This is a genomic window from Rhizobium sp. AN68 (genome assembly GCF_030758035.1).
GTDB lineage: Bacteria > Pseudomonadota > Alphaproteobacteria > Rhizobiales > Rhizobiaceae > Agrobacterium > Agrobacterium tumefaciens.
This window is the reverse complement of the sequence record NZ_JARWMI010000001.1, coordinates 57672-173014: the sequence shown is the minus strand read 5'-3', so window position 1 is coordinate 173014 and position 115343 is coordinate 57672. Positions and strand designations below refer to the sequence as shown.

102 protein-coding genes, 5 pseudogenes and 1 riboswitch (2 of these 108 cut by a window edge) are annotated in these 115343 nt (G+C 57.6%); of the genes and pseudogenes, 36 read left to right on the top strand and 71 right to left on the bottom strand.

Features of this window, described 5'->3' with window-relative positions:
- Positions 1-252: the end of a helix-turn-helix domain-containing protein gene (locus tag RBH71_RS00800; protein WP_323686974.1), read on the top strand. It extends 846 nt beyond the left edge of the window; 252 of the gene's 1098 nt are visible here — the last part of the coding sequence; the start codon falls outside the window, past its left edge; its stop codon occupies positions 250-252.
- A 352-nt stretch (positions 253-604) separates the two neighbouring features.
- Here RBH71_RS00800 and RBH71_RS00795 read toward each other — a convergent pair whose 3' ends face one another.
- From RBH71_RS00795 to RBH71_RS00775, 5 genes are all read right to left on the bottom strand, one after another.
- The gene (locus RBH71_RS00795) at positions 605-1633 is read right to left on the bottom strand and encodes a methionine synthase (protein ID WP_003517104.1); all 1029 of its coding nucleotides are present in this window, start codon (positions 1631-1633) and stop codon (positions 605-607) included.
- A 24-nt stretch (positions 1634-1657) separates the two neighbouring features.
- Positions 1658-2635: a DUF1852 domain-containing protein gene (locus tag RBH71_RS00790; RefSeq protein ID WP_003517106.1), complete on the bottom strand. Its 978-nt coding sequence runs from the start codon at positions 2633-2635 to the stop codon at positions 1658-1660.
- A 102-nt stretch (positions 2636-2737) separates the two neighbouring features.
- A riboswitch (cobalamin riboswitch) is annotated at positions 2738-2951 on the bottom strand.
- A gap of 776 nt (positions 2952-3727) precedes the next feature.
- Positions 3728-5008, bottom strand: coding sequence for a hypothetical protein (locus RBH71_RS00785; protein WP_323686973.1), 1281 nt, complete (start codon positions 5006-5008; stop codon positions 3728-3730).
- A 92-nt stretch (positions 5009-5100) separates the two neighbouring features.
- Entirely contained in the window at positions 5101-7068 is a 1968-nt protein-coding gene (locus RBH71_RS00780) for a glycosyltransferase family 2 protein (RefSeq protein ID WP_323686972.1), read from the bottom strand.
- 138 nt (positions 7069-7206) lie between these two features.
- Complete coding sequence (locus tag RBH71_RS00775) at positions 7207-8661, bottom strand: HlyD family secretion protein (RefSeq protein WP_111851191.1); 1455 nt, start codon at positions 8659-8661, stop codon at positions 7207-7209.
- A 614-nt stretch (positions 8662-9275) separates the two neighbouring features.
- Here RBH71_RS00775 and RBH71_RS00770 point away from each other — a divergent pair.
- The 9 genes from RBH71_RS00770 to RBH71_RS00730 all read left to right on the top strand — a co-directional run bounded on the left by RBH71_RS00770 (position 9276) and on the right by RBH71_RS00730 (position 19849).
- A complete protein-coding gene (locus tag RBH71_RS00770; protein ID WP_003517117.1) occupies positions 9276-9788 on the top strand; it encodes an RNA polymerase sigma factor in 513 nt (170 codons plus the stop codon).
- Between the two features lie 32 nt (positions 9789-9820).
- Positions 9821-10762, top strand: coding sequence for a FecR family protein (locus RBH71_RS00765; RefSeq protein WP_076844267.1), 942 nt, complete (start codon positions 9821-9823; stop codon positions 10760-10762).
- A 191-nt stretch (positions 10763-10953) separates the two neighbouring features.
- The gene (locus RBH71_RS00760) at positions 10954-12558 is read left to right on the top strand and encodes a TonB-dependent siderophore receptor (RefSeq protein ID WP_323686971.1); all 1605 of its coding nucleotides are present in this window, start codon (positions 10954-10956) and stop codon (positions 12556-12558) included.
- Complete coding sequence (locus RBH71_RS00755; protein WP_323686970.1) at positions 12503-13339, top strand: TonB-dependent siderophore receptor; 837 nt, start codon at positions 12503-12505, stop codon at positions 13337-13339. The genes RBH71_RS00760 and RBH71_RS00755 overlap by 56 nt, the downstream gene beginning before the upstream one ends.
- Before the next feature lie 4 nt (positions 13340-13343).
- Positions 13344-14231 carry an ABC transporter substrate-binding protein gene (locus RBH71_RS00750; protein WP_323686969.1) on the top strand — a complete coding sequence of 296 codons (888 nt, stop codon included), beginning with the start codon at positions 13344-13346 and terminating at the stop codon, positions 14229-14231.
- Positions 14228-16207 carry a Fe(3+)-hydroxamate ABC transporter permease FhuB gene (fhuB, locus tag RBH71_RS00745; protein ID WP_323686968.1) on the top strand — a complete coding sequence of 660 codons (1980 nt, stop codon included), beginning with the start codon at positions 14228-14230 and terminating at the stop codon, positions 16205-16207. Before RBH71_RS00750 ends, fhuB begins: the two co-directional genes overlap by 4 nt.
- 111 nt (positions 16208-16318) lie before the next feature.
- The gene (locus RBH71_RS00740) at positions 16319-17044 is read left to right on the top strand and encodes an ATP-binding cassette domain-containing protein (RefSeq protein WP_111851221.1); all 726 of its coding nucleotides are present in this window, start codon (positions 16319-16321) and stop codon (positions 17042-17044) included.
- Positions 17045-17566: 522 nt separating this feature from the next.
- Complete coding sequence (ggt, locus tag RBH71_RS00735) at positions 17567-19324, top strand: gamma-glutamyltransferase (RefSeq protein WP_111851186.1); 1758 nt, start codon at positions 17567-17569, stop codon at positions 19322-19324.
- Between the two features lie 294 nt (positions 19325-19618).
- Positions 19619-19849, top strand: a complete 231-nt coding sequence (locus RBH71_RS00730; RefSeq protein WP_013637508.1) for a BrnA antitoxin family protein — start codon at positions 19619-19621, stop codon at positions 19847-19849.
- 283 nt (positions 19850-20132) lie between these two features.
- On the opposite strand, the gene RBH71_RS00725 is transcribed toward RBH71_RS00730, so the two are convergent.
- The 3 genes from RBH71_RS00725 to RBH71_RS00715 all read right to left on the bottom strand — a co-directional run bounded on the left by RBH71_RS00725 (position 20133) and on the right by RBH71_RS00715 (position 23282).
- The gene (locus RBH71_RS00725) at positions 20133-21032 is read right to left on the bottom strand and encodes a sugar phosphate isomerase/epimerase family protein (RefSeq protein ID WP_097170238.1); all 900 of its coding nucleotides are present in this window, start codon (positions 21030-21032) and stop codon (positions 20133-20135) included.
- Between the two features lie 133 nt (positions 21033-21165).
- Positions 21166-22338, bottom strand: a complete 1173-nt coding sequence (locus tag RBH71_RS00720) for a Gfo/Idh/MocA family oxidoreductase (RefSeq protein WP_323686967.1) — start codon at positions 22336-22338, stop codon at positions 21166-21168.
- Positions 22339-22358: 20 nt separating this feature from the next.
- A complete protein-coding gene (locus RBH71_RS00715) occupies positions 22359-23282 on the bottom strand; it encodes a sugar phosphate isomerase/epimerase family protein (RefSeq protein WP_323686966.1) in 924 nt (307 codons plus the stop codon).
- A 133-nt stretch (positions 23283-23415) separates the two neighbouring features.
- Between RBH71_RS00715 and RBH71_RS00710 the strand changes: the two are divergent.
- Positions 23416-24429 (top strand): annotated as a pseudogene (locus tag RBH71_RS00710) (LacI family DNA-binding transcriptional regulator).
- Positions 24430-24508: 79 nt separating this feature from the next.
- Here RBH71_RS00710 and RBH71_RS26570 read toward each other — a convergent pair.
- On the bottom strand, positions 24509-24619 hold the full coding sequence (locus RBH71_RS26570) for a hypothetical protein (RefSeq protein ID WP_404506242.1): 111 nt from the start codon (positions 24617-24619) through the stop codon (positions 24509-24511).
- A 184-nt stretch (positions 24620-24803) separates the two neighbouring features.
- Positions 24804-25820, bottom strand: a complete 1017-nt coding sequence (locus RBH71_RS00705; RefSeq protein WP_323686965.1) for an NADP-dependent oxidoreductase — start codon at positions 25818-25820, stop codon at positions 24804-24806.
- Between the two features lie 91 nt (positions 25821-25911).
- Between RBH71_RS00705 and RBH71_RS00700 the strand changes: the two genes are divergently transcribed.
- Positions 25912-26814, top strand: a complete 903-nt coding sequence (locus RBH71_RS00700; RefSeq protein WP_323686964.1) for a LysR family transcriptional regulator — start codon at positions 25912-25914, stop codon at positions 26812-26814.
- A 116-nt stretch (positions 26815-26930) separates the two neighbouring features.
- On the opposite strand, the gene RBH71_RS00695 is transcribed toward RBH71_RS00700, so the two are convergent.
- Entirely contained in the window at positions 26931-27797 is an 867-nt protein-coding gene (locus RBH71_RS00695; RefSeq protein ID WP_111851184.1) for an aldo/keto reductase family oxidoreductase, read from the bottom strand.
- Between the two features lie 116 nt (positions 27798-27913).
- Between RBH71_RS00695 and RBH71_RS00690 the strand changes: the two genes are divergently transcribed.
- A complete protein-coding gene (locus tag RBH71_RS00690) occupies positions 27914-28843 on the top strand; it encodes a LysR family transcriptional regulator (RefSeq protein ID WP_111851183.1) in 930 nt (309 codons plus the stop codon).
- A gap of 11 nt (positions 28844-28854) precedes the next feature.
- On the opposite strand, the gene fhuF is transcribed toward RBH71_RS00690, so the two are convergent.
- Genes fhuF through RBH71_RS00675 form a run of 3 tightly spaced genes read right to left on the bottom strand, consistent with a single transcriptional unit; the run spans position 28855 to position 32728 of the window.
- A complete protein-coding gene (fhuF, locus tag RBH71_RS00685) occupies positions 28855-29652 on the bottom strand; it encodes a siderophore-iron reductase FhuF (RefSeq protein ID WP_111851182.1) in 798 nt (265 codons plus the stop codon).
- A gap of 14 nt (positions 29653-29666) precedes the next feature.
- On the bottom strand, positions 29667-30488 hold the full coding sequence (locus RBH71_RS00680; protein WP_111851181.1) for an iron-siderophore ABC transporter substrate-binding protein: 822 nt from the start codon (positions 30486-30488) through the stop codon (positions 29667-29669).
- A gap of 44 nt (positions 30489-30532) precedes the next feature.
- Entirely contained in the window at positions 30533-32728 is a 2196-nt protein-coding gene (locus RBH71_RS00675; protein WP_111851180.1) for a TonB-dependent siderophore receptor, read from the bottom strand.
- A gap of 285 nt (positions 32729-33013) precedes the next feature.
- Between RBH71_RS00675 and RBH71_RS00670 the strand changes: the two genes are divergently transcribed.
- From RBH71_RS00670 to RBH71_RS00655, 4 genes are all read left to right on the top strand, one after another.
- Entirely contained in the window at positions 33014-33760 is a 747-nt protein-coding gene (locus RBH71_RS00670; protein WP_097170280.1) for an AraC family transcriptional regulator, read from the top strand.
- Positions 33757-34614, top strand: coding sequence for an ABC transporter ATP-binding protein (locus RBH71_RS00665; protein WP_112176575.1), 858 nt, complete (start codon positions 33757-33759; stop codon positions 34612-34614). The genes RBH71_RS00670 and RBH71_RS00665 overlap by 4 nt, the downstream gene beginning before the upstream one ends.
- Positions 34611-35621, top strand: a complete 1011-nt coding sequence (locus RBH71_RS00660) for a FecCD family ABC transporter permease (RefSeq protein ID WP_323686963.1) — start codon at positions 34611-34613, stop codon at positions 35619-35621. The genes RBH71_RS00665 and RBH71_RS00660 overlap by 4 nt, the downstream gene beginning before the upstream one ends.
- Positions 35622-35731: 110 nt before the next feature.
- Positions 35732-36589, top strand: a complete 858-nt coding sequence (locus RBH71_RS00655; protein WP_323686962.1) for an iron ABC transporter permease — start codon at positions 35732-35734, stop codon at positions 36587-36589.
- Positions 36590-36734: 145 nt separating this feature from the next.
- On the opposite strand, the gene RBH71_RS00650 is transcribed toward RBH71_RS00655, so the two are convergent.
- The 5 genes and pseudogenes from RBH71_RS00650 to RBH71_RS00630 all read right to left on the bottom strand — a co-directional run bounded on the left by RBH71_RS00650 (position 36735) and on the right by RBH71_RS00630 (position 41206).
- On the bottom strand, positions 36735-37595 hold the full coding sequence (locus RBH71_RS00650; RefSeq protein ID WP_111851178.1) for an alpha/beta fold hydrolase: 861 nt from the start codon (positions 37593-37595) through the stop codon (positions 36735-36737).
- 113 nt (positions 37596-37708) lie between these two features.
- A pseudogene (locus RBH71_RS00645) lies at positions 37709-38630 on the bottom strand (efflux RND transporter periplasmic adaptor subunit).
- A gap of 1 nt (position 38631) precedes the next feature.
- Positions 38632-38838, bottom strand: coding sequence for a DUF1656 domain-containing protein (locus RBH71_RS00640; protein ID WP_111851177.1), 207 nt, complete (start codon positions 38836-38838; stop codon positions 38632-38634).
- Positions 38835-40838: an FUSC family protein gene (locus RBH71_RS00635; RefSeq protein WP_323686961.1), complete on the bottom strand. Its 2004-nt coding sequence runs from the start codon at positions 40836-40838 to the stop codon at positions 38835-38837. Before RBH71_RS00635 ends, RBH71_RS00640 begins: the two co-directional genes overlap by 4 nt.
- Positions 40835-41206 (bottom strand): hypothetical protein, encoded by a 372-nt coding sequence (locus RBH71_RS00630; protein ID WP_080863842.1) that lies wholly within the window; start codon positions 41204-41206, stop codon positions 40835-40837. Before RBH71_RS00630 ends, RBH71_RS00635 begins: the two co-directional genes overlap by 4 nt.
- Positions 41207-41277: 71 nt before the next feature.
- Between RBH71_RS00630 and RBH71_RS00625 the strand changes: the two genes are divergently transcribed.
- Positions 41278-42084, top strand: a complete 807-nt coding sequence (locus RBH71_RS00625) for an AraC family transcriptional regulator (RefSeq protein WP_174041474.1) — start codon at positions 41278-41280, stop codon at positions 42082-42084.
- Between the two features lie 457 nt (positions 42085-42541).
- Here RBH71_RS00625 and RBH71_RS00620 read toward each other — a convergent pair whose 3' ends face one another.
- The 9 genes from RBH71_RS00620 to RBH71_RS00580 all read right to left on the bottom strand — a co-directional run bounded on the left by RBH71_RS00620 (position 42542) and on the right by RBH71_RS00580 (position 52253).
- On the bottom strand, positions 42542-43303 hold the full coding sequence (locus RBH71_RS00620) for an SDR family oxidoreductase (RefSeq protein WP_323686960.1): 762 nt from the start codon (positions 43301-43303) through the stop codon (positions 42542-42544).
- Between the two features lie 3 nt (positions 43304-43306).
- Complete coding sequence (locus tag RBH71_RS00615) at positions 43307-44989, bottom strand: SMP-30/gluconolactonase/LRE family protein (protein WP_112361169.1); 1683 nt, start codon at positions 44987-44989, stop codon at positions 43307-43309.
- On the bottom strand, positions 44986-45969 hold the full coding sequence (locus tag RBH71_RS00610; RefSeq protein ID WP_323686959.1) for an NAD(P)-dependent oxidoreductase: 984 nt from the start codon (positions 45967-45969) through the stop codon (positions 44986-44988). The genes RBH71_RS00615 and RBH71_RS00610 overlap by 4 nt, the downstream gene beginning before the upstream one ends.
- Positions 45966-47048 (bottom strand): sn-glycerol-3-phosphate ABC transporter ATP-binding protein UgpC, encoded by a 1083-nt coding sequence (locus tag RBH71_RS00605; protein ID WP_323686958.1) that lies wholly within the window; start codon positions 47046-47048, stop codon positions 45966-45968. The genes RBH71_RS00610 and RBH71_RS00605 overlap by 4 nt, the downstream gene beginning before the upstream one ends.
- A gap of 2 nt (positions 47049-47050) precedes the next feature.
- The gene (locus RBH71_RS00600) at positions 47051-47881 is read right to left on the bottom strand and encodes a carbohydrate ABC transporter permease (RefSeq protein ID WP_323686957.1); all 831 of its coding nucleotides are present in this window, start codon (positions 47879-47881) and stop codon (positions 47051-47053) included.
- Between the two features lie 10 nt (positions 47882-47891).
- Positions 47892-48818: a carbohydrate ABC transporter permease gene (locus tag RBH71_RS00595; RefSeq protein WP_013637453.1), complete on the bottom strand. Its 927-nt coding sequence runs from the start codon at positions 48816-48818 to the stop codon at positions 47892-47894.
- Positions 48819-48885: 67 nt separating this feature from the next.
- Positions 48886-50157, bottom strand: a complete 1272-nt coding sequence (locus tag RBH71_RS00590) for a sugar ABC transporter substrate-binding protein (RefSeq protein WP_323686956.1) — start codon at positions 50155-50157, stop codon at positions 48886-48888.
- A gap of 24 nt (positions 50158-50181) precedes the next feature.
- Complete coding sequence (locus tag RBH71_RS00585) at positions 50182-51348, bottom strand: mandelate racemase/muconate lactonizing enzyme family protein (RefSeq protein ID WP_323686955.1); 1167 nt, start codon at positions 51346-51348, stop codon at positions 50182-50184.
- A complete protein-coding gene (locus RBH71_RS00580) occupies positions 51345-52253 on the bottom strand; it encodes a dihydrodipicolinate synthase family protein (protein ID WP_323686954.1) in 909 nt (302 codons plus the stop codon). Before RBH71_RS00580 ends, RBH71_RS00585 begins: the two co-directional genes overlap by 4 nt.
- 115 nt (positions 52254-52368) lie before the next feature.
- Here RBH71_RS00580 and RBH71_RS00575 point away from each other — a divergent pair, with 115 nt between their 5' ends.
- The 3 genes and pseudogenes from RBH71_RS00575 to RBH71_RS00565 all read left to right on the top strand — a co-directional run.
- Complete coding sequence (locus RBH71_RS00575; RefSeq protein ID WP_097170251.1) at positions 52369-53280, top strand: 2-dehydro-3-deoxygalactonokinase; 912 nt, start codon at positions 52369-52371, stop codon at positions 53278-53280.
- Positions 53281-53346: 66 nt separating this feature from the next.
- Positions 53347-53967: a GDSL-type esterase/lipase family protein gene (locus tag RBH71_RS00570; RefSeq protein ID WP_323686953.1), complete on the top strand. Its 621-nt coding sequence runs from the start codon at positions 53347-53349 to the stop codon at positions 53965-53967.
- A gap of 185 nt (positions 53968-54152) precedes the next feature.
- Positions 54153-54357 (top strand): annotated as a pseudogene (locus RBH71_RS00565) (IS630 family transposase); the annotation flags it as partial.
- A gap of 149 nt (positions 54358-54506) precedes the next feature.
- On the opposite strand, the gene RBH71_RS00560 reads toward RBH71_RS00565, so the two are convergent.
- A complete protein-coding gene (locus tag RBH71_RS00560) occupies positions 54507-54926 on the bottom strand; it encodes a DUF4112 domain-containing protein (protein ID WP_065703203.1) in 420 nt (139 codons plus the stop codon).
- A gap of 434 nt (positions 54927-55360) precedes the next feature.
- Here RBH71_RS00560 and RBH71_RS00555 point away from each other — a divergent pair, with 434 nt between their 5' ends.
- Positions 55361-57265, top strand: a complete 1905-nt coding sequence (locus tag RBH71_RS00555; protein WP_323687079.1) for an AI-2E family transporter — start codon at positions 55361-55363, stop codon at positions 57263-57265.
- A gap of 266 nt (positions 57266-57531) precedes the next feature.
- Here RBH71_RS00555 and RBH71_RS00550 read toward each other — a convergent pair whose 3' ends face one another.
- The 4 genes from RBH71_RS00550 to RBH71_RS00535 are packed head-to-tail and all read right to left on the bottom strand — an operon-like array spanning position 57532 to position 62362.
- Positions 57532-58344: an inositol monophosphatase family protein gene (locus RBH71_RS00550; protein WP_111801315.1), complete on the bottom strand. Its 813-nt coding sequence runs from the start codon at positions 58342-58344 to the stop codon at positions 57532-57534.
- A gap of 1 nt (position 58345) precedes the next feature.
- A complete protein-coding gene (locus RBH71_RS00545; protein WP_323686952.1) occupies positions 58346-59407 on the bottom strand; it encodes an ABC transporter ATP-binding protein in 1062 nt (353 codons plus the stop codon).
- A complete protein-coding gene (locus RBH71_RS00540) occupies positions 59400-61406 on the bottom strand; it encodes an ABC transporter permease (protein WP_111801769.1) in 2007 nt (668 codons plus the stop codon). The genes RBH71_RS00545 and RBH71_RS00540 overlap by 8 nt, the downstream gene beginning before the upstream one ends.
- Positions 61403-62362 (bottom strand): extracellular solute-binding protein, encoded by a 960-nt coding sequence (locus tag RBH71_RS00535; RefSeq protein ID WP_112361160.1) that lies wholly within the window; start codon positions 62360-62362, stop codon positions 61403-61405. The genes RBH71_RS00540 and RBH71_RS00535 overlap by 4 nt, the downstream gene beginning before the upstream one ends.
- A gap of 212 nt (positions 62363-62574) precedes the next feature.
- On the opposite strand from RBH71_RS00535, the gene RBH71_RS00530 reads away from it, so the two are divergent.
- Genes RBH71_RS00530 through RBH71_RS00520 form a run of 3 tightly spaced genes read left to right on the top strand, consistent with a single transcriptional unit; the run spans position 62575 to position 65648 of the window.
- On the top strand, positions 62575-63825 hold the full coding sequence (locus RBH71_RS00530) for an ROK family protein (protein ID WP_323686951.1): 1251 nt from the start codon (positions 62575-62577) through the stop codon (positions 63823-63825).
- 31 nt (positions 63826-63856) lie between these two features.
- On the top strand, positions 63857-65017 hold the full coding sequence (locus RBH71_RS00525) for a Gfo/Idh/MocA family oxidoreductase (RefSeq protein ID WP_323686950.1): 1161 nt from the start codon (positions 63857-63859) through the stop codon (positions 65015-65017).
- Positions 64983-65648, top strand: coding sequence for a GNAT family N-acetyltransferase (locus RBH71_RS00520; protein ID WP_111801319.1), 666 nt, complete (start codon positions 64983-64985; stop codon positions 65646-65648). The genes RBH71_RS00525 and RBH71_RS00520 overlap by 35 nt, the downstream gene beginning before the upstream one ends.
- A 353-nt stretch (positions 65649-66001) precedes the next feature.
- Here the strand turns inward: RBH71_RS00520 and RBH71_RS00515 are convergent, their stop codons facing one another.
- The 6 genes from RBH71_RS00515 to RBH71_RS00490 all read right to left on the bottom strand — a co-directional run bounded on the left by RBH71_RS00515 (position 66002) and on the right by RBH71_RS00490 (position 74010).
- Positions 66002-66868 carry an aldose 1-epimerase gene (locus RBH71_RS00515; RefSeq protein WP_111851164.1) on the bottom strand — a complete coding sequence of 289 codons (867 nt, stop codon included), beginning with the start codon at positions 66866-66868 and terminating at the stop codon, positions 66002-66004.
- Entirely contained in the window at positions 66855-68042 is a 1188-nt protein-coding gene (locus tag RBH71_RS00510; protein ID WP_013637437.1) for a galactarate dehydratase, read from the bottom strand. The genes RBH71_RS00515 and RBH71_RS00510 overlap by 14 nt, the downstream gene beginning before the upstream one ends.
- Positions 68043-68086: 44 nt before the next feature.
- Complete coding sequence (locus RBH71_RS00505; RefSeq protein WP_162632386.1) at positions 68087-69811, bottom strand: ABC transporter ATP-binding protein; 1725 nt, start codon at positions 69809-69811, stop codon at positions 68087-68089.
- 8 nt (positions 69812-69819) lie between these two features.
- The gene (locus RBH71_RS00500) at positions 69820-70944 is read right to left on the bottom strand and encodes an ABC transporter permease (protein ID WP_097169928.1); all 1125 of its coding nucleotides are present in this window, start codon (positions 70942-70944) and stop codon (positions 69820-69822) included.
- Positions 70945-70953: 9 nt separating this feature from the next.
- On the bottom strand, positions 70954-71940 hold the full coding sequence (locus RBH71_RS00495; RefSeq protein WP_003517191.1) for an ABC transporter permease: 987 nt from the start codon (positions 71938-71940) through the stop codon (positions 70954-70956).
- 120 nt (positions 71941-72060) lie between these two features.
- Complete coding sequence (locus RBH71_RS00490; protein WP_323686949.1) at positions 72061-74010, bottom strand: ABC transporter substrate-binding protein; 1950 nt, start codon at positions 74008-74010, stop codon at positions 72061-72063.
- Between the two features lie 299 nt (positions 74011-74309).
- Between RBH71_RS00490 and RBH71_RS00485 the strand changes: the two genes are divergently transcribed.
- From RBH71_RS00485 to RBH71_RS00475, 3 genes are read left to right on the top strand one after another with little or no spacing between them, the layout of a single operon-like run.
- Positions 74310-75029 (top strand): FadR/GntR family transcriptional regulator, encoded by a 720-nt coding sequence (locus RBH71_RS00485; protein WP_112401571.1) that lies wholly within the window; start codon positions 74310-74312, stop codon positions 75027-75029.
- Between the two features lie 54 nt (positions 75030-75083).
- Positions 75084-75965, top strand: a complete 882-nt coding sequence (locus tag RBH71_RS00480) for an SMP-30/gluconolactonase/LRE family protein (RefSeq protein ID WP_065662737.1) — start codon at positions 75084-75086, stop codon at positions 75963-75965.
- Positions 75966-75997: 32 nt separating this feature from the next.
- Complete coding sequence (locus RBH71_RS00475) at positions 75998-76894, top strand: dihydrodipicolinate synthase family protein (RefSeq protein WP_323686948.1); 897 nt, start codon at positions 75998-76000, stop codon at positions 76892-76894.
- A 139-nt stretch (positions 76895-77033) separates the two neighbouring features.
- On the opposite strand, the gene RBH71_RS00470 is transcribed toward RBH71_RS00475, so the two are convergent.
- On the bottom strand, positions 77034-77453 hold the full coding sequence (locus tag RBH71_RS00470; protein WP_097169932.1) for a type II toxin-antitoxin system VapC family toxin: 420 nt from the start codon (positions 77451-77453) through the stop codon (positions 77034-77036).
- Complete coding sequence (locus RBH71_RS00465; RefSeq protein WP_097170254.1) at positions 77450-77704, bottom strand: FitA-like ribbon-helix-helix domain-containing protein; 255 nt, start codon at positions 77702-77704, stop codon at positions 77450-77452. The genes RBH71_RS00470 and RBH71_RS00465 overlap by 4 nt, the downstream gene beginning before the upstream one ends.
- A 138-nt stretch (positions 77705-77842) precedes the next feature.
- On the opposite strand from RBH71_RS00465, the pseudogene RBH71_RS26565 reads away from it, so the two are divergent.
- Together RBH71_RS26565 and RBH71_RS00455 are read left to right on the top strand one after the other, a co-directional pair.
- Positions 77843-78010 (top strand): annotated as a pseudogene (locus tag RBH71_RS26565) (IS3 family transposase); the annotation flags it as partial.
- A gap of 459 nt (positions 78011-78469) precedes the next feature.
- Complete coding sequence (locus tag RBH71_RS00455; protein ID WP_097169934.1) at positions 78470-78676, top strand: hypothetical protein; 207 nt, start codon at positions 78470-78472, stop codon at positions 78674-78676.
- A 703-nt stretch (positions 78677-79379) separates the two neighbouring features.
- Here the strand turns inward: RBH71_RS00455 and RBH71_RS00450 are convergent.
- From RBH71_RS00450 to RBH71_RS00410, 9 genes are read right to left on the bottom strand one after another with little or no spacing between them, the layout of a single operon-like run.
- Entirely contained in the window at positions 79380-80327 is a 948-nt protein-coding gene (locus tag RBH71_RS00450; protein ID WP_080802808.1) for a LysR family transcriptional regulator, read from the bottom strand.
- A 48-nt stretch (positions 80328-80375) separates the two neighbouring features.
- Positions 80376-81884 (bottom strand): carboxylesterase/lipase family protein, encoded by a 1509-nt coding sequence (locus RBH71_RS00445; RefSeq protein ID WP_112162140.1) that lies wholly within the window; start codon positions 81882-81884, stop codon positions 80376-80378.
- Between the two features lies 1 nt (position 81885).
- Entirely contained in the window at positions 81886-82674 is a 789-nt protein-coding gene (locus tag RBH71_RS00440) for an ABC transporter permease (protein ID WP_097169937.1), read from the bottom strand.
- 8 nt (positions 82675-82682) lie between these two features.
- Positions 82683-83558: an ABC transporter permease gene (locus RBH71_RS00435; protein WP_323686947.1), complete on the bottom strand. Its 876-nt coding sequence runs from the start codon at positions 83556-83558 to the stop codon at positions 82683-82685.
- The gene (locus tag RBH71_RS00430) at positions 83558-84613 is read right to left on the bottom strand and encodes an ABC transporter ATP-binding protein (RefSeq protein WP_097169939.1); all 1056 of its coding nucleotides are present in this window, start codon (positions 84611-84613) and stop codon (positions 83558-83560) included. The genes RBH71_RS00435 and RBH71_RS00430 overlap by 1 nt, the downstream gene beginning before the upstream one ends.
- A gap of 20 nt (positions 84614-84633) precedes the next feature.
- Complete coding sequence (locus RBH71_RS00425) at positions 84634-85707, bottom strand: ABC transporter substrate-binding protein (RefSeq protein ID WP_111802750.1); 1074 nt, start codon at positions 85705-85707, stop codon at positions 84634-84636.
- A gap of 29 nt (positions 85708-85736) precedes the next feature.
- Positions 85737-86738, bottom strand: a complete 1002-nt coding sequence (locus RBH71_RS00420) for a dipeptidase (RefSeq protein ID WP_097169941.1) — start codon at positions 86736-86738, stop codon at positions 85737-85739.
- A complete protein-coding gene (locus RBH71_RS00415; RefSeq protein WP_097169942.1) occupies positions 86735-87379 on the bottom strand; it encodes a 2-hydroxychromene-2-carboxylate isomerase in 645 nt (214 codons plus the stop codon). The genes RBH71_RS00420 and RBH71_RS00415 overlap by 4 nt, the downstream gene beginning before the upstream one ends.
- Positions 87372-88871, bottom strand: a complete 1500-nt coding sequence (locus RBH71_RS00410) for an NAD(P)-binding domain-containing protein (protein ID WP_097169943.1) — start codon at positions 88869-88871, stop codon at positions 87372-87374. Before RBH71_RS00410 ends, RBH71_RS00415 begins: the two co-directional genes overlap by 8 nt.
- A gap of 698 nt (positions 88872-89569) precedes the next feature.
- On the opposite strand from RBH71_RS00410, the gene RBH71_RS00405 reads away from it, so the two are divergent.
- Positions 89570-90175 (top strand): J domain-containing protein, encoded by a 606-nt coding sequence (locus RBH71_RS00405; protein ID WP_323687078.1) that lies wholly within the window; start codon positions 89570-89572, stop codon positions 90173-90175.
- Positions 90176-90710: 535 nt separating this feature from the next.
- Here RBH71_RS00405 and RBH71_RS00400 read toward each other — a convergent pair.
- Positions 90711-91718, bottom strand: coding sequence for a sensor histidine kinase (locus RBH71_RS00400; protein ID WP_060643035.1), 1008 nt, complete (start codon positions 91716-91718; stop codon positions 90711-90713).
- 156 nt (positions 91719-91874) lie between these two features.
- Here RBH71_RS00400 and RBH71_RS00395 point away from each other — a divergent pair, with 156 nt between their 5' ends.
- Positions 91875-95009 carry a response regulator gene (locus RBH71_RS00395; protein ID WP_112162141.1) on the top strand — a complete coding sequence of 1045 codons (3135 nt, stop codon included), beginning with the start codon at positions 91875-91877 and terminating at the stop codon, positions 95007-95009.
- Positions 95010-95349: 340 nt separating this feature from the next.
- On the opposite strand, the gene RBH71_RS00390 is transcribed toward RBH71_RS00395, so the two are convergent.
- The 6 genes from RBH71_RS00390 to RBH71_RS00365 form a co-directional block, all read right to left on the bottom strand.
- Positions 95350-95556: a hypothetical protein gene (locus tag RBH71_RS00390; RefSeq protein WP_019565739.1), complete on the bottom strand. Its 207-nt coding sequence runs from the start codon at positions 95554-95556 to the stop codon at positions 95350-95352.
- Positions 95557-95763: 207 nt separating this feature from the next.
- Entirely contained in the window at positions 95764-96300 is a 537-nt protein-coding gene (locus RBH71_RS00385) for an NUDIX hydrolase (RefSeq protein ID WP_112162142.1), read from the bottom strand.
- Positions 96301-96798: 498 nt separating this feature from the next.
- Complete coding sequence (locus RBH71_RS00380) at positions 96799-97320, bottom strand: hypothetical protein (protein ID WP_323686946.1); 522 nt, start codon at positions 97318-97320, stop codon at positions 96799-96801.
- 415 nt (positions 97321-97735) lie between these two features.
- On the bottom strand, positions 97736-99085 hold the full coding sequence (gdhA, locus tag RBH71_RS00375; RefSeq protein ID WP_113556326.1) for an NADP-specific glutamate dehydrogenase: 1350 nt from the start codon (positions 99083-99085) through the stop codon (positions 97736-97738).
- Between the two features lie 89 nt (positions 99086-99174).
- A complete protein-coding gene (locus tag RBH71_RS00370) occupies positions 99175-100077 on the bottom strand; it encodes a DMT family transporter (RefSeq protein ID WP_236735657.1) in 903 nt (300 codons plus the stop codon).
- 181 nt (positions 100078-100258) lie between these two features.
- Positions 100259-100684: a GreA/GreB family elongation factor gene (locus RBH71_RS00365; RefSeq protein ID WP_026330856.1), complete on the bottom strand. Its 426-nt coding sequence runs from the start codon at positions 100682-100684 to the stop codon at positions 100259-100261.
- 519 nt (positions 100685-101203) lie between these two features.
- Between RBH71_RS00365 and rnk the strand changes: the two genes are divergently transcribed.
- Complete coding sequence (rnk, locus tag RBH71_RS00360; RefSeq protein WP_003517236.1) at positions 101204-101617, top strand: nucleoside diphosphate kinase regulator; 414 nt, start codon at positions 101204-101206, stop codon at positions 101615-101617.
- Positions 101618-102030: 413 nt separating this feature from the next.
- On the opposite strand, the gene RBH71_RS00355 is transcribed toward rnk, so the two are convergent.
- Entirely contained in the window at positions 102031-102990 is a 960-nt protein-coding gene (locus RBH71_RS00355; protein ID WP_323686945.1) for an AraC family transcriptional regulator, read from the bottom strand.
- Between the two features lie 485 nt (positions 102991-103475).
- Here RBH71_RS00355 and RBH71_RS00350 point away from each other — a divergent pair.
- A pseudogene (locus RBH71_RS00350) lies at positions 103476-103781 on the top strand (ArsR/SmtB family transcription factor); the annotation flags it as partial.
- Between the two features lie 356 nt (positions 103782-104137).
- On the opposite strand, the gene virB11 reads toward RBH71_RS00350, so the two are convergent.
- The 13 genes from virB11 to RBH71_RS00285 are packed head-to-tail and all read right to left on the bottom strand — an operon-like array spanning position 104138 to position 114284.
- Positions 104138-105148, bottom strand: a complete 1011-nt coding sequence (gene virB11, locus RBH71_RS00345; RefSeq protein WP_013637416.1) for a P-type DNA transfer ATPase VirB11 — start codon at positions 105146-105148, stop codon at positions 104138-104140.
- A gap of 8 nt (positions 105149-105156) precedes the next feature.
- The gene (gene virB10, locus RBH71_RS00340) at positions 105157-106329 is read right to left on the bottom strand and encodes a type IV secretion system protein VirB10 (RefSeq protein ID WP_111827652.1); all 1173 of its coding nucleotides are present in this window, start codon (positions 106327-106329) and stop codon (positions 105157-105159) included.
- Positions 106330-106343: 14 nt separating this feature from the next.
- A complete protein-coding gene (gene virB9, locus RBH71_RS00335; protein WP_162632803.1) occupies positions 106344-107198 on the bottom strand; it encodes a P-type conjugative transfer protein VirB9 in 855 nt (284 codons plus the stop codon).
- Entirely contained in the window at positions 107195-107866 is a 672-nt protein-coding gene (locus tag RBH71_RS00330; protein ID WP_003517248.1) for a virB8 family protein, read from the bottom strand. The genes virB9 and RBH71_RS00330 overlap by 4 nt, the downstream gene beginning before the upstream one ends.
- Positions 107867-107869: 3 nt before the next feature.
- A complete protein-coding gene (locus tag RBH71_RS00325; protein WP_112401582.1) occupies positions 107870-108136 on the bottom strand; it encodes a hypothetical protein in 267 nt (88 codons plus the stop codon).
- 35 nt (positions 108137-108171) lie between these two features.
- Positions 108172-109107: a type IV secretion system protein gene (locus RBH71_RS00320; RefSeq protein ID WP_003517252.1), complete on the bottom strand. Its 936-nt coding sequence runs from the start codon at positions 109105-109107 to the stop codon at positions 108172-108174.
- A 4-nt stretch (positions 109108-109111) separates the two neighbouring features.
- Positions 109112-109345, bottom strand: a complete 234-nt coding sequence (locus tag RBH71_RS00315) for an EexN family lipoprotein (protein WP_113556325.1) — start codon at positions 109343-109345, stop codon at positions 109112-109114.
- The gene (virB5, locus tag RBH71_RS00310) at positions 109342-110040 is read right to left on the bottom strand and encodes a P-type DNA transfer protein VirB5 (RefSeq protein ID WP_035200923.1); all 699 of its coding nucleotides are present in this window, start codon (positions 110038-110040) and stop codon (positions 109342-109344) included. The genes RBH71_RS00315 and virB5 overlap by 4 nt, the downstream gene beginning before the upstream one ends.
- A complete protein-coding gene (locus RBH71_RS00305) occupies positions 110040-112421 on the bottom strand; it encodes a VirB4 family type IV secretion/conjugal transfer ATPase (protein WP_097170257.1) in 2382 nt (793 codons plus the stop codon). Before RBH71_RS00305 ends, virB5 begins: the two co-directional genes overlap by 1 nt.
- Positions 112414-112755 carry a type IV secretion system protein VirB3 gene (locus RBH71_RS00300; RefSeq protein ID WP_013637408.1) on the bottom strand — a complete coding sequence of 114 codons (342 nt, stop codon included), beginning with the start codon at positions 112753-112755 and terminating at the stop codon, positions 112414-112416. The genes RBH71_RS00305 and RBH71_RS00300 overlap by 8 nt, the downstream gene beginning before the upstream one ends.
- A 2-nt stretch (positions 112756-112757) precedes the next feature.
- On the bottom strand, positions 112758-113057 hold the full coding sequence (locus RBH71_RS00295; protein WP_013637407.1) for a TrbC/VirB2 family protein: 300 nt from the start codon (positions 113055-113057) through the stop codon (positions 112758-112760).
- The gene (locus RBH71_RS00290; protein WP_097169950.1) at positions 113054-113743 is read right to left on the bottom strand and encodes a type IV secretion system protein VirB1; all 690 of its coding nucleotides are present in this window, start codon (positions 113741-113743) and stop codon (positions 113054-113056) included. Before RBH71_RS00290 ends, RBH71_RS00295 begins: the two co-directional genes overlap by 4 nt.
- Before the next feature lies 1 nt (position 113744).
- Positions 113745-114284 carry a hypothetical protein gene (locus RBH71_RS00285; protein WP_323686944.1) on the bottom strand — a complete coding sequence of 180 codons (540 nt, stop codon included), beginning with the start codon at positions 114282-114284 and terminating at the stop codon, positions 113745-113747.
- Between the two features lie 93 nt (positions 114285-114377).
- On the opposite strand from RBH71_RS00285, the gene RBH71_RS00280 reads away from it, so the two are divergent.
- Both RBH71_RS00280 and RBH71_RS00275 read left to right on the top strand, forming a co-directional pair.
- A complete protein-coding gene (locus RBH71_RS00280; RefSeq protein WP_113556324.1) occupies positions 114378-114740 on the top strand; it encodes a transcriptional regulator in 363 nt (120 codons plus the stop codon).
- A gap of 357 nt (positions 114741-115097) precedes the next feature.
- A protein-coding gene (locus RBH71_RS00275; RefSeq protein WP_025591460.1) for a host attachment family protein crosses the window boundary here: on the top strand, positions 115098-115343 show its 5' portion. Its footprint extends 159 nt past the window's final position; 246 of the gene's 405 nt are visible here — the first part of the coding sequence; its start codon is at positions 115098-115100; its stop codon lies beyond the right edge, outside the window.

Genomic DNA, 115343 nt, shown 5'->3' with positions numbered 1-115343 from the left:
CCGGCGAAGGCAGCCGAACATTTCCGCATTTCGGTTCGCTATGTTCACCGACTGCTGGAAGACAGCGGCGAGACATTCAGCCAGTTTTTGCTTCGGCAAAGGTTGCAAAAATGCGCGGACGATCTGCGTACCAAACGTGGCAGCTCTATTGGAGAGATCGCTTTCCGATGGGGATTCAATGACCTCTCGCATTTCAGCCGATCGTTTCGGAACCAGTTCGGTGTCGCGCCACGCGAATATCGAGTGCAGTAGCACAAAGCAAGCAGCACCCGTTTGACGTAGACGGGTTCGTGGTCGGTGGATAGCGACGGACTTACATGGCAAGCGAGTTGTCTTGCGCCTTGAAAGGATGGAAACCATCACATCCTCAGTTGAGGTGGTAATAAATGTGTAAATTTTCTAATCTGGGGACGACCTGCTCTTCGGAATTGCCGGCTTGAACAGGCCGTCTTGGCAGCTTTGCGCCAAGAGGCGGACATCCGTCGAAGCCGTCAGAATGATCCGCGTCGTGACCTTATAGCCATTCGTAAGTCTCCCAGCGTTTGTCGCGATGGGCGCGGTGGCGGCGAACGGCTGCCATCCGCAGGTTCAGACTATCAAAAAACTAAACAGTCAGCTCTCTTCGGACGATCTCAGCTCCTGCGCTCAAGGAATTCAGCTTGTCTCTTGCCGCACGACGAGACAGGGGGGCCATGCCGCAATTGGTGCAGGGGCAAAGTTTATCTGCGTCGACAAACTTAAGCGCCTTGCGCAGCGTTGCAGCGACTTCCTCCGGGGTTTCGATGGTATCGCTTGCCACATCGATGGCCCCAACCATCACTTTCTTACCTCGAACAAGTTCCAGAAGATCCATTGGGACATGAGAATTGTGGCATTCGAGGGAGATCATACCGATGCCGGATTTCTGCAGCTTGGGGAGAGTTTCCTCATACTGCCTCCATTCTGACCCGAGTGTCTTTTTCCAATCTGTATTGGCCTTTATGCCGTAACCATAGCAGATATGGACGGCGGTCTCGCACTTCAGCCCTTCAATTGCCCTGTCCAAAGTGGCGACACCCCAGTCATTCACATCGTCAAAGAAAACGTTGAAGGCAGGTTCGTCGAACTGGATGATATCGACGCCGGCAGCCTCCAATTCCTTTGCTTCCTCGTTGAGTATACCGGCAAATTCCCAGGCAAGCTTTTCACGGCTCTTATAATGGCCGTCAAAGAGAGTATCGATCATCGTCATCGGACCCGGCAACGCCCATTTGATGGGTTGTTTGGTCTGCTGGCGCAAAAACTTGGCGTCTTCGACGAACACGGACTTCTGGCGAGACACGGCGCCGACGACTGTCGGGACACTCGCATCGTAGCGATCGCGAATTCTGACTGTCTCGCGTTTTGCAAAATCGACCCCGTCGAGGTGCTCGATGAAAGTCGTGACGAAATGTTGGCGTGTTTGCTCGCCATCACTGACGATGTCGATGCCGGCCTGTTGCTGATCGTCGAGTGAAAGGCGCAGGGCATCTCTCTTGCCTTCCAGTAATTCCTCGCCCTCCAGCTTCCAGGGCGACCACAGTTTTTCGGGCTGCGCAAGCCAGGAGGGTTTCGGCAGACTGCCAGCGGTCGATGTGGGGAGAAGTTTCTTCACGATGGGACCTCTTCTAAGTGATGCTCAGGCGGGGCGGTGAGCAAACAATTGCTCAAGGACGGCGCGGTATGGCTTGATGAAGTGTTTTTCGGTGAACTTACCCTGATCCACCGCCAAGCGATTTCGTTCGTCGCGATCGTAAATGACCCGGGTCAGCGAATAGTCCTGGTGCTTCAGGTTGGGCTGGTAAAATGTCCCGGCTGCTGCGTTCGCATTGTAGATTTCGGGGCGATAAATTCTCTGAAACGTTTCCATCGTGCTGATGACGCCGATTAGCTCAATATTGGAGTAGTCGCCCAGCAAGTCCCCAACAAAGTAGAAGGCCAACGGCGCAACGCTGCCTGCAGGCATGAAGTAGCGAACCTGCAATCCCATTTTCCCGAAATACTGGTCGGTGGACGAGAACCCATTCTGCCGGTATTCGACGCCCATCACGGGGTGATGATTTTCGGTCCGGTAATAGGTCTTGCTGGTCGAGGCGCTGATGCAAATGACCGGCGGCTTGCGAAAGTACGAGCGGTAGGCATCCGACCGCAGAAAAGACTTGAACAGGTTTCCATGCAGGTCGCCGAAGTCGGCCGGAATGCTGAAGGCAGGAACGCTCTTGTTATGCTCCGGCAGCACAATGCTGAAGTCGTAGTCTCGCACATAGGAGGAGAAGTTATTCCCCACAATGCCGTCGATACGTTCACTGGTTTTGTGATCGATGATCGTCGTCTTCAGTATCTCGATGAGGGGAAATTTTTCACCTGCGACATCGAAGCTCATGTCGACCGAAATGATCTCCAACTCGACAGAGTATCGGTCCGATTTGGGATTATCCCAGTGCGCGAGGGCGTTGAAGCGGCTGTCGATCATGCGCATGACATTGCGCAGGTTTTCCTGCCGCTTTTCGCCCCTGGCCAGATTGGCGAAATTGGTGGTGATGCGCGTATTTTCTGAAGGACGATAGTCCTCATCGAAGGGTACGCTCGTGATCGTAAAAATGCAGGTCTGAGACATGTTGTGCCCCTATAAAGTTGGGGGCATGGGTCTGCGGACGCATAGCAAGACGGGCCGCGACAATGCAGCCTTTGCTACGGCACACTGGGACACCCCGCCCGTGGACGTTATTTCACCAAAGGCAGGTCTCCTGGCTCACGGATCATCACTTCCGTCCGTCTTCCCGGGGTAAACCAGTGACATATTGGACTTCAGCTCGCCGCTTACAGTTGCGGGGGCAGCGTCGGCTTTTCCGCATGACACGGAGCACCGACTTCCCTCTTAGCCCCGGCACGTTGCGTGCAACGACTGGGGAACCTTAGGCGTGACGACCATATTGTAAGCCACGTCATCGGTCAACATCATATAACGATATCTTTATGTCCTTAAGTCTACGTTTCCATTGTCGGTTCCGACCGAGTAGGTTGCATTCGGCGTTGTCAGGCGATTCTCACATACGCGGACCTAGCCGTGGCAAACTAAAGATGAATCGTCGACTGTCGGTTCGATCCTGACAAGCGCAGGTAAGCATGCGTGATGACAGCTTCCGGGAAATAGTAGACGTCTCGCGCCACGCAGTTGAAAGGATCAGACCACACCACGAACAGTTCCTGGCGCGGGAGCAGCCTGGTGAAACCGGAGGCGCGCATGATTTCGGCTGCCACAGGCGTTTCAACGAAGCGGCGCCGCTGGAGGTTGGGATGCTATTCGGACATGCCCTACTGTGCCGGCGCAGCGCTATTTAAGGGATCGGCGTTTGAATTAAATAGCGAATGAGCGAAGGCAAGCACCCTTAAATAGCGGGCCGATAACATCACGGACGCGTATCCGCGACAGCATCGCCGATCTGTGCTCGGTCCTTCGGACCACCGCATGTAGTTGAAGGTGCACAGGAAGTTCCGATCCGCACCGGGCATCTGACAGGTCTGGCAGTGGGCGGTATTCGGCTTCGTTGATCGTACCGTTAGGCTTTAACCACTGGAACTGCCAGTCGGCAGTCAACGTTGCGGTTTTACGCTTTTCGCCGCTTTCAGCAGCGTCATGCGTCCCAGTTTTCAATCTCCGGCGCAACGGCCTGGAGCAATATCCTTCTGCTGCCGCCGAGACGGACGATTATCCCTCACAAAGACGAATACAACCGCTTTTTCTAAGAAAAGGGTTCCAGCCTTTCGCTGCAAGGATTGCCCAGGCAGTGGCCCCGACATGCGGCAACCTGAAATATTTGAAGTCGGCAAATGTCGAGGTCGGCCCGATCATCAGCCCGGTCGTCAGTTCGTCCCCGAGTGTCGCGTAGATCAGGTTATCGGGAGATATTTGTGCGGCGATGGTGGCAAGCAGCGCCTCGGCCCGCTCGGCATCGCCGACCTGCTGAAATGCCAGCGCGGCCTGGGCCGTACCTTCCAGCCACACACCATCCCGATCGTCGTTAAAATCAAAACCTCCCGCAACCGCATAATGCCGATCAACCCAATGCAGAACACGCCCACTGCGGCCCCGAAACTCCGGCACGGCGAGAATGGGCCAGAGCTCGGAATCTATTCCGGACTGGCTCGAGTTGGGTGTGTCGCTTCCGGGTTGGCTGCCGACGTAAAACCGTCCCTGCTGCTCATTCCACATCGCATCAAGAAATTTGCGTGTTTTGTCCCGCATCGCCTGCCAGGCGCGCGCTCCCTCAATTTCGGCGAGCCAACCCGCAACGGCATACACATCGAGATTATGTTCCGTCGATTTCCACTCGAGTTTGGCCGGTGCAGGCTCATGACCGAATGTGCCACCTGTGTAGCCGATATCGCGGGCGCCCGCCGTATGCGCATCGATCCAGCGCATGAGTTTGGTCGCTGCCTGCACATAGGACGGATTGCTTAATCGTTCACTGGCAGTGAGAAGCGCAAGTGCCGCCCAGGCCAGGTTGCCCGTTGCGCTGCCGACCTGATAGTCATCCTCGACCCACGTCTTGCTGGCCTCACTCCAGAAACCGGGCAAAAGCATAGCATCATTTTCGTTCGCAACGGGGCCGGAACGGTAGGCGTTGCGCAGGCGGCCATCGCTGTAATAGCGATCGTTGTTGACGGCGAGCAGCAGCGCATCGGCAACCCTTTTTGCTTCGGTATCGTTGCCACAGGAAAAAAGGGCAATCGTCGCCAGGGCATTGTCATAGGTGAAACCCGCATTTGAAAGAGCGGGATCAAGCGCTTTGCCGCCCGGTGCAGGCTCAAAGCTCCGAAATACGAAGGGGGTGGTGGATTTGTCCATCTTCCCAACGAGACCCGCACACAAGCTCACAGCAAGGCGGTCGCGAACTGATCCGGAACCGGTGCGCCCATCGCCAGCAGCGACCACTCCTGTTGTGAAGCAGGTCATGAGAACTGTCGCGACGATCGATTTGACAGACATGAGTTTTCCGTTTGGTAGGCGCTTTTCCAAACAAGCCCGCCTCTAGCTTGCGGTTTACGTCGAGCACGGTCCCGGGTTTGGCGCGAATTGTCTTAGCTGAAGGCCCTTGCGAGTAACATCTGCATGGACTTCAAGAGGTCGCCCTGTTCCGCGACATTTTCGGGCGCATTGCGGAAAAGCAGCCTCAAGATTGCACGATGCTGGTCGGCAGTCGGGGTGAGAGTGAATTTGCCGGGCGTTTGCGACACCTTCGTTGCATCGATCTGCACCCAGCCCACATCGGGCACGTACAGGGACTCTGCCTCGGCGTAAGACCGGTTGAAATCCGCCAGGGTCGCGGTTTCGGTCGAAAGCGCCACGATCCGTACCGCCTTCACCTCGCTTGCGCACTGCAAACGGCCTTCGAGATCCACGCCGATCGGCTCTTCCTTGTCGACACGTGGTAATTCGATGCAGCAGATGAGGCTGGTGAAGGCAATCACCATGGCGACCGCCGACCAGATGAGGTTGAGACAATCTCGCGCCGAAAATTCTACAGGGGCGTCCCATGCGTAAACGGCGAGTAGAACTGAAACCGCGGAGGTGACGGTGACGATTGCGAAAAATAGCGCTGTAGGCCCATGAATGCGCACCTGTGACCGGTCACCACCTTTCTCCGTGACTTTAAAGGGACGTCCGAAGGGTTTGCGCATAGCCTGAAACAAGGTGATGGTGATGGGAACAGCGGTCAGCGCATGCGTCACTTCGGTGAACAGCGGTAGGGTGCGTTTTCCCGATATCCAGGTGGAGTAGGCCCAAAACAAAGCCAGTGACGACAGTCCAAATTTCATGAACATCAGCTCGTCGGCCTGAAGGGCGGAAACGCCTGTCAGCCAGTAGATCGATGGTGCCAGCAACAGGCAGAGAATGAAAGGCTTCGACAGCCAGCAAAACAGCCCGTGCAGATAATGCAGCCTTTGTGTCAGCGTGAACTTGCCACGCCACAATGGTCCCGTCCGCAGAAGGCCGATCTGAATGGTGCCCAGGCACCACCGCGTGCGTTGCGTGATATATTCTGGCAGGCCCTCAGCCGATAGACCGACACTGCGTTTTTCGTTGAGCCAGCGTGTGACGTAACCTCGCTCCATCAGGCGGTAGGTCAGCAGCATATCTTCGGAAAGTGCATCATGCGGAAACCCGCCGAGCTCGTTGACCGCCGCACGCCGCACGACAAAACTCGTCCCGACGCAGAAAGCGCAACCGACCGCGTCCTTGGCCGGCTGGAATACATCAAAGAATACACGTTGATCATCGACGAAGGAATTGCGGATGCCGAGGTTGTGCTGGATTGGGTCGCAATTAAAGTAAAATTGCGGTGTCTGCACAACTGCCACCTTGGGATCGGCGAAAAGACCGGTTACGCGACGAAGGAAGTTGGCCTGTGGCGCGAAGTCCGCATCCAGAACCATGATGAAATCGGAAACCTGTGGCAGCGCATTGGTGTGTTCAAGTGCATTGTTCAGATTTCCCGCCTTGGCATGTCTATTGTCCGGGCGCGTCACATAATTGACGCCGACCGTCTCGCAATAGTCCCGCACTTCCGGCCTGCGCGTGTCGTCGCAGACAAAAACACGCAGCTGCGGATATTGCATGGCCTGGGCCGCGATAACCGACTTCTCAAGGACGTTCAAAGGTTCGTTGTAGGTGCAGATAAAGACGTCAACGAGTGGCGCATCGGGATTAGTTGCAATCGCGGCTTCCCCTCTATCAGCCAGAAAAGACCAGTCCGTCCGCCTCGTCAGGATCAGGATCGAGCCGATGGCGTAAAAAACGGAGATCAGCTCGAAGGTGAAATAAATGTAGTTCCAGGCAGTCTCCAGAGAAAGCTCGAAGGGTGGCAGCGTATCGGTGGCGCGCCAAAATATGTAAAGGCCAAGAGACAGCAGCATAATCGCACTGAAGGCCAACCGGTCCAGGACCCTGCGCGGGTCGGCCAGTATGGTAAACAGGATCGCGCAAAGGGCGATGACAAGATTGACGTAGAGTACCGACTGAACATCGCCATCAGGGCTGAAATACATCGACTTATCCTCATGGTTGGTCAGGCGCGCGGCACGCCGCGCGTGAATGAGGTTGCTTCGAGTGTCTTAAACAGGTGGTGGGTCGCCCTGCGGGTTTGCATCGCACTCCCGCAGGGGCCCGTCCAATCCATGCGGGTGTCAGGATTGGGTGCGCGGCGCCTTTCCGGTGGCATCCGTATTGCCGAGAGGGTGCTGGGTGATGATATCGGGCTGATGTGCCCGGCCAGGCACGTCCGGCCGCTGTTGGGGCCACTCGATACCAGTGTGTGCGGATAGCGTATCACGCGACGTTTCGATCAGTGCCCATGCGGCCTGCCTGACATCCGGCAATTCGCTGACGGAGGTCTTTGCAAACTGGAACAGGCTGGCTGATGCTTCATGCACATAATTCCGGGTTTTGCCGAGCCACTCGCGCGGCAGGCTCACACTCACCCACGTGCCGACCGAACAGGCGCCGTTCTCGGTCAATTTTTCCTGTGCCCTGCTGTCCATGCGAATATAGGCGTAGAGCTCTCGCCGCTCTGTTGGTGGAAAGGGCACGGCGTAATCGAGGTCGACACGTTCGGTAGTACGTGGCACCAGGCGCTCCACCACCCCATCGGATTCTTCCGCCCAGGCATCGGAACTCACCTTCACCCGAGAACCGACGGAAAGCGCCTGTGCCTGACGCTCTGAAAAAATCGCCACGACGAAAGCGTTGCGGCAGTCAAGCGCCTCCGCCAGCGTGTCGCCTGCAACCACTTCACGGCCGGTCGCAGCCACGGGCTTGTAGAGCGTCGTACCCGGTGGAATGGAAAGATCGGCGCGGGTCAGTCTTTCAATACGTGCGCTCTCCGCCGATGCCAGCGTTTCGAGCTCGCTTTTGCGCGTCTGCATGGTGGTCATCTGCATCCGGATCTGCAGCAGATCTGCGGACCGTGTGCGAATTTCCTGCTGAAGATTTTGCAGCGATTGCAAATCGGAGCCGATATAGATGCCTTGGCGCGCGAAGTTCATTTCCTTGGTGAGTTTGTCAACGGCGACTTTGGCAGCTTGCAGCTTTGTATCTTCAAGTTGTATTGTGTCCGCTATATCCTCTCCGATTCCAGAATACATCCCCTTCGCCATCAGCTTCTGTTTTCGCGTGGCTTCCGCTTTTGCAATTCGGGTCGAATAGGTCACCATCTGCAAGGCTGCATTGGCTGCCTGTAGGTCAGATTCGGTTCTTTGCAGTAACGCCGCCTGCTGACTGGCAAGATCCCTGTTTAAATCGTCGACGCGGCTTGCATAGTCGCCAATAATTCCGTTCTTCTGGCGAAGTTCATTATCGAGTGCTGCCAATTGCACCTTCAGGCCGATGAGCGTGGTATTGTCGACCTTGTCGTTTTCAATAGCAGCCTTACCGTTCTTGTCGGATATCTTTACCACACCGCTGATCGGTGTCGTCAGCGGAATGACCGGTGCATTGATGAGGGCGCGGTTCGTCTGGGATGTGAAGACCGGCGGAAACACAGAAGATGAAAACACCGTGGCGACAACGCCAAGGACAGTATAGGAGGCCAGCTTCACCGACGCACTTTGGCGCACTTCTTTGTCTCTATTGCGGAACAGCATGATATCAACTCCTGTTTTGTTGAACAGCCTTTCCTCCCGCAGTATTAAAATAGTTCACTAAGTTTTTTTGCGACGCAACATCGTTAAGATTGCATTAATAAATTTTTCGATATCGCCTAAATCATAGGCATCTGCCAGCGTTGAAATCGCAAAAACTCGTCCACGAAAAACTACAGAGCTAAATTTCAATCGTTTCGTATCAGCTGTGCCTTTTAAATGGCATCTGGTTATTATGCGGGCTCTCACCCGGCCGCCCAGGTTGCAACCTATAGAAGCATCCGCTTGCCCAAGGCAGCGGCACGAGTCTGGTTTCCCATATCCAACTTTCGATAGGCCGGCGTCCACAGATCAGTATTCGCGGTAGCCAAAAAGGGGTCGGAACAAGATCTGGTCCTGGCAACACGCCAAGCTGTGACATTCGGCATGGCGTCGGTTCCGCCTTCGCCGGGTACGGAGAAGGCTCTGCGAAGAGCAGATTGCTGCTGGGCATCACAAGCATCAATGGCGAGCCGATCAAATCGGCTGCAATACGCAAGCGCTTGGCGGCGTAAAAACTTGATTGCAAATTTCATCTTATCTTGATTTGATCCCGAGCCAATGGTAGCAGCGTTTTCATGGAAAGCGCAAAACACCCTGAAATCCTCGAGACCTTTATGGGCGTACGCTCTCGTCTGATGCGCGTCATCTACCGTCGGGTCCATTGCCCGGCGACAACTGCCGATCTCCTTCAGGATACTTTTCTTCGCTTTTGGGAACGGCCGGGCCTGTTACGTGATGTTGTCGACCTGGCAGCCTATTTCATGATTACCGGCCGCAATCTTGCGCTTGATCACGAACGCCGCCGCAAGATTGCCCCCTTTGTGGACGGGATCGAAGGCCTTGAATCCATTCGTGATCCCGCACCATCTGCGGAAGCAGCTACCATCAGCCGTCAGGAACTGCTTCGCGTTCAGGCCGCACTGGAACACATGCCTGCCCGCGCCCAGCAGGTTTTTATACTCGCTCGTATCGACGGCCTGACATATGTCGAGATTGGCGAACGACTGGGAATATCGCCCAAAACGGTCTTTGGTCACATGGTCGTGGCGCTTGAGCGGTTGCGTGCAGAGGTCAACTACGAGCGCTAAAAGTCGCATGGCGGCTAAGAATGAGGCGGCGGATGCAGGATTTTTCCCTTCAGGAGCACTGTCCTGACAATGATCCAGAGATATCACGCCGTGCGGCCGAATGGTTCGCGCTGCTTCTCGATGACAGCGCGACACCACTCGACCGTGCCAATTTCAGGGTTTGGCTCGAACAAAGCCCGGCCCATGCGAGAGCCTATGCCGAACTGGAACGTTTGTGGCTTGGAGCCTCGGCCCTGCCAGAGGTATCAAGCCCTGCATCTGTCAGACGGCGAAAAATCCTGAAATCCGGCGGTGCACTTGCTATCCTGACCGCCGCCGGGCTTGGGACGCACGCATATTTAAGGCAGCAAACAGATTACCGGACAGGCGTCGGAGAGACCGCGCGCTTTTCCTTGCCAGACGGATCGGTTGCCGAACTGTCGACGGCGAGCGCCATATCGTTAAATTTCACGGCGGGCCAGCGACACGTCATTTTACAACAAGGCGAAGCGTTTTTCACCGTCGCGCGGGACGCTGCTCGACCGTTCTCTGTTGATTGTAAGGACCTCAGAGCTTTAGCGCTTGGCACTCAGTTTTCCGTTGGGATGCATGAGGAAGGTATCGTCGTCGCGGTTGCAGAACACACGGTAAAGGTCTCATCGTTGAGCCAAGAGCGGATCGTCCAGGAGGGGCAGTCCGTGCTTTTCGCCAATGACAAACTGTCGGTGCCATCACAGACGGATATTGAGACGAGACTCTCGTGGCGAAGCGGAAGGCTCGTTTTCATCTCGGCTCCGTTCGAGGATGTCGTTGCTGCCCTGTCAAAATGGCGCTACGGCAAGATGATTGTCATGGACAGAGCCCTGGCCCGCCGGCCGATCAGCATCATCGTGGACGTGCGCAGGGCCGGTCGGATACTGGAAAGTCTGGAGCACGGCCTGCCTATCCGTATTGCGAGCTACTCGCCTTTGCTGACGTTGATCTATCCGCAATAAAAAATCAGAAAATCGACCGAGGTTTTTTCCAAGCTGAAACGTCCCCTGTTCAGAAGCCCGAAAATGCTCGGGTATTGGTCCGTTTGCAGGGGGCAAAACGAGTGACACATAAAAACCAAGCCGGCGGCTTTCGCATGAGACTGTACCGTATAATGTTGTTGGCGGCCTGCGCCAGTTTTACGACCGTCGTCTTGTCAACAGGAGCAGTTGCTCAGACCGCCAAGAGCTACGAATTTGCGATCTCCGGTCAGCCCCTGTCGGCTGCGCTGGTGCGCTTCTCATCGGTGACCGGTATCGATGTCGCTTTTGACGGTCCTCTGCCGGCAAACCTGCGCAGCGTCGGTACAGCCGGAAATCTCTCGGCTGAGGGCGCGCTCAGACGTCTTCTCGCGGGCACAGGCCTGACCTTCCGATTTACGACCGCAAATACGGTCCTTTTGATCAACCCGCAAAACTCCTCGTCAAGCGCCAGTGCGGTTGGCGCGACAATCCTTGAGCCCATCGTTGTGCAGGGAGAGAACGCTCGTGGGCCTGTAGAGGGGTTTGTCGCCACACAGAGCGCCACAGCGACGAAGACGGGCACCTCACTCAAAGACACTCCACAGGCCGTCAATGTTGTAACGAAAGACCAGATTGCTGCTCAAGGTTCGACCACGCTGACCCAGGCTCTTCGCTATACGCCAGGCGTCATCAGCCAATATGGCGACGATTCCCGATATGACTGGTTTACGATACGTGGATTTCGACCAAGTCGATATCTGGATGGCCTGCGCCTACCGTTTGGATCGCGCGGCTATGCCCAGCCACGTGTCGAACCGTTCAGCCTCGAGCGCGCCGAAGTCCTGAAGGGTCCAGCATCGGTCCTCTATGGCCAGGGCGATCCCGGCGGTCTGATCAACATGGTATCAAAACGGCCGAGCGCAACTGCTCTTAATGAAGTGGAGATGCAGTTCGGCACCGATAAGCGTATACAGACAGCGTTCGATCTCGGCGGTGGCGCTGGTGACGATGACAGTTTCCTCTACCGCATCGTCGGCGTCGGCCGGTTGACCGATACCCAGTATGACTATGTGCGCGAGAAGAAGGGATATATTGCGCCTTCATTCACTTTCAAGGCGGATGAGGGAACATCACTGACGGTTTACGGTAGCTATCAGCACATCGACTCTCCCGGCGGCGGCGGAGCGCCGGCGCTTCCCGCGAACGGCACACTCTATACCCGCATGTATCCGGAATTGCCCCGCAGTGCATTCCCAGGCGAACCTGGTTACGACCGCTACAAGAGCGACCAGGCATCTGTCGGTTACGAGTTCGAACACGAAGTCGATGACACCTGGACCATCAGACAGAACCTTCGCTACTCCTATATCGGAACGGACACTCAGCGCGTTCAGCCCTATTGCCCGGCAGCCTGCAATCCCACGGCCTTTTACCGATATGCCTGGGCGTTTCCCGAAAGTGCCCGCGCCGTCACCGTCGACAATCAAGCGATCGGAAATTTCCAAACGGGGGACGTCGCTCATACCGCATTGTTCGGCCTCGACTATTCCTACGAAAGCAGCCGCTACGAAGAGTCCGCGCTTTCCCCGATTTTCACTCCCTTCAATGGACTTGACCCCATCTACGGCGCAACGGCGATCACGCGCCCGCCGATCGCAACACGGATCGATCAGGACCGCAGCCAGACCGGGCTCTACGCTCAGGATCAGATGGAGTGGAACAATTTCGTGTTCTCGCTCGGTGGCCGCTACGACTGGGGCAAATACAGATACGAGGACCCGGACGAGCGTCGCTGACAATCAGGTCGATCAGAGAGACGGCAAGTTTACCTGGAGGGCCGGCCTCGTATATAATTTTGACAACGGTTTGTCGCCATACGCCGGCTACTCAACCTCCTTCAATCCGGCCAGCGGCACCGACCGTTTGGGTAACGCCTTCGAGCCTACTACCGGTGAACAGTTCGAGGTTGGGGTCAAGTACCAGCCCAACGGTAGCAACAGCTTCGTCACCCTTTCTGCCTATCACCTCACGCAGGACAATGTCCTGTCGCCAGATACGACCCCCGGATTCACGAACTACAGTGTGCAGACGGGCCAAGTCAGGATGCGCGGTGTCGAACTTGAGGGCAAGGCGGAAATCACAGACGCATTCTCTGTCTTGGCATCTTATGCATATACCGACAGCGAGATCACCAAAGCCAATCCGAATGCTACGGGTATCAGCAACGAGGGCAATCGGTTTGCCTTTGTCCCACGCCAGCAGGCATCGCTTTGGCTGGACTACACACTGCAGACATCGACCATCTGGGATGGTCTGAGCTTTGGCGGTGGCGCCCGTTACACCGGTCAGACTTTTGGAGAAAATGCCAACAAATTCGACATCCCCTCATACACCGTATTTGATGCTGCCGTTCGCTACGATTTCGGCAAGGCGGACCCGAAGCTGGAAGGTTTGAAGGCGTCGCTGAATGTCAGCAACATATTCGACCGCAAGTATGTCTCGACCTGCATTGCTGCAACGGGATGCTATTGGGGCGAGGGTCGCACCGTCTACGCTACTCTCAAGTATAGCTGGTAGGATTGTGTCTGACGCTCGTTACCCACGTCGTGATTACAGGCTGACGCGGCGGCAATTCACCGCCGGGTTGGCTTCCGTTTTCCTGCCAGCAGTGGCAACAGCAAGCACGGAAACGCATCGGCTCGCCGTGTTGGACTGGGGCTGGGCAGAAAGCCTTCTCGCTCTGGACTACAAGCCATTTGCTGTTGCCGAAGCCCCTCTTTACCGTGACCGCGTTGTAACACCTGCACTTTCGACAGACACGATCGACCTTGGCCTGAGATCATGGCCGAACGTTGAACTGCTAAGAGCCCTGAAACCCGAGCTGATCGTGTCTCAAGCCGGGTATGGTATCTCTGCTGAACGTCTCGGCGCGATTGCTCCCACCCTTGCGCTGCCGCTTTACGGCCCCGCCCGGCAACCATTGATTGCCGCAGAACACGCCCTCAAGGAGATTGCACGTCGCATTGGCAGGGAAGAGCGTGCGACAGACTATTTGGAAATGTCCTACGCGAGACTGAACGCGATAGCTCACAACGCAAAAGACTACGACGGGCGCGCCCTTTTGATCATCAAGTTTACGGATGACAGGCTTATCGATATCTACGGCGCAGGTGGCTTGTTCGATGATGTCCTGAAACGGATCGGTATTGCCAACGCATGGGATGGCAAGACCAATAACTGGGGCTTCGCAACGGCGGGATTGGAGGCGATCGCGCGCTATCCTGAAGCAAGACTGGTCATCATCGAGCCGGGTCCACCGGGCCTTTTTTGGCAAAGCGCACTATGGAACGCCTTGCCAGCCGTACGGAATGGTCGTGTATCGATGATTCCACCCACGTGGGTATTTGGCGCGTTTCCATCAGCGATGCGGTTTGCCGAAGTCCTACGGCAGAGTCTCGGCATCGCATGAGAAACCGTTTCATCACCCCACCGCGCCTCGCCTTTACCATCACACTGGCAGCGATCGCACTCCACGCCTTTGCCGTTGGTCACTATGTGGCGATCTCCGACATTCCAGCGGCCTTATGGCAGCCGGATCCAGCTTCGTTCGGCCAGATCTATGTCTATTTCTCGATTGTCCCACGGTTCCTCGTCGCTCTGCTGGCTGGTGGTGCGCTTGCTTTCACGGGTGTAATATTCCAGCAGCTCCTAAAAAACCCTCTGGCAGAACCCTCGACGCTCGGGATACTTTCTGGCGCTCAGTTGGCGATCACCCTTCTTTCCCTTTCTACAGTTGCAGTTACGGCAGGCGAGCGCGAGATAGCCGGGCTTGTAGGCGGCCTCGTCGCCGTAACACTCGTTGCGGGACTGGGAAAAGCTTCAAACTTCGCACCGATGACACTCCTTCTCTGTGGGATGGTGATCAGCTTTTCCGCCGGCTCGGCCTCCGTCATACTAGCCTTGTTTCACCACGAATATCTGCGAGGGGTGTTCATCTGGGGAAGTGGTTCACTCATCCAGAATGACTATTCCAACGCGACCGCATTGGCCTTGCGCATGATCGTGCTGATACCGCTGCTGTTGCTGTTCTTTCGACCGCTTTCAGTTATCGGTCTTGATGAAAGCCATGCCCGCAGCCTCGGACTGTCTCCGGGCGGGTTGCGCGCGGTGGTACTGTTTATCGCAACCGTACTGTCGGCTGTTGTTGTAGCCCGCGTCGGCGTCATCGCGTTCGTCGGCCTTGCAGCCACCAACCTCGCCCGAATAGTTGGCGCTCGAACGCTCCGCCAACGACTGCTGTGGGGAGGACTGCTTGGTGCCGGCCTCCTGCTGCTCGCTGACAGTCTCGTGCTTGCTGGAGCGCCCGTCGTCGGTGAGGTGCCAACGGGTACCGCCACCGCAATCATCGGCGCCATAGTGATGTTGGTGCTCATCAAACATGTGCCCCACTCCGTTGACCAGCTTAACAGCAATGCCCTGAACCAAAGAGAGAACCCTCTGGCAGGCTGCTTTTTGCTGCCAGGTTCTCTTGCCATTGCTGCCGTTATCGCATTGTTCTCGCTGACCGAGAGCTTCATAGCTGGCGGGGTCGAAACATCCGTGTTGTTTGCCGGTCGATGGCCAAGGGTCCTGACCTCGGCAAGTGCCGGCGCAATGCTGGCCATTGCGGGTTCCCTCACACAAACGATCACGCGTAATCCCATAGCGAGCCCGGAAGGGCTCGGTATCAGTGCCGGAGCCGGACTGGGGATCATCGCAGCTTTCTTCGCCGGAGGAATGGCGTCGCCTATTTTGCCGCTTGCCGGCGGCATAACCGGTGCAATCGCTGCGTTTGCGATCATTCTGCTTGTGGCAAAAGGGAAAAGCTATGCGCCTGGACCTGTTCTTCTGTCTGGCATAGCCATCAGTGCGCTCGCGACTGCGATAATTTCGCTCATTGTCGCCAGTGGCGATCCGCGCGCAAGTTACATTCTGGCGTGGACCATGGGCCCTACCTTTCGTGCAACCAGCTTCGTCGCGAGCATCGCTGCAGCGTTGGTTTTGATCGGGCTGGCCATCTCGCCACTCTTGCGCCGCCCGCTAGAGGTCTTGGCGCTTGGGGACAGCACTGCACGCTCTCTTGGACTCAATCCGGCGCGATCCCGCCTCGTGCTTTTGCTGTTCATTGCCGTCCTGACGGGAGCTGCGACCGTAATTGTTGGCCCGTTGAGCTTCGTCGGCATGATGGCACCGCACATCGCCCGAGCGGCCGGGGCACGCGGCCAAATCCTGAGGCTTCTCACGGCGAGCGCGGTCGGCGCAACGCTGATGATCTCAGCCGACTGGTTGGGACGGGCTGCCGACTTTCCCTATGAGATTCCCGCAGGCGTTATCGCCGCCTTTATCGGGGGGCCATACTTTCTGTGGGTGATCCGCTCGCGGGGCAGACAAAGCCCCAGGTTCTAAAATGAGGTAACAGCCTTGGTTCAGATATCCAAAGACAGCAGAACGAGAACCATCTCGAGGATACCCCTTTTTGAGTTGGAGCGGGCCAGTTTCTCTGTCGGAACTCGGGTTTTGCTCGAACCACTGACAATAAGTTTGCCAGCACGGCGAATTATCGGCCTGATCGGGCACAATGGCTCTGGCAAGTCGACATTGATCAAGCTCCTGGCCCGCCAAAATCCACTCAGTGCTGGCAAGATTTCCTTTGATGGAACAGACTTGCATGAATGGGGCAGCAGGCCGTTCGCTCGTAAGGTGGCCTATTTGCCCCAGCAGGCGCCCGATACTGCAGGTATGCTTGTCAGCGAGCTAGTCGCGCTCGGACGATATCCATGGCACGGCGCTCTTGGCCGGTTTGGCCCCGAGGACAAGACGAGGGTGGAGGAAGCGATGAGGCTGACAGACGTTGCGCGTTATCGCGCCCGCTTCATCGACACGCTTTCAGGTGGGGAGCGGCAGCGCGTCTGGCTCGCGATGCTCGTTGCGCAAAACCCCGATTGTCTCCTCCTTGATGAGCCGACCTCGGCCCTTGATATCGCCCACCAGATCGACATTCTCACGCTTGTTCGCCGGCTCGTTGACGAGCGTGGACTTGGGGCCATCGTCGTGCTCCACGACGTGAACATGGCGGCTCGCTTTTGTGACGAAATCCTGGCACTTCATTGTGGAAAACTCATTGCACGTGGAGGACCAGATGACATCGTGGCCCCGGATCAACTGCAAGCAATCTACGAGACGCGAATGGGCGTTATGCGCCATCCTGATAGCGGTCTGCCGCTGGCATATCCACGCAGTTGAAAGGATCCGAACCGGCGACGCCGTTATTAAGGCAGATGCGTGGAGACAACAGCGCCTGCATTTACTGCCCTTGCGTTCCGTCCTATGTCATTACCTCCAGCTCGTGGCTTGGATGAACACCAAACTGCCCATCTATACTGTCGGAAAAATAATACGAGCCTGCCTCCCGGTTTCCTGAAGAAGGCAGAGAAGTCCGCCGCAATATACCAACTCGAAAGGCTTGTCGGATGGGAAATGAGCAGATTTCCGTTTTCCAACGACAGGTCGCCCCTTCGACATGATGGACATGCGGCGAGACAGCCACCATAGTGCCGAAAAAGAGCGGCGCGCCAGACAGACGCTTAACAGCGGAGCGAGCCAACGGACGGGGCTGAAATACCGGTGAAGGCCGAAGCTTTGCAGCAGTGAAGGAAGAGTTCTAAAAGTGGCCGTGCCGTGGTCGATAAAGGTTCGGCCTGCCTGCTGGCTCAGTTGAATGCCCTGCTACATTAACGAGTTGTACGTCGCTGGAGGATTTGGCTGATGAAAATGAAATTTCTCGGTGAGGCATTTTTCGCCTTGATGTTTTCCACCGCAGTCGCCTCGGCGCAGCAGGCGTCCGACACGGTGGCGCCCGAAAAAGCGACCGATATTGCGACTGCCAAACGCATCGAGGCAAAAAGCTTCATGGTAGCGGCGGCCAATCCGCTGGCGACTGAGGCAGGGCGTGATGTGATTGCCAGGGGCGGTAACGCCATCGATGCAATGGTGGCGGTGCAGGCCATGCTCGGCCTCGTTGAACCGCAGAGTTCCGGTCTCGGTGGGGGTGCCTTCCTGGTCTATTACGACGCAAAAAGCGGCAAGTTGACCACGTTTGACGGCCGCGAGACGGCGCCGATGGAAGCCACACCGAAGCTATTCCTGGATGACAAGGGTCAACCGCTAAAATTCATGGACGGAGTGGTCGGCGGCCGCTCTGTTGGCACGCCGGGAACGGTGCGACTTCTGGAGGAAGCCCACAAACGCTATGGAAAGGCCGAATGGGCAAGCCTGCTGAAGCCGGCGGAAACGCTGGCTACCGAGGGCTTTAAGGTGTCGCCGCGTCTTGCCTCCCTGATCGCGTCCGAGGGAGACCGGTTGAAGAAATATACAGAACCCCGGTCCTATTTCTTTGACACCTCCGGGGCCGCCCTGCGGGCCGGCGTTCCTTTGAAGAACCCGGCCTATGCCGAGACGCTTGCGGCGCTCGCCAAAGGCGGCGCCGATGCCTTTTACAAAGGGCGAATTGCCGAGGCGATCGTCAAGACTGTGCGCGAGGCGGCCGACAATCCCGGCGTGCTGTCGCTGGCCGATCTTTCCAACTATCGGGTCGTCGAGCGCGAGCCGGTCTGCTTTGCCTATCGTGCTCTTGACGTTTGCGGCATGGGGCCGCCGTCGTCGGGCGGAATCGCCATCGGCCAGACGCTTGGTCTGGTGGAGAATTTTGATCTCAAGGCGCTTGGGCCAAAAAATGTCGACAGTTGGCGCATTATCGGCGACGCCCAGCGTCTCGCCTTCGCCGACCGCGAGCGTTACGTCGCTGACACCGATTTCGTGCCGCTGCCGATCAAGGGCCTGTTGGACAAGACCTATTTGGGCGGGAGGGCAAAGCTGCTCGACGGCGATAAGGCGTTGACCAACGATGCCGTCAAGGCCGGCGAGCCGGAATGGGACCACGCGCTGCTTTTCGGCCGGGATGCGGCGATCGAGTTGCCCTCCACAAGCCATTTTGTCATCGTCGACAAGGACGGCAACGTGGTCTCGATGACGACAACGATCGAAAGCGGCTTCGGCTCGCGTCTGATGACGAACGGCTTCCTGCTCAATAATGAGTTGACGGACTTTTCCTTCAAGACCCATGATGGCGGTCTGCCGATCGCCAACCGCGTTGAGCCAGGCAAACGACCGCGCTCCTCCATGGCCCCGACGATCGTGATGAAGGATGGCAAACCGCTGCTCGCCATCGGTTCGCCGGGCGGCAGCCAGATCATCGGCTATGTAGCGCAGGCGCTGATCGCCTATATCGATTGGGGCATGCCTGTAGAGGCGATCGTCTCCCAGCCGCATCTCATCAACCGCTTCGGCACCTACGACATCGAGGCCGGTACAAGCGCGGAAGGTCTGGCAGGGCCACTGAAGGCGCTGGGTTACGAGGTGAAACCGGGCGAGATGAATTCCGGTTTGCATGCAATCGAGATAACCGCCGAGGGTTTGATCGGCAGCGCGGATCCACGACGCGAGGGAGTGGCGGCAGGGGAGTGAAACGCTCCGCCAGCGGAAAGGGCATGAGAATAGGTCAACACGAAGGGTGTGTATCTCGCCAAGGGGCGCTAACACCTTGACAAGAACCTGCGGCCTCCTGATGCAATTGTGGACAACGGTGCACGATCTCTTCCAGATTGCGCGGGGAGGCTGACGGTTTATCGGCAGCGATTACGTTCTTCCGGCTAACCACTACACGTGGGTTGCGACCACCGCTGTGTTTGACATACAGCCTGCAAACAGAAACTGACAGGCTGCGCTGTTCGAGCGCACGACACAAGAGGATATATGACCATGGCAACACCCCGACGACCGTCCAATCCGAAAGACGCAGCAGAGGCGCTGTTCAAACCGGCAAAGAAGGTCGCAGCGCCAGCCGTTGAACGGCCTGCAATTCCTAACACCAAAGAGCTTGTATCATTGAAAATCGACAGCGATGTGCTCGCGCATTTTCAAGCCGACGGTCCGGGCTGGCAAGAGCGCATCAACGATACCTTGCGAGCCGCAATGAATGCGTCCAATTAAAGCTCTTGAAACGTACCGACCCCATGCCCCGTCAATAGCTGCCGCTTCTCGGCCTCGCGGCTCGTTGGGCAAGCGTGGCGCAATCATGCGCCATTCACAGTCAGCCCGGACCTCTGTCGAATCGAGAAGGCCTCCTCCGCGTTGAAGGCGCTCGTACCAGGTGTGGCCCAGTGAACTATCCCGTGACTGTGGGATAGCATCGAAAGGCCGGTTGATCTGGTCGAGCCACAAAAGCCTGGTCATATCGCAGGGCCTTTTCGACCACTCCGCGATTGAGGAGGCGTTACTTTGGCCAGTACTTGTTCACATACATCTGTGTCTCACGAAGCATGAAACGGGCACTGTCTTCGGCTCGGTCCTCCCAAGCGAAAACGCAATTTGAAAGGACACCGTCGAATTTCATGTCGGCAAGAGTTGAGAAGAATACTTCCCAGTTGATCTCACCTTGGCCGAAGTCGGTGTGTTGATGGACGCGCACCTTCGCTCCAGGCGGATTTACAATGTAGCGCAGTTGCGAAGACTTGTTATGATCATAGGTGTCTGCGAGGCGCACATGTGCAAGAAGCCCCTCGGTCACTCGCAGGTTAGCAACCATGTCGGGACCGTAGAAGAAGGTATGGGGCGCGATGAACGATGCCTTTACAGCCTTTGAATTGATCGTCTTGATGATATCGATGGCAGGGGCGATTTCCTCAATCCAGTCCTCTGGATGCGCTTCGAGCGAGAGGATCAGCCCTTCGCGCTCCAGAATTGGCACGAGGATATCCATCGCACGGAAAAACTGCCCCTCACACGTCTCCGGACGATGCAAGCCGCTGCGGTCATTCAGGCTTCGATCCGGGGATCCCCCTCGCCCGAACTCCGAGACCAACATCGGGCATTCCATCTCTGCCGCAATTTCGATGGCACGCTTCCAGTTCTCTATCGCCGTTTCCCACTCGTCTTGGTATGGGCTGGCCCAGCGGTACATTGGCTGCAGCGTTGCCAGGCCCACCCCATGGTCCTTGAGGGCCTTCTTGAAGCTCTTTACCCTCTCGGGATAAACCTTCGGACGCGTCCACCAGGAGAGAAAGTCCGGACGGGGTGAGAGCTCAACATAGTCGTATCCCAGCTCGGCGGTCTTTCGGCAAATTTCCTCCAGAGATAAATGACGGATCATGTGCGGATCGAGTGCGTGTTTCATCAAAACCTCCTGATAATATAAATTCGCCCCTTCACAGGAGCGTCGATGCGGACAAGCATCGCTTGCTGGACCACGTCGCGTGGGTGGCAATCATTTATGGGGCTGCGCCAATGGTGCTGCTCTCTCCATCGCGCTACCGATAATCGACCCAGACCCCGCCGAGATCGGCAGAACGAACGCAGTTCTCAACCCAGCGAACGCCCTCGACCCCTGCCGCAATCCCCGGAAACCGAAGGCTCCCAAGGCGTTCGCCATCGTTTTCGTTGCGCGCCTCCATAGCGATTGCAAAGCGGTCGTAGAGGTTAGCCCAGGCCTCGAAGAGACCCTCGGGATGGCCTGCACCGATACGATCGTCGGCAAGTGCCTTTGCGTGCAGGTAGCCCATGCCACGCTCAAGAATGCGTACCGGCTCGCCCTGAACCTCAAATCGTAGCTGGTTTGGCTGCTCGTCCCACCATTCGATCGAAGCCTTTGATCCGACGACGCGCACCTTTTGTCCATGCATGGAACCCGCATTGATGGCGCTCGACCAGACGGTGCCAAACGCGCCATTGTCATATTCCATCAGGGTCATGGCGTTGTCTTCGAGCGGTGCACGCGTCTTGACGAAGCTCTGCCGGGTGCACAGAAGCCGGTTGATACGGAGGTCGGGCAGGATGACCTCGGAAATATAAAGCGGATGTGTACCGATATCGCCGAGCACATAACTTGGGCCTGCGAATTTCGGATCGACGCGCCAGCGGGTCGCCGGGTTTTGAAGCTCGACAGCCTCGTTGTGAAACCCGTGGGCGAATTGCAGGTTGACCAGACGAATTTCCCCGAGCTCGCCGGCAGCAACGAGCTCGCGGGCATGCTCGATGACTTGGTGGCCGCTATAGCCGTAGGTCACTCCAACAATACGGCCGCGCTCTGCGGCGATACGCTGAAGATCCTCGGCCTCGGCCACCGTGAAGCACAGCGGCTTTTCACACACAACGTGCAGCCCGCTTTCCAGTGCAGCCTTGGTGATCTCGTAGTGGGTATTGTTGGGCGTTGCGATCGATACTGCCTCGATCCCATCCGGACGCTTTGCCTCCTCTGCGAAAAGCGCACGCCAGTCGGCGTAGCATCGCGAAGGCTCGAGCCCCAGTTCAACACCGAAGGCGCGGCCGCGCTCGGCATCGAGGTCGAAGGCTCCAGCGACCAGATCGAAGTAGCGGTCACGCAGGGCGGCGCTGCGGTGAATATAGCCGATCTGACTGCCGCGACCACCACCCACCATAGCCCAGCGAAGAGGTCGTTTTGTCTGACGCGTTCCGTAAATCATGAGGTTTCTGTCCCGGATTGTTAGAAGCCAGCCGACTTGAGATAGTCACGGCTGAGTTTTACGTCGGCGAGGCTACCGCCCGCGTTGCGCGGATCACGCTCCTGCTCAACGGTGATAAAGCCTTCATAACCAAGCTCATCAAGAAGGGCGCGAATGGCGGGATAATCGATACAGCCCTTGCCAATGGGACACATGACCCCCTGCGCGCAGGCTTCAAAGAAGCGAATGTGCTCACCCATCACGCGGCCGAAAACGGCCCTGTCGATGTCCTTGAAGTGGATGTAGTCGAGACGGTCGGCGTATTTGCGCAGGGTTTGGACAGGGTCCATGCCGGCATACCAGGTATGGCCAGTGTCGAGGCAGAAACCGGCAACCTCCTGGGGTATGTCAATGGCGAGACGGGCAATCTCGTCCTCGAATTCGATGTAACCGCCGGCATGCGGATGAATGGTGGCGCGAACGCCATATTTCTCGCGGGCAAGAGCGGATATCGCCCTGATATTATCCATCATGCCGTTCCATGCCGCGTCATCGAGCCGGGGTGCCCTGTCGGAATGACCCGCCACATAATCGCGTTCGTCGTGTCCCCAATCCATGACGGTCAGATAAGGTGCGGGAAATCGCTGGCCCGACGCCTTCGGCGGCCTCGGCAGACGGGTGATCAGAGCGCAAATCTCGTCCGTCTGGCGCAGCAGGCTATCGCGGTTTTCCTCAGCGACAAGATCATTGAAGATCGTTCCGGCGACGATATAGAGCCCTCGACTTGTCAGAGCCTGAGAGACCATGTCGATGTTCAGCGGAACATAACCATAGGGGCCAAGCTCCACTCCCCCATATCCGGCCGCCTTGACTTCGTCGAATACCATTTCCCACGGCGGTAGGTTTGGATTGCGCACGTCATCGACGCCCCAGCAGCACGGTGCTGTGGTGACTGTTATACCCATAATATTCTGGTCCTTCCCTGGTGTCGCTCACTTGGTGGGCGACCCTCCCTGACGCAGAGATTTAGCTGGAGATCTCCGATTTACAAAGTTTGAATTTGATGGGATTCAATCAGAAAACCGGGCGGAGAGGTAAATGACTGCACGCAAGATAAGCATTTCGGATGTTGCAAAGGCAGCCGGAGTCTCGACCGCGACGGTGGATCGGGTTCTCAACAACCGTGGCGGCGTGCGTACCGACAAAGAAGACCGCGTTTTGGCCGCTGCCCGGGCGCTCGGTATTGACCGGGCCCTAGATCGTACCCCTTCACGCGCGCTACGCGTCGCGGTCCTTATCCAACCGCCAGTCAACCCGTTTCACGCGTCTTTGCGCGAGGGTATCGATCTTGCATCGCGAATGTACGCAACACTGAACGTGCAATTCTTCGTCCATCACATCGATCCACGAAAGCCGGCGGCGATCGCCGCAGCCGTCCGCGATTGTCGCTCCTATGATGGCCTCGTCATCACCAGCCCTGACGATATCAGGGTTCGAGAAGCCGTAGCATTCCTGTCGCGCAATGTCCCGGTGGTTACTCTGGCGACCGACCTCACAGATTGCGGGCGTGCCGCCTATGTGGGGCCGAACGACAGGCAGGCCGGTCGGGTGGCTGGCGACCTGATGGGCCTTTTCCTCGGACGGCAAGGCGGCCGCGTCGTCGTGGTTGCCGGCTCACGCGATATCACTGGCCATCGCGAACGGGAAGCCGGGTTTCGCGACATCATGACCGAGCGTTAGCCTGAATGCAGTCTGGCCGTGGTTCTGGAGACCGGAGAAAATCAGGACGAAGCAGGCCGTGTCGTAGAGATTGCATTTCGGGATGACCCGGGATTGCGAGGCATATATCATCTGTCCGCGGGTGCTTTGCCGATTGTCGGTGCTCTGCAACGCCTTGGCCGAATCGACAATACGGTGGTCATCACCCACGAACTCACGCCCAATCGACGGATGCTGCTAAAATCCAGAAAGATCAACGCGGTTATCGACCAGAGACCCCTTTTGGAAGCACGCCTGGCAGTTGAGACCATCGCAAAGCTCCTCGGTAGAATGCCTGGAGAAGCGGTCTCTATCTCAACGGACATCCAGATCTTTCTCGCAGAAAATGCCTAGCGTGCGTGTATCAGTCATCCATGATGTCGCGTTCGTTCAATGCGTCGTATTTCCGTATTTCGCCTCGCATTTTACTGCTTCAGCGGCCGGCAAACGCGATCGTGTCAGCTACCTGCAAATGAGCGCTGAGCGCAGCCTGATCGACCCAACGTTCCGAGATCAGGAATCGCCCTGATTGTGGATCGTCCACGGCAGCATCATAGGTGATGCTGTCCTACGCTTTCGTGTCGTGGATGCCACCGCATTCAGTTCTGTCATGAATCGCGACAGAGCGACGTGCATGTAGTCTATTATAATCAGCACGGGATAATCCCTGGATCAGCGCACCGACCGACTGTTCGCGGCGACCGGGGCCTTGACTGGTCAAGTGGTGATCAGGCGGCAACCAGCACGATCTTGCCCTGGATGCTACTTTCTGAAGCACGACGATGCGCTGTCGATGCCTCGGCCAGCGGATAGGTGCTGTCAATCACCACCCGTAAGGAGCGATCATCGAGCAGACGACCGGCCTCTGCCAATTGCGCACCGTTCGAACGCACCTGTGTCGTTGAGACGGTGATCTTTCGCCGGGCGGCTTCGTCATGGCCTAGAAAACCCAGCGGGTTGACGAGAAACAGGGCGCCGTCCGGCTTAATGCTGGGGAGAAAGCGTTCCATATTCGCGCCGCCGACGGCGTCAAGCACCAGATCAGCATCCTTCACCACTGCTTCGGCAGCCGCCTTCGTATAGTCGATGAAAATATCGGCACCGAGATCATAGAGAAGCGCCTCGTTTTTGCCGGAAGCAACGGCAATCACCTTCGCGCCTTGCCACTTCGCGATCTGGACTGCAAGATGGCCAACGCCGCCGCCGGCGCCGTTCACCAGTACGATCTTGCCGTCGAGCGGAACCGGTGCATGCCGGAAGGGCTGGAATGGGTTCGGCAAATCATGTCCCAAATCGACCAGAAATTGCCAAGCGGTCAAAAGCGACATGGGCGCACCGGCAGCCTGGATATGGTCGATCCCGGCGGGCTTCAGCGCCAACTCCGATACCGGAACGCGAACATATTCGGCATAGGCGCTGCTTCCCGTCATGAGGTTTTGCGGGAAGCGGACCATCGCATAGACCTCGTCGTTGACCTTGAACTGCGACACGTTTTCACCAACGGCCACAACCGTGCCGGAAACGTCCGTGCCAAGGATCAGCGGAAAGCTTGGGCTGGGCTGCCATTGCCGCGGGAGAGCCCGATAACCATCGCGCAGATAGAGATCCGGCGGGTTGAGGCTGGCGGCATGGACGCGAACAAGCACGTCGTCCGCCGAGATTTCCGGCCGGGGCGCATCTTCATAACGAAGAACATCTGGCCCACCGAATTCGTGCAATCGCACAGCTTTCATCATATCAGTCATCACGGCCTCGCTTGAATATTCGTTTTGATGACTGAAGATACGATCATCTCCTTCGCTTGATAATCATCAGATAATTCGCTTTAATAGTGCCATGAAGGAACAAATCGGAATTGATAGACTGACTGGGTTGATCGCATTCGCTCGGGCCGGCTCGCTCGGAAGCTACACCGCCACCGCCCGCTCCTTGTCCATCTCACCCTCGGCGGTCAGCAAGAGCATCCAGCGGCTGGAAAAGCAGCTCGGCGTTTCGCTTTTTGCGCGGACGACACGTTCCCTGGCCCTGACGACCGAGGGGCGCGATCTTCATGAGCGTGCGCTCAGGCTGCTGCACGACGCAGAAGATATAGAGCAGGCGGCAAAAGCAGCGCGCACCGAGCCCGCTGGCACTTTACGGATTGCAGCATCGTTGCCTATCGGCCTGCACGTAATAGCGCCGATGCTTCCGCAGTTTCGCAGGCTCCACTCGAGGGTCAATATAGATCTACGTTTGAGCGATCACATGGTTGATCTTATCGAAGGCGGCTACGATGTAGCGGTCCGCATTGGTGATGTGGCAGATTCGCGCCTGCTTTCGCGCCGCCTTCTGCCACATCGGCTATGCTGTTATGCCTCGCCCGAATATCTGGCCGGGCGCAGCCCGCCGACCAGTCCAGACCAATTGGAAGAGCACGAGACTGTCAGCCTGCGCTACCAGAGTAGCGGCCAGCTGTTCCGCTGGCCTTTCCACGTAGGGGACAGGGAGGTGGAGATTGTGCCCACCTCTAGCATTATCGTTGACGCGAGCGAAGCCGTGCTGGCAACGATCGCAGCAGGTGCCGGAATCGGAATGGCAACCAATTTCATGGCCAGCACTTGGGTGAGGCGTGGAGCGCTTATTCCGGTCCTGGCCGATTATGCGGTGGAAAGGCACAACATCACGGCGCTGTGGCCCGAGAGCCGGCGGTCAAACCCGGCCGTCCGAGCTTTCCTCGACACCTTAGTGAAGTTGTCCTGACAATGGCAGCGAATGTCTGCTTCTGGGGCGACGCTGACTAGGCAGCATTTGCCAAAAGCGGCCGTGAGGACAGATGACAACCCGTCGACAAATTCCCCAGATTTCTACATGCGGCATTAAGCAGCCACGTTATCTAGCTCCAACAGTGCCTCCGTGGGGAGCTCTATCCTGGCCGCGGCGAGGTTTTCTCGCAGATGTCCCCGTGACGATGTGCCAGGGATCAGGAGAATGTTCGGCGATCGCTGGAGAAGCCAGGCAAGCGCAACCTGAATCGGCGTGGCGTTGAGCCGGGCGGCCACGTCAGACAGGGTAGCGGATTGCAGCGGCGAGAAGCCGCCAAGAGGAAAGAACGGCACATAGGCAACCCCTCGGGACGCGAGTGTGTCGATTAAGGTTTCGTCCTGCCGATGCGCAAGATTGTACTGGTTCTGCACGCATGCGATGTCGGTGATCTTTCCGGCGTCCTCGATTTGCTTCGCCGTGACGTTAGACAGTCCGATGTGCCGGATCAGTCCCTGTTGCTTTAAACCCGCCAGAACTTCAAGAGGCTCGTCCAATGAGCCTTCCGCGGGGCCGTGCACGTCGAACATAGCGCGCAGGTTGACCACATCGAGCACATCCACTCCGAGATTGCGGCGGTTGTCATGAACGGCCTGTGTCAGCTCCGCGCGCGAGAACGCCGGATACCACGAAGCGTCCGCGCCCCTGCCTGCGCCGACCTTGGTGACGATCACAAGGTCGTTGTCATAGGGATGCAAAGCTTCGCGGATTATCTCGTTTGTAACATGCGGGCCATAGAAATCGCTGGTGTCGATGTGGTTGACGCCGCTTTCCACCGCCTCGCGCAGGACGGCTATGGCCTCCGGACGATCGCTCGGAGGCCCGAAAACGCCCTTGCCTGCAAGCTGCATCGCGCCATAGCCCAGCCGGCGCACCGTATGATCGCCAAGCGTGAAGGTTCCTGAAGTTGCAATAGTGCTCATGGTCCATCTCCTTGTGTTCCTCCAAAATAGACAGGTGGCATATACGCTACAAGAAGCTATAATCCGGACAGGTTGTCCGTGAAAGCGGACAATTGTTTTTACGTTTGGAGAGCAGGGTGTCGGATTTAACGGATCTGAATGCATTTTTACTGGTGGCTAGATCCAAAGGTTTTCGGCAGGCCGCGCGCGAAAGTGGCGTCAGCTCCTCGGCGTTGAGCGATGCGGTGAAGCGTCTCGAAGAAGACCTTGGGGTACGACTATTCAATCGCACAACCCGCAGCGTGCTCCTGACGGATGCAGGACGTCTCTTGCTAGAGCGCACCGGCCCCGCATTCGCAGAGGTGGCATCGGCACTCGATGAGGTGAAAAGCAGCCGCGGCCGCACCTCGGGGGATCTCAGACTCAATGTTCCAATGAGTGCGGCAAGGCTGGTCCTGCCTCCGATCGTGCCGCCGTTCCTAAAGGCCTATCCGGAAATCAGGCTGGAAATCGTGACCGATGAGAGTTTCGTCGACATCATAAAGAGCGGCTGCGACGCAGGCATCCGTTATGACGAACGGCTCGAGCAGGATATGGTGGCTTTGCCGATCGGACCACGCCAGCAGCGCTACGCCCTTGCCGCGTCGCCTGTTTACCTTGCAAGAAGAGGCAAACCGCAACATCCACAAGACCTGCTTTCGCATGATTGTATTTTAGGCCGGTTTTCGGGGCGCGCGCTTCCCTCCTGGGAATTCGAACGCGATGGGGAAGAAATCGCCATAAATCCTAAAGGTAGCCTCGTTGTTCAGTTCGGCGGCGGCACTGATCTTGGTATCGACGCAGCCATTGCCGGTTCTGGCATCATTTATATTTTTGAAGACTGGCTGAGGCCACACTTCGATAGAGGAGATCTGGTACCGGTGATGGAAGAGTGGTGGCTGCGGTTTTCCGGCCCGTTCCTCTATTATTCCGGACGGCGGCTTGTGCCCGCGCCTTTGCGCGCATTTATCGATTTCGTGAGACAATCGCACAAAGATGCAGCGAAATCCTTGCAGCCCGGCCCGTGAATTCAAAGTCCTTAGCTCTGTTTCTTGCCGCCGGCATTGGTCGATCCATCGTGCATATCGCCATAACACGCATCATGCATTGGACTAGAGCGACTATTCAGACATGGGCACGTCTTGCAGTAATCCAGTCCGTTAATCAGATAGCGGATGCAACAGATGCGGCGGAGACGCTTTGGCTTGCCCTCGTATTGACGGTAGAGGATGGGTCTGAAAAGCGGATTACGTGAGCCATCTGCCATGTGAGGCGATTCAAGCAGTTCCAGCGCATCGGCCACGCCCGCATCGAGGCAATGATTTTCCATGGCGTAACTGCGCGCGATGGCTTCGAACATGTTGCCCGCGTTTGACCAAAGGACATTGCGAGACAGTCCGCTCACATCCGAAACAGTTCGGATAACTCCCTCGATATTGCCACTGAACAAAAAGTCGAAACGGTCTTGTGCTGATTTCGCTTGAACCGGGCGACCAAAACCAGACAGGCCAAGCGAGACGATCTCCCCTTCTTCGCTGATGTCAATGCTCAAGTCTGCCGGTGTAAGAGGCATGCGCCAATCCAGCAGCATCGCAGCTGTAGCAAACGGTCTCATTACCTTGGCGAAGTACCGCTTCGACCACTCGCCAGCAACGGCGGCAAGGGGCGCGCTCGGCCCATGTCGGCGACCGTAATTGCCGAGTATCACCAAGAGATTATCGTGCTCCAGCAATTCAATGAAGGTCAGGTCGGTGCGTCGCCTGCGCCGGAAGAAATCTCTCCACTGCGAGTGTGCCGGTTGCCGCAGCAATTCGCCAAGAACCTCTGACCTTCGCATACGCTCCCGCACGCCTAAACGAACCGGGAGACGATCTGGCGAGCCAGATGCTGCAACGAGGCGGTGGAACCGAACGGCCAGGAGGGTGCGCCAGTCAAACGGACATTTCCTTGCGCAACGACCGGCAGCATAGGCCAGAGCGAAGCGTGGAGAAGATCAGCCGGAACGGACTCGCCAAGGATGAACAAGGTGCTGTCACTATCGAGAGACGCAAGTCCTTCCAGATCGATTGTCGTAAAGCCGAAGGATTGCGCTGGCATTTCAATGCCATCGGCAAAACCGATTTTCCTGAGAAGGGTCGAAATTGCGGCGTTGGGTGCAAAGACCCGTAACCGCGGAACGCCAGGTAATGGTTGCGCGACAACCAGCTTGCGGCCTGCCTGCCCGGCATCGCGCAATTTCAGGTTTTCGATGTCATCATCGAAACGTGCGAGGAGCCTTTCGACATCATCCGATCGGGAAAGTGCTGCGCCCGCCTGACGGGCGCTCTGATAGACGCTTACCAACATGTCACCGTCGTTTTCCTGATCGTCGATCAGGTGAACCGGAGCGATCTTACCGAGCGCACGGGCGATGGACGCGTGCCGGTAGCGAGACGTCAAGATGAGGTCAGGTTGCAATTTGCGGATCGCTTCCAGGCTTGGCTGCTGTCGTCGTCCAACGTCAACGGCGTCCGAAAGGCCTTCATTTGCGACATTGACCCATGTTCTGTAGCCGGAGATTTCCGTGCACCCAACGGGCGATATTCCAAGGCAAAGGGCAATCTCGGTGGCAGTCCAATCGAGCGTGACCAGGCGTGAAGATCCTGAGGCGGCGAGTGCCACTGGCGCAGCCATTAAAGCCACCGCGCCGCTCAAGAACGATCGTCTGCGAATACCAGCTACCACTTCACGCTCACCGTTCCGACAACGGTCAAACCCTGCCCGTAATAGCACTGCGTGGGGGTGTTGCAACCGGCGACGTAGGTCTTGTCGCCGAGATTGTACCCGTTAAGCTGGAACGAGTAGCGATCATGTTCGTAACGGGCAAATGCATCCACCAGCGTATAACCAGGAACGAAGAATGAGTTCGCCGTATCCCCGGCAGTCCTGCCGATGCGACGGACACCTGCACCAAGCGTCAATTTGCCGTTCCAGCTATCTGGCATCGGCAGATCATAGCTCACGAACAGCGATTGCTGCTGCTTGGGAACGGTATACGGCATCTTCCCGATCTGGGCTGGCGTCTGGCTCTCGGTTACCACAGGATCCTGCCAACTCGCCGCCGCAGTAAGGTTGAGGCTGTCCCAAAGCGTGGCGTTGGCCTCCAGTTCGATCCCACGAACGCGCACTTCGTCAGTCTGGTAATAAACGCTTGCAACACGATTGACGACATTCTGTTGCGTTGCCTCGAACCCGGACAGGGTCAGGCTGAAATCGTCCCCCTGTGGCGCGAATTTCACACCGACTTCCTTCAACTCGCCTTTGGTTGGCTTCAGCGGCGTTGGCGTCAATGTCAGCACCGGGGAGAAGGACGTTGAATATAGCGCGTAGGGTACAAGGCCGTTATCGAAGACATAAGCGGCACCGACCCTGCCCGTGAAAGCTGAATCGTCCTGCCGGTATCGGGTGGTAAGACCGCTGGCGAGAGCGGTGCTGTCGGAGTCGTTACTGACATAGTCTTGGCGACCGCCAACGGTCAGACGAAGGCCGCCGAGTTCCATTTGATCCTGCAGATAAAAACCAACCTGACGCTGTGTCTGATCAAGGTGTGTCGTCAGTGCTGCCGGCTGTACGCCAATCCCGTAACCCGGGTTGAACAGGTCGAGAGTGGGGCCACTGCGTGATCCTGTCCTGTTGACGAGGTTTTGCCACTGCACATCGATACCGCCGAGAAGCGTATGGCTGATTGGCCCACTGTCGAACCTGTACTCAAGATTGGTGTCCAACGCCACGGCGTTGAGCGTTGGCTGCGCATTGTAGACGAGGCGTGAAAGCGTGCGCTGGTTAGCGGAAAGACCGTTGCCGAAAAGGTTTTGATAATTGACGTCCAGGTACGAGTACCGGAAATTCTGGCGCAGAACGAGATCGTCGTTAAATGCGTGTTCCAGCCGATATCCGGTATAGGCCGTTTCCTTGTCGTAGATCGCCAGCGAGGGATCTCCGTCCGAAAAGCTGCGCGGTATCGTTAAACCGAGACGATTGGGATAGATGCTCCCGACGGCAGGAATAAGCGAGGGCACCTGGCCAGCGTCATCCTTCATGTAAGCGCCATATACCGTGAGACTGGTATCTTCATCCGGCGACCACCTGACCGTCGGGCTTATGGCGAAACGGTCGTTTTTTCCGAAATCGTTCATTGTTTCGCTGTCGCGGATAATGCCTTCCAAGCGATAGGTGAGATCGGAATCCGCACCGAGAGGGCCGGTTACGTCAAACCCCGCTTCCTTCTGTTTGTAACTTCCGAAACGGGTGTAGACTTCTCCGCCAGCTGTCTCTGATGGATCCTTGCTGATCATGTCGACAACGCCGCCGACATTCGTTTGGCCGAAAAGCGCGGAACTTGGTCCGCGCAGCACTTCCACCCGATTAAGGAAGTAAGGCTCCACGCGAAAGCCAGCATAGCCGCCTGTCTGGTTTGCAATCTGTGGCACGCGCAAGCCGTCGAGATAAAGATCGGCGCCAAAGCCGCGAATGCTGAAGTAATCGGAACGGGGATCGTTGCCGTAGCGTTGGCCGTTGACATTCGCGCTATAGAGCAAGCTGTCCGCCACCGTCTGTACGGCTCGATCGGTCATGGCGCCGCGGGTCACGACGGAGACAGATTGCGGTGTCTCGGATATCGCCGTCGTGATCTTGGTGGCTGAAGCCGACTGCGTTGCTACGTAGCCACGTTGTTCGACACGGGCCCCTTTTGTCGCCGCTGTCCCCTGGACAACGATCGGCTGAAGCACGGTCGAAGCATTTGTCTCTTGTGCCTCAGCCGTATCCTTCTGGAGGACGAGCGCGCTCAACGCAACGCCCGACACGAAAAACAGGAGCCGCTGTCTGGTGACGTGGCAGGTTGATGTGCGAAGGCGAAGGACGGTGTTCTGCATTCGAGGACCTGTGATAGGAATACTGCGCGAAGGGTACCCCGGACTGTCCGCAGTGTTTGCCAAATCCCGCACGCTTGGCCGCTTAACTAGACTTTTTTTATCAGCATTGTCAGGTCAAAATCGAGCTTTTCCGGGCCATTTAGTGGCCTTATCTGGCTGAATCGTAGTTTTCTGTTTTGTCGGGCCAATCTTTCCTTTTGAAATATAGACGCTGCGCGATTATGGCTCTCTGCGTTGGATGCGGTCGTGAGACTGCTATGAGAAATCCCATCGCCTGGAACCATGATGAAACAGCCGCAAAGGGCAGCCGACCTTCAAAATGTGCCGCGGCCCGTCGCTGCCATGGCACGGACCTACGAGCAAAGCGTCGATTTTGGCTGGCACAGCCATCGCCGAGGCCAATTGTTACAGATCATCGACGGATTCATGACCGCCCGTACCCCCGACACCTCATTTATCATCCCCTGTGGTTACGGTTTGCTGATTACCCCGGAGATACCACACGCCGTTCATTCACACGGGCGGGTCTCCATGCAGTCGGTCTACATCGAACCGGATCCAGGCGTCGCCATGCCATGGGAGCCGACGCGTGTCATCTCAACCTCCACACTCCTTTCGGCAACGGTTGGGGCGTTTTTGAACGAACCGACCCTTTATGACGAAAATGGCCGCGGCGGACATCTCGCGGCACTGATGCTCGAGGAGATCGCAAATGCGGAGGAAGGCCCGTTTGCGCTTCCAATGCCAAGTGACAAGCGATTGCAACGGCTGTGTCGGGATCTTTCTGAAACACCGTCGCTCGATCTCGATATAGATCGCTGGGCAGACAATCTCGGCATGAGCAGGCGCACCATGACCCGGAAATTCCGAATTCAGACCGGCATGAGTTTCGCCGAATGGCGGCGTCGCTTGCGCATGGCGCATGTCATGCGCCGCCAGGCCGAGGGAGCGCGCCTGGAGGAGGCAGCGGCGGACGTCGGTTATCGCAGCTTGTCCTCTCTTCGGAAGGCCATGCGTGAGGTGGCAGGATGAACAGGCCGCCGAGCAAACAGAGGACGCAGGCCATCGCGGCTCAGGCGTTTGGTCTCAGCGTCGTCTATGATCAGGCTCAAGCGCTCCGAAAGGTCGATGCCGTTGCGCTTGAAGGCCGGATTACCGTCATATGCGGCGCGAACGGCTCCGGTAAAAGCACGCTTCTCAAATGCCTCGCCGGACTCGAATACCCGACGGAAGGCGAAATCCGCTTGTCCGGGCAGCCGCTCAACGCGTTGTCACGACGCACCGTCGCCCGCCAGGTTGCCGTCCTGAGCCAGACACCAGAGGTTCCCACCGGCCTGAGCGTCGAAGAACTCGTTGAACAAGGCCGTTATCCTCACCGTCCCTGGCTTGGTCGACTGTCGACACGGGACCGCAGGATTATCGAAAGCGCCATTTTTCGCGTCGGCCTTCAAAATTTGCGTGCGAGGCAACTCACGACCCTGTCCGGCGGTGAAAGGCAGCGAGCTTGGTTGGCGATGGCTTTGGCGCAGGAGCCGCGCATCCTTTTTCTTGATGAGCCCACGAGCTTTCTCGACATCAGACACCAGGCCGAATTGCTGACCCTCCTGCGCAAACTCAACACAGAGGAAGGTCTTACGATCATCGCGGTGCTTCATGACCTCAATCAAGTCATGGATATCTCCAATGACGTCGTCCTGATGCAAAAGGGTCAGGTTCTTGCGGCTGGGCCGACGCATCAGGTGCTGCGGACTGACCTGTTGCAGCAAGCCTTTGAGTGCCACGTCGATCTCGTGCCAAATCCAGATGGAAGCGGGCGAACCTACTGCATGGTCGACTGGATCGGCGCCGGCAATCGGCAAAGCCGTCAGGCCTTGGCTCAAATATGAATTTGTCTTGCCTCCCCCTTCGTCGATTTGCTCCAGCCCTTGTCTGGTCCGTCGGCGTGGTCCTTCTGCTGGTCCTGGCAGCGCTGGAATTGAGAGTGGGAAGCAGGCTGGTCGGCTGGAGGGATGTGTTTCTTTTTCCGACAGGCCCTGAGACGATAGCGCAGGCAATTTTGGAAACAACTCGGGCGCCCCGTCTGGTCGCAGCGATATCAACTGGCGCCGCGCTTGCACTAGCAGGTTCGGTTCTTCAGACCGTCTTGAGGAACCCTTTGGCGGCTCCGGATATACTGTCCGTAACCAGTGGCGCGCAGCTGTTCCTCGTCGTATCGACCTTGCTGCTTCCCTTGTCTCTGCCGCCCATCGTAGTGACGAGCGCGGGCGGCCTTGCTGGCGCGGCCGCGTGCCTTGCACTGGCTGGCGGCTTTCAAGCCCCGCCGGGCCGGCTGGCTCTTTCCGGTGTCGCCGTGTCGCTTTGTTTTTCCGCGGTGTCATCGGCAATCGTGCTTATTGCTGACGAACGGGCGTCCGGTCTGTTACTCTGGTCGTCCGGCATTCTGGACCAGACCGGATGGTCCAGAACCGCAACAGCAACACCGTTGGTGCTCCTGTCCTTCGTGGCGCTCATCGTGATGGCGCGCGCCCTCGACTTGCTGGGACTGGGCGACAAGGCTTCGGCAAGTCTGGGGGTAACACGGGCCGTCACGCTTTTCGGTCTGCTCATCGGCGTTCTTCTATGCGGCTGCGCCGTAACCCTTGCAGGGCCCATCGGCTTCGTCGGCCTTGCAGTCCCGAACGTATTGCGCGCATTGGGTATAAGCCGGCATCACCGCCACCTGCCGCTTTCAGCGGTTTGGGGAGCAAACAGCCTCCTCCTTGCAGATGTCGTCACGCAATCTCTGGCGCGCAATGGCACGACCATACCTACAGGCGTTGCGATTGCCTGCCTCGGTGCACCGGTCATGCTATTCCTGCTGCGCAGGGCAAAGATCGGGGGGAGCGCCGCATAGGTTTGCCCATAGGCATCGCGCCCCCACCTTTCCTCCTCGCCGTTGGAGCCCTTGTCGCTTTGGGCCTGTTGACGATGGCGGCAAGTCTCGCGACAGGCGACGGAATATCATTGACACTTGCCGAGGTGACAGGAAACCTCGACCTGCGCGCGCCTCGCCTTCTTGTCGCACTCGGCTGTGGCGCGTTGCTCGCTGCTGCTGGCACGGTCCTTCAGGCGGTGACGCGCAACCCGCTATGCGGGCCAGAGACGCTGGGTCTTACACAGGGAGCAGCGTTGTTTAGCCTCGTCGCACTTCTGCTGGGACTTTCACCAGCAACGCCAACTTTCCAGGTCGTCGCTTTGTTGGGGGCCATCACCGTGCTTTTGCTGCTCCGGTTGCTGGCGCCGAAGAATTCTCCGGAAAAATTGGTTCTGGCTGGTGTCGCAATCGCCGCAAGCCTAGGCGCGGCCGCAACAATCATTGTCTTGGAGGCGCGCTTGCAAACGGCTCAGGCACTTTCTTGGCTCGTCGGCTCGACGCACGCCCGCGGCTACGCCGACGCCTTCATGCTGATGCCGTGGGTTTTTGCATTGTCGGCTATAGGCCTGTTGTTCAGTCGCCATCTCGACGCCTTTTTGCTTGGGGACGAAAAGGCCCGCTCACTGGGCCTGGCGACGGGAACCGCGAGCAAATACGCGATGGTCTATGCCGCCAGTGCGGTGGCGATCGCCGTTTCTTCCATCGGGGCCGTCAGTTTCGTTGCCTTGCTCGCACCGCACGCGGCTCGACTTCTTACCGGAGCACGCCACGCAAAAAATCTCCCTATCGCAATGATTCTGGGCGCTGTGATGCTGGCTTTTGCCGACACCGTCGGTCGCAGCATTATCGCGCCGCTCGAACTTCCGGCAGGCATCATCACCGCTATTATCGGCGCACCCGCCTTCATGATCCTGCTGCGTTCCGGATTGAGGTCACGGTTGTCTTGATCGCACCGAAGTAGCGCAGAACTCCGATACGATTGTTTGCAGGTGTTCGCTCTTATGAGACCAACGGATCACGCAGCGTCGGGCCAACCGACCCAGCGATAATGCTGATCATTTCTTCGGCAAGGGGTGGGCGCGATCGATGTCTTCACGCTGTGAAAAATGAGACGAGCTCACGCGCCAGTTCAACAGGGGCCTCTTCTGCCATGTGATGTCCGCTCTCTATTCCCCGGCCCGAAACGGGAAGGCTCGACCAGGGCTGCCATACCGCCGGCACATCTCCATACAACATTTCCAGATCGTCCTGCAGTGACCACAGGACATGAAGCGGGCATGTCAGTCTTTTTCCGGAATTTCGATCATCAAGATCGTGGAGATGGTCTATGTGAACACCCGCGCGATAGTCACCCAGCATTCCCCGGACAGTCGCGGGGTCTTCAACAGCCGAGCGGAAGTCCGCGAAGTTTCCCTTTCCCATGGAAGCCTCGCTGCCGCCATACCAGGCCAAGGGATCAGAAAGAATGGCCCGCTCGGGTTTGTCGTGTTGAGCAAAGAAGAACCAATGCCACCAATGCGTGGCAAAGCTAACATTGCATCGCTCCAGCGCTTCCAGGATCGGAACCCCATCAAGGATTGCGAGCTTCTCAACCCTTTCAGGGTGGTCCATCGCAGTACGAAATGCGGTGTAACTGCCGCGGTCGTGGCCCGCCAGAAAGAACCGGTTGAAGCCGAGATGTTCCATGAGAGCGACACAGTCACGAGCCTTGGCCCGCTTTGACGACGCTTCATGATCATACGGGTTAGCCGGTTTGCCAGACTTCCCGAAACCTCGCAGATCGGGGCAAACAACCGTGAACTTCTCGGCCAGGATGGGGGCCACCTTGTACCAGGTTGTGTGTGTTCTCGGATGTCCGTGCAGCAGAAGAAGCGGTGGACCACTTCCGCCATGGCGAACCCGGAGCGTTGTTTCCGGAACCGTGATCATTTCCAGCTTGAAATTTTCAAACATCGCGCTTCCCCTGAAATCGTTGAGTGAACGGTCTCTGCGACGACCGGTTCCGCCTCAGCCTGCCGTGAGACCCTGCGCTTCGGCATTGCCTTAGAACTCGGCTTTGGTAGCGATCAGGGTGTGATGGCGGAGGGCAATGGGAGAGGAGGTGCCGCTTGGTCCCGCTTTTGCTCAATCGAAACGGTCGCCGTCCTTCCCGCGACCAGCCGAACCGTCGCCGGAGCCTCATCGATCTCGATCCGCACCGGGATCTCGCTGGGCAAGTCGAACCCATGAGAATGTCGGCGTCACGCTTGCCAGCGAACCCGCACTATCGCTTCGTTCCCGATCCTCGATCCCCGCAGCAATTCCCGCGACATGCCCGGTGACCGATTGGGCTTCACCCATGATATTGATCGTAACTGGATCACCGATATGGATTCTCGGTAGCTTTGTCTCTTCAAAATACCCTGCAAGATAGATGGATTCTTTTTCCACCAGGACGCCCACCGCAGTTCCAGCCAGGACATAGTTACCCCGGCGCAGGGAAAAGTTCGTAATTGCCCCGGACGCCGGCGCTCTCACGATTGTCCGCTCAAGGTTCAGCTTTGCCAGATCCCGCGCGACCAGTGCAGATCGATAGGCGGCCTCTGCCTGATACATCCGGCTTTCCGCTTGCTGTCGCTCCTTCAGGCTGGCTGCTTCCTTTGAGGCAAGCAATTGATACCGCTCGAAATCGGTTTTCGCCATCTCCGCAGCCGCCCTGCTACCCGTTACCTTCGCTTCTGCCTCGCGCAGCGCGAGGCAGAAGCGATCCGTTTCAATGCGAAACAGCGGCGTTCCTTTTTCCACCTGCGCATTGTCTGATATCAGAACCTCGGCGACAGGCCCGGAAACATCTGGTGCCAATCGGATGATATCAGCGCGGACATGGGCGTCACGGGTCCATGGCGCCTCCATGTAGAAAGACCACAAGTGCCAGCCCAGAATCGCAGCACATGCCGTCATCGACAGGGTTAGAAGCACTTGACCCGTGGTGAGCGTCAGATTTTTCATGTCATTGAAACCAGTTGATAGCGGCAGAAAATCCGCCGACAAGGGTAATGTACAGCGCAAGGTTAAACAGTGAGCGGTGCCAAACCATACGGTAGAATGCGATCTTGCCGAGAAGCGATGTGAGAAGGCGCAGGCCTGCATACGCAAACAATGCGTGCGCCGCGAGCGAGGGCAGAAAGACGCCATAGAGTTCGACCTGCTCCGTCACGCGGGCTTCCTCCCCGCCCCGGCTGTTGGGTAAACGGGAGCGTAAGCGTCCGGAGCAATGCAGAGGCGAAGTGCAACGGCGCGCATCAGAAGCTCGGTATCCATCGCGGTGGCGGCCGCGGGGGAAAGGATCATACCATCCAGCGCCTGCACCGCCTTTTCCACGGAGCCCTCACCTTTAGCGGCACGGGCACCGTACAGGGCTGCGACCGCCTGAAAGGCCGGTTTGGCGGCGAGCCGGACACCGTTCGAAGCCTTGGGCACAAGCTCCTGCATTGCAAGCAGATGCAGCCCTGCCCGGACCTCCCTCAAGAGGTCGCAGTCGCCAATTTCCAAGACCGCTGGTCGTTTTGCCATTCGTAAGGCTAACAGGCCGGCAACGTCGATCATGCGATGGTGGGTGACCAGGACGTCGGATTGTTTGCCAACCGCGATGCTTACGACATGTTTCCGGATAACAGAAAAAAGCCTTCTGTCATTTGTCTCGCTTCGCACGGATCGAAGGAGGCTGCAAACCGTGATCGTCCAGACCATTGCGAGTATGGTCGCCGCTGCGGCATTGACGAAGCTGATGAAGTCTGTCGCTGGATAGGCCTGAAGGGTAAGAAGCAGCGGAAAATTTATGCAAAGACCCATGCCGACGAGGGCAAGCGAAGGCACTGCGAGACATAGGCCCGCCGGTATCAGAAACAGTCCCAAAACAGCGGCGAGCGACGCAAAACCGTCGACTGCCGGAAGGATCGCAAAGCCGTAGATGAATGCCGCAATCGCCGCACCGATCGTCACATTGACAAACTTGCGCATGGCAGGGACCGGATCATCCATGGTGGCGAGGAGGCAACAAAGGACGCCCGATATCTGGGCGAAGGTAACCCCGTCGGACCAGCCCGTTGCGATCCAGAAGAAGAGGGAGGTGACAAGGCATGCTGCAACCGTCAGCGATGACAGCAAAGCCATTCCGATATCCCGATGCGGTGCAGGCATTCTGTCAGACGCGCCAGCCGCTCTACGTCCGCCCTCATCTTCAATGGATTTTCGAAGAGTGAGGCACTCGTCAGAGAGCCGAACAACAGCCCGCAGATCTCGGGCAAATTTGACGAGAAGAAGTTTTTCCCATGTCGGCGGCGAGGTGGAGAAGGCGAGCGCATCGATCGTGGAGGAGGAGCCTCTCGGTCTCGAATCCATCTCGGCAATTATCGTCAAAGCCTTTTCCCGGCCAGCCGGGTCAAACCTGCCCAGTGATCGTCGCAAATCCTCCAGTTCGCTCAGTAGCGGCAGAAAGGAAAGCATCCGGTGCTGCAGCGACCATACCAGTGCCACTCTGCTTTGGTATCTGGATCCGTCATATTGAAGATGAACCGCGAACGACCGCAGATCGGCAGCCTCTGCCGCCAGGGCGTGGCGTTCCATCCGGCTTTGGTTTCCGTCCTTCTTTCCGGTTGCTGTGGCTTCGAAAAGCTCCTGCGTCCTGGCCATCCATCCATCGATCCGGTTGAGAAGGGTCGTCCCCACGTGAACCGGAAAAACAACGTGACTGACAATCGACGCGCAGATGATTGCGAGGCCGATCTCCTCGGTGCGGGAAACGACAATATCGAAGGTGTTTACCGGAGCGTTGACGAGCGGCAGTCCTGCAAGAAGCACGGTATAGCCCGCCAACAGGCAAATATAACTACGCGGTGTGCGATCTAGGAGACTGACGAAGGTACACCCGGAGACCCACAGGATGATCGCGCCGGAAAGAAGTATAGGTTCGTTCACAAGATTCGGGACCATGAGGATCGTTGCACCACCGCCGATGATTGTGCCCAGCAGCCGATATGCCGATTTTGACGAGATCGCGCCGGACAGGGGATGAGCGACGATGTAGACGGTTGCAACCGCCCAGGACGGCCGGTTGAGATCGAAGCAGATGGCTGCAAGATATGCCGCCATGGCCGCAAGAAATGTTTTCAGCGAAAAGATGACGTTTCCGCTGGTGACAACTGGCCGGGAACTCACACCTCATCCCCCGGCAGTGTGGCCTTGCGCTCGATGCCTTTTTCATCGGTGGTAACGTTGTCTGCGAGGCCGTAGGTCGCTGGCGACACGTAGAAAAAGAATGGTGCAGCGAGGCAGGCGTGCAGATAGGCTTCGGCAGGGTCAGCGCGCACAACGGTCGACATGGCCGGAGGCTGGCGGGCAAGCAACGCTCGGGCTTTCGAAAAAAGAATGCCTGTAATCCTTTTCAGAACAGCGGCACGATCCGGCCTTGTCCCCATCAGGCATGGGGGCAGGATGCAGAGCCTGCGAGGTCCTTTCGAGGTCAGACGAATTTCGGTCCGGACGATATCCGACCACCAGCGGTCGTTGTGTTTTTGAAGTGCCATGATCACCCTCCAGCTTCTTGCGGGATGACCCTATCGACAAACCGATCGGACGAATTTAGATATTCCCTCTAATGATCACTAAATACCCCCAGCCACCACTATCCCTGTCCGGTGCCCTCGCCGACCATGATGTCGAAAGCTCTTCATCGCGCGTTCGCGCTGTGAGGATCGACGTGTCTCAGAATGAACGCGAGGCTCCCGAACACCAGCACCGTAAGGGCCAGCTTGTCATGCCGCTGCTGGGAGGCGTGACTTGTCGCGTCCCAAGCGGCATGTGGATGGTTCCGCCTCATTGTGGCGTCTGGGTTCCAGGGGGCATGCTTCACAGCAATTTGGCCACCGCCAACGCACGTTTGTTTTTCCTGTTCATCGAGCCGGGGGCTGCCGATCTGCCGAACCGGTGCTGCACGCTTTCCCTGTCTCCGCTCGTCAGGGAACTGATCATCGAGATGGCCGACCAATCGGCTGCCGCGACTGCTGACTTAGAGCTCATGGAAACGCTGCTTCTGTCGGCATTGTCGCGGATGCCGGTCGAGCATCTTCACCTCCCGCTGACGGACGAGCCCCGGCTTGCACGCATCGCATCCGAGCTGGCAGACGATCCATCCAATCGCAGTACGATGGCGCAATGGGCAAAACGAGTGGCGATGAGTGAGAATTCGCTCGCCCGTCTCGTTCAAAGCGAAACGGGCCTTACCTTCGGCCGCTGGCGACAACAATTGCAGGTGATTGTCGCAATCCGAAGCCTTGCAGCGGGGGCAACGGTGCAGCAGGTTTCGGGGGATCTTGGATATCAATCCGTCTCTGCATTCATAACCATGTTCAAGAAAGCGCTTGGCACATCGCCTGCCCGATATCTGGGAAACTTCGACCGCTGAACGTTAGAAGGTACAGCGACACCTGAAAGGAAATCGGCCGGCTGGCGAAGCTTCCTCCCAATGGACACTCTCCTACCGCAATGGTTTTTACGACCCGCCTCCCACGTGCCGCCATGCGCGCATTTCTCGATTACATGAGAAGCTATAACGGTCAAACGAAGGGCGCGCTAGAACGCCTCGACATTGTCGATCAGCTGATAGACCAGCGACTGGACCGCTGCGCTTCTTACCCACGCCACATGCGGCGTGAGGATGAAGTTCGGCAAATCAAGCAGACGCATGAGTGGATGATAGTATGCGGCAGCTCCGTGATGACAACGTCGAAGCCAGGCCCGCACAATCGCCACATTATCGGCGCTGGTTTTTCGAATGACGACCTCTCCAGACGATCACCGCAAAAGTTGCTGGGCCAACACCTGCGTTCGGGACATTTTGCATTTTTTCAATATCCACCCGCTCAATAACCTCCGGTGAGAAAAATCGTTTCGCCCGTCATGAAACTACATGCCTCCGACGCCAGAAAGACAGCTGCCCCCACCATCTCTTCCGGTCGCCCGGCCCGCCCCATCCAGTTCAATGAGCTTACATATTCATTCCAGCCATCCGGGTCGTCGACGCGGCGATGAGCGTTGCGGTCCGTATCGATGAGGCCGGGAGCGAGAGTATTGAGCAACACGTTGTCGCGGGCATAATCTCTAGCCTGACTTTGAATTAAATTGTGCTGTGCGGCCTTCGTCGCCGAATAGGCGGTAACGACGCTTTTGGGCCTTAGCTGATTGACTGATCCTATGGAGACGATCCTGCCCCATTTCCGAGCCGACATTCGCGGCAGTGCCGTCTGCAGCATGTCGACCGTCGAGACCAGATTGACCGCCAGTTGAAACGCCAGATCACCTGGCGTCAGCGCCGATAGAGGGGCGTTGATCTGGGCACTGGCGTTGATAACAAGGATATCGAGTGGTGCGATGGCCTCTGCTCGCTCGATAAGATCCCGACCAGCCCCGACTTCGGAGAGATCGCCTGCCAGATGATCCGCCGTTCCCCCGTGCGTAACAATCCGCTCATGTACAGCCGCTGTGGCGCCCGGCTTGACGCCATGCAGGATGACATGGGCACCTGCCCCAGCCAGCCCTTCGGCAATCGCCGCTCCTATCCCACGGCTTGAACCGGTAACGAGCGCCACGCGGCCCTTCAGGCCAAAGATGTTTTCAAGGTTCATCCTTTATCCTTCGAACAATGAGACGTGCGCACCGGAAACTCCCGGGCGGCAGGAAAACAGTCCACCTGACAGAGGCGCGTCGGCGAGTGTCGAGGCCGGCAGGCGGGTGCGGGCGCTGGTGATGAACAGCGTCGACAGATCCGGGCCACCAAAGGCGATGCTGGTGGGACGGGGCACCGGCATCTCAATTACCTGGTCGAGCTTCCCGTTTGGAAGATAACGGCGCACGGACCAGCCATCCCAGATCGCACACCAGACCCCTCCTTCCGCGTCCACCGCAAGACCGTCCGGCCGGCCGTCAGCGACGGGAATGCGTGCGAATTCGCGGCATCCCGACAGCGTTCCGGTCGCGGGATCGCAATCATAGGCGTGGATGAGGCCAGGTACCGTGTCAACAAAGTAGAAGGTTTTCCCATCCGCGCTCCAGCCGAGGCCGTTGGAGACAATGATGCCGCCTTCCTTGCGTTCGAATGCGCCATCGGTGCTGATACGATAAAGCGCACCCGTGGGCTTGGAGGCGTCAATCCTCATCGATCCCACCCATATCGCGCCGTCAGGCCCGCATTTGGCATCATTCAAGCGGTTGTCGACGATGCCTGCCTCCGGGCTGACGAAGGGTGTGAGGCGACCTGATGCAAAATCCAGCCATTCGATCCCATCCTGAGACGCCACCAGCAGACGCTCACCGCGAACCGGAATGACCGCGCTGACCAACTTCCCGGTCTCGCAGGTTTCGTTCCGGCCACTTGCTGGATCAAACCGGTGGACAGCGGGATGAAGAATATCGACCCAGTAGAGCGTATTTTCGCCATCGTGCCACACTGGACTCTCGCCAAGCTGTGCGCCCCATGGCAAGACGCAACTCAGCTCGGCACTCGGACGGCCGGTGACAGACCGGGGTCTGGGCCTGGAACTAATGGCGACAGCCCCAGCCGCACCCGTGATACGGCGGGCGGCAGCAATCAATTCGCGCCCGGCTGGATGGATATTGGAGGAACTGAGCCGCGATGATGGGCCAAGCGCAACAAGCACGCCGATCGGCGTATTGTCGCGACCCATGACAGGCGCGGCTGCCGAATTTACACCTGGCAAGTGCTCCTCATACGAAATCGAATAGCCACGTGCCCGGGTCAACGTCAGGTCGGCCTGGAGCGCATCGAGCGTGGTGATGGTTTTCGGGGTCTGCACATCCAGCGTCAGACGGTCCAAGAGGGCACGGCCGACGGCGGGGTCCTGAAAGGCGAGCAGTGCCTTGCCGGGTGCTGTGCAATGCAGGGGGACGCGGCGCCCCACCTCGACGCGCACAGAAAGGCCATTCGGCGAACGTTCGGCCAGATATTGCGTCATCGTGCCGTCAAGCCGGCACAGCGCAACCGTTTCCCCCAGTTCGGCCGCCAGCCGCTCGAGTTCCGGGGTTGCCGCCGAGACGAGATCGAAACTCTCCCAGACCCTATGGGACATTTCCAGAAAACGCTGGCCCAAAACATAAGTGCCCCGGGCCGCATCCTGACGGACGAGACCATAGGCGATAAGGGTGCGCAGGATGCGTGCAAAGGTCGGCTTCGGCAGGCCGGAGGCGCGCAACAACTCGGCAAAACGTAGCGGTTCCTGCGCGTCGGCAACCATATCGAGCAGGGTTAGCCCCTTGGCCAGCGCCGCCGTGCCGCCCGGGGTCTCGGGCTTCATCGCCTCTGCTCCTTCGCGAGTCGCTCCAGTCTTGCGGCCGCCGCTTCGTCCAGCATCCGGTCCATCGTCCATTCTGCTTCAAACCCCAAAGTGTTTCTGATCCGCTCGTTGGACGTATGGTAATAAACGCCGTCGCCGGGAAAATCGACTGTCACGATGGGAAGGCCGGTCAGCGCCGCAATCTTCGGCAGAAGCACGGCGAAATCGGCGGGTTCATCCGCGCCGAGATTAAAGATGCCGCCCGCCGCGTCGGGGTGATCGAGGGCAAGCAGAATTCCTGCCACCATATCTCGTGTCTCGGTTATATGCATGCGGAACGGCCGGCCGTTTTCGTTGCGCGCCAGAATGTGCGACGGCTCACCGATATCGCGGGACTGGAGCAATTCGGCGACGACGGTGTTTCCGAAATTCTGCTGCTGGCGGATGCGCGGCCGCAGGAAAAACCGGGGACCGGAAAAGAAACTCTCTTCGTCCAGCAGTTCCGCCGCATCCTGCGTATGCGAAAACCGCAGGATCACCGTTTCCATGGTGCCGCTTCGCTGGTGAAAGCGCACCAGCTCTTCGCCCAAAAGCTTGGTCAGGCCATAGGGCGAATTGGGGCAAAGCGGATGATCCTCGGTGACCGGCAGGAATTCCGGTCGGTTTTCCGGATAGACCTCGCCTGAGGAAGCGAACACGAAACGCCGCAGGCCAGATGCTGAAGCGGCATCCAGAAGCCGGCGCGTACCCTCGACATTGACAGCGAACATACGATCGCGATCTGCCGGAGCCCAGGACATGAACGCTCCCAGATGCAGGACAGCGCTTACGCCTTTCATCGCTTCGGACAGTGACTGCGCATCCTCCAGCGACCCGACGACTTCCTCGCCGCCGGTTCCCGATGGCCTGAGATCAAAACCGCGAACGGTGCGGCCCTGTGCGCGCAAGGCGGCGACAGCGGCACGACCGACACGGCCCGCCGATCCGGTGACGAGGATCATAGCCGTTCTCCGGTCTTTGCATCGAAGAGATAAAGCTTGGCCGGATCGAAACCGAGCCGGAGTGTCTCGTTGCCAGGAAGATTGCCGGTATGCGAGACGCGCGCGATCAGACCCTTGGACTTGCCCTCCTCGCCATCGGCCACCCTTGCGCCATCCGCGTCGAAATAGACGTATTTTTCCGATCCGAGGCTTTCCACCAGCGTCGGGTGAACATCGAAGGTGACCGGCGCATCGCCGAGAACGAGATGTTCCGGCCGCAGACCGACGATCACGCTGCCTTGGCGATCAGCCGCGCCCGGCACGGAAACATGTTGCCCAAACAGGGTAACAGTGCCGTCACGCAGTTGCGCATTGAGGAAGTTCATGCCCGGCGAGCCGATGAAACCGGCAACGAAAAGATTGGCCGGGTTGTTGAACAGTTCGTCCGGTGCGGCAATCTGCTGGATGATGCCGCCCTGCATGATCACGACCCGGTCCGCCATGGTCATGGCTTCGACCTGATCATGCGTCACGTAGACGGTGGTGACTCCGATGCGTTTGTGCAAAGCGCCGATTTCGGCACGCATATGGACACGCAGCTTGGCATCGAGGTTGGACAGCGGCTCGTCCATGAGGAAGGCTTGCGGCTGGCGCACGATCGCTCGTCCCAGAGCCACGCGCTGCCGCTGACCGCCTGACAGATCCTTGGGCTTGCGATCCAGATAGGGCGTCACTTCCAGAATGCGCGCCGCATCGTCGACCCGGCGGTCAATCTCATGCCTGTCCGTGCCGCGCATCTTCAGCCCGAAGCCGATGTTCTGGCGAACCGTCAGATGCGGATAGAGCGCATAATTCTGAAACACCATGGCTATGTCGCGGTCCCCGGGCGCCAGGTCCGTGACTTCATTGTCGCCGATGAAGATCTGCCCTTCGCTTGCCGGTTCGAGACCAGCAAGGATTTTCAACATCGTCGACTTGCCGCAACCGGAAGGTCCGACCAGCACCACGAACTCGCCGTTCTCGATCTCAAGCGAAAAGGGCCTGAGCACGTTGAGCGCGCCATAGGACTTGCTGACGTTGCGAATCGAAATATTGGCCATGCTTATTTCTCCGCGCCAGCGGTCAAACCGCCGACCAAATAACGTTCAAGGAACAGATAGATTGCGATGATCGGCAGCGCGATGAACACCGATGCGGCGGAGATGTCGTTCCAATAGGTGACATATTCGCCCTGCATCGTGGTGATGCCGAGATTGGCGGTCCAGTTGTCCGGCGAGTTGACCAGAAAGGTGCGCGCATAGGCGTAATCGGCCCAACTGAGCACAAAGGCGTAAAGCGCGGTGGCAGCAAGCCCCGGTGTTGCGATGGGAAGCACGACACGCACCATGGCGCCGATCGGCGAGCAGCCGTCGACCATGGCAGCCTGTTCCAGTTCCTTGGGGATCGTGTCGAAATAACCCTTCAGCATCCAGGTCGCGAAGGGAATGATCATGGTCGAATGTGCAAGCACAAGCGTCCATAGGCTGCCGATCAGACCGAAGCTCGAAAAGATCGAAAACAGCGGGATGACGAGTAGCGTGGCGGGCAGCATCTTGGCTGCTAGAACGAACATTCCCATGGTAGCGCCGCCCCGCATCGAATAGCGGGACAGGGCGTAACCGGCGCTGACCGAAACCAGCATCGACAGCGCAACCGAGCCGACTGCGGCAAGCATCGAATTCCACAGCCACAGAAGGATCGGTTTTGCCGCCCAGACACGGGCAAAAATGTCCCATTGCGGATCGTCCGGCCAGAAAGTCGGTGGCAGGCGGTAGAGTTCGTCGGTGGTGGAAAGGGCGGTAACCAGCAGCCAGTAGACCGGGAACAGGATCATCACCAGCGTAAAGATCACCGTCGCGTAGAGGGCAAGGCTCTGGGCAAAGCTACGTTTCATCAAAGCCTCCTCAGTAGATTGATTTCGAGCGCCGGCCGAGCATCAGCAGGCTGGCAATGATGCAGATCACCAGCGTCAGCACGCCGACGGCGGCGGCGCGACCGAAGTTGTGATACTGGAAGGCCTGGTCATAGGTCATGATCGACAGCGTCTGGGTTGAACGCAGCGGGCCGCCGCCGGTCAGAACCTTGATGATGGAAAAGTCGCGGAACACCCAAAGCAGGGTCAGCACCAGCGTGACCCCGAGAACCGGCATCAGCAACGGCATGGTGATCCAGCGGAACCGCTGCCAGACACTGGCGCCATCCACCTTGGCAGCGGCGTAATAATCGGTGGGAATGGACTGCAGACCGGCCAGACACATGATCGACACGAAAGGAAAGCCCTTCCACACCATGGTGATGGCAACGGCCCAGAAGGCGGCCGTGGAACTGCTGACCCAGGGGATCATCTGGTCGGTGAAACCGAGCTTGATCGCCAGCCAACCGAACAGGCCGAAGGAGGTGTCGAACATCCATGCAAAGATGACGACCGCGATGATTTCCGGCACCGCCCAGGGCAGCGCCATTCCCAGCCGCGCGACGGTGCGGCCCTTGAAGCGATTATTGGCCAGAAGCGCCGTGCTGAGGCCGACGGCGACGCTGCCGGCGGTTACGACGATAACCAGCTTCAGCGTCACCCAGCAGGCCAGCCAGAATTCCGGCGAGGAGAACAACCATGTGTAATTGCTCAGCGAGAACGGCCGGCTGGCACCGCCAAGCCGTGGTATCTTGACCTGCTGGAACGACAGGTCGATGGCCAAAACGAGCGGCCAGACGATGATGGCGGCAACCATCAGGACTGCGGGCGCGATCAGAATATAGCCGAGGAGATGTTGCCGGCTGGGGCGCGCAAGATCGAAGAACTTGCGACGCCCAGCCCGAACGGGTTCGGTCATGGATGGTCCTCCTGCCGGATGCGGATGATGGCCATGGCCCTTTCCGGGCCATGGCAAGACAACGGGATCAACCCTTGATGGCTTCGGCCTTTGCCTGCATGGTTTTCGCCACCGCCGCCGGATCGAGATCCTGAATGATCATCCGCTGGCTTTCTTCCATCACCATCTTGCTGAACTCGTTGTAGAAGAGCTCAAGTCCGGTCGGAATGCGGTCGATCCCCGCCTCGGACGCGGCCTTCATCGTCTCGATCAGCACCGGAAAATGCGGGATGGTCTTTTCGACACCCGAGACGTCGGCGGTCGGGCTCGGTGGCGTGTTTCCGCCAAGGGTGGCATAGCTGCGCTGGAATTCCGGTGACATCGTCAGCTTGATGAAATCCCAGACCAATGCCTTCTGGTCGTCGGGAATATCGGCCGGCATGGCGAGTACATTGGACGAACCGCCAAGCGGCGGATGAAGCGGCGGTGCGGCGTAAATGATGTCAGTCTTGGCCGAACCTTTTTCGGTGGTGCCGTAAAGCCAGGGGCCGTCCAGCCGCATGGCCATCTTGCCATCGGCAAACAGCTTGCGCACGTCGCTGGCGCTCATGTCGACCGGGCTAATCCCGCTCTTCATCACGGTTTTCCAGCGTGAAAGACCCTCCACCATCTGCGGCGTATCGATGGTGATATTGCCGTCCTTGTCGGTCCAGTAGGCGCCAGCGTCGAGGATGTAGTTCAGCATCTCCGTCAGATATTGACCCGGACCGCCTTTCGTTTCATGGCCTGTGCCGAACTGGTCGATAATGCCGTCGCCGTTCAGATCCTTTGTTGTCGCTTTTGCCGCGGCCAGAAACTCGTCATAGGTCTTCGGAACCGTGACGCCCGCTTCTTCGAGAAGCTTCTTGTTGTAGGCCATCACGAAACCGAAATAGTTGGTCATGATGCAGACGGTTTCGCCATTCCATTCGCATTTCTGCTGGCCGGCCCAGCCGGTCATGTCGATGCCGTCCTTCTTCAGCCACGGGTCGAGCGGCTCGAGCCAGCCGCTATCGGCAAACATCTGAAATTCGAACGACGCCAGATGCACGATCTGCGGCGGCTGGTTGGCCGCAAAAAGCGTCGTCATCGTGTCGGCATACGAGCTGCGCTCGGCCTTGGTGAATTCGATTTTCACGCCCGGATGCTGTTTTTCGAAGGCGGCAATGGCCGAATGCCACCATTCGCCTGTGCCGGCATCGTCCGTCTGCCAAGAAATGAATTTCAGAACGGTATCGGCCCTGGCCGGGGCAAGGCTGCCCATTGTCATCAAAACGGCGGTCGCGGTGCCGAGCGCCAATCGGCTTATTGTCTTGTTCATGGCTTCCTCCTCCAAAAAACCAGTTCAGATACGTTCAATCAGACCGAGTGCCGCCTCCGACGGCCTTACCCCAAGTCCGGGTCCGGACGGCAGGTTATACCTGCCCTCCCGGCAATCCATGTCGCCTTCCAGCAGGTGACGGTTCGGCTCGAAGATCGAATGCTGGAATTCGTGACCTTTGAGCGTTGGCAATGTCGACGACGCCTGGAGGCTGGCGGCAAGAAATATGCCGGCGCCAACGGTGGCGTGCGGGATGACATCGATGCCGTGCTCGGAAGCAAGAGCACCGATACGGATGAAATTGGTGATACCCTTATGGCCCATTTCCGGCTGCACGATCGCAATGCGGCAGCGCTCGACGCGGGCGCGCATATCCCAATGGGTGCGCCATTCCTCACCAACTGCAATCGGCACTTCGGTATTCTTCGAAACCTTCTCCAGACCGGCAATGTCCTCCGTCCAGACCGGAGCCTCGGCGAACCACGGGTCGAAGGGCTGCATTTCGGCAATCAGTTCCAGCGCCCGTTCCGGCGTCTGGTTCCAGTGCATGTCGGCGGCGATCTTCGCATCGGGTCCAAGCACCTTCCGGAGATTCGCCATTTCGGCCGCCGGGCCATCGTCTGCCACCGGCGTTGCGAACTTGAAGGCGTTGAAACCGCGGTCCTGCCAGTATTTCGCCAGTTCCCCGCGGGCCTTGAGCGTCTTTTCAGGCAGGCCTGAAACATAGGCCGGAAACGTATCCACGCCGCCGCCGAGCAGGTCGCGAACGGACTTGCCGGCTTCCTGTCCGGCAATATCCCATAGCGCAATATCGAGCGCGGCGAGCGCATCCACGTAGAAGCCGCCGGTATAACCGCGCACCCGCATCATGTCGTAAAGGTCGTCATAGATCGCCGAAGGGTTCGAAGCATCGCGGCCGATCACGAAACCGGCGAGAAGATCGTTGATGAGAGCGGCGACCGCACCGGGGGCGACGATACCATAGGTCTCACCCCAACCAACAACACCGGCCTCGGTCGTCATGCGCACCAGCACGCTGCGGTCGAAGGTCGGGTAGACCGTGCGATTTCCCTTGCGTACGATATAGCCGTTGGGATTGACCAACTCACCTTCACGCAAGGCGCCGAGATAAGGCACTTTGCGCGGCTGCGTCAGGGTGAAGACTTCGACGCTTGCGATGGGGCTGTTCATGCGGCCTCCACGGCAACAAGGCCTAGTTCGACCAGATTGGCGTCGATATCGGCAATGGCCGCCGCATCAAGCTCGGGTGTCGGCGCACGCACACCGACGCCTTCGATCACGCCGCGGCGGGCCAGCACATATTTGGTCAGCCGCATGCGATAGACCGCCTGCAGCACCAAAAGAGGCAGGGTGCGGACATAAATCCGACGAGCCTCCTCCTGCCGCCCGGCAACAAGCGCCCGATCGATGGCAACATGTTCCTCGGCGATCTCCAGCGCCGGCATTGCCGCCGTAGCACCTCGGGCATATTCGTCGAGAATGTAACGCGCGCCGCCCCCGCCGATGACGCCCTTCAGTGTCGAAGGCGCATGGGCGACGATGTGGCTGATAGCCGGGCCGGCAGGAAGCGTCTCTTCCTTGACATAGGTCACCTGCGGCAACGCCCGCACGATTTCCACGATCGCCTGCGGCGAAAGGTCGGAGCCGCGCGGCGCGGGCGCGTTCTGCAGGATGATTTCAACTTCGGGCAGCGCCTCGAGGATCCTGCCGAGGAATTCGATCAGCGCCGGCGCATCCGTGCCGACCGACTTGGGCACCTGCACCATCAGGTAGCGGATGCCAAGCGCCGATGCCGCCCGCCCGTGCTCAACCACATCACGCCAGTCGGCCGCACTTGCCCCGGCCACGACCGGCACCCGCCCGGCCACCACATCGACGACAATTTTCAGCAACGCCGCACGCTCGGCGGCGTTCAAAGTCTCCACCTCGCTGGCGAAACCGGGAAACACGACACCATCGACGCCCTTGTCGAGCGCAAAGACCACCAGTCGCTTCATACCCGCTTCGTCAATGCCGCCATCAGCCAGAAACGGCGTAGGCAGAACAGGCAAAATCCCTTTAAGGCCAGCCACCATCTTTCTCCTCCCGATTAAGTATCATATTTTGATACCTTGAATTCACTAATTGACACTATATAGACTTGCGACCTATGACAAGCCCCAAGATGAAATGAACGAGGAGGTTCAAGACATGGCAGCACCGGCGACATCGATCATCGTTGATTGGGGAACGACATCATTGAGGGCGGCGCTCGTTGATGAAGGCGGCGAAGAACTCGATCATCTTGAAACCGCCGACGGTATTTCGAGCCTTGGCAAGGGTGAGCACGAGGCGGCGCTGATGGATGCACTCGCACCCTGGTTTTCACGCCATGGGGCCTTGCCCGTCGCCGCACTCGGCATGATCACCAGCCGAAATGGCTGGGTCGAGGTCGCTTATGTGCCATGCCCGGCAGGCCCGACGGAACTTGCCGCCGGCACGGTGCGCAGGTCGCTGCCGAACGGGTCCGATCTCGTCTTCCTGCCCGGTCTGACCGATCCCGCCCGCCAGCCCTTCCCGGACGTGATGCGTGGTGAAGAAACCCAGATCGTCGGCCACGGCCTAGGCGAAGACGCCACCCTCATCATCCCTGGAACACACAGCAAATGGGCGCGGGTGACGGCGGGAAGGATCGATGGCTTCCAGACATTCGTCACCGGTGAAATCTTCAACCTGCTTATCAATCACTCCTTCATCGCGCGCGGTTCCACGCAGCCGCCGGTCGATGATCAGGAGGCCTATCGCTGGGGTCTGACAGAGGCAAAACGATCCGCCGCCATGCTGTCGCTGCTGTTTTCGGCGCGAACCGGCGGGCTTGCGGGCCGGCTTTCGCCGGATCAGTTGCGATCCTATGTGCGAGGACTGGTCATCGGGCAGGAGTTTCGGCAAGCCCGCGAGGCCGGATGGTATGCGGAAGGAGACGAGGCAGCTATCGTCGGCAATGACGGGCTGAACGATCTCTATCTGGTTGCCGCCGATGTGTTCGGGCTCAAGACATCCATGGGTGCGGATGACGCCCTCACAAAAGGCGCTCTGACTGTCCTGCGGCAAGCGCTTTTATAACCCTTGCCGATCGCCGGTTGCCGAAATGGCGGCATCCGGCTTTCAAGACAATCTTTAGGACCAATCATGTACGACTTCCCAGCCAATATCGGCACCAGCCGTCACGAAAACGATATCATTGCCGTTCTGGCCCGCATTCAGCGCATCGGCCTTCCAGACAATCCGATCGCCTTTTATGGCTCATCCTCGTTTCGAATCTGGAGCTCCGTCACCGAGGATCTCGGCTCGCTGGATATCGTCAATCTGGGATTTGGCGGTGGCACTTACCTCTCTGCCAGCCACTACCTCGACCGGCTCCTGGTTCCCTTGAAGCCAGGTAGAGTGGTGCTTTATTTCGGCGAAAACGATATTGCCAGCGACGGCCTCAAGGCGCAGACGACGCTTGCGCACCTGCAGGATTTGCGCGATCGCATCTCTCGAGCGCTACCGCAGGCGGACGTCTTTGTTCTGGCGATCAAGCACAGTCCGGCGCGCTGGATATACCGCCACGAATTCGATCTCTTCAACCAGACGGCGCGCGACTGGTGCAACGGCCGCGAACACACGACATGGCTTGATCCGAACGCCGGTCTCATTGGTGAAAATGGCCTGCCGATGTTCCGTTATTATTTACCCGATCTGGTTCACCTGAATGCGGCAGGCTACGCGGTCTGGTCGGAAGCGCTTAGAAAAAGTTGGGTCTGTTGAATTGAGACAAGGGGTATCTTTGTCTTTGGCTCTTGAAAGGAGTCGAACTGTCCCCAGCAGTGTTCACAGGCTGATTTCCATTGGGTTTATAGAGCACGTCCGTTGAACGCGGAATCGCGTTTAGGCCTCCTTACTGGCGGAATTCTGATTCCAGCGATCCGATTGGTGATTTGGTCGCAAGCAACATGGCCCGAGCTTTCAGCAATGATCTGCATAGCCGCGTTCTAGCTGCGTCACGGGGATGGCATATCGGCGCGGTCAGCAGCGTCCAGATTTGCGATTGGTGTTTTGACGGCCATCGCGTGGATTGCGAGCGCGCAGGAAAGCCGGCTGACCCCGGCGAAACAGGGACGACTCCGTCCGCCGGGGCGGCCTCTATCCAGCACTGAAGGATCTTAGTTGAGCCTACCCGCCCTAGGCGACAGCCAACAATGTGTGCACAGGCTGAAGGACGCAGTCTCGACCACCGATGAGGAAACGGTAAATACCGACTGCGATCCCAGAACCGCCGCCAGGATTTTTCGGGCCATCGTCGAGGCTTATTTGCGCTTCCGCCGCAACTCGTCGCCAGGGATGCCAAAGTGCTGGATGATCATATCGACATTACGGCGGTGCGATTTGAAATAAATATCAAACAGATCACCGAAGACAGGAACACTGCCCACAAGAGCATCCATGGCGATGTTGCCAACCATTCGCGCAAGCTTTTCCTGCGGCACACCAAGGCGGCGCGCTTCATTGACGATATAGAGGCCGACAATCGCGCCCGCACCATCACCAATCAGTGGCAGCAAACCCATGATGGAATCTGCACCAAAACGGATTCCCGTGCCAGGAATGCGGATCGCTGTGTCCATCATACGAGCGATGCCCGACAGCCGCCGCAGGCGGCGGAGCCGCTCAGCACTATCCACGAAGTCGTCCGATGTGCCGTGGGCGTTCCACGTTCTCGCTGTCATACAATCGTGCTCCATAAAAGAGATATGCCTCAGCCTAATATGAATGGGGATGTGGAGAGTTGCGTTCAAGAGCGTTGCGCAAGCTATCTGCATCCATTGAAACCGAACCAGTTACGCTCAATCGCCTCGATCCTGCCTATGTGACAGCACCAATCGCCCGGCATCGCTCAGGCCCTACACCCCTTTTTCGATTCCGATAGGCCACAGTAATTTTTAAGCAATATTCTCCCTTGCATTGGCGCTACTACAGGACTGCTAGGTCGAGAGAAAGATGTAAGGCACGCCCTTGCATCTTTAACGTCTTTCGCGAGTTAAAGCTGATCTTCATAAAGCAGATGCGGACATGGCACATATTTTTTGAGTTCATCGGTGCATCTAAAGGCGGACTGCTGATGGACACTGGCGCTTTAACAACAAACGACATCGGAAAACTTATGGCCGTTTCTCATCAAGGTCCGCTGGCTAACACCAGGCTTTCTGGACGAACGATTCTCATTCTGATTGGCGTCGCGGTCATCCTGCACGTGGGTCAGGAAATCTTCGTGCCATTAGCCTTGGCTCTCCTCCTGACATTCACTCTGGCACCTATTGTCTCTTTTCTCCGAAAACACTCAGTGCCCAAGATTGCCGCCGTTATTTTGGCGGTCGCCTCAGCCTTCATGGCAATTGCGCTGTTCAGTTTCGTCGTCGCCACGCAGGTGACAAATCTTGCCGAAAACATCCCGACATATCAGCGCAATATCGTCACCAAGGTTCAGGCGCTCAGCCAAGCCGGATCAGGCAATGGTGTGCTCGAACATCTGAGCAAGGTTGTCGAGCGTGTCGGCGCCGAGTTGCAGACACGCGCCGTCGAAAGTCAGGACGAGCAGTCGACCGCACCAACCATGCGAGAGCCGATGCCCGTTGAAATCGTCACACGATCCCATCCGGTCGAGACACTTGGCAATTTCATTCTTCCGCTTATCAGCCCGTTTGCAACGGCAGGTTTGGTCATCGTTCTTGTGATTTTCATGTTGATCGAGCGCGAGGACCTTCGCGACAGGTTCATCAGGCTGGTTGGACTTGGTGACCTGCATCGCACGACGGCAGCGCTGCAGGACGCTGGAAAACGGGTTGGGAAATACCTTCTGATGCAATTGGTGGTAAATGCCCTTTACGCCTTTCCCATCACCATTGGGCTTTGGGTGCTTGGCATTCCGAACGCGATCCTGTGGGGTCTGCTGACGCTGGTTCTGCGTTTCGTGCCCTATATTGGTCCCGTTATCGGAATGGTATTGCCGCTGTTCCTCGCCCTTGCAATCTCTCCCGGCTGGTCGTTGGTCGCGTGGGTCGCGGCACTTTTCATTATCACCGAACTGATCAGCAATAATGTGGTTGAACCTTGGCTTTATGGTAGCCACACCGGCTTGTCTCCGATGGCGATCATCGTCTCCGCAATCTTCTGGTCCTGGCTCTGGGGACCGCTGGGGTTAATGCTGTCGACACCTCTCACGGTGTGTCTGGTCGTTCTTGGCAGATATGTCCCCGAGTTCAGTTTTCTGGACGTTCTGCTCGGAAATGAACCAGTCCTCCAACCGCAGGAAAAGCTTTACCAGCGGCTGCTCTCCGGCGACCCCAACGAAGCGACTGACAACGCCGAAGAGTTTCTCGAAGAGGAATATCTCATCGACTACTACGAAAAAGTTGGTCTTCCTGCCTTGATCCTGGGCGAAGCGGACCGCCAGCGCGGCGTGATGACAGAGGCTCAGATCGCGCTTCTTGCCTCCAGCGCCCATGCCCTCATTGAAAATCTTGCAGAGATTGCGAGCGAAGAGGAAAACGAGGGACTGTCGGAAGACGAACAGACTTCAGCGCCAGAGACCAAAGAGACAATCGCGCTACCGGAGGGTAAGGGAAGATCAATTCTATCCCTGGGAGGCCGAGGGGCCATGGACGATGCAGCGTCTGCGATGTTATCGCAAGTTCTCTTGGTTCAGGGTGCGCAGATCAGACAAGCAGACTATACGGTGATTGAAGGACGAGATCTAAAGGCTCTGGTGGCTGACGATATCGACACCGTTGTCGTTACGTTTCTCAATGAGAACTCGAAATCGCACGCGCGACAGATCGTGCGTCGTTTAAAGCGTGTAAGACCTTCTCTTCGTGTCGGCATTTTGTTGCCGATGGGAGAAAGCGGGCGCGAAGCGCCAATCGACCCACAAGACATAAGCGCCGACTTCGTTGCCGCTTCGCTGACGCAGGCCGTCTTGTCGGCCCTGAGCGACACAGGCCCTGTGGCCTTGAAAAGCCCCGTGAGAAAAGTGGCACGCCAGCGCCGGGTGCCGCCGGTGGCTGCCTGAACGCAGCCACGAGAAGTCTGTTGATACTACCAATGTGCACGCATCTCGTCTCCTGGATCATAACGCATAGGACCACCCGAAAGCTTCAGCCCCTGGACTTGCGCACGCTCATCACCGCCCAAACCCGTACTCTGCAAAAAGCACGATGCATCGATACAAAGATTGATAACGTCACGCGTCCCGAGGTATCTACGGCGAACTAAGAGCAGTCAGGTCTGAAGCTTGACAGTTGCGACATCAAAAGCGGCCTGCGGTTGTGAGACCTTTCAGCTTGGAGTCTCCCCTTGCTGAAACTTGGATTGGAGCCACTGATGTATGGATGACGTTCCCGCCAACAGTGAACCGCCGTCCTTTACAACACCGCCGCTAAGCGAGGTAACAAGCGCTCCGGCTTCCTGGGCAATAATCTTTCCAGCCGCGTAGTCGTAATGGCTAAGGCCGTCTTCGAAATAGCCATTTAGCCTGCCCGCGCCAACATATGCGAGATCGAGTGCGGCCGAGCCGAGTCGGCGGATGCCTGCCGTCTCGTTGGTGATGGTATCAAGGGCCCGGAAGAAACTACTGCGGTCCATCGACTTCAACTGTCCGTGGATCGGCATAGATAGAGATATGATGGATTCTTCCGGCTTTTTCTCTTCCAACCGTGTCAGTTCCTTACCGTTCATCCGGGCACCCTGCCCTCGAACTGCCGTGAACATCTCGTCCCGCAATGGGTCAAGGACGACGCCCAGTATTTCGCCATCGTCGTCGCAAAGAGCGATGCTGACAGCAAAATAGGGAATGCCCCAAATGAAGTTGCTGGTTCCGTCGAGCGGGTCTACCACCCAGCGGCGTCGTGCGTCTGGTTTGCGCGTACCGGTTTCTTCACCCACGAAACCGTAGAGATCACCTGCTCTTGCCAGAACTGCGGCAATAGCCTCCTCGGCAGCAAGATCGGCCTTGGACGCATAATCACCCAAAGCTTTTCGTTGAACACTATCGCGGGACATGGCGCCGAAATGCGTCTTCAGTTCAGCGCCTCCGGCAAGTGCGGCGGACAATGCAAGCTGCATCAGTTCGTCAAGCGACAAGTCCGCCATCTCATACTCCCGAGGGTAGAAAAGTTATCGTCTCGAAATCCACACCGACGCGAGAGTCGAGATCGAGTGCGTGTCGTGTTTCCACCGAGATGGTCGCACCGTTCTCAAGTCGAAGGCTCTGCGTCCAGGCCTTGCCCATGAAGCGGCGATCTTTCACCGTTGCATTGACGAGAGCTCTGCCGTTTTCGCGGGTCATTACCTGTTCGGGACGCACGACAAGTGTGCCTTTACCGCGGTGGCCGCTTCCTGTGATAGGAAGTCTCGATCCGTCAGCCATCTGGAAGCCGGTCTCATCAAATTCGCCCTCCAGAAAGTTTGCGCTGCCGACGAACTCGGCAACGAAGCGGTTCGCCGGTCGCGAATAAATTGTTTCGGGATCTGCAAGCTGCTGCACAATTCCATTCTGCATCACGGCGATCCGGTCCGACATTTCGAGGGCTTCTTCCTGATCATGCGTCACATAGATTGCTGTGAGACCGAGTCTCTTCTGCAGACTGCGCAGTTCATGGCGAAGAGCCACGCGAAGACGCGCATCAAGGTTGGACATGGGCTCGTCCATGAGAAGCAGCGGCGGGTTGATGACGAGTGCACGCGCCAGCGCGATGCGCTGCTGCATACCCCCACTCATTTCTGCGGGATAGCGCTTCTCGACGCCGTGAAGCTCGACCTGGGCCAGTGCGGCCCGAACCCTTTCAGCAACTTCGCTCTTCGGAACCTTACGCAGTTTGAGCCCGTAAGCGACATTGTCGAACACGGTCTGGTTTGGCCACAGCGCATAGTTCTGGAAGACGAAGCCGATATTTCTGTCCCAGGCGGCGAACGAGGTCACGTTCTGCCCGTTGAACAGGATTTTTCCGCCATCGATTGGGTGGAAACCTGCAATGGCGCGCAAAAGTGTCGTCTTGCCGCAACCGGACGGCCCTAGCAGCGTGAAAAATTCGCCCGGCCTGATCGTGAGGCTGATGTCTTTCAGAACTGCATGATTGCCAAAGGTCTTGGAGACGGCGTCGATGACGACCTCGCAGCCTTGGGTTGGAGTTTTGGAAGATGAGGTTTCAACCACCGGAATTTCCTCGAATTTGGCCGTAGCGGACAATGAAATAGAGAGGGATGTAAATGATCAGCATCAGCAGGATGGTCTGTGCTGCGGAGACACCGAAATCGGCATCGACAAGCGTGTTCTCGAAGATCACGGCTGTCATCGGCTTCCACGGCGGACGATAGAGAACGATGGTAGACGACAGCTCCGTGACGATGTGAAGGAAGGTGAGCGTTGCACCGGTTACCGCCCCCGCCAGAACAAGAGGTGCCGTTATGGTGAAGAACACCCTGAATGGACGCGCTCCAAGACTGATTGCGGCCTCTTCGAGAGCCGGGTGAACGCGCCTCAGGGCCGCCTCTGACGCCTTCACCGTAAAAGGCAGGTTTCGAATGAGATAGGCAAGGAGAAGGATGAACCAGGTGCCGGTCAGTTGCAGCGGCGCCTTGTTGAACATCATGATGAGACCGATACCGAGCACCGTGCCGGGAATGACGTAGGGCATCATGACAGTGAGGCTGAGAACGGGGGCGATGATCCGGTAGCGCTTGCGTATAATCACATATGCAATCCCCAACCCGATTGCTGTTGCCGCCAGCGTTCCGGCAATACCAAGCGACAAGGTCACCCAAGCCGGCCCCATGCCGGTGCGCCACATAGTGGCGTAGTTTTCCAGCGTAAAGTTCGCCCTGGGCAGGCCGACCCGCCATTCCATGAAGCTGGAAACCAGCACCGTCAGGTGGGGCGTGAATGCCATGAGAAGGGCAATGATGACCGCGCCAAGCACTGTGACATGAGCAAGAGGCGATAGCGGCTTGCGTTCCAGCGCCCGCGACGACACCACGGCAAAACCGCGTCGCGCCAAATAGATTTGCTGCGCCATGAGGAACAGGCTCGAGATGGTGATGAGCACAATCGATCCTGTGGCCGCAAGCGCCGGATTGCGTCCTGCCTCACTCAGGAAGGACGTATAGATCAGAACCGGCAGTGCGTTGACATCGAGGCCAATGATGCGCGGCGTTCCGAAGTCAGACAGGGCTGCCATCGTTGCCAGATAGAGACCGGTGATGATGCCGGGGAGTGCCAGCGGAATTTCGACCGTCATGCGCACACGAGGCGGCTTGGCACCAAGGCTTTCCGCTGCCTCGATATGGCCAGCGTCCAAACTCTGAAACGAGCTGTGACTGAGCAGAAAGATGATTGGAAAGACCAGCCAGGTGATGACCCAAATGACGCCATGCAAGCCGACAATCGAGACATCGAGGCCGAGATAGTTGGTCAGAACGCCGTTTCGTCCCAGAAGCAAGCGCCAGGCGTATGCCCCCAGAAATGGTGGAGACACGGACGCCATAGTGACAAGAAAGACGATAGCAGTGCTGCCCGCGACCCGGTAACGTGCGATAAGATAAGCCAGCGATACGCCGATCAAAGCGGCAAGTCCGGTGGATGTCAACGCGATCAGCAGGCTGTTTACCGTGGCGGAAAGGGTTTCCGAGCGTGTAAAGAAATCGGTATAGTGGACAGCAGAGAGCGACAGCGATTTGTTTTCGAAGGTGATGTAGGCGTTCGCGGCATGTGAGAGCAGGACGGCGTTGAGCGACTGCGCGTTGATGTCTAAAGGCGCTGGTGCAGTTGTCGCGAATAGCCCCCGGGGCGCCTGCTGCGAAAGCGTGAACCGAGCCGAGCCCAGATCGAGTTCAAGTAAACCTGCCTCATCCTTACCAACCGAAATCGGCTCTTGCGAAGAGAGGCGCAGCGTTCGGTCATCCTGGACGTCTACAGTCAGACTGTCAGTCGAACTCAACGTTATCGCAACGCCGTCAGAAAGTTTAGCAACGCTGTATCGGGCGGTCATCTCCGGGACGAATTGCAAGCCGTCTTTATTATGCAGAAGAGTAAAACGGCCGCCCTCCTCCAGGAGGGAGGCGGCCATGAGGCGAACCTGCGGGACAACAATCGTCAGGCCGCAGAGCACGAGCGCGACGATTGAAAATATCAGCCAATTGTCGCGCAGCACCTTCATTTTCCGCGAAGCTCCTGAAAGCGAGCCACGACCACAGGGCGCGGATCGACAGCGGATACGATCGTGAGCGTAGCCATGTCAGGCAGAGCGGCGGGAGGCGTTACATCCTTGCGTGCCGAGCGTCGAACGGTGGCGTCGCGAACGATTTCATGCGCCGTCTTGCTGCCGAGGAAATCGATGAAGCTCTTGGCGTCTTCGATGTGCTGTGCGCCCTTGACGATGGCTTGCGCATCGATCTGGCCGGTAACCGCATCGGCCGGATAGACGATTTCGATCGGCAGGCCTTGAGCCTTCCACTTGGCACCCAGATCCTCGTTAATCCAGCCAACTGCTGCTTCACCGTCGCGTACGGCGTTGAAGGCGTCATCGGAACCGGGAGCAATGCGCGCACCCTTGGCCATTTGACCGACGAAATCCCAACCGAAATTGCCAGCAAGAGCGGAAAGAATGACATAGCCGGTGCCGGATTTTGCAGGGTCTGGAATAATCAGGCCACCGTTCTTTGCGAAGTCCTGTGAGACGAGATCTTTCTGCGTGCTTGGTATGGAGCCGGCCTCGACGCGTTTGGTGCTGACGACCAGCGGCTGCAGCAGCACCGTGAACGGATGCCAGATGTGATTGGGATCGTTAGTCACCATGTCGGCGTCGGACTTGCTTTCGAACGATTGGAAGAGCGCTGCATTTTCTTCGAAGGTCTGCGTCGGTCCGCCCCACATGACGTCTGCCGAGGAATTGCCACCTTCTGCACGCAGACGCTCGATCAGCTCGCCAGTACCGCCGCGCACGACGGTCACCTTCACATCCGGATTTTCCTTAGCAAAAGCGTCGAGGATGGGAGCAGATGTCGCCTCCCCATGAGCGGTGTAGACCACCAGTTCTCCGGCATTCGCAACACTGATGATCGACGCCGACGCCAACGCGCCCGCTATGATACGCCGCAAGGTCCATTTCAGCATGACTATGTTCCCTTTTTAAAGTCACTGAGAAGAAGGCGACCCTATTAATCCATTTACCAGATTAAAAATCAAGCCGCCTTTTCTTCGGAATTACGGTCCTTGCGTTACAGTATTATGACTGAAGGCTAAGATCATCTGCATTGCGAACTGCTTGACGCCCATAGGCTGGGCTGATAAATTCCATTTAATTTATTAAATAGGAATTGGCCCCGATGAGCTTGATGGGCAGCAATCACACATATTCCGGCCGCTACAACCGTCGCCTCGTTTTCGATCTTATCCGATCTGGCAATGGCACAAGCCGGCGTGACCTTGTCGATGTGACAGGCTTGAAGCCGCAAACCATGTCCAATATCTGCAAGGACCTGATAGACCGTTCAGTGGTTGTGGAAACCATCCAACAAGAGGGCGCGCGCGGTGCGCCGCAAAAGAAGATGTGGGTCAGGGCCGAGGCCGGTTGCTGCCTGGGTATTCACGTAGATCGCGACGGGCTTCTGGGCATCGTCTGCGATCTGGCGGGGCGGGAGTTGGGTCGCGAAACCGCATCCGCATCGCTCGAAGATCCATCCGACACCATCCGTGCCATCGCCGATATGACACAGCGTCTGCGGTCGGTTACCGTGGATCGTCCCGCCTGGGGCATCGGCATCGCGATGCCCACATTGCAGGAGGCGGAATTCGAACATCCCGTCGGCCCGCCGGGTTGGGATGCGTGGAGCCGTATGCCGGTAGCGGAAGCCATCGAAGATGCATGTGGCCTCCCCACCATCGTCGAGAATGACGCCACAGCCGCAGCAGTTGCCGAACTGAGGGTGGGAAGTGCGGGAGGACTGAGCCACTACGTCCATATTTTCGTCGGGCACGGACTTGGGGCAGGCATTATCAATGACAGCATGCCGCTTCAGGGATTTTGGAACAATGCCGGAGAAATCGGTCTCCTGACATGGCCGGCGGAACTTGCCAATCCAGATGCGGGGAAACAAACACCGTTTTCGATCGACGAACTTGCAGCGATGCTGTCGTGCGAAAGCAAGGAGATTGCGCGGCCTGGGGCATTGGAGAAACTTTACGCTCAACGCGACAGTGTTCTGATGCGATGGCTCGACCTCAATTCAAAGCGCCTGCGGTTGCTGGTGTCGCTGCTTGAAAACATCATGGACCCGCAGACCATCGTGGTTGGAGGGCACTTTCCACCAGCGCTCATCAATTCCCTGATCGACCGGGCCTATCCCCTTTTGCCGTCAGTCAGCGCCCGAAGCCACCGCGAAATTCCCCGGCTGTGTGCTGGCGCTCTAGGGCCGGAGGCCGCCGCGATCGGCGCTGCCATGCTACCTGTGATTGCTCATGGCAGCCCAGACTTCAGGCGCCTCTCATCGATGCGCGGACGCAGCCAGACGATTGATTTCGAAAGACGCTTCGATCGGGTCGCAGGCGCGCCAACGGATGACGACACGTCATCCTGATTTACATAACTCTTGCCGACAGGACTAAAACATGAAAATCGCAATTGCCGGGCTCGGCTTTCGGCTTGCCAATGTCATTGCCTCCTTCCGCAAGGCCTGCCCTGAACTGGAAATTGTCGGCTTGATGGACCCGCAGCCTGCTGGGCTGCCAGCCATTCAGTCGGCAGGCATGGCGGCGCCGCGACGTTTCGAAACCATCGAGGCTATGCTGACGCAGACGAAGCCGGATCTTCTTATGGTCGGCTCGCCCAATCTTTTCCATCTGGAACATATCACCGCGGGATTGCGCGCAGGCGTGCGGGTTTTCACGGAGAAACCGGTGGTGATCGACGAAAACCAGACAATGACGATGGCGCGTCTGCTTGCCAAATATGGCGATGAAAGCGTTATCGTGGGGCTCGTTCTGCGGTACTCTGACCTTTATCGGGATCTGCGCGCAGCCCAGACGCAAGGTCAAATCGGCGCCATCACGTCGATTGAGGCATCCGAGCATATCGCACCCTACCACGGAGCATTCTTCATGCGGGACTGGCGACGGCATACGCGCTACGCTGGGCCGTTTATCTTGGAGAAATGCTGCCACGATCTCGACCTCTATGGCAGCGTTGTTGGGCAGCGGGCGATGGCCGTTGCCAGCTTCGGCGGCCGAAAGTCGTTTATCGCGGAAAACAAACCGGATCAGTTCTCCGCGTTTCAACAGCGGGAATTCTATAAAAAGCCGAGCGGCTGGCTAGAGGGTGGCGCGGTGTTCGAGAGTGACGGCGATATTATCGACTATCAGACCGCGATTATCGAATACAATGGCGGGGCGACGATGACGTTTCATACCAATCTCAACGTTCCAGATCAGTTCCGCCGCTTCTGCGTGATCGGTAGCAAGGGAATGGCCGAAGGCGATTTCATCCGCAATCGCTTCGAAGTGCACTCTGCAATAACAGGCGAAAAGCTAGTCGAGCGGCGTTACGAGGGGCACGAAAGCGATCACTATGGCGCAGATGATCAGATGGCCTCGGATATCTACAGGCATCTGACCGAGGCCTCTCCCCTGCCCGTCAATATCGTCTCAGCCTTGGAAGCGGGGCTCGTGGCAATCAAGATCGATGAGGCACGCCGTCTCCGGCGCACCATCGAGCTTGCTGAAACCTGGCAGCGCTTCGATGACGCGCTTCGCACCCCGCATGTGGCTGCCTGAGGCCACGATTATGACCATGCCAGAGTCTCTATCCTCCGTAATCATCCGCAACGCCCGACCGTCCGATGAGACGGCGATCCTCGACATATGTGTGCGCACTTCAGATCGAGGCAAAGACGGATCACAATACTACTCTGACCCGAGACTTCCCGGACTCTTATGGGCGCTGCCCTATGTCCGCTTCTGCGCAGAAACTGCATTCGTGCTGACGAAGGATGACGTCGTCATGGGCTACTGTGTCGCCGCAACCGATACGATTGCCTATGAAAATTGGCTCGAGGCCGCATGGTGGCCGTCCTTGCAGGAAGAGCTCCGCGATTTCGAAACACGGACAGTAGAGGATGAGAACGTTCTTTCCTATATTCGAAGCGCAAGAAAGACCCCGGCTGAGGTCACGCGGCCCTACCCCGCCCATCTGCATATCAATCTTCTGCCTGAGATCCAAAATGGCGGCCATGGGTCGTCGCTACTGCGACATCAACTGGATTCTTTAACGAGGTCTGACGTAAGAGGCGTCCATCTAGGCGTTAATCAGTATAACGAAAAGGTCGTAGCATTTTACGCCAAATTCGGCTTTGTGGAAATTGACCGGACACCATCGATCGTGATGGCGAAGCGGCTGATTGAATAAAATACTTAAAGCGCGTCGCGATTTCTAACGTCGCTCTTCAAGCTGTAGCGCCTTTTGCTTTCACTTGTCGAAGCTCGAGGATAACCAAAACTTTTCCAGAAATGATTTTCATGGCGAGCTGGCTTTTATAGTCCATTCCGTTTTGCGACAAAGTGTCTTTTCGCCCTGAAGGGGTACGAACCTGCCGCACGTCATTTGTTGTCAGACTTTTTGGAGCAGTTCCATTGGCTTAGAAACACAGTGGAATGGACTCAATCGAATATTATTGATGAATTTCGTTTAGGTATTCAGCGCATTGTTGAGGTCGTGCAATCCGACCATCAGCATCATGGGAGTGAGGCAATCCGCCCCCGTCAACTTTCAATAGAAAGCCTGATACACCCAGACAGTCGTTGGCCGGGAGAGATCGTTTCGACGCCGCGGCCATTTCGCTCTGGTTCCGGTAAGCCAAGTGCTCCGGCGACCATGGAAACGGGTTCAAGACAAAGATAGCGGTCCATACGGTGGGCAGCGAGATTGCTAAAAACAGGATCGGCCTCGAGCAACAGTGAAAAACTGTCAAAACCGATGCGCGCATATGACCAGTCGGTGAAGTGCAAGGTGTATCCCGTCGTAGCAGGAATGGTAGGTTTCGAGCGGGGCACCGCTTGCTGGCCGGTTGGCACGTTCTGCACATCGAGGGGATATTGCAGTTTGGCATCGGTGCTGGCGTCGCAGCCTAATTCTGCCGAAAAATAGGGATGCCAGCCAAGCGAAACCGGCACAGGCCGGTTTTCCAGATTGGTTATCGACAATTCCACCGTCAAACGGTTGCTTTCAAGCAAGAAAGATTGTTCAGCGCGGAAGGAAAATGGCCACTCAGCATCCGCCTTATAGTCAAGCACCAGTGTGCACTGATCGCCCGCCAGGCTGGAAATATCCCACGATCTTCGGTGAGCAGGTCCATGCATGGCATCAGGCGAAAGGGCGGGATGTGGAAGAAGGTCGTGGCGGATATCCGCGTGAACGAATGAGCGGCCATATAACCTGTTGTGATATGGAATGAGCGGATAGGCACCTGCCCTCGGCCAGTTCAACGGGTCAAAAGACTCCCCCGCTGTCGGCACCAGAATATCGCCGTGATCCTCGTGGTGCAGATGCGTCATCCTTCCACCCCAGGAAGGGCGGAGGCGGGCCGAAAGCTGCCTGAAGGCAATAGTAACCGTTTCAGGCAAAAGCATATGAGCCATCAGGCCGTTTCGGCACGCGTCGCTGCCAGTGAACATAGCCATCTTCCTGCATGGCCTTTTCATCCATCTCGACTCCCCAACCCGGTCGGTCCGGCCTCAGTTCCAGGTATCCATCCTTTGGCAAATAAGGGTCGACAACATAGCGCGTTTCATCCTCGCGTTTTTCGAGGTCGGTGCCGCCATAAACATAGCACTGCCCTTTCGGCAGCCTGTATTCAAGAATACGGAAATTCTGTTGGGCGGCGGAGAAATGCACGTTGACGGCGGTGGCGAGCGGCCCCATCGGATTGTGCGGTGCGATGCTGACGAAATGCGCCTCTGCAAGCGTGGCGATGCGGCGCATTTCCGAAATACCACCGACAACGCAGATGTCGGGTTGAATGATATCGGCGCCCCGGACTTGCAGAAGACGCAGGAAGTCATTGCGGTTGTAAAGACTTTCACCCGTTGCCAGCGTGCAGTTCAGCCCCTGCTTCAGGTCTCCCCACATCTCGATATTTTCCGGACGCAACGGCTCTTCGAAAAATAGCGGATCGTAAGGGGCAAGCGCATTACCCAGTTGACGAGCGGCAGCAGGCTCGAAAATCTTGGCATGCGCGTCGAAGGCAATATCGTAGTCGGGCCGCACGGTTTCGCGAAGCGAGCGGAAATATTCGGCTGAACTGCGCACCACCTCACCCCAGCGATGGGCGTGAATATCGACGCGCCATGGGCTTAGCTTGAAGGCTGTGAACCCCCAGTCTTCGTTGAGACGATCGAATTCTTCCCTTGCCGCCGGCGCATCCGGTGCCGTGTAGACGCCGGCGTAAACCTTGATACGATCACGCACTTCACCGCCCAAAAGCTTGTAGACAGGCACCCCCGCCGCCTTGGCGGCAAGGTCCCAGAGGCAATGGTCAAGGGCTGAGATTGCCGAAAGACCAAGTGCTCCGGGCGGAAAGCGGTTTTGTTGGAGGAGAAGATTGTAGAGATACTCGACCCGAGTCGGATCCTGCCCGGCAAGGAAGCCGTAGAGGTAATCCAGAACCGGGGGCAATGCGAGATCGGGGCCGTGATTGTAGCATTCGCCCCAGCCGGTCAAACCGTCATCGGTATCGAGAGCGACGATAACGCGGGGGCGGTCCTTGTCGCGGGTAACGAATACCCGCATGCGATCGATTTTCATGCTTTGGTCTTCCTCTTGAATTGCGAGAAGCAACAGCCGCGCTGTTATCTGGCAGCAGCTCCGTTCTTGATCTCGGGCGGCTCGACGTAGCGGAACCTTCTCGTGCGGTCGCGGTCGCGCGGATCCGGGCGCGGAATGGCCGACAGAAGTGCCTGCGTATAAGGGTGATCCGGCGCGTTGCAGACTTTTTCGGCGTCTCCCACCTCAACAAGCTTGCCGCGATACATCACTCCGACGCGGTCGCACATGTATCTGATGACGCCGATGTCATGGCTGATGAAGATGTAAGCCAGGCCAAGTTCGTCCTGCAGCCGCATGAGCAGGTCCAGCACCTGGAAACGCACCGAAACATCGAGCGCCGATGTCGCCTCATCCGCAACGATGATGCGCGGCCGGAGCGTGATGGCGCGGGCGATACCGATGCGTTGGCGCTGGCCGCCGGAAAAGGCGTGTGGGTAACGCTCACGTCCGGCCGGGTCCAGACCCACCTGCTCCATCAGGGCGCAGACGCGCTCATCCAGTTCCTTGCCTTTCGCAATGCCGTTGACCAGCAGCGGCTCGCCGATGACCTGTGCCACCGTCATTCGCGGATTGAGCGAACCGAATGGATCCTGAAAAACCATGCGTAACTCACGCCGCGCCGCTTTCAGCTCCGCACCTTCGATTTTGGCAAGATCGACCACCGTGCCATCCGCCCGGCGATAGCGCATCTCGCCCCCGGTCGGATCGTAGAGGCGCATGATCGAGCGGCCCATGGTGGTCTTGCCGGAGCCGCTTTCGCCGACGATGCCGAGCGTTTCGCCCGGAAGCAGCTTGATCGACACGCCATCCAGCGCTTTCATCTCACCGAAGTGCATCGAGAGGTCGTTCACTTCTAGGATAGGCGCCGCGGCAAGATCGAGCGGCGGGCGGGCAAGCCGGATATCCGCCTTCTGCTCCAGCTTCAGAACCGAGCCAATCAGCATGCGCGTATAGGGGTCTTGCGGATTGTGGAATATTTCATCGACAGTGCCATATTCCTTGGCGACGCCGTGATGCATGACCAGCACGTCATCGGCAATCTGCGCCACCACGCCCATGTCGTGGGTGATGAACAGCACCGCCATGCCATGCGCCTTTTGCAGCCGCGATATCAGGTCGAGGATTTCGGCCTGCGTCGTGACGTCTAGCGCGGTTGTCGGTTCGTCAGCGATCAACAGTTGCGGTTTGCAGGCTAGCGCCATGGCGATCATGGCGCGCTGGCGCATGCCGCCGGAATATTGGAAGGCATAACGATCCAGCGCCTTTTCGGGGTTGGGAATTTCCACCTGTCGCAGCAGCTCGATGGCTTCCGCACGTGCCTGCGCCTTGCTCATCTTCAAGTGCAGCCGCAGAACTTCGGTGATTTGATCACCGACGGTATGCACCGGCGACAGCGACGACATCGGCTCCTGAAAAATCATCGCGATATCTGCGCCGCGCACCGAGCGGATGGCCCGGCTGCGCGGATCGAGCTTTGCGAGATCCAGCGACGTGCCGTCGGCACGGTTGAGGATGATCGACCCGGAAGCGATGTAACCGGGGCTGTCGATGATCTGGAGGATCGAGCGGGCGGTGACGGATTTGCCGGAACCGCTTTCGCCCACGACGCAGAGCGTCTTGCCGGGATCGATGGAAAAGGAGAGATCGTTTACCGCGCGGAAAATGCCGTTTCGCACGGGAAATTCGGTGACCAGATTGCGGACGTCAAGCAGCGGTCGGTCTGGCTTCATGGAGAGAATATCGCTCATCCGGGGCCTCACTTGTTATAGGGGTCGGCTGCGTCACGCAGACCGTCACCGAGCAGATTGAGCGCCATGACGGCAACGACAACAGCCACGCCGGGCAGGAACAGCCACGGCGCTGTTGCAATCGAGCGAATATTCTGCGCCTCGCGAAGCAGCACGCCCCAGGAAATGGTCGGCGGCTGGAGGCCAAGACCGAGGAAGGACAGCGAGGTTTCCGCAAGGATCATCGCCGGAACCGCAAGCGTGACCGAGGCGATGATGTGGCTCGAAAAACTCGGCAGCATATGGCGGAAAATGATGCGCCCTTCCGGCACGCCATCCAGCCGGGCTGCCGCCACGAATTCTTCCGTCCTCAGTGACAGGAACCTGCCGCGCACGACGCGGGCAAGCTGCGCCCAGCCGGTCAAAGACAGGATGATGGTGATCATCATATATTGCAGCGTTGCCGGCCAACCCTGCGGCAGGGCGGCGGCAAGCGCCAACCAGATGGGAATGGTCGGCAGCGACAAAACGAAGTCGATGACGCGCTGCATGACAAAATCGATGCGGCCGCCGTAATAACCGGAGATACCGCCCAGAACGACACCGAGAAGCAGCGAGAAAAACACGCCGACTAGACCGATGGACAGCGAAATCTGCGAGCCCTGTATTACCCGGCTGAAAACATCACGGCCAAGGCGATCCGCGCCGAAAAGGAAGAGCGGTCGGGTCTTGTCGGTCGAGGCCAGCAGATGGATATCCGTGGTGAACAGGCCGAGCACCGAATATTCGTAGCCGCGACCGAATAGCTGGATCGGGATTTTCTTGGCCGTATCTTCGACGAACACTGCTGCCAGCGTTTCAGGATCACGCGTCAGCTTCAGCGGATAATAATGCAGACCAAGCGAGAGGCCGTCCCTCGTATCGAGGAAATGCACACGTTGCGGCGGATGGAAAGTGGCGCGCGCATTCTGCAGAACCGGATCGTTGATGGCGAAGAAACCTGGCAAAAGCGCGACGATATACATGGCGATGGTGACGAACAGGGCGGCCATGGCCAGCCTGTGGCGCTTGAACGCCCACCAGATCAGTTGCCATTGCGAGGCGACGGCAGCGCGGTCCGGCCGGGTATTGGTGGTGATGGCGATATCGCTCATGGCGCCCTCCTATTCGAGACGGATGCGCGGATCGACCAGCGCAAGAAGGATGTCGCTGATGAGCGATCCGATCAACGTCAATCCGCAGATCAAAAGCACAAAGGCGCCGGCGAGATACATGTCCTGCGCCATCAGCGACTGCAAAAGCAGCGGCGCGGCCGTCGGCAGATTGAGCACGATAGCAACCACAACCGAGCCTGAAATGAGATTGGGCAACAGCCATGCAATCGTGGAAATGAATGGGTTGAGCGCAATTCTCAAAGGATATTTCGTCAGAAGCCGGAACTCGGACAATCCCTTTGCGCGCGCGGTGGTCACGTAGGGTTTGGGTAATTCGTCCAGCATGTTTGCGCGCATGACGCGGATGAGGCTTGCCGTGGAGGATACGGCGAGGATCGCAACTGGTAGCCAGATGTGGGCCATCAGATCCATCATCTTGGCGATGCTCCACGAGGCAGTCTCGTACTCCGCCGAAAACAGCCCTCCGACATCGGCCCCAAATTCCACCGCCGCGACATACATCAGCACCAGCGCCAGAAGGAATGACGGTATGGACAGGCCGAAAAAGGAGAAGGCGGTAAAAAGATAATCGCCGATCGAATATTTGCGCACGGCGGAGAAGACGCCGATCGGAAGTGCTATGGCCCAGGTTGCGAGAAGGCTTGCTATGGCCAGAACCAGCGTCAGCGCCATGCGCTCCCAGATGAGGCCGGAAACGGGCTGCTGCCATTCGAACGAGATGCCAAAATCGCCGCGACTGATGATGCCCCATATCCATTTGAGATATTGCACGATCATCGGGTCATCGAGCCCGAAGCGCTCTCGCAGTTGCGCCGCCGTATTGTGGTCTATGACTTCGTTGGACGCAGCAAGCGTGGCGATGTAAGTCGTCACGTAGTCACCGGGTGGCAGCTGGATCAGTACAAAGGCAAGAAAGCTGACGGCGAACAGGGATGGTATCATCCACAGCAGGCGTTTTACGATAAATAGCAGCATGACGTTCTCGCAATCACGTTTTACCACACGCGCCGCCTTCCACTACGAGACGGCTTGCGGGTGGTCGAAGCAACCTGAGAGGCGCCGCCGCTTTGATGAAGCGACGCCCATGTGGCGGTGTCAGCTTGTGAAGGTGAACTGTTGCGGCAACGCCGGGCCGGGGTTGGGCCATGACCAGCTGTCGGGTTCTTTCTCCGGCACGTTGCGAAGGTTGTTGCGGATAATACCGAAACCACCAACGGCAAGGCAAAGACCGATCGTCTCGAACTCTTCCGCCGCAATATCGAAGATTTCCTTCATCTTCTCGCCGCGCTTGACAAGGTCGGCCGTCGAACGCGCTTCATCGAACAGTTTGAAGCGCTTCTTCTGGCTTTCCGGCGGCTCTTCCCCCTTCTGCCCGTTGGATGTGTACCAAAGCGCCCACGGAATGGCGTAGCGCGACCCCTGCGGGTGGAACGCGAAGAAGTCACGCGGGTCGAGCATCGGATCGAGACCGCCAGGACCCGGCCAGACCGCCGCATCATGGGCGTTATCATCGCCGCGTGTGTAGTACAGCGCGCGTTCGATGGTGTTGACCTTGATATCGACGCCGATTTGCGCCCACTGCGCCTTCACCAGTTCCAGCGCATCGACCAGATCGGGATAGAGTGTCGGGATCACATCGATCGAAAAGAAAATCGGCTGGCCGTCGGGCCGGAGCCGCATGCCGTTGCCGTTCTTCTTGTCGTAGCCGGCCTTGTCGAGAAGATCGTTCGCCTTGGCGACATCGTATTCGGTGTTCTGACGCGCCAGCTTTTCGTGATACCAGGGATGTGTCGGGCGCGGCCCGGCCTGATAGCCCTCGCTCTGGCCGAAATAGACGATGTCGATGATTTCCTGGCGGTTGAGCGCGATGGACAGCGCCTGACGGAACGACTTGTCGCCGAACATCTTGCGCATCTCAGGGTCTTTGTGGGTGATGTTGAGGTAGATCTGGCACTGCTGCGCAGCCGATGGCACCAGCGTCAACAGACGGTAATCGCCCTTTTTCATGTTCTGCGACAGCGTCGGCTTGTTGGCGAGAACGCTGATATGGCGTTCCTGAATGTCGATCTTGCCGGAGATGACGTTCAGCATCAACGATCTGACATCCTGCGAAATGCCGAAATTGACTTCGTTGATATAGGGAAGCTGGTTGCCTTCTGTATCGACCTGCCAGAAGTAAGGATTGCGTGTCATGACCACACGGGTCGCGCCGCCGGAATAGGGTTCCTTGACCACCCACGGGTCGAGCGTCGGCTTGTCGACATTCGACCAGCGCGACGGAATTTCGATGTCGCCGCACTTGGCGCGGAACAGTTCCGTCCAGCTGGAAACGCCAGCCGCCTTGACGTCGGCATCGAGCGCCGTGTTGTATTTCGGCAGGAACTTGCTGCAATAATGCTTGGCAAACAGCGTCGGATGCTGGCCGAGCGGCGTGGCGAGGTTTTCCAGATAGAGCGCGTTTGGCGCTGCGAATTTGAACCTGACCGTGAAATCATCGACTTTCTCGACATCGACCGCCTTACCGGCGACGGAGAGCTGCGCCGGGGTAGCGCTGTAAAGCTCCTTGTTCTTGATGCAGTCCTCGATGGCGAACACCACGTCATCTGCGGTAAAGGGATGTCCATCAGACCATTTCGCGCCCTGCAACAGATGGAAGGTGAACTGCGAGGCGTCGTCATTGACCTCCCATTTCTCGGCAAGGTTGGGCAGAACTTCGGTGAAGTCCATGTTCCAGCGCACCAGCCCCTGGTTGCCGACCATGCGCAGGATGCCGTTATGGTCCGACGAACCGCGCAGGCCGCGGCGCAATGTGCCGCCATAGGTGCCGATCTTTTCATGCGGCGTTACCACCATCGGATTTTTTGGCAGACGTTCCGCCAACGGCGGCAGTTTGCCGTCTTTTACCAGGGCTGCCAGTTCCGGCGCTTCCTTGCCGGCAGCCGCCAGGGCCGAGCTCCCGATGACGGACACGGCGGCGACGCCGCCAAGCCCAGCCATAAAGGTTCGGCGCGTCACGCCCAGTGAAAATTTATCGCCATCGCGCATCGACTATCCTCCCAAAAAATCACTGGCAGCGAGACAGCTTTCACCGAACCGCAACAGCCTCCCGGCCAGCCAGCACACCGATCCTCCACCGGCAGGGCAGACCATATGGGCGTTTTCAGATGATTACAAGTATTGACAGATTTTTACATATTTTTTATTCGTAGACCGGTTTTCATGATCAGGTTTGAGGAAAGAACCGGCACGACAGTAACCACATTCATGAAAACCCCGGTATTTCTGTTGCGATTGAAATGCAGGAAACCCATTAACTTCAGCGATTTGCAACGGAAGGGCTGCTGATGGACAATCAAACCGCATCCGCCGCCGCTCGAGGCGAGACTCGCTTGAGCGACATCATCTACGAAAAGATCATCGGAATGATTTCTGATGGGCGGTTTCCCGTGAACGAGCGGTTGCCGTCGGAGCAAAATCTGGCGTCCCTGTTCGGGGCTTCCCGGCCGGTGGTGCGCGAAGCGCTGGAGCGGCTGCGCAACGACGGGCTTATCGTTTCGCAGAAAGGTTCCGGCTCTTATGTGCGCCAGCAGCCGGATTCATCCGTGTTGCAGCAGGTTCCTGTCGGCTCGCTTGCCGATGTGCAGCGTTTCTTCGAGTTCCGGTCCGGCCTTGAGTCTGCAGCCGCCGAACTTGCAGCACGCAGCTGGCAGGCTGCCGACAAAGCCCGCATCGAACAGGCCCTTGCCGCGCTGGAAAAGTGTCTGGAGCGCAACGATCTTGGTGCGGAGGAGGACTTTGCCCTGCACGAAGCCATTGCGAAAGCGAGCCATAACCAGTTCCACATCACCGTGCGGATCTGGTTCAAACCGCATTTCGCGATCGGCCAGTCGGTGACACGCAGCCTCAGCCTCAAGCGCACGCCGCAACATGTGCGCGAGGTGCAGAACGAACATACGGCAATCGTGGAAGCGATTTTTGCGCGCCGGGAACAGGCCGCGCATGACGCAATGAAAGATCACATCCTAAAGGCCCGTGCCCGCATGTTTCAGGGCGTCGGCAGCTAGAACCGTTTTCCATATTTCAAAAGGCGAGCCATCCAGGGCAAGGGAAAATAATCAGTGATCCAGCCACGCATCATAGAGCCGAAACTCCGCTCTCTCATCGACACGCCGTTGAAGGTCGGCGAATCACCGGCATGGGATGAGCGTACCGGGAATCTGTGGTTCGTCGACATTCTCGCCCCCGCCATTTTCTGCCTGCATCCGGGCGGCAAACTCGACAGATACGAAATGCCCGCACAGGTGGGATGCCTCGGTCTTTGCGACAATGGCCTTGTCGTGGCGGGCCTCAAGACGGGCGTGCACCTTCTAGACCCCGCAAACGGCGCGCTCGAACTGCTGTGCGATCCGGACGAAGGACGAGCAGACAGCCGTCTCAACGACGGCAAGGTCGGCCCCGATGGCCATTTCTGGGTGGGAACCCGCGACGAGGCTGCCGTGCAGACAGGAAATGCCCGCCTCTATCGTATCGCGCCGGATGGCGGCGTCGAGCTTGTCATCAATGGCGATATGTTCACATCGAACGGGCTTGCCTGGAGTCTGGACGGAACGCGTATGTATCATTCTGACAGCAGCGGTCTGATGTATCAGGCGTTCGATTTCGATGTCGCGACGGGCACGCTCGGTCCAGCCGAACGCCTGCACGATTTCGCACCCGACGAAGGCAGGCCTGATGGCGCGGCGACCGATTGCGAAGGCTGTTACTGGAGCGCCGGCGTTCAGGCCGGGCGTCTCAACCGCTTTTCGCCGGAGGGCGAACTGTTCGAGATATACAGGTTGCCGTTCAAAGGGCCGACCATGCCATGTTTCGGCGGCCCGGACCTCAAAACGATCTATCTCACGAGTCTTGTGACCGAAACGAACGGAACAACCACCCCAGGTACGCTTGTTGCGTTTGATGTGCCTGTCGCGGGCGTAGCCGTTCACAAATTTTCTATCTGAAGATGCCCTTTGATTTTTAAGGAAACCAGTTGATGACGACATTCGATTTCCGCCAGGCTCTGCACGGTATTTCCGGCGTCCCCGTAACGGCTTACGAGACCGACGGGGAAGTCGATATAGCTGTCACCATCGAAGCCTATGCCCGTGTAGCAAAGGCGGGCATCCACAATATCGTTGCTGCGGGCAATACCGGCGAGTTTTACGCGTTGACGCCCGCTGAAATTTTCAAGGTCTACGAAGCTGCGATTGAAGGGGTGAACGGGCAAGCCCCGGTTACTGCAGCGATTGGACGCTCGCAGCGGGAGGCCCTGTCCATGGCGCGGCGGGCCAGGGAGATGGGCGCGTCTGCGGTCATGTCCCACCAGCCGGTTGACCCGTTCGCAGCGCCGCAATCACAGATCGACTATTTTATCGGCCTGGCTGAAGGCAGCGAATTGCCTCTCGTAGCCTATGTCCGCGCCGACGGGTTCTCGGTCAACGACATGGTCAGACTATCGAGCCATCCGAATGTCGCAGGCATAAAGTTCGCGACGACCGATATTATGCTTCTGTCGCGTGCGATCGCCGCTTCCGATCCTCACGGCTCACTTTACGTGTGTGGACTGGCAGAAAGCTGGGCTCCCGCCTTCTGCGCCGTCGGAGCCCGCGGTTTCACATCCGGTCTCGTCAATGTCGCACCGCAATTTTCCCTACAAGTTCATGATGCACTGACGGCCGGCAATTTCTCGGCCGCACGTAAGATCGTTGAAAAGATCGAGTTGTTCGAACGGCTGCGGACACGATACCGGAACGGCGCCAATGTGACTGTGGTGAAGGAAGCGATGCAGATACAGGGTCTTGCGGTTGGCCCAGTTCGAGCACCAGGACTCGCCCGTCTGGACGACGAGGATCGTGCTACACTTGAAGTGCTGCTTGCCAGCTGGCAATGACAGAAGCCTCATTCCCAACTGTGGAAATACGCTACGATGCCGATGATGGCACCCAATCCATCTGTGGAATTATGTGCCTAACCGGCTCGGTTGCGATGAACAAACAATGCCATGCGTCACGCCCAGATGACCATTGTGGTTATCTGGACCAGGGGTTGATCACTTTCACCCCGGCAGCCTCGAAAGGGCTTGTATCGCGAGTTGAGATCGTGAGGCCATTTGCCGCCGCTGTGGCTGCAATGTAGCCATCGGCAGTGCCGATCGCTTTCCCAGACGCTCGAGTGCGTGCCATCAGTTCAGAGTAGAATTGAGAAGTAGTCAGATCGAAGGACAGGATGCGGCCGGAAAAGTGTGGCAGCACCTCGCCCTCGAGACGGTCGAGGAGGATAGTTTGCCGTCTGCCTGAAGGCATAGCAGCAATTCCGAAGCGAAGTTCCGCAATCGTTATTGCGGAGATGAACAGCGTTTCGACAGCTTGGGCGTCCAACCAGGCAATCACCGCCTCGTCTGGAACCGGTTTCCACGGTTCGGATATGACGTTGGTGTCAAGCAAGATCACTCGAAGGTCATCGGCTTAGCAGGTGTCTTGTCGCGACTTGTCTGAAGAGCTTCAACGTCGCTGTCGGAAAGCTCGGCGTCGCGACCAATGGCCGCTAGCAAGGACCCGAGCTGAATACGTTCCGGAGGACGAACAGCCGCTTCAATAATGGCACGAATCTCGGCCTCCGTGCTCCGGCCATGACGAGCCGCTCGCACCCTCAGAGCGCGATGTGTTTCTTCAGAAAGGTTACGAATGGTGACCGCCGGCATTGATATCATCCTTGAAAAAATGATCTCTTTGATATCAAATTACCAAGAACGATGCTAAAATTCAAGAGTACTGAGTTTCAGCAGGATTTGACCCGTTGGGGGTGCGGATGAAAACTTGGACCACCAAAGAGGTGGTTCATGTATTCCTACGCAGACAGACTTCGAGCCGTTGAGCTTTACATCAGGCTTGGCAAGCGACTTAACGGGACCATTCGCCAGCAGGGTTATCCCACAAAGAATGCGCTGAGGGGCTGGTACCGCGAGTACTTACAGCATCGCGACCAGCGACCTTGGCCGTCCAGGCGCGGCTCGCTGAGACGACGCTCGTGAAATCCAGTGAAGGTGACAGCGAGACGAGCGGCATAGCGTTCGACTTCGCCGTATAGCCGTTTGGATAAACCCCGAGCACGGATTGGCGCACGGCCCCCCTTTCGGAATTATTGAGGACCGGTACGAGAAGTGGAATATCCGCGGCTTCCGCAATTTGGTGGCAAGCGACTGGGTTGGAAAACATGCCAAATGCGGCGGGAAAGCACCAGTTCCGGTCAAGACGCAGGACTATGTTTGCGGGCGCCGCCGATACGAAAAAGGCGCTCAATCCGTGAGGGGAGCAACCTTCTTTTTGTATCCCGGGGACAATATCCAACGCCGCTGCAATTTCAGCGGTAATGCTCAGATATTTTTTGAGGAAGAGCAATTTGAAGTCGCGATCTGGACTACTCCCTGTTAGATCTTCCCGTCCATCTGAATATCAGGCGAGGCAACATGAGCACAGACCCCGAAACCCGCAGGGCGATCGCGCAGCGTGCTATTGCTCGCGCGGCAGCGCGTGATATGCCGATCGACAAGGATCCTGTCTTCGTTGCTTTGCTGGAGCAATGGTCCCGCGGAGAATTCGACATGAAAGCCATGCGAGAAAGGTACCTTGATATGATCGCTCTTCAAGCTGCCGAGCGGCGGGACCTGCGCTAAAGCCGCCTCGGTATAAATCCCTCAGAATCGTCGAACGAAGAATAAAAAAATGGGCCTGCGGAAACCGCGGCCCATGAAGTGTGGAGATCTAAAACCTCCAGAGGGGAACAGCTGCTGCGACGGAACTGGGAGGTGACCGTCATCTGCATCAGCTGAAGGCGTTATGCCTGATTTTTGACCATCAGGAAAACATTTATTGTGCAATGCAGCTATGCAGCCGCCGCGAGGGTCTCGTCGTCCAGATCTGCCACCGGTCGAGCTTTGATTGCCCGCGGCTTCGGCATCGTGCATCTGGCGACGGAACCGTATATTGGTCGTCCTCGTAGGCGGCTCGGAGCCGTTTGAGCCGGGCAGTATTGGCCGCCAGCTTGGCCTTGCGCATGAGGCGCCCATCGCCTGAAGCGATGGCCTTCTCCATTGCGAACTGGTTGGCGGTGCCTTCCGATATCCTTTGCAGCTTGTCACGGGCGGCCTCGGTATCGACGCGTCGCCCGGCGGTTTTAGCTCTCTGGCCCCTGCGGCCTTTTGTAGTAATGAGCTCGCCCACGTCGGAACAGGCTTTAAGGAGGCCAGAATGATCAGGCTGTGTAAGATCCTCGACAAGCTGAGCTGAAAACGAAAGCCGCCGCCTACATCCTTTGCCGGCGCTGCCTTTTCCCGGCAGTGTCGCCTTTGGCAGGGTCTGGCAAGTAAGATGTACAAGTCAATCGAAAGACTGAATCTGCGATATTCTGTCGTAGATAATCGCTTGAGGAATATCGGCTACCAGCCGTCGTGCCGTTGCCACCAGTTGTTCCACCTCGAAAATGACCGGCCGACCGGCAGCCGTCACGAAGCCCCACTGGAACGGGATATGAAAAGACAGCGGTATGACGCGAACACCCTCTACAGGCAAACCCCAGAGAGTAATCGACTCGACGATTGCGACACCGAGACCCATGCGCGCCAGCGACAGGGAAACGTAGGTCGCATTGCTATCGATGACGGAAGAAGGGTCGACACCGAGACTGGAAAGCACATCATTAATCCGCATACGTAGGCGGAAGGGGTTTGCCGAAGCGATAAGCCGGTTTCCGGCAAGGTCTGCGGCGGAGATGACCGCCTTCCGAGCGAGCGGATGATCTTCCGCGAGCACGGCCACGCACGGCACCTCCCCCAGCCAGTGAATATCGACGCCGGGATTGTCTAGCGGAAGGCTGACGGCGCCGAGATCCGCGGTGCCCGCCATCACCGCCTGCACGACATTTTCCGAAGAAATGCTCTGGAGATGCACATGATCGGGAAACCGGTCCGCCGGCAGGGCCGCGAGCGCCCTTGGCAGGAGGCTTGCAGCAATCGCCGGAATGGACGCGACCTCGATGGCCGTGCGCCGTGCGGCGTGAATGCGCCTCGCACTTTCGCTAATCGTCCTGAGGCCGCCGAGGAACAACTCCGCTTGGGCGAAAAAGGCCACTCCTTTTTCTGTGGGGGTGATACGGGGACCATTGCGATGCAGCAGCGCAAAACCGATTTCGCCCTCCAGATCCTGAATGAGGCGTGTCACGACGGGTTGAGACTTGCCCAAGGCCTTCGCTGCACCGGTGATGCTGCCGATTGAAACCACCGCCACGAAAGCTTCTAGCTGCCGCGTATCAAGATAGTCAGACGCCATTTTTCACTCCGCCCAGGACCTGTGTTTTTGCCTCGTCGTACCCAAGCGCTATACCGGTCCGCGATCGTCATGGCCAGCTGGCAGCCAAAGCGCCTCGCGCCCGTCGAAGGGGTCGGCAGTAAATTCAAAACCGGCCGGGCCTGCACGCAGAACCACTGGTTTGTCAGCATGATAGAGCGGCCACTCACCGTTTGGGGCGCGGGGACGTTCGTCCTTTATGAATGAGGCCCACAGATCATGTATCGCTCTTGCGAAGTCCGGATCCGCCACGCGCTGGCGCTCGGGCAATTCGCGGTCATTCGAACCATCACGATACCAGACGGAACCGACTTCGGCGCCGTGTGGCGCACCCAGCTCATCGGCCTCCAGCGGACCGTAGAGATATTTATAGACCGGATTGAAACGGGCATGCAGCCTCGCGAAACGTATGGCTGGGAGCTGAAAGACGAGATCGCCTGCAATCGCGCGCCAAATGCCGCGCGGGCTGTGGTTGGGCAGAGCCATGCGATAGCGCTTAACAATATCGGAGCCGGCGAGGCCACGCGGAAGAACGCGCTCATGCAGCAGCCCGGCGCAAAGTGCGAAGTCCATCTTAGGCTGCACGATTGCGTGGGTCACATGTTCGCCAGTTGTGCAGCCGATCATCATTGGCACGGCGGCGGTGCGGCCTTCGCGCGCGGCAGTTTCCGGATGTTTCGGCAGACTTGCCCCTTCGATGACCGGAACGAAGGGAACGCCAAGCATCGAGGCGTCCCCGTCACGGGCGAAATCATGCTCCTCATAGGACTGGTTGCAAAGATCACGCTGGATTTCAAGCAACCGGTTCATCGGCAGGGCTGCGAGCGAAGCCTCATCGGCATTTGCGGCCGCCAGAAACCGTCGGGTCAGCCTTTCGGCATCGTCCATCGAGGCGACACCGGTGCTTGAACCGCTCTGTGGCATGGCCCGGTGGAAAAGTCCCTGCGCGTCCGGCATGGCCATCAGCGCCGCGACTGCAAAGCCACCGGCCGAACGCCCGGCCAGCGTCACCTGGTCCGGGTCGCCACCGAAGGCGGCGATATTATCGCGCACCCATTCGAGTGCGGCGACAAGATCGAGCAGACCGCGATTGTCGGGCCTGCCTTCAAGATGGAGGAAACCGAGCGCGCCCAGGCGATAATTGACCGTGATCTCAACGATGCCGCTCGCCGCGAACGCACCGCTCTGCAGCACCGGTTCATTGGCCGAACCGACCGCGTAGCCGCCACCATGGATCCAGAACAGCACGGGCGCTCGCCCTGCCGTATCAGGCGTGCGGATGTTGACGGTCAGGAAATCCTCGCCAAAGGCAAGTTTAGAGGTCGCGGCGGCACCGACCGGACCATAGGTTGGAATTTGCGGGCAGACGGGACCAAGCTGGGTGGCATCGCGCACGCCCTGCCACGGTGAGACCGGCTGCGGCGCGTCGAAACGCCGTTCCGGCTTTACCGGCGCGGCGTAAGGCACACCGAGAAAGGCGTGAATTCCGTTTTCCCTGATACCTTGCAACGTACCGGCTGCCACTTTCACGATGGTCATGTCACAACACCCGACGCAGTCCGACCAGCCGCTCGACCGCCACGACCACACCGACCGAGATAAGGATGAGGATAACGGATAGTGCGGCGATCTGCGGATCGGTGGAATATTCCAGATAATGATAGATTTCCGTCGGCAGCGTCGAGGATTTGACCGAGACGATGAAGAGCGAGATGGTCGCCTCATCGAACGAAATCAGGAAGGCGATGACCGCACCGGCTATGAGACCTGGCCGGACCAGCGGCAGGGTGATGCGCCACAACACCATGGCGGGCGATGCACCATGAACGCGCGCCGCTTCCTCGACACGGCGATCTACGGTCATCAGGCTCATGGTGATGGTGCGCACCGTATAGGGCGTGGTGATGCCGAGATGCGCAAGAAAGATGCCGGTATAGCTGTCGAGCAGGCCGAGCGGCCCGAGCACCAGCATTACGCCAACGGCAAGCACGATATGCGGCACGAGGAACGGTGCAAGGATCAGGAAATTGACCGCGCCCTTGCCGCGGAATTCGTGCCGCGACAGCGCCAGCGACAGAAGCAGCCCCGCGAAAATCGACACGAAACCGACGAGCAGGCCGATGCCAAGGCTTCGCCAGAAGGCGCTGATGAACTTGGCATTGGCGAAAACCTTGGCGTAAGAACCGAAGGAGAAGCTTTCCGGCGGAAACGCCAGATATTGGCGCGTATCGAAGGAAATGATCAGGACGACGATGATCGGCGCCAGAAGAAACAGGTAAAGCAGGGTCAGCAGAAGTGCGTGGGCGAAGCGTCCGAATTTCGCGTCCATGGCCGGCCTCACGTCTCAAGCGCGCGCATGGCGCGCTGGTAAATCACTATCACGCTGCCGAACAGGATAAGCAACAACACCGAAAGTGCGGCAGCCAGTGGCCAGTTCAGCGTCACCGTCGCTTCGTTATAGACCTCCGTGCCGATGACGAAGACACGGCCGCCGCCCATCAGGCGCGGCGTGACAAAGGACGAGATGGCCAGCACGAAGACCAGAAGTGCTGCAGTCAAAACGCCGGGCAGCGAAAGCGGCAACACGATGCGGGTAAACACGCGCAAACGGTTTGCCCCCAGCATCGCTGCGGCCTCCTCGAACTGCGTGTTCAGCCGGCCAAACCCGCTCAGCATCGCAAGGATTGCATAGGGCATCAGGATTTCAACCAATGCGACGGTCGCACCGAAATAATTGTTGGTCAGCCGGATGACGCCATCCGTCAGGCCGGACGATTGCAGCGCGGTGTTGATCACGCCCCGGTCCCCCAGAATGACCATCCAGCCATAGGTACGCACCACCGAGGAGGTGAGAAGCGGCGCAACAGCAAGCGCTGTCAGCACCCCGCGCCAGCGGCTTTGGGTGCGGGCAAGGAACAGCGCGATGGGATAGGAGAGAATAACCGCCAGAACCGCGACATTCACGCCGAGATAAAGCGTGTTCCAGGCGATCTTCCAGTAAAACGGGTCGAACAGCACCGTTCTGTAGGATTCGAGCGTCCAGTCACCACCGCGAAGTGCGGCCATGGCCGAGGAGGCGAACGACGCCCGTGCTAGCCAGATGAGTGGCAGCAGGAAGGTCGTCAGCAGCGCGATGAGGCCTGGCAAAAGCAGAAGGATCAGGATGCCGCGGTGTGATGCGCCACCACCGGCGGAATGGCTCGCCGCCGCCATCAGGCCGCCTCCCCGATCAGCGTCACATCCTCAGGTGCAACGGAGAGCATCACGCGCTCGCCCTTGGCCGGCAGTGAGGCAGCGTGAGTGGGCAAATCGGCCTGCAGGCGATAGTCGCCCGCACGCACGCCGAGCGTCAGCATCTGCCCACGATAGGTGACATGTTCGACAATGCCGGAAAAGACGTTGACACCCTCGCCCAGCACGAAGCGATGCGGCCGCACCAGAAACCGCGCCTTTTGCCCGACCGGTATGGCACCCGAAAAATGCAGGATACCGAGCCCCGGAATTTCCGCACGGCCCGGGGCCACGACGGTGCCTGCAAGGAACGAGCCGCCCCCAATGAAGGACGCGACGAAATCCGTTTTCGGCCGGTCGAAAATCTCGCGTGGCGTACCGATCTGCTCGAGTCGGCCTTCTGACATGACAGCGAGCCGGTCGGCCATCGAAAGGGCTTCGTCCTGATCATGCGTCACGAAAATGCTGGTAACACCGGTGCGGTTCTGGATGTCGCGGATTTCATCGCGCATCTCGTCACGCAGTTTCGCATCGAGATTGGAAAGCGGCTCGTCAAACAGCAGCAGCGCGGGTTCGATGACGAGCGAGCGGGCGATTGCCGCGCGTTGCTGCTGACCGCCGGAAAGCTGGGAGACGCGTCTTTCGCCAAGACCGGAGAGTTTGACCAGATCGAGCGCCCTTACCACCCGCTCCTTGCGCTCTGACTTTGGGGTGCCGCGCATTTCCAGCCCGAAGGCAATGTTTTCGGAAACGTTCATATGCGGGAACAGGGCATAGGCCTGGAAAACCATGCCCATATTGCGCTTATGGACGGGGGTTGCGGAGATATCCCGGCCATCCAGACGGATTTCGCCTGAGGTTACCGGGATAAGTCCTGCAATCATGCGCAGGATCGTCGTCTTGCCGCAGCCGGATGGGCCCAGCAACGCCAGCATTTCCCCGCGTGGCAGGGAAAAGCTGACATGATCCACGGAGGGCTTGAGGGCGCCCGGATAGGTCTTCACGAGATTGTCGATCTCGACATGATGATCGGCCATGGCGTCCTCTGCTTCCTGTCTCAATTCGCTGCGATGACCTCGCGGTTGATCCGCTGTATCCATGCGGAATATTTGTCCGCTACGAAGCTCCAGTCCAGCGAGGACTGCGCGGCCTGGGCTTCCTTGCTGCCGTAGATGCGGGCAGCAACCGCCTCGCTCAGCGAGACCTTGCTGTTGACCGGACCGTAGAAGCTCTTTTCGGCAAATGTCGCCTGCGCCTCGGCGCTCAGGGCATAATTCACGAAGAGTTCGGCGGCCTCCTTATTGGCGGAACCTTCGACCAGACCGATCGTGTTCGTCTGGCCGATGGAGCCTTCCTTCGGCAAGGCCACGCCGATTTTCCCGCCCTGCGTGTCATGCAGATATTGCGCGCGGCCATTCCAGCAGATGGAAAGATCGACCTCGCCGCTCTGCACCACGGCATAGCAGTCCGGAGCCGGTTCGAAAGTCGAAACGCTCGGCGCAACCTGCTTCAGGAAATCGATGGCCGGATCGACGGAGGTCTTGTAGTCGCCACCCTTCAGCTTGGTGAGGATCGGCAGCAGAATGACGCCGCGCGTATCGGAAAGCTTGGCGGCGATCTTTCCCTTGTATTTCGGGTCGGCAAGATCGGTCCAGCTTATCGGCGGTTCCTTCACCGCGTCGGTATTGTAGAGGATGGCAAGATTGTCCTGCGAGAAGGCGACGGAGCGGTCCCCATCGATGCGCGCCCATTCCGGTTGCTCGGCAAGGTTCGGCACCTTGGCGGCATCGAGTTTGGTGAACAATTCTTCCTTGTTCGCCTTGATGGCGACCGAAACATCGATCAGGGCGACGTCGACCTTCGGCTCGGCGCGCTGAAGGGTGAGCAACGCCAGCGTTTCGGCCGAATTCTTGCTCTGCTGATAGTTCACCTCGATGCCGGGATGCTGGGCCTTGAAGGCGTCGATGATGAATTTCTGATAGTTATCCGCAAAGACCCCGGAAAAACCGACGATGTTGACGGTACCCTTCGTCGCATCCTGCGCGAAGACGGTTCCCGAGAGCGAGGCGATCCCGGCGGCAACGATGCCGACGACGAGAGCGGCCTTGCGGCGCTTGAGAACATTTTTCATTTCAGTTGCCTCCATTTGATTTGGTGTTGTCAGATTGCGGGCCGCCACGCGGCATCGAGCACGCGCAGCCAATTTTGTCCGAGAAGTTTCAGAACGAGCGTTTCGCTCCAGCCGCGCGCCAGCATGCGGGCGGTGATATTGGGAACCTCACCAATGCGCTCGATGCCCTTCGGCTTGGAAATCTTGACCGTCGCGAATTCCGTCAGCGTGCGGGCCGTGCCCTTGTCGCGGTTGGCCCAGAGCTGCCAGGGGCCGGGACGCGGCCGCTCCTGCGAGAAATCCGTGCCGATGCCGACGTGATCTTCGCCGACGAGATCGATGACATAGGCCATGGCATCGAGATAATCCTCGACCGTCGCATCGTTTCCGGCAGCAAGACCCGGCGCAAAAAGGCTGATGCCGATGATGCCGCCCTTCTCCGCGCAGGCTTTGAGCAGTTCGTCCGGCTTGTTGCGTTTCACGTCGCGCAGCGCACGCGGCAACACATGCGAGATACAGACCGGCGCCTTCGAGCGGGCGATGACATCCGCCGTAGTTCTGTCGCCGACGTGGCTCAGATCACAGAGCACGCCGACGCGGTTCATCTCCCCAAGTACCTCACGGCCGAAGCCCGTCAGGCCGCTGTCGTTTTCTTCCAGATAACCTGCACCGGAATAGTTCTGGGTATTGTAGGTCAGCTGCATGATGCCGACGCCGAGATCCTTGAAAATCTCGACATAATCCAGCTTGTCCTCAAGCGGCGAGGTGTTCTGCCAGCCTATGATGATACCCGTTTTGTTTTCCGCCTTGGCCACGTGAATATCGGCCACCGTGCGCACCGGGCGGATCAGGTCGTCATTTTCCCGCAGGAAACGCTTCCATTCGCTGACATAACCGATGCCCTCGCGGAAATTTTCCCAGATCACGCTCGAGACGTTGACGGCGGTCAGGCCGCCCGCGCGCATGTCCTCGAATATCGACCTGTTCCACTGGCAGGTCTGCAGGCCGTCGATGACGATGGCCTGATTGTGGAGTTTTGCGGCATCGGTCATGCGGATGTCCTCACTGCGGATTGCGAAATTTGCTGCTTCAGGGCACCAAGGGCGCGGCTTGCGAATTCCAGGCGGTCCTGCCCCCAGAACAGCTCTCCGTTCACCACATAGGTCGGTGTTCCGAAAATTCCGAGGCGCTCGGCCTCAGCGAGATTTCCGTTCCATTCCGCCACGATGTCTTCCGGCTGCGGATCGCGCACCAGCGCCACAGCTTCGGGACCGAGAACCGCTTGCGCAATGGCACGGAGCGTATCGAGATCGGCAATGTCGCGGTCTTCGCTCCACAATGCGCGCTGGATGGCGAAGGAAAGGCTGATCGCGTCCAGCCCGGCCTTCTGTGCGGCAATGACGAGTTGCGCTGCGCGTTCAATGGTGGCGCAGGGGTAAAATTTCGGCGTGAGATTGAGCGGCATATCGAGATGACGGCGCCACCGGTCCAGTTCCACGGCATGGTAGCTCTGCCGGGCATCAGGGCGGCTGCGCAGTGGAATGCCGCCATTGGCCTCGATGATGCGGATCGGGCGCAGCACAATCTCGGCTCCATGCGAGCGCGCGACTTCGACCGCCCGTGGCGCACCGAAATAGGCCCACGGCGATGAAATGCCGTAAAATATTTCCAGTTTCAGTGCCGGTTCAGCCATTGGCATGCTCCTTGGTCTTGTCCCGCGCGTCCGCGTCGCGCCATTCCTCGCCGGTGATTTCAGCGGCGTCGTGGTTCATGAAAGTCTCGAAATGACGGGCGCGGTCTTCGACGAACAGCGAGCGGGCAATGCCCTGCGCCAGACGCTCCGCCCCCTGACTGACCGCAGGAATGCCGCTGGTGATTTTCCCGTGGGAGGGAACAGCCGGATAGGCAAAGCAATGGATACGGGAAATCGTTTCCGCCTCCGTCGCAGGCAGATCCGGCTTCGGCAGAAATTCGAAGGCCGGCCCGAGATAGGGATAGGATCCCAGCGCATCGTTGCTCTGCTCCGCGGGCGGCTGGTAGGCGTCGCGCCAGAGCAGGACACTGCCGCTTAAGGCCGCAAATTCCGGCCGTCGGGCGAAATCGACATCAAAGCCAGTGGCGAAAATGATGAGGTCGGCCGGATAGCGCCCCTTCGGAGTCTCTATTTCCACCGCCTCGCCCACTTCTGTGATGCTGATAACGGGACTGCCAAGATGGAAGAGCGCATTGCCATGCCGCGAGACCCTCAGGATGCTGTGGCGTGGCGGCGGAATCTGCGTCCGCTCCGCCTCGACCATGAAGGCCCAGCGGTCAGCATCGGGCAGGCCGATATAACCGTGGGACATGCCGAGGCTTGCGATGCCGCCGAATTTCTCCACACGCGGAATATCCGGCTTGCGAATGAAAAGGTCGACGCGGTCAGCCCCCGCCTCAAGTGCTGCGGCCGCATTGTCCATTGCCGAAGCTCCGGCTCCGACCACGGCGACCCGCTTGCCCCGTAACGCGCTCACGTCGAATATATCGCCGCTGTGGCGCACGAAGCTTGCAGGAACCGCTTTCGCTACATCTGGCAGTCGCGGCGCACCGAGGCCATCAAGCCCTGTCGCCAGGATCACCCGGCGCGCCAGAACTCTGGTCGCACCTTCCGGCCCCTGTAACTCGAGATCAAGCAGGCCATCCTCGCGGAGAATGAGACCGGAAAGTTCGGTATCGTTGCTCACGGGCAGCGCCAGTACATTGCGATACCAGACCATGTAGGCCATCCAGTCTTCACGCGGTATGAGCACCATCTCCTCATAGGCGCGCGCGCCGTACTGCGCCTCGAACCATGCGCGGAATGTCAGGGAGGGTACGCCGAGCGCGGGACCAGCGAGTTCCTTGCGGGTGCGCAATGTCTCCATACGCGCGCTCGTTACCCAGGGACCCTCGAAGCCGCTCGAAGCCTTATCGAAGGCCCTGATATTATCGATCCCGACAAATGAGAGGGCGGCAAGCGCGGTGAGCCCACAAAGCCCGGCACCTATAACTGCAACATCCAGCACTCCGCCACCGTCGATCTCCATGCGCGGCACCCATGGCTTCGCTGGTCGCTCTAGAAGGGCGAGCTCGTGCGCAAGCCGCGCCTCCAGCGCCAGCAAGCCGCCCGCATTGACAGACACTGCATCGGTTTTTCGGTCTTCCATCATGTTAATTCTGAATTAATAAGCGTTAAAAATTCTATTTAAGCATTATAAGAAACACAGAAAGGGAAAGCCGGAAAGCAAAAATCTTCTAATCATCTGCGGTTTTCGGCAAATTCTGGCGCTCACGGCGGCTGGGGCATTATCTCCCGACGTCACCAACGGCTATCACGACGCACGCCGGGCGAGCCCTACGTCATTAAAACATCGCTGGAGAACCGAACATTCGGCCGGCTACTCAGCGCCTTCTGCCACGGCCTAGGCGACTGCGAGCCGCAAGAGATTGCGAAGGTCGCGCGACCGAGCTTCGTCAACGGCACCGAGATCTTCGCGGATGACGGCAAGGCCTTACGCGAATATTTCTAACATGCTGGCATCGCGATGAAACCTGGATATAGATTCTCGGCCACGAAGAACCAAAGCGATCGGCTTGGGTTCAACCGTCAAGGGCAAGAACCTAGTGGCTTTGCGCGTTTTCAGGACCGTCAGTTGGCTCAAACTCTCCTTAATCGATAATCGACTTCAGAAGAAACCGCGTGTGATCGGTAAGATGTTTTCCACCATGTTGGCCATTTCCAAACGACCAATTTGCCAAGAAAACAGCGCTTCCCCCAGTGAGGTTGGCTGTCGCGCCCTGTACGTATTGCCCGAGATTGGACATGTCTGATGTTGCCCTAGGGGTCCTCCGCGTCCATATAGTTCCAATGACGCATGATTCGAAAATATTCGTAGGTCTTCGATCCGCTCGCAAACGCTCGCCATCGGCCAGCCAAGCCACAGGCCCAAAATGCCAATGGGACGGGTGTGAAAAGAGCGGTACTCACCGCGCGCCGGTGGGATCGGGTGCAGAAGGTCTTTACCTCTTATTCTGCCTTGAGCATGTGACTGACTACAACAAGGGTTATAGTTTTACGACACCACCCTCCAATGCCGACGTCGCCCGTTACCAGAAAGAAGCGACGACGGGTGCGCGCCCGACCTGGGGAAAGAGGGTGAGCGCGGCGACTGAAACTCCGTTACCGTCTTCAATTCGTTCAGGCTCGGCAAAAACGCTAAATGCTCGCAAAGCCGATCGGCAAGGGCAAACCCGGATCGGCGCCCAACAAAGAAAGCTCAAGGTACTGGAAGCCAAAGCTTTCGAAACACTCGGCCTTTCTTCCCAGGCGACATCCCAAGAAATCAAGAGCCGCTATAAGGAGAGGCTCAAAATGCACCATCCCGACGCCAATGACGGAGACCGCAATTCTGAGGATGCACTTCGAAGCTCAATCGAAGCGTATCGAATCCTTAAATTGAACGGTTTTTGCTAAAGCCTGTTTAAAAGGGGCCTAAGATCTCTGCCTTCAAGGGACCCGAGCCACTGACCCGCTCCAACGCATAGATGAGATGATCACTCGGACCTCAATCCAAGCCAAAATTTCTTAAATGCATTCAAGGAGCGTCTCCGTCATTCGCCCAGGAGCTGCGAGCAGACACGTGCTCCGTTGCACGACATCGCTCTGGGTAGTGGGTCGTCGGCATGGTTTGTGTTTGTCGCTATTCGACCGCAAAAGCGAAGACACCGAGATAGGCTATTGGACAAACTCTGCCTTGAGGAGAATGGCCGTCATCACCACTTAAATGGCCGAAAGACACAGGGATACCGATGTCCATGTTGTCACTACGCAACCGTGCGACACTCTGATTGCCCATATTCAGTCCCGCAGAACGGTGAGGCTCCATCAGTTTTGGTGGAGCGCGCGTCGATGCCTCCCCGCAAGGGCGCCCAGCCTGTCGGTGGTCGGGACTTCGGCTTTTGTCTCGGCACGCCGGGTGCTTGAGGGCCAACTCTCGGTCCCCGATCATTTATCCAGAAAGATGGCTTTCTTTCATCCTTAGCGTTACAACGACGCCGCCCTCTCCCCAGTTATAGTCGATTGATCCACCGAGTTGTCCAGAGACTGTCCTGTGCAACATCTTACTGCCGTAACCGTCTGACGATCTGGGCGATTGAGCAGGGTCGCCTCCGTGTTCGCTCCAGACGATCTCGACCTCGTCTTCGATTACAGAACCGGATATGTCGAGCAATCCCGCATTATTCGACAAGGCACCATATTTGAGCGAATTCGTTGCCAACTCGTGTATCACGAGTGCCAGGCTGGTTGCGGCCTTTTCTCCTAATCCCATCCGCGGCACAGCAACGCGGATGCGACCTGCAAAAGCTCCGACGTCGTCGTAAGGGGCAAGCAGCACAGCAAAGAGGTCACCGAGCAATGCCGATCTCCCCTGGCCATCGGGGAGCGGGCGCACCAGTTCGTGGGCCCTGCCGAGGGCCGTCAGTCGCTCAGTCAACTGCTTTGCCATTTCCTCTTTTGTCTCGGTCGTCCGCGAGGTGATATTTGTTAATCCAGAGGCCAGAGCCAGAATATTCTTGACGCGATGGCTCATCTCGCCGGCAAGGAGTTCATGCCCTTCCTCCGCCTGCTTGCGGCCCGTGACGTCAAGAAAGATGCCTGTCATTTTTTCGGTTGCAGCGTCTCCCTCGTTGCCTTGGCCCCGAGCGGAAATCCAACGAACGTCGGAGGCGTTCGTGAGAATGCGGAAATCAATTTCAAACGGGCCGTCGATGGCGCGGGTTGCGACGAACGCCGCCCTGACGCGGTCTCGGTCGGCGGGATGCACCTTGGCGGAAAGGTGCTCAAAAGTGAGGTCTACCTCGCCACAAATGTCCCAGAGTTCGTAAGCCTTGGCATCCATCACAAACGTGTCGTCATCGACGATCCAGGCCCAGAGCGCGACCCCGGCCGACTGGATAGCACGCCTGAGCTCGGCTGTACTCCATTCAGGTTGTGATGTGCCTTTACTCAATTTCAAATGTCTCCCACCCCATACAAAAGCTGGTATCGATCTAGAACTAGCTGGCCAGCGAAGCGTTATCAATGTTCTACGTAGGATGTGCTTTATTGGGATGGAAGTGGAATGGCATTAATTTCGGACCGGTATCGGGACATATTTGTTGGCGATGGAGAGATGGCGCAGATGATGCGGCGCCATGACTGGGCGGATAGTACACTTGGTTGTCCGGACGAGTGGCCCGAAGCGCTGAAGGTCGCAATTCGGCTGTTGCTCACCTCAAAATTTGAAATGTGGCTTGGCTGGGGTCCAGACATCGCCTTTTTCTATAACGATGCCTATAGGCCGACCTTGGGAAATAAGCACCCCAACGCGCTTGCTGTGCCGACAAAGATATTATGGTCTGAAATCTGGAATGATATCAAAGGGCGCTTGGAAACCGTTTATTCAAGCGGAGAGGCAACCTGGGACCGCGCGCTGCTTTTGCTTCTCGAACGCGACGGGTATCCGGAAGAAACGTATCATACCTTCTCTTACAGTCCGCTGATCGGAGACAATGGCAAGGTCGAGGGCGTCTTCTGCGCGGTCACGGAAGAAACCGAGCGGGTCATCAGTGAACGCCGCCTGGCAACCATGCGCACCCTGGCGTCTGGCCTTGCCGTGGCCGACACCGAGGTCGAAGTCTTCAACGCTTCACGCAAAGCGCTTAACGACAACCCTCAGGATCTTCCCTTCTGCGCACTTTACGTTTTTGACGAGAACGGCAATGCGATGCGCCGGTGGGTTTGCGGCACAGCTGAAGACGACACTTTATTGCCTGTAACAATAAACCGTGGTGTGGGTATCTGGAACCTTGAACGCGCCTGGCAAGAACAGGCCATGGATCTGATACAGTTGTCGGCCACAGACGTCATCCCGTCGGGGCCCTGGCAAAGAGCGCCATCTCAGGCTGCGGTCATTCCTTTGGTCGGACAAGCCAGCGACCAACCCAAGGGGGTAATGATCACCGGGCTCAATCCGCATCGGGCGGTCAGCGACGATTACCTGGATTTCCTTAAATTGATTGCCGGCCAGATCACCTCGCGCTTGGCGAGCGCCGAAGCGTTCGAAACAGAACGTCGACGGGCAGCGGCGCTTGCGGAGGCTGCTGAGATCCGGGAAAAAGCAGCGTTGGCACTCGAGCAGCTCAATCGTCAACTCTCCTCAGAAGTGGAACTTCGGACCGCGGAGCGAGATCGGATGCGCGCCCTGTTCCAGCAAGCCCCAAGTTTCATGTGCATCCTCAGCGGGCCTGAACACACGTTCGAGCTGGTCAACGATGCCTATAATCAACTTGTCGGGCATCGCGAGCTCCTTGGCCTCAGCGTCAGAGAGGCGCTGCCTGAGATTGCCGGGCAAGGCTTCTTCGAATTGCTCGACGGTGTTTTTCGATCGGGCACGCCGTATATAGGTCGTTATGTGCCTGTTTTCCTTGAACGGGATGGCAAGGAGCAGCCGGATCAGCGCTTCGTACATTTGATCTACCAGCCAATTTTTGACCTTAACGGATCAGTGACCGGGATTTTCGTTGATGGCTTCGATGTTACGGACCAAAAGCGTGCTGAGGATCAGCTTCAGAGCCTTAACCACACCCTTGAGGAAAAAGTCGAGCAGCGCACTATTGAACTGAGAACTGCGCTTCTGAAGCTAGAGAAAGAAACTGTCGAGCGCGAAACCGCACAGATCGCGTTGAGGCAGGCGCAAAAGATGGAAGCGCTGGGTAACCTCACAGGTGGCGTGGCGCATGACTTCAACAATCTTCTCCAGGTCGTGAGCGGCAACCTGCAGCTTCTCTCCAAAGATATCGACGGCAACAGGCGGGCAGAACAACGCCTGCAAAATGCCTTGGCCGGCGTTGCCCGCGGCGCAAAGCTGGCATCGCAGCTTTTGGCCTTCGGCCGCCGTCAGCCGCTCGAGCCCAAAGTCGTCAATGTTCGAAAACTCATCCAGAATATGGACGATATGCTGCGCCGGGCACTGGGCGAAGAGATAGAACTCGAAACCGTTGTCTCCGGCGGGTTATGGAATACGCTGATCGATCCGAGTCAGCTGGAGAACGCCATCCTTAACCTGGCAATCAATTCGAGGGACGCGATGGAAGGCCGCGGACGATTGACAATCGAGACCGGAAATGCGGTTCTCGACGACAATTACGCCCGTTCGCACGACGATGTCCGTCCCGGACAATATGTACTCGTTGCAGTGACCGATACGGGGTCAGGAATATCGCCAGATATCATCGAACATGTCCTGGAACCGTTCTTCAGCACGAAAACGGACGGGAAGGGAAGCGGCCTCGGTTTGTCGATGGTTTACGGCTTTCTTAAGCAGTCCGGCGGCCACCTCAAAATCTACAGCGAGGTCGGGCATGGGACGACCATGAAACTCTATATGCCGCGCACGGTGCAGGTCGAAGACAGCCTGAGTGATCCAGAGGCCATTGCGGTGACGGGTGGCACTGAAACTGTTCTCGTGGTGGAAGACGATGACGGCGTTAGAGAAACATCGGTGGCGCTGCTGACGGACCTTGGTTACCGCGTCCTCCAAGCGAGAGACGCACAGTCCGCATTCGCCGTCGTCAGCAGTGGCGTTCAGATCGACCTGCTGTTCACGGACGTCGTGATGCCGGGCCCGCTGCGCAGCACAGATCTTGCGAGGAAGGCCAAGGCTCAGTTCCCTGGCATGGCCGTGTTATTTACCTCAGGCTACACCGAAAATTCGATCGTCCACGGCGGCCGGTTGGACGCTGGTGTCGAGTTGCTATCCAAACCCTACACGCGCGAGGCACTGGCCCGCAAAGTCCGCCACGTCCTGAACAACGCGCAGCAACACAGGATTGCCTTGCAACGGATGGAGCGCCAGGAGCCCGCGCCTGCACCCGAGCAGGAGCCGCGTGATAGCCGCCCAATGGTGTCGGCAAAACCGCATGTCCTTATCGTTGAGGATGAGCCGCTTATCCTGATGTCGACGGTCGACATGGTAGAGGAGCTTGGTCACACGGTGCATGAGGCTAACTCAGCGGAAGATGCCCTCAGCGTCCTTGAGGCCAACAGGATCGACATGTTGCTGACAGATGTCGGTCTGCCCGGCATGTCGGGGATCGAACTTGCAAGGCATGTAAGGGAACGCTGGCCAAACGTGCGGATCGTTTTCGCAAGCGGTGACGACAACGCCAAGACAGCCTCGGGTATTTCCGATGCGCAGCAATTATCCAAGCCTTTCAGTATCGATGGTCTGCGACAGGTGTTGGGTAAGGCCGATCGGACCTTGTGACCGCAATCTGGCTGGCATGGCTCGTGGATGGTTATAACGACGTTTGCCATCGCGCTGTTTGGCGATGGCGGCTGGCCACCTGCGCAAGGTTGAGTATCCAGTCCCACCTGCGCTGTTGACCGCCGGGTCATCACGATTGTGGGACTGGATCTGTGGAGATATCTCGATGCCCCTGGGCGAGCGAGGCCACGGCACCCTTCGCCGGTTAATGCGCCGTTCGGTTTTTATCCGAAGTCGACGCCCCCGCGGCGTAAGGCATAGCTCGACCGACAAGAACCGCGCGGCATAGAACACCACCAGCTCGATCCGGATCAGCCGTACGCCGCGGGGCACGAGATCACTAGAGGCTGACGCCCTCCAGTTTCGCGATCAGCGTGTTGCGATCCTCAACCGATTTCAATCGCACCGTTAGAGCTTCGCTCTTAACCGGCACCTGGGGCGGCAGAGAGACGGCAATGCCGGGAATATTTTCGGCAGCCCACCGCCTGAAACGAGGCAACTTGTTGGGGCCGCTGATAGGAAGGGTGTGAATATATCTGAAAGTCATGACTGCTTCTTTCCGAATGCGGGCAATGCGATGGCACAGGCGGCCAGATTTGCTCCGCAGTTTTCGTGTCGGGTTGCGAGAAACCTGACGCCAATGTCGCGGTCGCAACTATTGGCGCCAGGCCATCAGCGTCCGGCACTAACCCTTCGGATAGGAAAGATATAACGCATGGTGAGCGCGAAACCCGTTAGCTCCATCGTCGGCATGTCAGACACCAGAACCTTGCCGCTCGCTCAACCCCAGTATCAGGCGGCCAGAGTGACGGCGGGCATGCCAACACCCCGGCTCGGCATCGAGCTTCCGTACAAAATCGGCAAGCGCGATATCATCCAGCCTGTCTGCCGCCGCTAGTGGAGAAAACCATCGTCTTTTTCGGTGCGCTTTTTCGCGCCAGTGGGTCAAAGTGCCACGCACGTTCATACCGAATATCGTGACACAGCAGACAAGCTGAGGCCCATCGTTGAGGGTCTTGATGTATCTGTATGTCAATACCGGAGCCGGGGACATGTCGCCAATAATTCCTGCCACCTTGAAGGCATGTCGTGAGGCCATGACGAGGGGCGGACATGCTTTCACGAGCGGGCCATTGGGCACGATCCAGCGCTCGCGCTCACGGTCCGTGACAAGCAGCACCTTGCGCTCGCCGTCGCGCCCGATCCGCCAGGGAAGTACTCCGACCTGCTGCAACTGACCTCTGTCATCAGGTGACGAGACGATCCGGCTTGCTGTCGTAGCGCGTGTCATTGTCCTGCGGTCTCCGCAAGCCAGCGAAAGGGCAGCCGGAACTCGTTGCGCTTGCAACTATGAGGCTTGCGTGCGGCTCTCAGTGGAACAGAGGTTTCACACCAAGGGCACCGGGCCGCGGCACCCGGCAGTTGACGGTTGCAGGCAGGGCAGACTGGAAGGGGGCGAGGGTGGGACATTAAAACGCTCCATGGCTACGTCGCGCGAGCGACGCATAACGAACCGCACTTTCAATTGCGTGGTTCCCGGAGCGGCTGGGTCTATGGCGGCGTTAAAGGTTCAGTGCTGCCAGCTCCGGGTTAGGGAACGTGCCTGATCAATAAGCCTGAAAAATAGGGATTTCATGGTCGTTTTCATGATGCTTATCTGGGCAAGGATCGCGTTGCCTGCAAGGTGACCTTTTGCCGCACGATAGGAATGATGTCGGACCATTCGCGCCAAATCGTACGTGAACGAACCTTGTGACATCCACTCAGCGGCAACAAGCTCTGCGTCACTTTATGGCCTTACTGTCAGACCCAGAGCTTTTCGCTTGAACGCGCGGACGACGATCGAGACATTGATGGAGGTTTTGCAGACGTAGCTGTTCTCGAACAACAGACCTGACCGGTCGTTGCACAGCACTGACGATTCGAGCGCCTGCTCAGCTAGGTTGCGTCCCCACTCGTTGTGGAAGAACGTGCTTCCATCGGTAAAGCCAAGCCCTGTGGTCTGGTATGTCGGTCGAGCTTGCAGCGATCTTAAGGCGGCAAGATAAGCGGCATCATTGTCCGACCTGCGTCCAGCGAACATTGCTTTTCCCAGAGATTTCCGATCGATGCTGGGACGCCTCCAAATAATGAAGCGGTTCTCAACCAGATCAATGTACTCATCGAGACCAGCAACGGGGATCGAGTGGGCGGCGACAGGTTGATAGAACATGAATGGATCGCTCTCTTCGGCGGCCGCATTCGCCCGGAAACACATAACCGCTTCGAGCGATGCCACTATCTCCGGCCAGGCTTTTAGAACGGAGGACATCACCTGAGGGGCGACTCCAGCCTTTCGCCAGAGTGCATGTATTAAAGCACCAGCAATCCACCGTGGCTCGCCTGTCGTCTCGTTAGCCGCGTTAGCAATCGGTGCAAGGCAGGCCTCGTCCTCACATAGGATAGCGGCTACGTCAGCCAGAGTAGCATGATCAAGACCAAAATTGGTCTTGGCAAGCAGGGCAGGAAACAAGGTGGTAACCTCTGAAAAACGCCTTGTTCTCAACAAAGAGAACAAAGACCAGTGGAGCGACTAAATTGGCGAACGACCCGATCGCACGCGTGCGATCGGGTGACGCTCCTGCTTTGAGGCGCAGCGGCTCCGGTCTGGCTTGAGGTCCAATAATCATCACCGATGCGTTCCTCCGGTACAGCATGAGTCGAGCTGGGCCGCCGCTCGTGATCGCCTAGATGACCCCTAACGCGTCCATAGCTTCCGCCACCCGAACGAATCCGGCGATGTTTGCACCAAGGACGTAATCGCCCGGCGCGCCATATTCCTCGGCTGTTTCCGCGCAGACATCATGGATCGCACTCATGATGTCTGCGAGGCGCGCCTCCGTTTGCTCAAACGTCCAGCTGTCACGGGAAGCGTTCTGTTGCATTTCCAAAGCAGACGTGGCGACCCCTCCTGCATTAGCGGCCTTGCCAGGCGCGAACATGACGCCTGCCGCCTGAAACAACCTTACAGCCTCGGGAGTCGACGGCATATTTGCACCTTCTCCCACCGCGATGACGTTGTTTCTGACGAGCGTCTTTGCGTCTTTACCAGTCAGTTCGTTCTGCGTTGCACAGGGCATAGCCACGTCACAGGGGACATCCCAGATTGATCCTCCCTCTACAAAGCAAGCGTCCGACCCCTTGAGCTTCACGTATTCCGAGATGCGTCCTCGGCGGACCTCCTTGATCTCCTTGACCAGGGCGAAATCAATCCCGCTTTCATCAACGACATAACCGTTTGAATCGGAGCAAGCGACAATCTTCCCGCCGAACTCGCTTACTTTTTCCATTGTATAAATTGCAACGTTGCCCGAACCAGAAACCGACACACGCTTTTCTGAAAAGTCCATTCCCTTGGAGGCCAGCATCCTGCGCACAAAGTAGCTCGCCCCATAACCTGTCGCTTCTTTGCGAGCGCGCGAACCGCCATAGAACAGGGCTTTCCCGGTCAGGACACCCGCCTCAAATCGATTGGTCAGCCTCTTGTACTGGCCAAACATATAGCCAATCTCACGACCGGCGACACCGATGTCGCCAGCGGGAACATCGGTGTATTCGCCAATATGTCTATGAAGCTCAGTCATGAACGACTGACAAAAGCGCATAATTTCGCCATCAGATCGTCCGCGCGGATTGAAGTCGGATCCGCCCTTCCCTCCACCGATGGGCATACCGGTCAAGGCGTTCTTGAACGTCTGTTCGAATCCGAGGAACTTGATGATACCGACGTTGACCGAGGGATGAAACCGAATGCCGCCCTTATAGGGACCCAAAGCAGAGTTGAACTGCACGCGGAATCCGCGATTGATTTGGACCTGACCGTTGTCATCCACCCAAGGCACACGAAAGATGATCTGCCTCTCCGGTTCACAAATCCGCTCGATAAGGGCGTTTTCCGCATAACGCGGATGTTTAGCAATGACTCTTCCAAGGCTCTCCAGGACTTCGCGCACGGCCTGGTGGAACTCGAACTCTCCTGCGTTTCGGCGCAAGACTTCGTTGAGAATGGGTTCGAGTTTTTCGTCGACGTGAACCATCAAATACTCCGTTTTTTTAATAGCTTAAGGAAGATCGGCATGGGCAAGGCAGCCTGATCACTGCCGGCGAGGGTGACTGCCTTGGCTCGTCAGACATCGGGGTTCTTTGACCTCACTCGCTCGGACATCATCGCCTGGAAGTTCGACAGCAGGATTATGCATCCGCCGATGACGACCCAGGCGTCTACGCCTTCTCCGTAAGCGTAGAACCCGACGACCGCAGCCATGGGTACACGCAAAAAGTCGATAGGCATGATGACAGATGCATCGAGGCGCTTAAGCGCCTGTGCCTGGCAGTAATGCGCACTCAAGGCACCAACGCCGGCAACCATCATCCACGGAATATCGGACAGGCTAACGTCCCTCCAGTCCGTCAACGCGGCCAGCAGTCCCAGCGGCAGTTGAATGAGGATCATCCAGACCACGATGATTGCTGGTGAGCATTCTTTCGTGAGCTGCTTGACGAGAATTAAGGAAAGCCCATAGCCGGCGGCCGCCAGCAGCACTAAACCAGCAGCCGGATCAATGACGCCGAATCCTGGACGCACTATCACCAGAACACCGATGAAACCGCCAAGGGTTGCGAGAAGCCGAGGCCCGGTTAGCTGCTCCTTGAGAAAAAGCCAGGCGAAAAATGCGACCCAGATCGGCATCGTAAATTCGAGTGCAAAGACCGAGGCCAGTGGGAGAGAGACCACGCCAATGGTCCAGAAATACTGGGCGGTGAAGTGAACGACGTTTCGGGCGAGATGCCTTGGAAACAGTTTCTTCTGAAGGATCTGCGGCAGGAGTGACCGTCCCACCAGCAAAATTACGCCGAGACCGACGAGAGCCCGGAAAAACAGCACCTGTCTGATCGACAAGGTCGATGCGAGCTCGCGAGACCCGACAGCCATGCTTATGAAGGACGCCATGCTCAGCGCCATCCAGCCAAGTCCCTGCGCAAAACCTGCCCGCCCCCGCATTCCAGTAAAATGTGTGTCTTTTTCCATGATTGCTCCGGACAGCTTGTGCTGCCGCGATAAGGGAAGCCTTGGTCCACTTTTGTTGGCCAAACATCTGAAGCACCATACGAAACAGATGTTGTTGGTGCGTTCAAAGGGCGGAGGAACGTGCGCAAGCAAGCGCAGACATCCGGTCCTGCAGACCTTTCTTGCGTCGATATCATCGCGTTCAGAGGTGGCTGAAGGCTTCCGCGGCTGCTCGTCGTAAACCGGCACGGCCGACCCGGACGACAGTCAATTGATTTCTGTGTCCATCGCGAGAATTCCACTCCCCGCGCTGCCCGGGCTTAAGGCCCAAGAGCGCCACGCCAACAGGCGTCAATACAGACAAGCGGCCCGCGTCTGCCAGCACTTCATTCGGGAGAACAAGGGTAACCTGGCGTTGCTGCCCCTCTACATCATACGAGACAGTTGATCCTAGGCAGACCGTGTCGAGCGAGACCTGTTCGTCTGCCAAGACCCAGGAGTTTTCCAGCTTCTCACTCAAGTCGGGGCCGACGTCGAAATCATTGGTCAGGGCCACGAGCGTCAGGCGGCTAAGTGTGTGAAAGTCTGTTGCTCCGATTATGGGCATGGTTTGGCTGAGTGAAGACATGTTTATTGTGACCTGCGCAACAACCCCATCGCTAGAGGAAGGGCGTTGACTTGTTTGAAGAGAGACTTGCCGCAGATGGTAAGGCGAACGTGTTGACGTAGCCACTCTGGATCCGGCAGGCGACAGTGGCCGGACCCGGTTACGATCCTGCGATGGGGCAGACCCTGAAAGCGCTCACTGCGCGTCTTTTGCTCTCGTTCAACATCAACCTAGCATTTATGGAAGGTGCCATGAAGTCAAGGGCACTTGCCGAGATCAAAAGCGCCGGGCAGCGTCTCACGGAGCGCTTCTTGACTTCCCCCTCAGGCATGCCATGATTAGGGCACCATGTTGAAAATTGGCAATTCACATAAATTTCGCCTCTGCCGAGAGTATCCCGTCGAAGGATACTAGCCCGGGACGTAGACTGCTGTCGCGCGTCTGAACCCGGGCTTTGATCCTGCGGGATTGCGCGACCTCACCCTCCACAAGCAGTCTTTTTAAAACGCAGCTATTCGGCCGCGGTACGAGGCATATGAAATGAACACCACTGATTACACAAAGCCGTCCATCATCGTCCGGCAGACTGACCACGCTCGTCTGACCGCTCTTGCACTGGCGGCACCGGGGCGCGACCTCGACGATGCCGAGAAGTTGCTTATCGAACTTGAGCGTGCTGATGTCGTAGAGGATGACCAGTTCCCCGCAGACGCAGTGGCGGTCGGATCGACGGTATCCTACCTGACGGAAGGCGGAGCCAGAAGGACGGTAACTCTTTGTTACCCCGGCCTCGCCGACATCGAACGCTCAATGGTCAGCGTGCTGACCCCGATTGGAGCTGCTCTTCTTGGTCTTTCTCCCGGACAGCAGATCGAGTGGAAGGGCCGTGACGGGCATTCACACAAGTTGACCGTCCTTGAGGTGATGGCCGACTTAACGGTCAACGCCTCTTAAGACCCTCATTCCGGATGATACGAGAACCCGTTTACAAATTGACGGCGACCGTCCGCATCCACCGATTGACGAGGTCACAATTCAAACGTCGCGAGTAATCGCGACTATTGCGATCCCAATCGATGCCAGAGAGCTTCATCTTCCACTCCCTTGGTTGGCCATCTGTCCCTGGATGACCCGGCAAGCTTCGATCCATGCATACCGCCTTGCGTTTCAACGTGAATGAACATCACCTGAATATCTGAATGAGCTACTAGAAGCGCAATCGTTTCGGCACCCATCACCTCTTTCTCGAAGTTGTTCGAGGAGCAGGTGGCGGCTCAGATGGTTATGCTTGACTGATGTCACACATCCTGCAACGCCATTGCCACGCCGAAAACCGAGGCGGATAAATGCCATGGACGATCCAGCGCCTAAAGTTCGCCCTTCCGGTGTTGAGATGGGCTGACCCCAAATGCTTTTTTGAAGCTCTGGGTGAAGGCACTTTGGGTTGCAAATCCCCACGCCTGAGAAATCTCCTTTACGGACCGATCCTTATTCCGATCGATCTCGTCGCGAGCTTTTTGAAGGCGCAGAGCAAGCTGATACTCACTTATTGTTTGTCCCACGCAGTTCAAAAAGGAATATTGCAAAGAACGAACACTGACCCCGCTCAGGCCCGCCAAGAGTTCAGGAGAGCTTCTAGCCGCTGGGTGCGCATGGATATAATCAATCGCTCGACGGACTTGTCGTGGAGCAATGACGGGCACAGGCGCCTCAAGTTTTTGCGTGTAGTTGTTCGGATAGTTTAGAAGAAAACTGTCAACGATCAGATTACCCATACTCGGAGACTGCTTATTCAATGACCTGGCAATTCCTTGTAACGGTGAACCGTTCAGCATTTGAACAAGAGCCGGAAGCCCTTCGAGTTTGCCATGATCCAGAGCGCGTTTGCTAAATTCGATCGGCTGAACCACAGGCCGATCGAGCAATATCAACATGCGTCTTGATAATAGAGCGTCTGAGATAACGACTGTTGAATGTTCGCTACCATCAAGGACATCCACGCTATCGGCGTGCCGGTAGCCAATGACCTGATTAGCCGCAATCGATAGCCTTTCACCCCGGAAGTCATATTCGGTCGCTCCCTTGCTCGCGAAATTAAACAGAACAGCGTCGAACATCGCAATGGGAGTAACGCGATACGAACCTATGGTCGCCGACCATTCGAAGAATACTTCATCGATTACGGCCAGTTGACCGGTGACCCCGTAGTTGTCGTGTGAGCCCAGTGGCATGACAGCGACGGGAGCATACGCCTCACTCAGATACTCTTCGACTTCCCCAATATCTCTCGACGAGATCTTGAGCTTTTTGTACAGCCCGTCCGACATTTCCCGCACATCCCAACACAGGTTGACGTGATAAAAAGCGCATTAGGTACCAACTCAAATCACCTGAAATGGCATCATATGTCCCTATAATAACCAACGGTGCGGCATCATTTAGATCTGGGAATCAACCGAGGGTATTGCTCCATTTCGGTCGTAATCAGTCATGCTTGCAATCAGCCTCTGCGTTGCGGAAGACGTTCTCAATGTCTAGTGAACGGTTCAGAGGACATTTGTCCGGCACGCTGGCAATAGTCGCAAAAAAATTGCACCTCAGAAACACACCTGCACTTTACAGGTGGCTCATCGGCTTCACGCGCCTTTTGAGAGTGAGAGTTTTCGACTATTCTTAATTATAAACATTGGCGCCTTACCGGTCGCGGCTCTAAACCTCTAAAAAAGGTTCACGTCGAATGGCTTAGCCAAGGATTATGGCCTAAACGTCCGCGACATAAATTGGTTTGGATACGGATTTGATACAGAGATGTCTGGATGAGCAATCAATTATTTCGGCCTCCAAGCTTTTAGCGGCGATGGAAAACCCGAAAAGGCTCGCAATACTGCGGATTCTCGTTGACGCCGAAATTCCGGTTGGTGAGCTGGCACACCGGGTTGGCCTCAGCCAATCAGCCTTGTCGCAACACCTCGCCAAGCTGCGCAATGCAAACGTCGTACAAACCCGCCGTGAAGCGCAGGTGATCTACTATTTCAGCCATTCCGATGCCGTGCGGCGTATTTTAGCTACTTTGGAAGCGATTTTCCGCGAGCAACCGCCTGTGTCTCCGGCTGCTGCGCCAAGCGGCGATAAATTCGCCCCGGCGCATGAAGCTGGTAACGTTATGGATGGCTTCACTGGATTGGACTGGCTGGCCAGTCAAGATTCCTCGCCGCTTTAGACTGTTTTCTTGATGTATTGTAAGCGGTTGTCCGACCGCATATTGTCCGCTGTCGCCTGATCTGTGATCGACACTCCATGGATGAGTGACAACGAGGATCTTGCAGGCATACGTCAGAGTTGCCTTAAGGTGTACTACGCTTATCGACTTACACGGTTACCGTGCTGCTTTCGGCGCTCTTTACGGAGACACACCCAACAAGAAACATCAGGACCACAATCCGCACCTCGGAACTCCGTGAGTCGCTCAGTTTGCTATTCCGTGGCTCTACACTCACTCCTGAAATACACCTCAGACAGCCGAAAGTTTCCTTTGTGTCGCCTGCACTGAGCAACGATATCGATACTCGCCTTCAAAAAAGCCACGATGTCGGCCCGGTCCAGGCCTGCGCCGCCCTGCGACTCCTTAACGAGCAGGACCAGTTGCTCAAAAGCCAATTCGGCCGAGTTCGCATGGACCGTGGTTATTGAGCCAGGATGGCCCGAATTCACGTTCCGGATATAATAAAAGGCCGTCCCATCGCGAAGCTCCTGAAGCAGAATCCTATCCGGCCGCATACGAAGACAGGATTCGAGAAGCTCTTTCGGTCCGGCACGCGAAAGCCCCTGCCGTCCTTTCGAGTAGAACAAGCGCACGTGGTTCGGTTGTGAGATAACGAGCTCGGGAGTGTCCTCGATTGAAATGACCCTCTCGTTTTCGGGAATATGCTTGATCAATGCTTTGGAAAGTGTCGTTTTCGCCGAACCTGTGGCGCCAGAAATGATGATGTTTTTTCGAGCGATGACGGCCTGCCGCAGGAAATCCTTAAAACGGCCGGCACGATATGTTTCACACAGTTCCTCATCCTGCGCGGAGGAGGAGGTACTGGTCGCTGCGCACGCTGTCTGGAAAAATCCCTTTTCCTCCAGATCATCAAGACTGAAGTCGACCGAGGAAGGCTTGCGGATTGTCATGCTGACAGTGTCATTGATGGTCGCCGGGGGGATGACGATCTGGATTCGTTCGTTCCCGGGTAGCGTCGCCGACAATATTGGACGCGTCTCATCAATCGACTGATGCGAAAAACTTGCGACTGCCCGGGCGAGACGCATGAGCTTTTCGAAGGTCAGTTCCGGCATTTCATAGGTCCGCCACCCACCAGGACCTTCCGTCAAGACCTGCCCGGGCCGATTGACGATCACCTCTAGGAGAGACTTGTCCTGAAGGAATGTCGAAAACGGTTTCATCAGCTCGCTGACGACAGCCGAGTCCTGCCTCTCTGCCATTTCGCGCCCTATTTCGTTAGGAGCGTCGATCGTGGCGCGAAATCCCCCAGGACTGCACGATCGAAAACGCGGTTTCTGGGTTCGGTCACCCGAAGACCGTAGATGCCGGAAAAGTCGAGATCGCGAGCGACAAAGATCGAAACCGGTTCACCTTGGTGCTTATTGAGTGTCGGCGGGATATTTATGGACTGCTCGACCGCGATGGCGGCCGCCTGTTGACTGGCACTCGTTGTTTTTTGCGCGTCGACATCGCTGTCCCGCAGCCGACTGCTTGCATAGTTCGTCGCGTCCCCGACAATGGAAAGCAGAAGAGCGCTGCCGAACCGCTCCCACCAATGGGTGTCGACATGCCCGTCGACACCGGCACGACCAAGTGCGTCGGTTGCTGGTGATGCGAGAGTGACGATAACGCCCTTCGGCGTTTTCGCGCGATTCCAGAGAATAAACAGGCGCTTTTGCCCGCGTTGGAGCCCTCCACGATATTCGCCGACAACCTGCGTGCCCTTTTCCATCAAGACCACCCTGCCATTGTCAGAGAGAACATCGCGGTTGATCACACATGTGGTAAATCCCGGCTGGTCGGATGCTAACGCGGTTTCAAGAACGCAGGGAATGGTCGTTCCCATCGCGACGATGAAATTGCGGTTTCCGAGTGTACCGGCCCTTGAGCCTTCAAGCCGCGTTGGCCGCAGCAGGCCATCGAAACGCTGCTGCTCATTGTTTTGCTGGTTCTGAACAGACATATTGTTGTCGAGCGGCACGAAATTGCTGTTGTCGGAAGGATAAGAGCTGTCGCTTTCCCTCAGCTCTTTCCGATTCCTCTGCCCTCCACTGAAGGCCATCACGGGCGCGCGGCGCGCGGAATCGAGCAGCTTATCCTGCTCTTCAATGACCGGTTCGACGACAGGCGTTGGCAATTTTACTTCAGGGAGCGCCTGGTCCGGTTCAACTTTCTCTTTTGCGGCCTCGAAGGGGGTCGTCTGACGAATAATGATCCGTTCGGGCTGAAGATTTTCATCCCTTCCCTTCTTTCCCGTCGTCGACCAAAGCGCGAAGCTGACAAACGCGATGATCGCAATGGCAACAGCGCCGCGTTTCAAGAGAGGGCTGTTGTCGATCTGACGACTGGTGACGGTTTCGGCACGCTCTCCGGGGATGCGATCCTCGTCTTCCTGAGCCATGACTGTTCCCTTCCCTATCGCCCGGTAACGTCGCGCTTCACGACGCGCTCCACCGAAGGAGACGTTGTGTTGGTGTCAGGATTGATACCGACGCGGTCGTAGGCTTCGTTGTAGACGCAGAGCACATCCTTGCCCCGACGCAAGATGAACTTGCGGCTGATCGCGTGCACCATCACCAGATCTCCATCGACCGACTTCGGAACAAGGCTTTCGGAGCCGTCGGAGTTCTCCATATAGATCGCGGGCATTTCCTGGTTACCCACAAAGGCGAACGTTGTAATCTTGCCGTTGTCGTAGACGCTTTGCGGCTCCAGTGCCTGCGATCCCTGAGAAGAATAGCGCCAGTTTCGAGGGCCATAGGCTTCGTGAAGCGCCAGCACATTGTCGGCGTCCTTCGCCTGGGCCGCGAGAGCCCTCGACGCTGCCTGCTGGCGGCGAAGCTCGGCGTCATCGCCTGGATACCTGTACTTCACGTAGAAGTAGGTGTTTTGGCCAGCCTCTACGGAGCCATCGCGCGCCGTCAGTTCCATCTGGTAGCTGCGGGTCGAGCCATCCCTGCGCGTCGTAACCACGGAAATATTCGTCACCGGCTGGCTCTCGCGTGGCTTCAGGAACAGGATGTTGCCGGCCGGCGCAACTTCCCAGGCGACGCTATTGCCGAGCGCGACATGGGCGATTTCCTCGTCCGCCGCGAACTCGACCTGTACGGATGACCGCAGAGTGCCGACCACCCGCGTGATGTTGTAGGGTTGGTAGTTCACGAACCGGATACGACTGTCTTGCGAGGCACCTCGGGGTATCTCAAGCGCAAACGCCGGCGACATCGAAAGGGTCACGATGAGTGCAGGAATTCGAGGGATGCGCATCATCTCACCTCCTCCGGATCAGCGCGATACTCGCTGACGACGAAACCGAGCGGGTTTACGAGCCGGTCCGTCGAGGACATCGGAGCGTTCGCGTAGGAATAGGTGATCGACGCAACCCAATGGGTCGTTCGTACTTCCTCGCCACGCGTGATGGTTCGCATGTAGCGTACGGAAACGACATTCTGATTGATGAGGGAGATTGAAGCGATATCGATCCTTGCTGTAGCCCCGCGACCATAAGTATTCTGGGGCGATTGCGGGTTGCTGCCACGGTAGAGGGCCGCGAAACGCGTTTGCTCCGCTTGCGTCGACAAGAGGGCGATGGTGCGGAAATTTTCCTGTGCTTCACTCCAGACGTAACCCTCGCGGGCCCGGACATATTTTGCAGCGAAATATTTCGTCACCGCCTCATCGTAGGTGCCAGCCGTCGATGTCAGCGCTGACACGACGTCGACAATGCCGGTCGAATTGTCGACGCGCACCACAAAGGGTTCAACCGTCTTGAGGGGTGTGAGACACGCGACCGCGAAGACGGCTACAGCGGCGACAATGCCTGAAACTATGGCGATCGACCAGGCAATCCTGTTCGATCGCTCGACCTGGATCATCCGGTCCTGGTCGAAACGACGTGCTTTGTCGAAGTAGCTCTTGAGATTATCTGTCGTCACCATGTTTCATCCCTCACAGCGGCGATAGGAACCGTCGATGTCCAGATGCGCAAAAGCGGAAGTCTCGCTGGCCTCTTCTACGAAAGGTGTGAGGGACGTGGACGAACTCGTGTTGGATTGCTGCTGTTTCAGCTTGCTGCCGCCCTCCCAGTCCCACATCGAGCGGTTCAATGGGCGGCGCGAATAGCCGTCGCAGTTCGGCAATGGGTAGGTCATCGAAGCGCAGCCGACAAGCGTGGCTGAGAAGGCGAGAAACAGGGCAGGCTTAATCATTCAGCAGGCCTTTATCTAATGTTCTGGAATGGGTGTCATACGCCGGCATTTCTTGATCCGAAGGCGCGGCGGGCAAACCGAGCACCGCGACCGATCATCCGGCCGGTGTGGGAGGCTGCTCTGGCCAGCATGCCTTCATGCGCATCGCGTGCGGTCGTGTAACCATAGACCAGCGAGGCGCCGCCAGACGCCAGCGCCGATGCAATGCCAGGTAGCTGGTAGAATATGTACAGGGCAGCTATCCCGATGGCACAAAAAGCAATAGGGCGCATAAGGACGTCGCTGTAGCTGTCGATTGCGGTGAAGGTCGAGTCGAGGCAGGAGATCAAAAGCGAACCGACGGCAACGACAAGGACCTGAAGGATCACGAAGTTTGCGAGCTGCCCGATCCAGGACTCGGTAAAACGGCGCGTCGATTGAAACATGGCAAGCGCAATGAAAATCGGCCCGATCGCCAGGACGATCGCCAGCGCCAACCGTGCATAAAGGGAAACAACATAACCGATCCCCGCCACCAGAAAGCTGACGCCGATCACCATGATGCCGCCCACACCTGTGACGATGTCAATCGGCCAGGAAGCCCTGGTCCAGATATCGGTCGCAGAGGCCTGGCCCTTGTCGAGCAGACTGTCAAAGGTGCTGGCACTCGGCGCCGTACCTGCATTCAGCGCCTGAGCGATCTCGCGCGGCAAAACATCGAAAAAGATGTTTGTGACATAGGTCTGGTATTCGCCCGCGTTCTTCACCAGCATCACTATGATCGCGAGCTTCATCGCGCGGAAGGCGAAGTCAAGGATAGGTTCCTGGACCGAGCCCCGAAGGATGAGATAGCCGTAGAGGACGACGTAAAGGGTCACTGCCACCGTCAACGGACCAGCGACCCATTCTGCTATGTTCGACGTCCCATCCGAGACGAAAGTCTCCAACGGCCGCTTGAACTGACCGTCGATAAACTCAAACACCTGGTACATTTGGTCAGCCTCCCAATGCCTTGCGCATGTTCTGGAGCCGGAGCTTAACATCGGCCGCTTCCGCGTTCTGGCAATTGGGCGTCTGGCGCAATGCACCCGGGTTGTTGCGGCACTCGGTAATCGTACGGGACAGCAATTCGGTGTCGGCGACGAACTCGTCCACCGTATGAGTTCGCTCCGCCTCTTGCGAACAAGCCGACAAGAGCACCAGGGAAAGGACGATGAGGGTGCACTTCACTGCAGCGCCGCCTTCATATTGTCCATCCGTTGGCGCCAGTCCTCCGCCTTGCGCTGTTCGTCGACCTGGTTCTGCGCCTGCTGCACCATCCTCAGCCCCTCCATCCGCAGGACGTCGGTCTGAAGAAATGCCTGTTCGGCCTGCAGCCGAGCCTGCAGGTCGGCAATCTCTTTGGCGTCGCCAGCTGTGGAAATCTTTCCCCGCAGCTGATCAATCCCGTCGATGCGCTTGGTCGCGGCATCGTAGATTTGCTCACCAAGGCTCATTTGCCCGGCATTCTTGTTCTGAAGCCGGGACAATTCCTGAGCGTAGAAATCATCGGCGTCAGTGCGGTAGGTCGAGTTACCTTCCAGAAACCTTGAGGCGGAATCACCGAACACGCCGGTGCCGTTGCCTTTGAGCAATCCCTCGATGGCAGCGAAGTCAAAGGGAAGCGCCTTGCGGATCGCCGGATCGTTGAGAACCTCGGCGACATCCGCCATATCGGTCAGCTTGTTGAGCGAGCCATAAAGCTGCCGAGCCTGGCCGATCTGCTCATTGAGCGCGTCGAGTTGCGACTTGAGCTGCGCGATGCTCTCGATCTGCTTGGCAATCGCAGCCTGATCGTTGACAGGAATCCCCTGCCCTGACGCGCCTTCAGCAGCAAGCATGAGCACCGCGCTGAGCAGTACGCCATGAAGTCGATAGGAAGTCATCAGCTAGCACTCCTTCGCTGTTGGAAAATGGGAAGCCAGTTCTCGACGTCGTCTCCAACCTCCGCGCGGATCGCGTCGAGAAGTTCGACATTGGCGGTCCGGCCGGAGAGGATGGCGAGCTCGTCATCGAAGCCGTTGAGATCGAGCTCGGCAACGACGCTGTTGTGTCCTTGCTTCAACACGAACCTCCGGCTTTCAACGGAAAGCTCGCGCGCTATCAATTCGTATTCGCGCTCGGTGAGCTTGAATCCATCGACATAGTCGGCATGGTTGCCGCGCGAGTTGGGCAGGAAGATCTGTGTCGGGCATTGCTCGATGATCGTGTGCGCGATTGGCGAGTTCAGCGCGTCGCGTGGGCTTTGCGTGGCAAACAGCATCAACCCATTTTGTTTGCGGATGGTCTTCAGCTTGTTTTGCGCAAGATCGCGGAACCCCTCGTCCTGTAGCGCCTTCCAGAATTCGTCGATGACGATGATGATCCGGCGGCCATCGATCATCTGCTCGACGCGATGGAAGAGATAGGCCATCAGCGGTGTGCGAATTTCCTCGTTGTCGAGGAAGTCGGTCATGTCGTAGCCGATGAACTTCCCTGATCCGCCGAAATCCCCAAATCCGATATCTTCGATGACATTGTCGAAGACCCAGCCGAGCGGCCCTCCCTCCTCCCACCGGCGGAGCCTCGCCGCGATACCTTCTGGATCCGTATTGTTGAGGAAAGCCCGCAGCGCCCCTATTGTCCGTCGCTCAGCGGGCAGGTCGGCTAGGCCGTCGATCGCGCCGGAGATGTCGCGAAGTTCGGTGACAGTCAGTTCCCGCGCCCCTGAACCCACAAGCTTGCCGATCCAGCGCGCCAGGAACACCTTGTTCTCCGGCGTCAGGTTGAGGACCTTCAGGGGAGCGCAGCCGGTGGGGACCCCGTTCTTCAGCGGCAGGTAGGTGCCTCCGGCGGCGCGAACATAAAGGTCCGCGCCGCGATCCTTGTCGAAGAACACCACGTGCGGGTCGTGTTTCTCGAGCTGTGACAGCATGAAATTGACAATCACGGTTTTGCCCGCTCCCGACGGACCGCACATGAAGGTGTTGCCCAGATCGCCATAATGGAGATTAAAGTAGTAGGGCGAGCCTGAAGCGGTCTTGAGCAGGGCGACGGCGGGTCCCCACTCATTGCCGTCCTTCTGTCCGATCGGATAGGAATGGAACGGTGACAATGCTGCGAAATTCTTCGAGCTGATCGCGCCTGAGCGCGCGCGGTAACGAAAATTGCCCGGAAGTTGCGCCCACCATGCCGCTTCGAGACCAAGATCCTCGCGCGCAACGACAGCCCCGCCATTGGTCAGGCTTGCGCGAACCTTTGCCAGATTGTCGGTTAATTCCTTTAACGAGGTCGCAAAGACGGAGAGTGTCAGGTGATGCTCGCCGATCACGAAGCGGTTGGACTCCAGGTCGTCCATCGCATCGTCAAGTTCATCGATTTGCGAAGCCGCCTTGTCGCCGCTGCTCACCAACTGGTTTTGCTTACGCCCCATGATGACGCGAGCGTCCGCCTTCGACACAAAGCAGAACGACTGTGAGAGAATGAGCTCAAACGGACTGTTTAGAACTCCGTCCAGCATGCCTGTCCTGGTGCGGGCTGGATATTCCTTAAAGCTCAGCATGCCGGCAAAGCGGCTTTCTGCCTCATGCCGGATCTCGATCGTTTCCCGACCTATGATTACGCGATCAGAGTAAATTGCCGAGGCGACGCGACCTTCGGTAAGCGGCACACGCTCACGCCTCCCGCCGACGAGCTGGTGCAGCACCTCGCTCGGTTCAGAGAAGAGCATGCCTTCCTGTTCGTAAAGAGAAAGGACCCGTGGCTCAAAGCGCCTCAAGCCCGCCACTACGTTGACGACTTTGTCCTTCAGCTGTTTCAGAGCCTCTTCATCCAGCTCCATATCGAGTCGTTTTGACCGTCGAAGGTAAGACAGCAGCTTGCCCGCCTTGTCTGCAGGGCCACGCGCTGGCGACCAAAGGACGGTCAGATAGAGATCGTTGCGGAAAAGGTGCTCGCGCGCCATGCGTTCCCGGTATTTCTTGTTGAGCGAGGCGGAGAATGGCGTTGCGAACGTTCCGCCCGGATAGTCGCTATCCCTGCGCCGAATGAGATGGGTCCAGATCGCGAGCCGCTCATCGGCAATATTTCGATAGAGCGTGTTGAGGTCGCGATGGAGCGCGTTGATGTCGAGCAGATCAGCAGTTTCGAACGATACGCCTGCGAGCGCGACCATGACCATGAGTGTCCGGGACTCGAGCGCGATTGTCGTCTCGTCGATGTGCCGCACGTAGGGGATAAAAGCCTCTGGCGTGAGTTCGCGTGATCTAAGGGTGGCGATGTCAGGCAATTCCAATATCCCTTTCGTCGAAGCGGCGTGTCAGTCTCAGAGGGGAAAGTGTTGCCCCGCCCCAATAGGCACCGTTGCGTGAACGGCCGCGTGTCTCGACCCAGGCGAGCAGGATGCGGAACATGTTGTGATCGTGCTTGACGAGCGCTTTGAAGATGAGATGGAAAACGATGCCGACGAACGCGTAGGCGATAGATCCGGCGACGATGTAGAGGATCGTCGTGACCATGATGTTGAAGCCCATCGCCTCCATCGTGACACCGGCAATCATCGCGGGACGCGTACACGCGATGAAGAGTGTGTCTTCTTCGAGAACCGTTTGTCCGCCCACCATCTTCAGGCTCCGACGATGGTGTTGACGAGTTCGGTGGCGCCAAAGATGCCGCCAATTCCGATGATCCAGAAGCCCGCTCGCCTCAGGTCCATATAACCAAACATCCAGGCGATGCAGATGACGATGACCGCAATCACAGCGAGAAGCTTGGCAATGTTTCCCGTCAACATGTCGACGATGTTCTGCAGGACGGTTTCGATGCCAGCGGCTTGCGCGAAGGCGGGCTCAACCATCGTCACTACAATGGCGGCAGCCATGACGGACGAAGCGACGACGGGTCTGATCCGGGAACTGATTATCATTCACTCTGCTCCAATTCCAATTGATTGTCTTGAAACACCAGGACGGATGAACGGCTTCGGGTCTTGAAGACGTCCCACGCGGACGCCGCCGAGATCGCGTGTGCTTCCCCCGGAGTGTTTTCCGCCACCACTTCGGCAACGACGTCTGCTTGGGAAGAATTCGCCGACACGTTTGTCTGCAACCCTTTTCCCGTGTCGCCCATTGTAAATCGAGCCACTGTCGGTCCGAGCCGTTCGATTTCGCGGCGAACCTGATCGCCATAGTTGACCACGCCCCCGACCGACGGATCGTCACGTCCATAGCAGGATTGCAGCACCTGCTCGGCCCTGGGACTGTCAGCACCCACCTTCACCGAGAGGCAGCAATAGCCGTCGGATGGCGTCGCTGGAGCTTTCAGGTTAAGGCAGCGAGCGAAAGCGGCTGGTATCGAGAGGTTCAATCTGCGCAGTTCTTCCGGCCCGACCCCGTCGGGACCAATGTGTATGTCATGGCATGTTGCCTCCGAGGATGCGGCGACTTCGATTACATCGGCCTTGGTCGCAGGTTGCCGCCCGAGCGGTGCACGACTGTTGATCCTGATGGTGAACGGAGCGAACCGGCTTTCGGGGCTGACCACACCCGCAAGTGCCTCCGATGCAACGAAGGGTGCGCAGGTCTGCGCAAGATCTGAGAAGACAACGGGCATGTCAGAACCACACCCTCTGCGTGCCGACGCCCTCAATCGTCACATCGACGTATCGAGGTTTCTCGCGGACCAGGGGTCGCGCCACGGTATTGGCCAGGCATTGGTATCGCCCGTCTACCCTTTGCCACCTCGGTGACGTGACAGAGCCTTTGTTCGGATCGCCACCGTCTCGATCTCGCCGGCAAAAGCTGTCGCTCACGGCTTGCAGTGACGTGGAAATGCACGTCGCGTCACGTCCGCTGGGACCGTAGCCAGCAGATAAGCGGTAGCCGGCGTTGCAGTAATATGGTTCGTAAAAAGGGCGAGAGGTCTGAAAACCCACGCCCGCGCAAGTTGGAAACGAACGCCCTTTTGCCAACCACCTCCAAAGCTTCTCGACGGGCGGCCTGCATTCCCCATACTGGGTCGGACCGCCGGGATTGGATAAGCACAGGATAACCTGGCACCCCCATTCGTCGGCACGAGCGCTTCGCTCCGAAATGGTATAGAGTGAAACGAACCCTGACGCTGCTATGATCATTCGAAAGAAAAGGCCGTTCATGCCCCCTACCCTCCGTCTTCCTAAATGTCCGCCTCAACTGAACGGCGACTCGTCTCAACTATTTGACTATGCAGATAATAGATAGTTAAAACGATGGCAAGCAATTTAAGTGAAAGATGGCAGAGTCAGGCCTTGTCCGTATTTGCGGTGCGTGAAATCCTAGAGAAGCCGATCGATGGTGAATCGGCGCAGTCGCGCATCAAACAGATCGGCATGATGAATATTCTCTATCTGATGCACCAGGCGCATCAGAAGTTAACACTCTCAAATATAATTGATATTACCGGTATGACGCGTGGTGGGGTGATCGAAACCATTGAACTCTTGGTCCGACGGGGCATCCTTACGGAAACGCTGGGAAGAAACTCAATGGGACGAGGAACGGCTCGACAGTTTGAGTTTTCCCCGCAGGTTTTTGCCGCGCTTGGTGGTGCCGCGGCGGCCGGAAATGCCTGATTTTACCAAGTATGTTTTATACGGTATTAATGTGGACGCCGCTTTAGATTAAAGGGTCGGCATGTCCATGCCGTACCGCTCACCAGCATTATCGCGAAGATTTTCGCTGCAGATGCATACTGCCAAGTTCGTTCCAGGGGTCTGCGTTTGGTACAGCAGCCTCGACTGACCCTCTGCCACAGCGATGGCGCGAGGCCGGCATCAAGCATTTGCTGGGGTGACTGATCACGGCGATACGCCAATCCTGTAGTTTTGTCGGGCCGACTGCGGAACGGATAGTCTGTAGCGGGGTTATTTTCTGACAGAAACAAGCAGGGTCGGTCATCTGGGCTCGAGCTGCTCACCAAGGAGATCAACATGAACCTTCCGCAGAACACGGTCGTTGCCGTTGCCGATGGCGAAAAGCTTAGCCTTTTTCGGAACGACGGAGATGCGGCGACTGTCAATCTGACTGCGTTGCCAGATCCGGCGATCGACAGCTCGAAGATCTCTTCCGGCGCCCGACATTCCAGTAGCTCGGCTAATCCTGACGATAGTCAGCAAGACGAAGACGGGTTTGGTGCGGGTGTTACGGATATGCTGAACAAGCAGGTGCTTGAGGGC

Bases quoted from the DNA above. Each gene is read 5' to 3' on its own strand.
- RBH71_RS00540 (WP_111801769.1), bottom strand. From the start codon at position 61,406: ATGAAGGTGCTGCGCGACAATTGGCTGATATTTTCAATCGTCGCGCTC.
- RBH71_RS00615 (WP_112361169.1), bottom strand. From the start codon at position 44,989: ATGAAGCCCGAGACCCCGGGCGGCACGGCGGCGCTGGCCAAGGGGCTA.
- RBH71_RS00505 (WP_162632386.1), bottom strand. From the start codon at position 69,811: ATGAGCGATATTCTCTCCATGAAGCCAGACCGACCGCTGCTTGACGTC.
- RBH71_RS00785 (WP_323686973.1), bottom strand. From the start codon at position 5,008: ATGTCTGTCAAATCGATCGTCGCGACAGTTCTCATGACCTGCTTCACA.
- fhuF (WP_111851182.1), bottom strand. From the start codon at position 29,652: ATGCGAAGGTCAGAGGTTCTTGGCGAATTGCTGCGGCAACCGGCACAC.
- RBH71_RS00430 (WP_097169939.1), bottom strand. From the start codon at position 84,613: ATGGCCGATCATCATGTCGAGATCGACAATCTCGTGAAGACCTATCCG.
- RBH71_RS00550 (WP_111801315.1), bottom strand. From the start codon at position 58,344: ATGGCGGACTTGTCGCTTGACGAACTGATGCAGCTTGCATTGTCCGCC.
- RBH71_RS00370 (WP_236735657.1), bottom strand. From the start codon at position 100,077: ATGGAAAAAGACACACATTTTACTGGAATGCGGGGGCGGGCAGGTTTT.
- RBH71_RS00330 (WP_003517248.1), bottom strand. From the start codon at position 107,866: ATGGTGACGACAGATAATCTCAAGAGCTACTTCGACAAAGCACGTCGT.
- RBH71_RS00385 (WP_112162142.1), bottom strand. From the start codon at position 96,300: ATGACACGCGCTACGACAGCAAGCCGGATCGTCTCGTCACCTGATGAC.
- virB9 (WP_162632803.1), bottom strand. From the start codon at position 107,198: ATGATGCGCATCCCTCGAATTCCTGCACTCATCGTGACCCTTTCGATG.
- RBH71_RS00530 (WP_323686951.1), top strand. From the start codon at position 62,575: ATGAGCTTGATGGGCAGCAATCACACATATTCCGGCCGCTACAACCGT.
- RBH71_RS00600 (WP_323686957.1), bottom strand. From the start codon at position 47,881: ATGAAACGTAGCTTTGCCCAGAGCCTTGCCCTCTACGCGACGGTGATC.
- RBH71_RS00590 (WP_323686956.1), bottom strand. From the start codon at position 50,157: ATGAACAAGACAATAAGCCGATTGGCGCTCGGCACCGCGACCGCCGTT.
- RBH71_RS00660 (WP_323686963.1), top strand. From the start codon at position 34,611: ATGAATTTGTCTTGCCTCCCCCTTCGTCGATTTGCTCCAGCCCTTGTC.
- RBH71_RS00440 (WP_097169937.1), bottom strand. From the start codon at position 82,674: ATGGACGCGAAATTCGGACGCTTCGCCCACGCACTTCTGCTGACCCTG.
- RBH71_RS00715 (WP_323686966.1), bottom strand. From the start codon at position 23,282: ATGGGTATAACAGTCACCACAGCACCGTGCTGCTGGGGCGTCGATGAC.
- RBH71_RS00300 (WP_013637408.1), bottom strand. From the start codon at position 112,755: ATGGTGGGCGGACAAACGGTTCTCGAAGAAGACACACTCTTCATCGCG.
- RBH71_RS00515 (WP_111851164.1), bottom strand. From the start codon at position 66,868: ATGCTTTTGCCTGAAACGGTTACTATTGCCTTCAGGCAGCTTTCGGCC.
- RBH71_RS00485 (WP_112401571.1), top strand. From the start codon at position 74,310: ATGGACAATCAAACCGCATCCGCCGCCGCTCGAGGCGAGACTCGCTTG.
- virB5 (WP_035200923.1), bottom strand. From the start codon at position 110,040: ATGACTTCCTATCGACTTCATGGCGTACTGCTCAGCGCGGTGCTCATG.
- ggt (WP_111851186.1), top strand. From the start codon at position 17,567: ATGAAAATGAAATTTCTCGGTGAGGCATTTTTCGCCTTGATGTTTTCC.
- RBH71_RS00410 (WP_097169943.1), bottom strand. From the start codon at position 88,871: ATGATGGAAGACCGAAAAACCGATGCAGTGTCTGTCAATGCGGGCGGC.
- RBH71_RS00520 (WP_111801319.1), top strand. From the start codon at position 64,983: ATGACGCGCTTCGCACCCCGCATGTGGCTGCCTGAGGCCACGATTATG.
- gdhA (WP_113556326.1), bottom strand. From the start codon at position 99,085: ATGGTTCACGTCGACGAAAAACTCGAACCCATTCTCAACGAAGTCTTG.
- RBH71_RS00455 (WP_097169934.1), top strand. From the start codon at position 78,470: ATGAGCACAGACCCCGAAACCCGCAGGGCGATCGCGCAGCGTGCTATT.
- RBH71_RS00700 (WP_323686964.1), top strand. From the start codon at position 25,912: ATGAAGGAACAAATCGGAATTGATAGACTGACTGGGTTGATCGCATTC.
- RBH71_RS00585 (WP_323686955.1), bottom strand. From the start codon at position 51,348: ATGAACAGCCCCATCGCAAGCGTCGAAGTCTTCACCCTGACGCAGCCG.
- RBH71_RS00665 (WP_112176575.1), top strand. From the start codon at position 33,757: ATGAACAGGCCGCCGAGCAAACAGAGGACGCAGGCCATCGCGGCTCAG.
- RBH71_RS00435 (WP_323686947.1), bottom strand. From the start codon at position 83,558: ATGGCGGCGGCGAGCCATTCCGCCGGTGGTGGCGCATCACACCGCGGC.
- RBH71_RS00725 (WP_097170238.1), bottom strand. From the start codon at position 21,032: ATGAAACACGCACTCGATCCGCACATGATCCGTCATTTATCTCTGGAG.
- RBH71_RS00730 (WP_013637508.1), top strand. From the start codon at position 19,619: ATGGCAACACCCCGACGACCGTCCAATCCGAAAGACGCAGCAGAGGCG.
- RBH71_RS00380 (WP_323686946.1), bottom strand. From the start codon at position 97,320: ATGTCCTCCGTTCTAAAAGCCTGGCCGGAGATAGTGGCATCGCTCGAA.
- RBH71_RS00570 (WP_323686953.1), top strand. From the start codon at position 53,347: ATGTACGACTTCCCAGCCAATATCGGCACCAGCCGTCACGAAAACGAT.
- RBH71_RS00575 (WP_097170251.1), top strand. From the start codon at position 52,369: ATGGCAGCACCGGCGACATCGATCATCGTTGATTGGGGAACGACATCA.
- RBH71_RS00720 (WP_323686967.1), bottom strand. From the start codon at position 22,338: ATGATTTACGGAACGCGTCAGACAAAACGACCTCTTCGCTGGGCTATG.
- RBH71_RS00475 (WP_323686948.1), top strand. From the start codon at position 75,998: ATGACGACATTCGATTTCCGCCAGGCTCTGCACGGTATTTCCGGCGTC.
- RBH71_RS00650 (WP_111851178.1), bottom strand. From the start codon at position 37,595: ATGTTTGAAAATTTCAAGCTGGAAATGATCACGGTTCCGGAAACAACG.
- RBH71_RS00705 (WP_323686965.1), bottom strand. From the start codon at position 25,820: ATGACTGATATGATGAAAGCTGTGCGATTGCACGAATTCGGTGGGCCA.
- rnk (WP_003517236.1), top strand. From the start codon at position 101,204: ATGAACACCACTGATTACACAAAGCCGTCCATCATCGTCCGGCAGACT.
- RBH71_RS00290 (WP_097169950.1), bottom strand. From the start codon at position 113,743: ATGCCCGTTGTCTTCTCAGATCTTGCGCAGACCTGCGCACCCTTCGTT.
- RBH71_RS00525 (WP_323686950.1), top strand. From the start codon at position 63,857: ATGAAAATCGCAATTGCCGGGCTCGGCTTTCGGCTTGCCAATGTCATT.
- RBH71_RS00285 (WP_323686944.1), bottom strand. From the start codon at position 114,284: ATGAACGGCCTTTTCTTTCGAATGATCATAGCAGCGTCAGGGTTCGTT.
- RBH71_RS00535 (WP_112361160.1), bottom strand. From the start codon at position 62,362: ATGCTGAAATGGACCTTGCGGCGTATCATAGCGGGCGCGTTGGCGTCG.
- RBH71_RS00365 (WP_026330856.1), bottom strand. From the start codon at position 100,684: ATGTCTTCACTCAGCCAAACCATGCCCATAATCGGAGCAACAGACTTT.
- RBH71_RS00320 (WP_003517252.1), bottom strand. From the start codon at position 109,107: ATGTACCAGGTGTTTGAGTTTATCGACGGTCAGTTCAAGCGGCCGTTG.
- RBH71_RS00500 (WP_097169928.1), bottom strand. From the start codon at position 70,944: ATGAGCGATATCGCCATCACCACCAATACCCGGCCGGACCGCGCTGCC.
- RBH71_RS00775 (WP_111851191.1), bottom strand. From the start codon at position 8,661: ATGCTGTTCCGCAATAGAGACAAAGAAGTGCGCCAAAGTGCGTCGGTG.
- virB10 (WP_111827652.1), bottom strand. From the start codon at position 106,329: ATGGCTCAGGAAGACGAGGATCGCATCCCCGGAGAGCGTGCCGAAACC.
- RBH71_RS00510 (WP_013637437.1), bottom strand. From the start codon at position 68,042: ATGAAAATCGATCGCATGCGGGTATTCGTTACCCGCGACAAGGACCGC.
- RBH71_RS00420 (WP_097169941.1), bottom strand. From the start codon at position 86,738: ATGACCGATGCCGCAAAACTCCACAATCAGGCCATCGTCATCGACGGC.
- RBH71_RS00355 (WP_323686945.1), bottom strand. From the start codon at position 102,990: ATGTCGGACGGGCTGTACAAAAAGCTCAAGATCTCGTCGAGAGATATT.
- RBH71_RS00465 (WP_097170254.1), bottom strand. From the start codon at position 77,704: ATGCCGGCGGTCACCATTCGTAACCTTTCTGAAGAAACACATCGCGCT.
- RBH71_RS00405 (WP_323687078.1), top strand. From the start codon at position 89,570: ATGACGCATGATTCGAAAATATTCGTAGGTCTTCGATCCGCTCGCAAA.
- RBH71_RS00595 (WP_013637453.1), bottom strand. From the start codon at position 48,818: ATGACCGAACCCGTTCGGGCTGGGCGTCGCAAGTTCTTCGATCTTGCG.
- RBH71_RS00790 (WP_003517106.1), bottom strand. From the start codon at position 2,635: ATGTCTCAGACCTGCATTTTTACGATCACGAGCGTACCCTTCGATGAG.
- RBH71_RS00580 (WP_323686954.1), bottom strand. From the start codon at position 52,253: ATGGTGGCTGGCCTTAAAGGGATTTTGCCTGTTCTGCCTACGCCGTTT.
- RBH71_RS00390 (WP_019565739.1), bottom strand. From the start codon at position 95,556: ATGACTTTCAGATATATTCACACCCTTCCTATCAGCGGCCCCAACAAG.
- fhuB (WP_323686968.1), top strand. From the start codon at position 14,228: ATGAGAAACCGTTTCATCACCCCACCGCGCCTCGCCTTTACCATCACA.
- RBH71_RS00610 (WP_323686959.1), bottom strand. From the start codon at position 45,969: ATGATCCTCGTCACCGGATCGGCGGGCCGTGTCGGTCGTGCCGCTGTC.
- RBH71_RS00555 (WP_323687079.1), top strand. From the start codon at position 55,361: ATGGCCGTTTCTCATCAAGGTCCGCTGGCTAACACCAGGCTTTCTGGA.
- RBH71_RS00780 (WP_323686972.1), bottom strand. From the start codon at position 7,068: ATGTATTTCAGCCCTGATGGCGATGTTCAGTCGGTACTCTACGTCAAT.
- RBH71_RS00425 (WP_111802750.1), bottom strand. From the start codon at position 85,707: ATGAAAAATGTTCTCAAGCGCCGCAAGGCCGCTCTCGTCGTCGGCATC.
- RBH71_RS00630 (WP_080863842.1), bottom strand. From the start codon at position 41,206: ATGGCACTTCAAAAACACAACGACCGCTGGTGGTCGGATATCGTCCGG.
- virB11 (WP_013637416.1), bottom strand. From the start codon at position 105,148: ATGGCAGAGAGGCAGGACTCGGCTGTCGTCAGCGAGCTGATGAAACCG.
- RBH71_RS00620 (WP_323686960.1), bottom strand. From the start codon at position 43,303: ATGAACCTTGAAAACATCTTTGGCCTGAAGGGCCGCGTGGCGCTCGTT.
- RBH71_RS00325 (WP_112401582.1), bottom strand. From the start codon at position 108,136: ATGATTAAGCCTGCCCTGTTTCTCGCCTTCTCAGCCACGCTTGTCGGC.
- RBH71_RS00670 (WP_097170280.1), top strand. From the start codon at position 33,014: ATGAAACAGCCGCAAAGGGCAGCCGACCTTCAAAATGTGCCGCGGCCC.
- RBH71_RS00675 (WP_111851180.1), bottom strand. From the start codon at position 32,728: ATGCAGAACACCGTCCTTCGCCTTCGCACATCAACCTGCCACGTCACC.
- RBH71_RS00680 (WP_111851181.1), bottom strand. From the start codon at position 30,488: ATGGCTGCGCCAGTGGCACTCGCCGCCTCAGGATCTTCACGCCTGGTC.
- RBH71_RS00445 (WP_112162140.1), bottom strand. From the start codon at position 81,884: ATGACCATCGTGAAAGTGGCAGCCGGTACGTTGCAAGGTATCAGGGAA.
- RBH71_RS00450 (WP_080802808.1), bottom strand. From the start codon at position 80,327: ATGGCGTCTGACTATCTTGATACGCGGCAGCTAGAAGCTTTCGTGGCG.
- RBH71_RS00395 (WP_112162141.1), top strand. From the start codon at position 91,875: ATGGCGCAGATGATGCGGCGCCATGACTGGGCGGATAGTACACTTGGT.
- RBH71_RS00280 (WP_113556324.1), top strand. From the start codon at position 114,378: ATGGCAAGCAATTTAAGTGAAAGATGGCAGAGTCAGGCCTTGTCCGTA.
- RBH71_RS00560 (WP_065703203.1), bottom strand. From the start codon at position 54,926: ATGACAGCGAGAACGTGGAACGCCCACGGCACATCGGACGACTTCGTG.
- RBH71_RS00695 (WP_111851184.1), bottom strand. From the start codon at position 27,797: ATGAGCACTATTGCAACTTCAGGAACCTTCACGCTTGGCGATCATACG.
- RBH71_RS00490 (WP_323686949.1), bottom strand. From the start codon at position 74,010: ATGCGCGATGGCGATAAATTTTCACTGGGCGTGACGCGCCGAACCTTT.
- RBH71_RS00765 (WP_076844267.1), top strand. From the start codon at position 9,821: ATGCAGGATTTTTCCCTTCAGGAGCACTGTCCTGACAATGATCCAGAG.
- RBH71_RS00295 (WP_013637407.1), bottom strand. From the start codon at position 113,057: ATGATAATCAGTTCCCGGATCAGACCCGTCGTCGCTTCGTCCGTCATG.
- RBH71_RS00415 (WP_097169942.1), bottom strand. From the start codon at position 87,379: ATGGCTGAACCGGCACTGAAACTGGAAATATTTTACGGCATTTCATCG.
- RBH71_RS00625 (WP_174041474.1), top strand. From the start codon at position 41,278: ATGATCACTAAATACCCCCAGCCACCACTATCCCTGTCCGGTGCCCTC.
- RBH71_RS00495 (WP_003517191.1), bottom strand. From the start codon at position 71,940: ATGCTGCTATTTATCGTAAAACGCCTGCTGTGGATGATACCATCCCTG.
- RBH71_RS00770 (WP_003517117.1), top strand. From the start codon at position 9,276: ATGGAAAGCGCAAAACACCCTGAAATCCTCGAGACCTTTATGGGCGTA.
- RBH71_RS00605 (WP_323686958.1), bottom strand. From the start codon at position 47,048: ATGGCCAATATTTCGATTCGCAACGTCAGCAAGTCCTATGGCGCGCTC.